Origin of the sequence: Microbacterium sp. LBN7 (assembly GCF_045690345.1) — a bacterium.
GTDB lineage: Bacteria > Actinomycetota > Actinomycetes > Actinomycetales > Microbacteriaceae > Microbacterium.
Genome location: NZ_CP147856.1, coordinates 3999736 through 4114425 on the forward strand (window position 1 = coordinate 3999736; position 114690 = coordinate 4114425).

Below are 114690 nucleotides of genomic sequence, written 5' to 3' on the forward strand. Positions count from 1 at the left end.
AAGGATACGGGCATGCCCGCACCGCACGTCGACCTCCGCGACCTCATGCAGATCACGGACGCCGGTGGGTACGCGCGCGGGCTCGCGTACTTCCGTGAAGGGAACGTGCTCGACCTCGTCTGGGACGAGGACCTGCAGGAGCTCGAAGGCCATGTGAAGGGCAGCCAGGGCGCGCAGTACCTGGTCGAGGTCGGCTTCGTGTCGTCGAACGGCAAGCGGCACGTCCGATCCACGCGGTGCTCGTGCCCCGTGCGTTCCGCCTGCAAGCACGTCGTCGCCGCCCTGCTCGCCTCGAACGTCCACGAGTACTCCCAGCAGAGCGGCGCGCGAGTCGTCGAACCTGCCGTGGCCGCTCCCGCCCCCGCGCCCCCTGCCGCGGCCTCCTGGCGTGCGCTGGTCGATCCCGCGGTCACGGCGCAGACCCATCCGCTGGCGCTCGGGGTGGAGCTGCGACACCGTGAGCCGCGCGGCGACAATCACTGGGCACCGCGTGCCGTGCGACCGGCGACGCCCAGAGACCTCGCCCGGTCGACCGGCGAGCTGCTCCTGGCGATCCGACCGCTGATGCGCAGCCAGCAGACCGGTGCCTGGATCCAGGGGCACGCCGGCTGGGACACGGTGCGACGGGACGCGGCGCAGTTCGGGCGGACCCAGACCCGCTGGTTCGGCGATCTGCTCAGCATCTCGCGCGACTCGCTGCTCTCCGGCAACGCCGGCGACTGGCTGGTCGTCGACCAGATCGAATCGGGACTCCTGTGGGGGCACCTGCGCGCGGGTGCGGCTCTCGGCATCCCGATGGTGACGAGTCAGAAGAACGCCACCGTGCGCCTCGCCGATGCGGCGGAGATCTCGGCGATGATCACCCGCGACGACGACGGCGCACTGACGGTTGCCGCGGATGCCATGATCGACGGCCAGCAGGTCTCCGCGTCCTCCGTGCATCCGATCGGCCGATCCGGGGTGTACTCGGCGGTCTTGATGGGCAGCCGGATGCAGATCACTCTCGCCGAGGTGCCGCTCAGCGACCAGGTGCGGGCTCTCCTCGAGGCGCCGCGGCCCATCGTGGTCCCGGCCGATGAGGAGGAGGCGTTCGTCACCGAGGCCTACCCGCTGCTCGCGCGGCGCACTGCCGTGCAGACGGTGGGCGACGTCGCACTGCCGGAGATCCCCGCGCCGGAGCCCGTGCTGAACGTCGCCTTCGAACGCGGGGATGTCGTCAGCTACTCGTTCGCCTGGTCGTACCGCGGATTCGGGACGGTGCCGTTCGCGGCCGGTCGGACCGCTGTCCGCGATCCGGAGGCCGAGGCGGCGCGGCGTGCCCAGCTCGAGACGGTCTGGCACGAGCACACGACGAACCGGTTCGCGCCCACGGGCTCGTTCCACGACATCGACGCTGCGGCTTTCGTCGCCCAGGTCGTGCCCGCGTTCGAGGCTGCCGGGGTCACGGTGGTCACGACCGGCACGCGCAAGGAGTACCGCGAGCTCACCGGCGTTCCCGAGGTGACGGTCTCGACGGTCGAGACGACGGATTCCGACTGGTTCGATCTGGGGATCATCGTGACGATCGACGGGCGGAGCATCCCGTTCGGGCCCCTGTTCACGGCGCTCAGCAGAGGGAAGAAGAAGCTGCTGCTCTCCGCCGGCGGCTACTTCACCCTCGATCATCCGGCGCTCGATCGTCTGCGCGAGCTCATCGAGGAGGCGGGCGAGCTCGACGAGTGGGAGACCGGTCCGCGGATCAGCCGCTACCAGACCGATCTCTGGGAGGAGTTCGAGGATCTCGCCGACGAGGCGCAGCCGGCGGTGAGCTGGCGCTCGACCGCCGAGGGCCTCCGCCAGGCGACCGGCGTGCCCGCGACGCCCGTGCCGCCGTCGCTCCGCGCCGAGCTCCGTCCGTACCAGAAGTCAGGATTCGACTGGCTGGCCTTCCTCTGGGCGCATCGGCTGGGCGGGATCCTGGCCGATGACATGGGGCTCGGCAAGACCCTGCAGCTGCTCACCTTCGTGCAGCACACGCGCGACCGGGGCGAGCGGCGGCCGTTCCTCGTGCTGGCTCCGACCTCGGTGCTCAGCACCTGGAAGACCGAGGCGGCCCGCTTCACGCCCGAGCTGCGGGTGGCGCTCGTCGACACGACGAGCGGAACGCGTCGCGGTTCGCTGACGGATGCCGCCGCCGGGGTGGACGTCGTCGTGAGCTCCTACACGGTGGCGCGACTCGACGAGAAGGAGTTCGCCGGCGTCGAGTGGGCGGGGCTCATCCTCGACGAGGCCCAGTTCGTGAAGAATCCGAAGACGAAGCTGCATCGGGCGATCTCGACGTTCCGCGCGGACGTGACGTACGCGGTCACGGGCACTCCGATGGAGAACAGCCTCTCCGACCTGTGGTCGCTGCTGAAGCTCTCCGCTCCCGGTCTGTTCCCGTCGGCGCGCCGGTTCCGCGATCGGTACATCCAGCCGATCGAGAAGGGCAAGGTCCCGGAGAACGAGGAGGGCGGCGAGTACCGCCGTCGTCGCCTCGAGCAGCTGCGCCGCCGCATCCGTCCGCTCATGCTCCGCCGCACGAAGGAGATCGTCGCAGCCGACCTGCCGCCCAAGCAGGAGCAGGTGCTCGAGGTGGAGCTGAGCCCCGCCCACCGCGCCCTCTACGACGTGGTGCTGCAGCGCGAGCGCCAGAAGGTGCTCGGGCTGCTCGACGATCTGGATCGCAACCGCTTCATCGTGTTCCGCTCCCTGACCCTGCTGCGGATGCTGAGCCTCGCCCCGGGACTGGTCGACGAGAACGACGCCGACATCGGCTCGAGCAAGCTCGACACCCTGCTCGAGAGAGTCGTGGAGCTGCAGGCCGAAGGCCACAGGGCGCTCGTTTTCAGCCAGTTCACCTCGTTCCTCGACCTCGCTGCCGCCCGCCTCGACGCCGCGGGCATCCCCTACGCCCATCTCGACGGGTCGACCCGCCGCCGGCAGGACGTCGTGGACGGGTTCCGGTCGGGGGAGCAGGTCGTGTTCCTCATCAGCCTGAAGGCCGGCGGATTCGGACTCACCCTGACCGAGGCCGATTACGTGTTCCTGCTCGATCCCTGGTGGAACCCGGCCGCCGAGGCGCAGGCGATCGACCGCACGCATCGCATCGGCCAGACCAGTCAGGTCTTCGTGTACCGCATGATCTCGGCCGGGACGATCGAGGAGAAGGTGCGCGAGCTGCAGCAGCGCAAGGCCCGCCTCTTCACGGCAGTGATGGACGACCAGGAGCTGTTCGCCCAGTCCCTCACAGCCGACGACATCCGCGGCCTCTTCGACGACTAGCGCGTCGCCCCGACCACCGTCGGGTCGAGTATTCACGGCTGGTCTCCGCGGGCGCCCAGGAGGCCGTCGGTAGACTCTTACGGTTCACTTTCGAGAGGAATGCAATGCGGATCACGGGACTCGGCCACGCCGGGATGTTCATCGAGACGGTCGGCGGGAACATCATCTGCGACCCCGTCCTCGGACCCTCGTTCTATGGATCCTGGTTCCCGTTCCCGGACAATCGCGGCCTCGACTGGGAGCGCTTCGGCCGTGAGGCCGACTTCCTCTACATCTCGCACCGCCATCGCGACCACTTCGACCCGAAGCTGCTCGAGCGGTACATCCGCAAGGACATCGAGGTGCTGCTGCCGGAGTATCCGATCGACGATCTCGAGCAGGACATCCGCGCGCTCGGGTACACGAACATCACGTACGCGCCGGCGGGGGAGATCATCCGGCGCGGCGAGCTGAAGATCATGATCACGCCGCTGCGCGCCCCGAGCGACGGCCCGATCGGCGACTCCTCGCTGAGCGTGGACGACGGCACCGCATCCGTTCTGAACCAGAACGACTCGCACCCCCTCGACCTCGAGAAGCTGCTGGGCTTCGGCAAGCCGGATGCCTACTTCACGCAGGTCTCGGGCGCGATCTGGTGGCCCATGGTCTACGACCTGCCGCTCGACGCCAAGCAGAACTTCGCGAAGCTCAAGCGCGACGCGCAGAACAAGCGGGCGATGTACTACATCGAGAAGGTCGACGCGACGCACGTCTTCCCGATGGCCGGCCCGCCCATGTTCCTGCGGGACGACCTGTTCGACTTCAACGGCGTCGGCAGGAACGGCGAGTCGATCTTCACCGACCAGAAGCAGTTCCTCGCGCACATGAAGGAACTCGCTCCGCAGTACGACGGGCACCTGTTCGTCCCGGGGACGGTCGTGACCGTCGAGGGTGCGTCGGTGAGCACCGAGCAGTCCCTCTACACCGAGGCGGAGATCGCCCACATCTTCGATGAGAAGTGGGACTACCTCGAATCGCAGCGGGCGAGTCGGCAGCAGGAGATCCGCGACGAGGAGGCCTCGCGCGCCGAGATCATCCCGCCGGCGGAGATGCTCGAGACCCTCAAGGCGTGGTGGGAGCCGCTGCTGAAGAAGTCGCGCACCATCCGGCTCGGCGTCGGAGGATGCGTGAGGTTCAAGATCGGCGAGCTCGACATGGTGGTCGACTTCCCGCGGGCGAAGGTCCGTGAATACGCGGGGGAGGAATGCATCTACTGGTACACGATCCCCGCCGATCTCGTCTCGACCAACATCCGCGACCGCGAGATCGACTGGTCGAACTCGATCTTCCTCTCGATGCAGTTCCAGGTGGGTCGCAGCGGCAAGTTCAACGAGTTCCTGACGACGTTCCTCAAGTGCCTGTCGGTCGACCGCATCGAGTACGTCGAGAACTGGTACCAGGAGCAGACCGATCAGACCGAGGATGCCGAGGTCGGGGACTGGCTCGTGCAGCGTCGCTGCCCGCACCTGCGCGCCGACCTCACGAAGACGGGGAAGGTCGACGAGGACGGCGTCCTCACCTGCAGCATGCACGACTGGAAGTGGGACCTGAAGACCGGTCGGTGCCTGACCACGAGCGGCCACCCGATCCGCTCGTCGAGAATCGTAGAGACGGGCGTTCCGGGGGAGGCGCTGCCTCAGGCGAGTTGACCTGTACCACCACCCGTACTGGTGGGTCACTGCGGCCACTGTCTGCGAACGCGGTGTCGAGGTCGTCGGAGCCTGAGCCGCTCCGATAGACTGAAGCCACAAGCAACCTTTAACACCGTCCTGTGAGGCGGAGAAGGGAGCGGCTGATGAGCGCACGCACCGTGCTGCACGAAGCCGACGTATCGCGGGCTCTGACCCGTATCGCGCACGAGATCCTCGAGTCGAATCGAGGGGCTGAGAACCTCGTCCTGCTGGGCATTCCGACCCGCGGCGTCACTCTCGCCCACCGCCTGTCGCGCCTGATCGGCGAGATCGCGCAGACCCCGGTCGCCGTCGGCGCGCTGGACGTCACGCTGTTCCGCGACGACCTGGCCAAGCACCCGACGCGGTCCCCGCACCCGACCGAGATCCCGGACGGCGGGATCGACGGGAAGACGGTCGTGCTGGTCGACGACGTGCTCTTCTCCGGTCGCAGCATCCGCGCGGCGCTCGACGCGATCCAGTCGATCGGACGACCGGCCGTCGTGCGGCTCGCGATCCTCGTCGACCGCGGTCATCGCGAGCTCCCGATCCGGCCCGACTTCATCGGCAAGAACATCCCCTCCGCCCGCTCCGAGCGGGTCAACGTGCGCCTCACCGAGAACGACGGGGCCGAGGAGGTGACGATCGGCGAATGAGACACCTCCTCGACACCCGCACGCTCGACCGGGCGACAGCCCTCCGCATCCTCGACATCGCCGAGGACATGTCCGACACCCAGTCCCGCGAGGTGAAGAAGCTCCCGACGCTCCGCGGCAAGACGGTCGTGAACCTCTTCTTCGAGGACTCGACCCGCACCCGCATCTCCTTCGAGGCCGCCGCCAAGCGCCTCTCCGCGGACGTGATCAACTTCGCGGCCAAGGGCTCGAGCGTCTCGAAGGGCGAGAGTCTGAAGGACACGGCGCAGACCCTGGAGGCCATCGGCGCGGATGCCGTCGTCGTGCGTCATCCCGGATCCGGCGCCCCGCAGACGCTCGCGACCAGCGGATGGATCTCGGCCGGTGTGGTGAACGCCGGCGACGGCACGCACGAGCACCCGACGCAGGCGCTGCTCGACGCCTTCACGATCCGCAAGCGCCGCTTCGGCGCCGACAGCCGCGGGCGCGATCTCGCCGGACTCCGGATCGTCATCGTGGGCGACGTGCTGCATTCGCGGGTCGCACGCTCGAACGTCTGGCTCCTCACGACCCTCGGCGCATCCGTGACTCTCGTCGCTCCGCCGACGCTCGTGCCGCAGAACGTGTCGCTCTGGCCGGTCCGGGTCGTCTTCGACCTCGACGAGGCACTGGCGGAGGAGCCGGACGCCGTGATGATGCTGCGGATCCAGCTCGAGCGGATGAACGCGGCGTATTTCCCGACTGAGCGGGAGTATTCGCGCCGCTGGGGGCTCGACGCACGGCGTGTGGCCGGGCTCCCGGACGGTAGCATTGTCATGCACCCCGGACCCATGAACCGTGGACTGGAGATCTCCTCCGAAGCAGCCGATTCCGACCGCTCGACGGTGCTGGAGCAGGTCACCAACGGAGTGTCCGTCCGCATGGCGGTGCTGTACCTGCTGCTGGCAGGAGAACGAGACGACGAACGAGGGGGAGACCTGTGAGCGAGACCCTCGTCATCACCGGTGCACAGCTGCTCGGTGCGGAGAGCGCCGACATCATCGTCGAGGGCGGTGTCATCACCGAGATCGGCAGCGGCCTGAGCCGCGCAGGTGCACGCGTCATCGACGCCGACGGACTCGTCGCACTGCCGGGCCTCGTCGACCTGCACACGCATCTGCGCGAGCCCGGCTACGAGGCATCCGAGACGATCCTCACCGGCACGAGGGCGGCGGCGGCCGGTGGTTTCACGGCCGTCTTCGCCATGCCGAACACGTCGCCGGTCGCCGACACGGCGGGTGTGGTCGAACAGGAGCTCGCGCTCGGCGAGGCCGCCGGATACGCCACGGTGCAGCCCATCGGCGCCGTCACGGTCGGCCAGAAGGGCGAGCGTCTCGCCGAGCTGGGGGCCATGGCCACCTCCCGGGCGCAGGTGCGCGTCTTCAGCGACGACGGCTTCTGCGTGTTCGACCCGCTGATCATGCGCCGGGCCCTCGAGTACGTGAAGTCCTTCGACGGCGTGATCGCGCAGCACGCGCAGGACCCGCGGCTCACCGAGGGCGCGCAGATGAACGAGGGGACCGTCTCGGCGGAGCTGGGTCTCGCCGGATGGCCCGCGGTCGCGGAGGAGTCGATCATCGCCCGCGACGTGCTCCTCGCCGAGCACGTCGGTTCGCGGCTGCACGTGTGCCACCTCTCGACGGCCGGTTCGGTCGACATCATCCGCTGGGCCAAGAAGCGCGGCATCGCGGTCACCGCCGAGGTGACACCGCACCACCTGCTGCTGACCGACGAGCTCGTGCGCGGCTACGACGCGCGCTACAAGGTCAACCCGCCGCTGCGGCGGGAGGAGGACGTGCTGGCCGTGCGTGAAGGACTCGCGGACGGCACGATCGACATCGTCGCGACGGATCACGCCCCGCACCCCAGCGAGCACAAGGCCTGCGAGTGGCAGGCGGCCGCGAACGGCATGGTCGGCCTCGAGAGCGCGCTGCGCGTCGTGCACCAGTCGATGGTGCAGACCGGGCTCATCGGCTGGGGCGACGTGGCCAGGGTCATGAGCGCGGCTCCCGCGCGCATCGGACGGCTTGCCGGACACGGAACGCCCCTCGAGGTCGGGGCTGCCGCGCAGATCACCCTCTACGACGCCTCGGTCGCCGGTGTCTTCACGGAAGCCGACCTCCACGGGCGCAGCGTGAACTCGCCGTACCTCGGTCGCGCGCTCCCCGGACGGGTCGAGTTCACCGTCCATGGCGGCACGCTCACGGTCGACGGCGGCGCGGTCGTCGAGGAGCTGAACGCGTGACGCGCGAACTCGCCATCGCGATCATGATCGCCGTGGCCGTGCTCATCCTGCTCGCGATGCTGTTCGCGTGGCGACGACGACTGCGCCGGGACTCCGGTCTCACCGCACCGCTCGGAGTCCCGAAGCACGCGGAGGTCGCCCGCCGCGACGAGGTGCTGTACGTCTCGACGACGCGACACGACCAGCCGCTGGAGCGGCTGGCGGTCTCGCCGCTGATCTACCGCGCCCGCGGTGAGCTCGCGGTCACGGATCGGGGTGTCGCGCTCTGCCTCGACGGCGCGCCGACGGTGTTCCTCGCCTCGTCCCGCCTCGTGCACGTCGACAGGGCCACCGTCACGATCGATCGCGTCGTCGAGCCGGGCGGGCTCATCCGCATCGCCTGGAACGTCGACGACGACACGGTCGTCGACTCCTACCTGCGCCTCGCCACCGGCGACCCGAAGAACCTCATCTCTGAACTGCAGCGGCTCGTTCCCGCTGCCCCCGACACAGGAGCCACACGATGACCTCCCTGCCCGAAACCGCCGTCCTCGTCCTGGAAGACGGCACCCGCCACACCGGTCGTGCGTACGGCGCGCGCGGTCGCACCCTCGGCGAAGTGGTGTTCGCGACCGGCATGTCCGGCTACCAGGAGACGATCACCGACCCGTCGTACGCCGGTCAGATCGTCCTGCAGACCGCACCCCACATCGGCAACACCGGCATGAACGACGAGGACGCCGAGTCCCGCCGTATCTGGGTCGCCGGCTACATCGTCCGCGACCCCTCTCGCGTCGTCTCGAACTGGCGCGCGAACGCATCCCTCGACGAGGTGCTGCTGAACGACGGCATCGTCGGCATCAGCGGGATCGACACGCGCGCGATCACTCGTCACATCCGCTCGGCCGGATCGATGCGCGGCGGGGTCTTCTCCGGCGCGGATGCCGCTCTCGACGCGGAGGAGCAGCTGCGCATCGTCCGCGAGGCACCCGAGATGGCAGGGCGGAACCTGTCCGCCGAGGTGTCGGTGGACGTCGCGACCGTGACGACCGCGATGGGACAGCGGGTCGGCAACCTCGCGGTCCTCGACCTCGGGGTGAAGCAGGCCACGATCGACAACCTGGCCGCCCGCGGCTTCGAGGTGCACGTTCTCCCGCAGAACGTGACGATCGACGAGATCCGCTCGATCGACCCGGTCGCCGTCTTCTACTCGAACGGCCCCGGCGATCCTGCCGCATCCGGCGATCACGTCGAGCTGCTGCGCGCGGTCCTCGACGACGGCCTCCCGTTCTTCGGGATCTGCTTCGGCAACCAGCTGCTCGGCCGTGCTCTCGGGCTCGGCACCTACAAGCTGCCGTTCGGTCACCGCGGCATCAACCAGCCGGTCCTCGACAAGACCACGGGCCGCGTCGAGATCACGGCGCACAACCACGGCTTCGCGGTGGACGCCCCGCTGGAGGGGACGTTCGACAGTCCGAACGGCTACGGCAAGGTCGAGGTCAGCCATGTCGGACTGAACGACAACGTGGTCGAGGGCCTCCGGGCGCTCGACATCCCCGCCTTCTCGGTGCAGTACCACCCCGAGGCCGCCGCGGGCCCTCACGACGCCAACTACCTCTTCGACCGGTTCCGCGACCTGGTCATCGCGACTCAGAAGGACAGCAAGTAATGCCCAAGCGCGACGACATCAACTCCGTCCTCGTCATCGGATCCGGTCCGATCGTCATCGGTCAGGCCTGTGAGTTCGACTACTCCGGCACCCAGGCGTGCCGCGTGCTGCGCGAGGAGGGCGTCCGGGTCATCCTGGTCAACTCCAACCCGGCCACGATCATGACCGACCCCGACTTCGCGGACGCGACGTACATCGAGCCGATCACCTGGCAGGTCATCGAGACGATCATCGCGAAGGAGCGTCCCGACGCGATCCTCCCGACCCTCGGCGGGCAGACGGCGCTCAACGCCGCGATCGAGCTGCACAACCACGGCATCCTCGAGAAGTACGACGTCGAGCTCATCGGCGCGAGCTTCGAGGCGATCAACAAGGGCGAGGATCGTCAGATCTTCAAGCAGCTGGTCCTGGATGCCGGCGCCGACGTCGCCGACTCCCGCATCGCCCACACGATGGACGAGGTGCTCGCGGCGGCCGATGAGCTGGGCTACCCGCTCGTCGTGCGCCCGAGCTTCACGATGGGCGGCCTGGGGTCCGGATTCGCGTACGACGAGAGCGACCTCCGCCGCATCGCAGGCGCGGGGCTGCGCGACTCGCCGACCACCGAGGTCCTCCTGGAGGAGTCGATCCTCGGTTGGAAGGAGTACGAGCTCGAGCTCATGCGCGACACCGCCGACAACACGGTCGTCGTCTGCTCCATCGAGAACGTCGACCCGGTCGGCGTCCACACGGGAGACTCGATCACGGTCGCACCGGCTCTGACGCTCACCGACCGCGAGTACCAGAAGCTGCGCGACATCGGCATCGACATCATCCGCGCGGTGGGCGTCGACACCGGCGGCTGCAACATCCAGTTCGCCGTCAACCCCGAGAACGGGCGCATCATCGTCATCGAGATGAACCCGCGCGTCTCCCGGTCGAGCGCCCTCGCCTCCAAGGCGACCGGCTTCCCGATCGCGAAGCTCGCAGCTAAGCTCGCGCTCGGCTATCGCCTCAACGAGATCCCGAACGACATCACGGGAGTCACCCCGGCGAGCTTCGAGCCCACGCTCGACTACGTCGTGGTGAAGGTGCCGCGATTCGCGTTCGAGAAGTTCCCGGCCGCTGACGCGACGCTGACGACGACCATGAAGTCGGTCGGCGAGGCGATGGCGATCGGTCGCAACTACGCGACCGCGCTGCAGAAGGCGCTCCGTTCACTCGAGAAGCGCGGTTCGAGCTTCCACTGGGGCACGGAGGAGCGCTCGCTCGAAGAGCTCCTGGAGATCTCGAAGATCCCGACGGACGGCCGCATCGTCACGCTGCAGCAGGCGCTCCGCAAGGGCGCGACCGTGGAGCAGGCATTCGACGCCACGGCGATCGACCCCTGGTTCCTCGACCAGATCGTGCTGATCAACGAGGTCGCCGAGATCGTGCGCACGGCGCCCGAGCTGGATGCCGCGACACTCCGCTACGCGAAGGAGCACGGCTTCTCCGACGCGCAGCTCGCCGAGCTCCGTGGCACGACGGAGCCCGAGGTCCGCGGCGTCCGTCACGGTCTCGGCATCCGCCCGGTCTACAAGACCGTGGACACGTGCGCGGGGGAGTTCCCGGCTCTGACGCCGTACCACTACTCCAGCTACGACTTCGAGACCGAGGTCGCCCCCTCCGAGCGCACCAAGGTCGTCATCATCGGCTCGGGCCCGAACCGCATCGGGCAGGGCGTCGAGTTCGACTACTCCTGCGTGCACGCCTCGTTCGCGCTGTCGGACGCCGGGTTCGAGACCGTCATGGTCAACTGCAACCCGGAGACGGTCTCGACGGACTACGACACGTCCGACCGCCTGTACTTCGAGCCGCTGACGCTCGAGGACGTGCTCGAGGTCCTCGACGCGGAAGCCGCGAGCGGCACGATCCTCGGCGTGGTCTGCCAGCTCGGCGGACAGACCCCCCTGGGACTCGCCAAGGGGATCGAGGCGGCCGGCTACACCGTTCTCGGCACCAGCCCCGCCGCCATCGATCTCGCCGAGGAGCGCGAGCTGTTCTCGCGCCTGCTCGACGAGGCGGGGCTCGTCGCCCCGCGCAACGGCACCGCGATCGACGTCGAGGGTGCCGTGCGCATCGCCGAGGAGATCGGCTACCCCGTGCTCGTGCGCCCGAGCTTCGTCCTCGGCGGCCGCGGCATGGAGATCGTCTACGACACGGCATCGCTGCGCGACTACTTCGTGCGCACCGCCGGCGAGGTCGTCATCGAGGAGGGCAAGCCCCTGCTCGTCGACCGCTTCCTGGACGATGCGATCGAGCTCGACGTCGACGCGCTGTACGACGGCACCGACCTCTACATCGGCGGCGTCATGGAGCACCTCGAGGAAGCCGGCATCCATTCCGGCGACTCCAGCTGCACGCTCCCTCCGGTCTCGCTCGGACGCACCGATGTCGACCGTGTGCGCGAGGCGACCCTCGCCATCGCCGAAGGCGTGGGCGTGCGCGGCCTGCTGAACGTGCAGTTCGCGATCAGCGCCGGCGTGCTCTACGTGATCGAGGCGAACCCCCGCGCCAGCCGCACGGTGCCCTTCGTGTCCAAGGCGCTCGGCATCCCGATGGCGAAGGCCGCGAGCCGCGTCATGACCGGCTCCACGATCGCGGAGCTGCGTGCCGAGGGCATGCTGCCGCAGCAGGACGGCTCCCGCGTCCCGCTCGGCGCCCCGGTCGCGGTCAAGGAGGCCGTGCTGCCGTTCAAGCGCTTCCGCACGGCGGACGGCAAGACGGTCGACTCCGTGCTCGGCCCGGAGATGCGCTCCACGGGTGAGGTCATGGGCATCGACCGCGACTTCCCGACGGCCTTCGCGAAGAGCCAGGCGGCGGCCTACGGCGGCATGCCCACCTCGGGCACCGTGTTCATCTCGGTCGCCGACTCCGACAAGCGCGCGGTGATCCTGCCGGCGCACCGCCTGCAGCAGCTCGGCTTCACGATCGTGGCGACCGAGGGCACCGCCGAGATCCTCTCGCGCAACGGCATCGCGGTGACCGTGGTGGAGAAGTACAGCGAGACCCAGGAGTCCGGCGCGAAGAACATCGTCGACCTGATCAACGAGGGTGCGATCGACATCGTCGTGAACACGCCCTCCGGTGGTGCGGCCCGTGCCGACGGCTACGAGATCCGTGCGGCGGCGGTCGCTGCCGACAAGGCGCTGTTCACCACGATGGCGGTGCTCGGCGCCGCCGTCAGCGGTATGGATGCCGCGCACGAGGGCTTCCAGGTGAAGAGTCTGCAGGAGTACGCGATCGATCGGGCGGCAGCGCTGTGAGTCAGAGCTTCGGTGAGAGGGTCCGCGGGGCGCTGGACGCCCGCGGTCCCCTCTGCGTCGGCATCGACCCGCACGCCGAGCTGCTCGCCGCGTGGGGCCTCGGTGATGACGCCGCCGGGGTGCGCGAGTTCGGGCTGCGCACCGTCGATGCCGCCGCGGGGCGCGTCGGGGTCGTCAAGCCGCAGGTCTCGTTCTTCGAGCGCTTCGGGTCGCAGGGCATCGCGGCGCTGGAAGACGTGCTCGCAGCGGCCCGCGCCGCCGGGCTGCTCGTCATCGCCGACGCGAAGCGCGGCGACATCGGTTCGACCATGGACGACTACGCCCGTGCCTGGCTGACGCCCGGCGCGCCTCTGGAAGCGGATGCCCTCACGGTGAACCCGTTCCTCGGCGTCGGAGCGCTCGACGGCACGTTCGCCCTCGCGGCGAAGCACGAGAAGGGCGTGTTCGTGCTCGCGGCGACCAGCAACCCCGAGGCCGCGGGCGTGCAGCGTGCGATCGGGGCCACCGGCCTGACGGTGTCGGCGGAGATCGTCGGCGAGGTATCGGCGCGCAACGCGGGCCTGGTCGAGCCCGGGGCGTGGGGGAGCTTCGGCTTCGTCATCGGCGCGACGGTCGACTGGGATCAGGCAGGCATCACGCCGTTCGGCCCGATCGCCCCCATCCTGGCGCCCGGTTTCGGCACCCAGGGGGCGACGCCCGCCGACCTCCGCGCACGCTTCGGCACGATGGCGGATGCCGTGATCGCCAGCGAGAGCCGCAGCATCCTCTCCGCCGGTCCTGAGGGTCTCGCCGCGGCGATCTCCCATCGCGTCGCCGAGTATCGGGAGGCCGTCGGTGTCTGAACCGCTTCGGACCGTTCCCGAGGTCGACCGCGCGGCGGCCGCACGCCGGGCCGTCGAGCGCCGACGCGCCAGGGCGTCGCTGAAGCGCGATCTCACGATGCGCGTCGTGGCACCGCAGACGGTGCTGCATCGCGCCACCGCGGATGCGGACTCGGTCGAGGGGTCCATGCGGATCACCGACTTCCTGCTCGCTCTCCCCGCCATCGGCGCCGGGAAGCGCGATCGCGTGCTGGAGGAGCTGCACATCTCCCCGGTCAAGCGTCTCGGCGGGCTCGGCGCCCGTCAGCGCGTCGTGCTGGAGACCTGGCTCGATTCCCGCTTCCCGGTGCTCGAGCCGCGCGGCGCACGCAGCCGTCTGCTCGTGCTGGCCGGTCCCACGGCGGTCGGCAAGGGCACCGTCGCGGCCCACATCCGTGAGCACAATCCCGAGATCCACCTCTCGGTGTCGGCGACGACCCGGCCTCCGCGGCCGGGTGAGATCGACGGCGTGCACTACTTCTTCGTCGATGACGCCGAGTTCGACCGCCTGATTGCCGACGACGAGCTCCTCGAGTACGCGGTGGTGCACAACCGCTCCCGTTACGGCACGCCGAGGGCGCCGATCGACGCGGCGCTGGCCGAAGGCAGGACCGTTCTGCTGGAGATCGACCTGCAGGGTGCCCGGCAGGTGCGACGCGCCGAGCCGGCCGCCACGCTCATCTTCCTGCTCCCGCCGAGCTGGGACGAACTGGTGCACCGCCTGGTCGGGCGGGGCACCGAGGAGGCGGAGGAACGCGCCAGGCGACTGCGCACCGCCAAGGTCGAACTGGCCGCCCAGAACGAGTTCGATCACCTCATCGTGAACGAGGACGTCGCCGCCGCCGCCCGTGAGGTCGTAGAATTGTCCTCAGGCTCTGCGCGCTGAGTCACCTTCGCGCGCCTTTGCACCGTCTTCGCGACGAACCCGTCGCCTGATCTGGAGGTCCCACCATGGCCGGACACCACACCAAGGGCATCATCGATCCCCCCATCGACAACCTTCTCGACCGCGTCGACTCCAAGTACGAGCTCGTGATCTACGCCGCCAAGCGCGCGCGTCAGATCAACGACTACTACTCCGACCTGCACGAGGGCAACCTCTTCGACAACGTCGGCCCGCTGGTCGACTCCTCGGTCGAGGACAAGCCGCTCACCATCGCGCTGCACGAGATCAACGAGGACAAGCTCCGCCTGCGTCACGCAGAGTGATATTCGAGACCGCGGCGCCGCACTGTCGGTGCCGCGGTCCAGAATGGGGGCAACACCCCTCCCACCGTCCGTCCCCGTTCTGGAGCACCGATGAGCGCGCTGCGTCTGTTCACGTCCGAGTCCGTCACCGAAGGGCACCCGGACAAGATCTGCGACCAGATCTCCGACAGCATCCTCGACGGGCTCATCGCGAAGGACCCCGGTTCCCGGGTCGCGGTGGAGACGCTCGTCACGACAGGCCTCGTGCACGTCGCCGGTGAGATCCGCACCGAGGCGTACGTCGACATCCCGACGATCGTGCGACAGGTCGTCAACGGCATCGGCTACACGTCGAGCGAGACCGGCTTCGACGGCGACTCCTGCGGTGTCAGCATCTCGGTCGGCGAGCAGTCCACCGACATCGCGCACGGCGTCGACAACGCGCAGGAGCACCGCGACGGCTCGTCGGTCGATCCGCTCGACGCGCTCGGCGCCGGCGACCAGGGCATCATGTTCGGCTTCGCCACCAACGAGACGCCGCAGCTCATGCCGATGGCCGCGTGGACGGCGCACCGCATCGCCGAGCGCCTGACCGAGGTGCGTCGCAGCGGTCTGCTGCCGTTCCTCCGTCCCGACGGCAAGACGCAGGTCACGCTGGGCTACGACGGCTTCACGCCGAAGACCGTCGACGCGGTCGTGCTCTCCACGCAGCACCACCCCGACATCTCCCAGGACGAGCTGAAGGCGCAGGTGCGCGAGCACGTCATCGATCCGATCCTCGCGACCACGGGCCTCGACCTGAGCGACGTCACGCACTACATCAACCCTGCCGGTCCGTTCGTCACGGGTGGTCCCAAGGGCGACGCCGGTCTCACCGGACGCAAGATCATCATCGACACCTATGGCGGAGCTGCCCGTCACGGCGGCGGCGCGTTCAGCGGTAAGGATCCGTCCAAGGTCGACCGCTCCGGGGCCTACGCCACCCGCTGGGTCGCGAAGAACGCGGTCGCGGCCGGTCTCGCCGACCGCCTCGAGGTGCAGGTCGCGTACGCGATCGGCGTCGCGCGTCCGGTCGGTCTCTACGTCGAGACCTTCGGCACCGGCAAGGTGACCGACGAGGCGATCATCCGGGCGATCGAGCAGGTCTTCGACCTCCGCCCGCAGGCCATCATCGAGCAGCTCGATCTGCTCCGTCCCATCTACGCGCAGACCGCCGCCTACGGCCACTTCGGCCGCGAGCTTCCCGACTTCACGTGGGAGCGCACCGACCGCGTCGAAGAGCTGCGCCGCGCCGCCGGTCTCTGATGGGGCCTCGGTCCTCATGACGTCCGAGAGCCGGCGCATCGCGCGCGTGCTCCTCGACTCACCGCTGCCGCAGCTCGACCGTCTGTTCGACTACTCCCTCCCCGCCGAGTTCGGCGAGGTCCGGCTCGGGGTGCGCGTGCGCGTTCCGCTGCGCACGGCCGGCCGTGTGATCGACGGCTACATCGTCGACATCGACAGGGAGGACGATGCCGACAGGCCCCTCTCCGAGGTCGACAGCGTCGTCTCCGAGGTCGCCGTGCTGCCCGAGCGCCTGCACCGACTCGCCCGACGCGTCGCCGACCGCGCGGCAGGTTCCGCCTCCGATGTGCTGCGACTCGTGATCCCGAAGCGGCAGGTGCGGGTCGAGAAGGCCTGGACCGCGGACAGCCCGGTGCCGGTGCTCGATGCGTCCGCCGTCGAACGGAGTCAGGAGATCCTCGACGTCTACGACGGACTCGTCGCCGTGCTCGACGGAGGAGGACGCGCCGCCGTCGAGGCCGTCCCGCAGCTGCGTGACGGGGGAGAGGCCTGGTCCCAGCTCCTCGCGGCCTCCGCGACACGGATGCTGGCCGCCGGCCGCTCGTCGATCCTCATCGTGCCCGACCACCGCGACCTCGATCGGCTGCTCACAGCCCTCGAGGCGCTCGTCCCCGGCGACGCGGTCGTGCGCTACGACTCCCGCCAGACGAACCCCGATCGGTACCGCGGCTTCCTCCGCACCCTCGAGGAGTCGCCCTGCATCGTCGTCGGGAACCGCTCCGCGGTCTATGCCCCGGTCGAGGCGGGTCTCGTCGCCGTCTGGGACGACGGAGACCCGTTGCTGGGCGAGCAGCTCGCACCGTACGTGAACGCGCGGGACGCGGCACTGCTCCGTCAGGAGCTCGAGCAGTCGGCGCTGCTCTTCGCGGGGCACACCCGCACGACCGACGTCGAGCGCCTCGTCGCGCGCGGCTGGCTGCAGGACGTGCGCGCGTCCCGCCGTGTGCTGCCGAAGGTCGTGCTCAGCACCCCGCAGGAGATGGAGCAGCCCGCCGCGCAGCGGATGCCGTCCTCGGCGTTCCTCGCCGCGCGCACCGCCGCGGCGGAGGGGCCCGTCCTGGTGCAGGTGTCCCGTCCCGGCTTCTCGCCCTCGCTGGTCTGCGCGGAGTGCCGCGCACCTGCCCGCTGCCCGCACTGCGGCGGCCCTCTCGGCGCACGCCACCGCGGCGCTGTCCCCGTGTGCGGCTGGTGCGGCCGCAGCGCCCGCGCCTGGGTCTGCCCCGCCTGCTCGTCGACGAAGCTCCGACTCGCATCCTCCGGGAGCGAGCGCACCGCCGACGAGCTCGGGCGCGCGTTCCCCGGCATCCGTGTGATCGTCGCCGACAGCGCGCACCCCGTCGAACGCGTCGACGCCAAGCCCGCGCTCGTCGTGGCGACACGCGGCGCCGAGCCGCTGGCGGCCGGCGGGTACCGTGCCGTCGTCCTCCTGGACGGACCGCGGATGCTCCAGGCACCGGATCTGCGTATCGGGGAGGCGTGCCTGCGCTGGTGGTCGAACGCGGCGGCCCTCGCCGCTCCAGGAGCCCCGATCCATCTCGTCGGCGTCAGCGGTGCGGTCGGCATGGCCCTCGCGACCTGGAACCAGGCCGGCTACGCGCGATCCGAGCTCGAGAGCCGTGCGCCACTGCACATGCCCCCGACGGCGCGGGTGGCGCTGGTCGAGGGATCCGCCGCGGCCGTCTCCCGCGCGCTGGTCGCGCTGGGCGAGCTCGCCCTTCCCGCCGACGCCGTCCTCGGGCCCGTCCCGATCGACTCCGATGACGTCCCGCCGCGCGTGCGCGCGCTCGTCCGGTTCGGCTACGGCGCAGGCAGCCGTGTCGCCACCGTCCTGCGAGCGGCCGTCGTCGCCGAGGCCGTCGCCGGTCGTCGAGGCCGCGCGCGCAACGCGAAGAACACGCTCTCGGTCCGTCTCGATATCCTCGATCCAGAGCTCTGACCCATCCGGAGAACCTTCATGCGCCTCGTCTTCGCCGGCACACCCGCTGCCGCCGTGCCCACACTGCGACGTCTCTCGACGCTGCACGACATCGTCGCGGTCGTCACCCGACCCGACGCGCCCCTCGGCCGCAAGCGCGTGCTCACGCCCTCTCCGGTCGCTCAGGCGGCGGAAGAGCTCGGTCTTCCCGTGATCCGGGCGGCACGCCTCGACGACGACGCGACGGCGCGCATCACGGCGCTGCGGCCCGAGCTCGGGGTGATCGTCGCCTACGGCGGCCTGGTGCGCGAGCCGCTGCTCTCGGCTCCGGATGCCGGGTGGATCAACCTGCACTTCTCCCTGCTGCCCGCCTGGCGAGGAGCCGCGCCGGTGCAGCGTGCGCTGATCGCCGGTGACCGCGAGCTCGGAGCGAGCGTGTTCCAGCTCGTCCCGGAGCTCGATGCGGGCGACGTGTTCGCCATGCGCACGATCGTGGTCGCGCCGACCGCGACCGCCGAGCAGGCACTCGAGACCCTGGCCCGCGACGGTGCGGAGCTGACCGCGGAGGTGGTCGACGCGATCGCGAACGGGACCGCCCGCGCCGAGCCGCAGCAGGGGACGCCGACGCTCGCCCCGAAGCTGACCCTCGTCGACGGCCTGCTCGACTGGTCCGAGCCTGCCGACGCGGTGTTCGCCCGGTTCCGCGGCGTGACTCCGGAACCCGGAGCGCACACCACCGTCGAGGGGCAGCGGCTCAAGATCCTCGAGGCGGCCCCGGCGGATGCTGCCGAGCCGGTGGAGCCCGGTCGCATCGTCGGCACGAAGTCGGCCCTGCTGATCGGCACGGCATCCGCTCCTCTCGCCGTCACGCGTGTGCAGCCGGCGGGCAAGGGCGCGATGAACGCCGTCGACTGGTGGCGCGGGCAGCGCGCCACGGAAGGGCTGCGTGCCGGATCATGAGCCCGTCTGAGCAGGGGAGAGCACCGCGACGGACCTCCGGTCGCCAGGGTGCCGCGCGTCCCACGAACACAGGGGACCGCTCGGGACGCCGGGGACCGACGCGCACCGTGCAGCCGGCGCGACGCGTCGCCTACGATGTGCTGCGCGCGGTGTCCGACTCCGACGCGTACGCCAATCTGCTGTTGCCCGCGGCCATCGCCGAGGCCGGGCTCAACCCGCAGGACGCCGCCCTCGCCACCGAGCTCACCTACGGCACGCTGCGACGCCGCGGGCTCTACGACGCGATCATCGCGTCCGCCGCCGACCGCGCCGTCGACGGCATCGACCACGCGGTCCTCGATGCGCTGCGTCTCGCCGTGCACCAGCTGCTGGCGACTCGTGTGGCCTCGCATGCGGCCGTCAACGAGTCCGTGAACCTCGTCGCGACGGCAGCGGGACGCGGTGCGGGGAGCTTCACGAACGCCGTGCTGCGGAGGATCGCGCGCGACACCCCCGAGCACTGGCACGAGCGGATCGAGGAGGATGCGCGCTCCGACGACGAGCGACTCGCGCTGCGGTCGGCGCATCCGGTCTGGATCATCCGAGCGTTGCGACGCGCTCTCGCGGCCGAGGGACGCGTGGACGAGCTCGAGGCGCTGCTCGAGGCCGACAACGTCTCACCCGAGGTGACGCTGGTGGCGCTGCCGGGGCTGGCCGAACCCGTCGACCCCCGTCGGCCCTATGCCGTGACGGCCTTCGCGTCACCCGGCGGCGATCCGCGACGCTCCGTCGAGGCATCGGGAGGCACCGTCCGCGTGCAGGACGAGGGCTCCCAGCTCGTCGCCCTCGCTCTGGCGGATGCCGCGCCGATCCGGGCAGGGGAGCGGTGGCTCGACCTGTGCGCGGGGCCCGGAGGCAAGACCGCCCTCCTTGCGGCCATCGCCCGCGAGCATGGCGCGACCCTCGAGGCGAACGAGGTCGTGCCGACGCGCGCCCGTCTGGTGCGCAACGCGCTCCGAGCCGTTCCGGGCGAGGTCGTCGTGCACGAACAGGACGGTCGTGAACTGGCCGCGGCGCGGGCGGGAGAGTTCGACCGGATCCTCGTCGACGCCCCCTGCACCGGCCTCGGCGCGCTGCGCCGCCGTCCGGAGGCGCGGTGGCGCAAGTCTCCGGCCGACGTCGCGGAGCTCGTGCCGCTGCAGGTCGACCTCCTGACGGCGGCACTGGAGGCTCTCGCGCCGGGCGGCATCGTGGCCTACGTCACATGCTCGCCGCATCTGGCCGAGACCGTCGGCGTCGTGCAGGAGGTGCTGCGCGACCGTGCCGACATCACCGAGCTCGACGCGAGGTCCGTGATCGCCGACCTCGCCCGGTCGCCGATCGACCTCGCCGATGACGGCCGCGCGGATTCCGGCAGCGCCCAGCTCTGGCCGCATCGTCATGGCACCGACGCCATGTTCCTCGCGCTGCTCCAGCGCACGGACGCCCCGAACACCGCAGCGAAGGAAGACTAGGACCGTGGAACTCCCCAGCGCACCCCGCATCAACCCCAGCATCCTGGCCGCCGACTTCGTGAACATGCAGGCCGATCTCGCCAAGATCGCGACCGCTGACTTCGCCCACGTCGACGTGATGGACAACCACTTCGTCCCGAACCTCACGTTCGGACCGCAGATGGTGGAGCGCATCCAGGCGACCAGTCCCATCCCGCTCGACGTGCATCTCATGATCACCGATCCGGACCGCTGGGCTCCGGGCTATGCGGAGCTGGGGGCGGCCAGCGTGACGTTCCATCTGGAGGCGGCGGCGGATCCGATCGCCCTCGCCCGTCGGCTGCGCGACATCGGCGCTCGCGCCGGCATCGCGATCAAGCCCGACACACCCGCGGAACCGCTGTACTCGGTGCTCGAGGAGTTCGACCAGATCCTCGTCATGACCGTGGAGCCGGGCTTCGGCGGTCAGGGTTTCATGCCCGAGACCATGCCCAAGCTGCGCGCTCTCGCCGACGAGGCGCAGCGCCGCGGATCGCAGGTGTGGCTGCAGGTCGACGGCGGGATCTCCGACAGCACGATCGAGATCGCCGCTGCCGCGGGCGCGAACACGTTCGTCGCGGGCTCGGCGGTCTTCGGCGCCGACGATATCGAGGCCGCCGTCACTCGGCTCAGGGACCGCGCGCGAGCCGGTAGCCTGGAGGGGTGAAGACTTTCGACGAGCTGTTCGCCGAGCTCAGCGTCAAGGCCGAGACCCGCCCAGAGGGATCCGGCACCGTCGCCGAGCTGGATGCCGGCGTGCACACGATCGGCAAGAAGATCGTCGAAGAGGCCGCCGAGGTGTGGATGGCATCGGAGTACGAATCCGACGAGGCCGCCGCCGAGGAGATCTCCCAGCTGCTGTACCACCTGCAGGTCATGATGATCGCGAAGGGTCTCAGCCTGCAGGACGTCTACCGACATCTGTGATGCGCTCCGTTCCTCTCCTCTCGAACTGAAGGCCATCCATGCTGCGCATCGCTGTTCCGAACAAGGGCTCGCTCTCCGAGACCGCCGCCGACATGCTCGCGGAGGCCGGCTATGCCGGCCGACGCGACCCGAAGACCCTGCACGTCATCGACGCCGAGAACGACGTCGAGTTCTTCTTCCTCCGCCCGAAGGACATCGCCACCTACGTCGGCTCGGGCGCCATCGACGTGGGCATCACCGGCCGGGATCTCCTGCTGGATGCCCGGATGCCGGGCGCACGGGAGATCGAGGCCCTCGGTTTCGCCGGCTCGACGTTCCGCTTCGCCGCGCCCTCGGGCCGCTACAGCGACGTCTCGGAGCTCGACGGCCTGCGCATCGCGACCTCGTACCCGGGCCTCGTCGACGCCTTCCTCGATGAGCGGGGCATCGCGGTCGACCTGGTCCCGCTCGACGGTGCCGTGGAGTCCGCCGTGCGCCTCGGCGTCGCGGACGCCGTCGCCGATGTCGTCGAGACCGGCACGACGCTCCGTCAGGCGGGGCTCGACGTGTTCGGTCCGGTGATCCTCGAGTCCGAGGCCGTCCTCATCGCCGGTCCGGTCGACGCCGACGGCTCCGAGACGCTGCTCCGCCGACTGCGGGGCGTCATGGTCGCCCGTCGTTTCGTCATGATCGACTACGACCTCCCCGTCGCCCTGCTCGACGACGCGGTCAAGATCGCCGGCGGTGTCGAGTCCCCGACCGTCTCGCCGCTGCGCGACCCCGAGTGGGTGGCCGTGCGGGTCATGGTCGCGCGTTCGCGCGTCAACCACGTGATGGACGAGCTGTACGCGCTCGGCGCGCGCGCCATCCTCGTCACCGCCATCCACAACGCGAGGCTCTGATGACTCTCGCCAGCCGCGTCATCCCGTGTCTGGACGTCGCCGACGGCCGCGTCGTCAAGGGCGTCAACTTCGAGAACCTCCGCGACATGGGCGACCCGGTCGAGCTCGCCCGGCACTACGCCGCGCAGGGTGCGGACGAGATCACCTTCCTCGACGTCACCGCCACGGTCGACGCCCGCGCGACGACCTACGACGTGGTGCAGCGCACGGCCGAGCAGGTCTTCGTCCCTCTCACCGTCGGCGGGGGAGTGCGCAGCGTCGACGATGTGGCGCGACTGCTCTCGGTCGGCGCCGACAAGGTCGGAGTGAACTCGGCCGCCATCGCGCGTGCTGAGCTCATCGGCGAGATCGCCGACCGCTTCGGCGCCCAGGTGCTCGTCCTCTCGCTCGACGTGAAGCGCGCCGACACGACGCCCTCGGGCTTCGTGGTGACCACGCACGGAGGGCGGACGCAGACGACGCTCGACGCGCTCGCCTGGGCTCGCGAGGCCACCGAGCGCGGCGCCGGCGAGCTCCTCGTCAACTCGATCGACGCCGACGGCACCAAGGACGGCTTCGACCTCGAGCTCGTGCGTCTCATGCGCGAGGTCGCCGACGTCCCGGTGATCGCGTCCGGCGGGGCAGGCAAGGCCGCGGACTTCGCGCCCGCCATCAAGGCCGGAGCGGATGCGGTGCTCGCCGCGAGCGTGTTCCACACCGGCGCGCTGACCGTCGGCGACGTCAAGGACGCGCTGCGCGCGGAAGGGGTGCTGGTCCGATGACATCGGTCGAGGAGCGCATCGCGCAGGTCGTCTTCAACGCCGACGGCCTGGCACCGGTGATCGTGCAGCAGTGGGACACCCACGAGGTGCTGATGCTCGCCTGGGTCGACGCGGAGGCGCTGCGTCGCACCCTCACATCGGGACGTGCGACGTACTGGTCGCGCTCCCGGCAGGAGTACTGGCGCAAGGGCGACACCTCCGGCAACATCCAGGTCGTGCGGGAGGCCCGCCTCGACTGCGACGGCGACGCGATCCTGCTCGAGGTCGCGCAGACCGGGCCTGCCTGCCACACCGGCACCCGCACGTGCTTCGACACCACCGACCTCGAGGCGACCGTCGGAGCGGGAGAGTCGTGACCTTCGCCCAGCGCGGTCGTTCGATCTCCGTCTCCGGCTTCCTCCTCTCCGGCGCGATCGGCATCATCTCGTCCACGCAGACGTGGCTGACGGTCGAACGAGCGGATGCCGGGGAGGCGATCCTCGTGCCCGGTGCGTCGGCCCTCGTCCTGCTCGCTCCGCTGAGCCTGGCCGTCCTCGCCCTCGGCGCCGCACTCTCGATCGCTGCCCGCGTGCTGCGCGTCGTCTTCGCGGTGCTCGGCGGAGCGGCATCCGTCTTCCTCATCTGGTCGACGCTGCAGCTGCTCGCCGCGCCGCTCGACGCGGTGGGCCCCGCCGTGACCGACGCCACGGGGCTGGCCGGCGGGGGCGCCCTGGGCGATGTCGTGGAGGCGGTCGCGCCGACGGCGTGGCCGATCATCGCTCTGGTCGGCTGGGTCATCCTGCTCGCAGCATCCGTCGTCGTCCTCGTGACGTGGCGGGGCTGGAAGGCCGGTGGCCGCCGCTACCGCACGGATGCCGCCGACGCGGCTCCGCACGACGGTCCCGTCGACGCGGTCGATTCCTGGGACGAGCTGTCCCGCGGAACCGACCCGACGCGGTGACCCCGATAGACTGAACCCGCCCCGCACGTCGTCCCCCGGAGGAGAACATGACCAACCCGATCGCCGACCCCGGCCACGGACACTCGCCTGCGGCCTGGACCGCTGTCGTGATCATGCTCGTCGGCTTCACCGCCGGCACCGTCGCGTTCTGCTTCGAGCAGCCGGCCCTCGTCTGGATCTCCGCGGCCCTCATCCCGATCGGTGCGATCGTGGGCTGGGCGCTGGCCAAGGCCGGTTACGGCGTGAAGGGCCCCAAGTACTCGCCGAAGGCGCACTAGTGGTCCTCGCCGACCTGACGGCCGGCGCTGTCGCAGACGCCGAGCGTCGCGCGCTCTCGCGCCCCCTCGACGTCGTCGAGCGGGAGGCGCTCTCGCGTCCCGCGGCGAAGGACGCCCTGTCGTTCCTCGCTCCCGCCGAGCAGGTGAAGATCATCGCCGAGGTCAAGCGGGCCAGCCCCTCGCGCGGCGCCCTCGCCGACATCCCGGACCCCGCCCTTCAGGCATCGCTCTACGAGACCGGGGGAGCCTCCGCGATCAGCGTGCTCACCGAGGAGCGGCGGTTCGGCGGCAGCCTCGCCGATCTCGAGGCCGTCACCGCCCGTGTGTCCCTGCCGGTGCTGCGCAAGGACTTCATCGCGAATCGCTATCAGGTGCTCGAGGCCAGAGCGGCCGGAGCCGATCTCGTCCTGCTGATCGTCGCCGGGCTCGAACCCGCCGTGCTGCAGGATCTCTTCGGCTTCATCACCGAGCTCGGCATGACGCCGCTCGTCGAGACGCACTCCGCCGACGAGCTCGAGGCGGCGATCGATCTCGGCGCACCGCTCATCGGCGTGAACGCGCGCGACCTGAAGACCCTCGAGCTCGACCGTGATCTGTTCGGCCGTCTGGTCGACCGGATCCCGGACACCGCGGTCAAGATCGCCGAATCCGCCGTCCTGACACCTGCCGACGTGGTGCACTACCGCTCCGCCGGCGCGGATGTCGTCCTGATCGGCGAGGCGCTCGTCACGGGCGACCCCGTCGCCACCCTCAAGAGCTTCCTGGAGGCGAAGTGAGCCTGCGCGATCAGCACGGACCGTACTTCGGCGAGTTCGGCGGGCGCTACATGCCCGAGTCGCTCATCGCGGCGATCGACGAGCTCACCGTGGCCTACGAGGCGGCGGTGGCCGATCCCGAGTTCCGTGCCGAGCTCGCCCAGCTCCTGAGCTCGTACGCCGGACGCCCCTCGGCCATCACCGAGGTGCCGCGGTTCGCCGCGCACGCCGGCGGTTCACGGGTCTTCCTGAAGCGCGAGGACCTCAACCACACGGGGTCCCACAAGATCAACAACGTGCTCGGTCAGGCCCTGCTCACCAAGCGCCTCGGCAAGACCCGCGTGATCGCCGAGACCGGCGCGGGTCAGCACGGCGTCGCCACGGCCACCGCTGCCGCGCTGTTCGGCCTGGAGTGCACGATCTACATGGGTGAGGTCGACACCGAGCGTCAGGCGCTCAACGTCGCCCGCATGCGTCTGCTCGGCGCCGAGGTCGTCGCTGTGACCTCGGGTTCGCGCACGCTCAAGGACGCGATCAACGACGCGTACCGCGACTGGGTGGCATCCGTCGAGACGACGAACTACATCTTCGGCACCGCGGCGGGCCCCCACCCGTTCCCGGCGATGGTGCGCGATTTCCAGAAGATCATCGGCGAAGAGGCCAGGGCGCAGCTCCTCGACGAGGTCGGCCGCCTTCCCGATGCCGTCTTCGCGTGCGTCGGCGGCGGGTCGAACGCGATCGGCATGTTCGATGCCTTCCTCGACGACGAGAGCGTGAAGCTCTACGGCGTCGAAGCGGCCGGCGACGGCGTCGACACCGACCGGCACGCCGCCTCGATCGAACGCGGACGCCCCGGCGTGCTCCACGGAGCGCGGACCTACGTGCTGCAGAACGGCGACGGTCAGACGATCGAGTCGCACTCGATCTCCGCAGGACTCGACTATCCCGGCGTCGGCCCCGAGCACTCCTGGCTGGCCGACATCGGCCGCGCGGAGTACATCCCGGCCACCGATGACGAGGCGATGCAGGCGCTGCGTCTGCTGAGCCGCACCGAGGGCATCATCCCCGCGATCGAGTCGGCGCACGCCCTCGCCGGCGCACTGCGCGTCGGACGAGATCTCGGTCCGGATGCGATCATCGCCATCTGCCTCTCCGGGCGCGGCGACAAGGACATGGACACGGCCGCGCGCTACTTCGAGCTGTACGACGAGGAAGCCCTCGCGCACGACGTCGAGGACGAGAGCGTCGCCGACAAGGCCGCGTCGAAGGGGGAGCCGGAACTGTGAGCCGTGTGGAACAGGCCATCGCCGCCGCTCAGGCCGAAGGGCGCAGCGCCTTCGTCGGCTACCTGCCCGTCGGCTTCCCCGACCTCGAGACCAGCATCCAGGCCGCCATCGCGCTCGCGGAGAACGGCGTCGACATCATCGAGCTCGGCCCGCCCTACAGCGACCCGGTGATGGACGGCGCGATCATCCAGGAGGCGACGACCCAGGCGCTGGCCGCCGGGTTCACGACCGCCGACCTGTTCACCGCGGTGCGCGCCATCACAGCCGTGACCGATGCTCCCGTGCTCGTCATGACCTACTGGAATCCGGTCATGCAGTACGGCGTCGACCGCTACGCGGACGACCTGCTCGCCGCAGGCGGCGCCGGTCTGATCACACCCGACATCACGCCCGACGTCGCAGGGGAGTGGATCGCCGCGAGCGAGCGCACCGGACTCGACCGCGTCTTCCTCGCCGCGCCGACGTCGACGGATGAGCGCCTGGACCTCGTGGTGAAGTCGTCGACCGGCTTCGTCTACACGGTCTCGACCATGGGCATCACCGGAGAGCGCACCGAGCTCGACCGTGCGGCCCGCACCCTGGTCGCCCGCCTCCGCGAGCACGGAGCAACCCGTGCCTGCGTGGGCATCGGCATCTCCACCGCCGAGCAGATCGCGGGCGTCTCGGAGTACGCCGACGGCGCGATCGTCGGCACCGCGCTCGTCCGCGCGCTGCGCGACGGCGGCATCCCGGCTCTCGCCGAGGTCACCCGAAACCTGGCATCCGGCACGTCGTCGGCACGCCCCGATCACGAGAACTAGAATCGCACTCATGTCCCTCGCGCTCCACAGCACCTTCAACGGCGTGCTCGCCAGCATCCCGAGCCCTCCTGTGTCGTACTTCGACCTGGGGCCGATCCGGATCCACTTCTACGCGCTGTGCATCATCGCCGGCATCATCGCCGCCGCGCTGATCACGAACCACCGCCTGACCAAGCGCGGGGCGGAGCCGTGGGTCGTGATCGACATCTCGATCCTGGCCGTCCCGATCGCGATCATCGGCGCGCGCATCTTCCACGTGCTCACGCACCCGAACTTCTACTTCGGCGAGGGGAAGAACACCTGGAACCCGTTCGAGCCGGGTTCCGTCTGGGCGATCTGGGAGGGCGGCATCGCCATCTTCGGAGCGCTCATCGGCGGCGCGATCGGCGCCTACCTCGGATGCCGGTGGACCGGCATCCGCTTCTGGACCTTCGCCGACGCCCTCGCACCCGGTCTCCTGCTCGCGCAGGCCATGGGACGCTTCGGCAACTGGTTCAACCACGAGCTCTTCGGTCTCCCGACCGATCTGCCGTGGGGACTCGAGATCGAGTCGACGAACTCCGCCTTCCCTCCCGGCCTTCCCGAGGGCACGCTGTTCCACCCCACGTTCCTGTACGAGGTGCTGTGGAACGGTCTGGGTGTGCTCGTGCTGCTATGGCTCGGCCGCAAGCTCTTCTTCCAGTGGGGTCGCCTGTTCGCGATCTACCTCATCTGGTACAGCGCGGGACGCGTCGTCTGGGAGTCGATCCGCATCGACCCGAGCGAGATCATCCTGGGCCTGCGCAGCAACGTCTGGGCCGCGATCATCGGCATCGTCGTCGGTCTCGCGATCCTCATCGTGCAGACGCGCCGTCACCCGGGTCTCGAGCCGTCGCCCTACCAGCCGGGCCGCGGACGGAGTGACGAAGGCGCTGATGTAGAATCGCAGGACAATCCCTCTGACTTCGTGGATCTGAGCGAGCCTCCGGCCGAAGAAGTCACCGCAGGAGCCAGCGCCACAAGCGTCGCTCCCACGGACGCGGACGGCTCTCGATAGCCTCCAGAAGTTCCGTGAGGAACCCCACGCATCCACCCGGCCAATGACGTCCCCGGGTCACCTGAAGATCTGAGGACGGTACCGCATGGCATCGAGCGACCTCCGCGCACCCGTCGGGCAGCAGTTCCCGGCCAAGCAGGGCATGTACAACCCGGCGTTCGAGAAGGACGCCTGCGGCCTCGCCATGGTGGCGACGCTGCGAGGCACGGCAGGCCACGACATCATCGCGCTCGCGCTGCAGGCGCTGCGGAACCTGGAGCACCGCGGTGCGATCGGTTCTGACGCCGGCACGGGCGACGGAGCGGGCATCCTCACGCAGATGCCCGACGAGTTCCTCCGCGCGGTGGCGGGCTTCGAGCTGCCGCCGGTGGGGGAGTACGCCGCGGGGCTCGCGTTCCTGCCGCGCGATTCGAGCGAACGTCGCCAGCAGAAGGCGGGCATCGAGAAGATCGCCCGCGCCGAAGGGCTGCGCGTGCTCGGCTGGCGCGAGGTGCCGACCGCCAACGACAACCTCGGCAAGCTCGCCGATGAGGCCCGTCCGGCTTTCGAGCAGCTGTTCGTCAGCGCCGGCGGAGCCACCCATGCGCAGGCCCCGCTCACGGGGATCGCGCTCGACCGTGTCGCCTACCGTCTGCGCAAGCGCGCCGGTCACGAGCTCGGCGCCTACTTCGTCTCGCTCTCGAGCCGCACGCTCGGCTACAAGGGCATGGTCACGACCCTGCAGCTCGAGCCGTTCTACCCCGACCTCCAGGACGAGCGCTTCGCCTCGGAGCTCGCCGTCGTGCACTCGCGGTACTCGACGAACACCTTCCCGTCCTGGCCTCTCGCGCAGCCGCTGCGGATGCTCGCCCACAACGGCGAGATCAACACGGTCGGCGGAAACCGCAACTGGATGCGCGCGCGTCAGTCGCAGCTCGAGTCCGAGCTGCTCGGAGACGTCGCGCCGCTGCTGCCGATCTGCACGGATGGCGCCAGCGACTCGGCCTCCTTCGACGAGGTGCTCGAGCTCCTGACGCTCACCGGGCGCAGCCTGCCGCACGCCATCATGATGATGGTCCCCGAGGCCTACGAGAAGCAGGCCGACATCACGCCGGAGCTCCGCTCCTTCTACGAGTACCACTCGAACCAGATGGAGCCGTGGGACGGACCCGCCGCCCTCATCTTCACCGACGGCACCCTCGTCGGCGCCACGCTCGACCGCAACGGCCTGCGTCCTGGTCGCTGGACGGAGACGACCGACGGACTCGTCGTGATCGGCTCGGAGACCGGTGTGCTGACGTTCGAGCCGGAGCGCATCAAGCGCCGCGGCCGTCTGCAGCCGGGGAAGATGTTCCTCGTCGACACGGCGCAGCGGCGCATCGTCGAGGACCAGGAGATCAAGCGCGAGCTCTCCACGATGCACCCGTGGCAGGACTGGCTGGATGCGGGTGCCGTGCGCCTCGCCGATCTCCCGGAGCGCGAGCACATCGTGCACCCGCCGGCCTCGATCACCCGCCGTCAGCGCACGTTCGGATACACCGAGGAGGAGGTGCGCATCCTCCTGACCCCGATGGGGCAGACCGGTGTCGAGCCCCTCGGCGCGATGGGATCGGACACACCGATCGCGGTGCTCAGCAAGCGTCCGCGCCTGCTGTTCGACTACTTCACGCAGCAGTTCGCGCAGGTGACCAACCCGCCGCTGGACTCGATCCGCGAAGAGGTCGTCACGAGCCTCAAGCTCGGTCTCGGCCCGGAGAGCAACCTGCTCTCGTGGGGTCCTGAGCACACCCGCACGGTGTCGCTCGACTTCCCCGTGATCGACAACGACGAGCTCGCGAAGATCCGCCACATCGACAAGGCCCTTCCGGACCGGTCGAGCGTGACGGTCCGCGGCCTGTACCACTTCGACTCGGGCCCCGACTCGCTCGCCGACCGCCTCACCGAGATGTGCGCGGAGGTGGACGAGGCGATCGAGAACGGCGCCGAGTTCATCATCCTGTCGGACCGCGACTCGAACAAGGATCTGACGCCGATCCCGTCGCTGCTCATGGTCTCGGCGATCCACCACCACCTGATCCGCCGTGAGAACCGCATGAAGGTCGGTCTCATCGTCGAAGCGGGTGACGTGCGCGAGGTGCACCACGTCGCGACCCTCATCGGCTACGGCGCCTCGGCGATCAACCCGTACCTGGCGATGGAGACGGTCGAGCACCTGGTGCGCACCGGCTACATCACCGGCATCACACCCGAGAAGGCCGTCAAGAACCTGATCTACGCGCTCGGCAAGGGCGTGCTGAAGATCATGTCGAAGATGGGCATCTCCACGGTGTCGTCCTACGCCGGCGCGCAGGTCTTCGAAGCCGTGGGCCTCAGCCAGGAGTTCATCGACGCCTACTTCACCCGCACCGAGTCCAAGCTCGGCGGGATCGGCATCGAGGAGATCTTCGCCGAGAACCAGGCGCGTCACGACTACGCCTACCCGGAGGACGCCGCGGCGCGCGCGCACGAGCGTCTGTGGACCGGCGGCGAGTACCAGTGGCGTCGCGACGGCTCTCCGCACCTCTTCAACCCGGAGACGGTCTTCAAGCTGCAGCACTCCACGCGCACGCGTCGCTACGACATCTTCCGCGAGTACACGAAGCTCGTCGACGACCAGGCGGCGGAGCTCAAGACGCTGCGCGGACTCTTCAGCCTGCGCACCGGCACCCGCAAGCCCGTTCCGCTGGACGAGGTCGAGCCGGTGTCCGCGATCGTCAAGCGGTTCTCGACGGGCGCGATGAGCTACGGCTCGATCTCGCGCGAGGCGCACGAGACCCTCGCGATCGCCATGAACCGGATCGGCGGCAAGTCGAACACCGGTGAGGGCGGCGAAGACCCCGACCGGCTGGTCGACCCTGAGCGTCGCAGCGCGATCAAGCAGGTCGCCTCCGGCCGCTTCGGCGTCACGAGCCTCTACCTGACCGAGTCGGATGACATCCAGATCAAGCTCGCCCAGGGCGCCAAGCCCGGCGAGGGCGGGCAGCTGCCGCCGACCAAGGTGTACCCGTGGGTGGCGCGCACGCGTCACGCGACGGCCGGCGTGGGACTCATCTCGCCTCCTCCGCACCACGACATCTACTCGATCGAGGACCTCAAGCAGCTCATCTTCGACCTGAAGAGGGCGAACCCCGAGGCGCGCATCCACACCAAGCTCGTGAGCCAGTCGGGTATCGGCGCCGTCAGCGCCGGTGTGGCGAAGGCGCTCAGCGACGTCATCCTCGTCTCCGGACACGACGGCGGCACCGGCGCGAGCCCGCTGAACTCCCTCAAGCACGCGGGCACGCCGTGGGAGCTCGGTCTGGCCGAGACCCAGCAGACGCTCATGCTCAACGGCATGCGCGACCGCGTGGTCGTGCAGGTCGACGGTCAGCTCAAGACGGGCCGCGACGTGATCATCGGCGCCCTGCTCGGTGCGGAGGAGTTCGGCTTCGCGACGGCTCCGCTCGTGGTGAGCGGCTGCATCATGATGCGCGTCTGCCACCTCGACACGTGCCCGGTCGGCGTCGCCACGCAGAACCCGGCGCTGCGCGAGCGCTTCACCGGCAAGCCGGAGTTCGTCGTCAACTTCATGGAGTTCATCGCCGAAGAGGTGCGCGAGCTGCTGTCCGAGCTCGGCTACCGCTCGATCGATGAGATCGTCGGCCGTGCCGACCTCATCGAGATGAACGCGGCCGTGGACCACTGGAAGGCCGAGGGCCTGGACCTCAGCCCGGTGCTGGACGGTCCCGTCTTCCCGGCCGGCGAGCCGCGTCGCAGCGGCCGTGCGCAGGATCACGAGCTCGAGAAGCACTTCGACGTGCAGCTGATCGACATCGCGAAGGGCGCGCTCCTCAACGGCGAGCCCGTCGTGGTCGAGCTTCCGATCGCGAACACCGAGCGGGCCGTCGGCACGATGCTCGGCCATCAGGTCACGTCGCGGCATGGCGCCGCGGGGCTCCCGAAGGAGACGATCGACGTCACCCTGCACGGAACGGCGGGGCAGTCGCTCGGCGCGTTCCTCCCGCCGGGAATCGTCCTGCGTCTGGAGGGCGACGCCAACGACTACGTGGGCAAGGGCCTCTCCGGCGGCGACATCACCATCCGTCCGCCGCGCGGCTCGTCGATCGCACCGCACGAGAACGTGATCGCCGGCAACGTCATCGGCTACGGTGCGACCTCCGGCACGATGTTCATCTCGGGCGTCGTGGGGGAGCGGTTCCTCGTCCGCAACTCGGGCGCCACCGCGGTCGTCGAGGGCGTGGGAGACCACGCGCTCGAGTACATGACCGGTGGGCTCGCCGTGATCCTCGGCTCGACCGGTCGCAACTTCGGCGCCGGCATGTCCGGCGGCATCGCCTACGTGCACGCGCTCGACACGGGCAAGGTGAACGCGCAGTCCCTCGGCAGCGGAGAGCTCCTCCTCGAGCAGCTGGACCGTGCCGATCTCGAGGTGCTGCGGAGCCTCCTCACGGCGCACGTCGAGCGCACCGCGTCACCGCGGGCATCCGCTCTCCTCGAGCGTTTCGACGAGACGGCGTCCGAGTTCGTCAAGGTGCTTCCCCGTGACTTCGCCGCCGTGCGGAGCATGCGCGAGGAAGCATTGGCCGAGGGGATCGACCCCGACGGCGACATCGTGTGGAACCGCATCCTGGAGGTGACCGGTGGCTGATCCCAAAGGCTTCATGAAGGTGACCGAGCGGGAACTCCCCGCACGACGTCCGGTGCCCGTGCGCATCATGGACTGGAAAGAGGTCTACGAGCGCGGCGACAAGGCGGTGCTGCAGCGCCAGGCCGGCCGCTGCATGGACTGCGGCGTGCCGTTCTGCCATTCCGGATGCCCGCTCGGCAACCTCATTCCCGAGTGGAACGACCTGACCTGGCGCGGCGAGGGCCGCGCGGCCATCGAGCGCCTGCACGCCACCAACAACTTCCCGGAGTTCACCGGGCGGCTGTGCCCTGCGCCGTGCGAGAGCTCGTGCGTGCTCGGCATCAACCAGCCGGCGGTGACGATCAAGCAGATCGAGGTCTCGATCATCGATGAGGCCTTCGCGAAGGGCTGGGTCGAGCCCGAGCCGCCCGAGCGCCTCACCGGCAAGACCGTCGCCGTCGTCGGATCCGGCCCCGCCGGCCTCGCGGCCGCGCAGCAGCTCACGCGCGCCGGTCACACGGTCGCGGTGTTCGAGCGCGACGATCGCATCGGCGGACTGCTCCGCTACGGCATCCCCGACTTCAAGATGGAGAAGGGACAGCTGGAGACGCGTCTTCGCCAGATGCAGGAGGAGGGCACCCGCTTCCGGGCGGGCGTCGAGATCGGCAAGGACATCTCCTGGGCCGACCTGCGCGCGCGCTACGACGCGGTCGTCATCGCCACCGGCGCGACGGTTCCGCGCGACCTTCCGATCCCCGGACGCGACCTCGACGGCGTGCACTTCGCCATGGAGTACCTGGTCGAGTCGAACCACGCGGTCGCCGGTGACAAGGTCACCAACCAGATCACCGCCGAGGGCAAGCACGTCATCGTTATCGGCGGCGGCGACACCGGCGCGGACTGCATCGGCACCGCGCACCGTCAGGGCGCACTCAGCGTCACCAACCTCGCCATCGGCAAGCAGCCCGGCACGGAGCGTCCCGACCACCAGCCGTGGCCGATGATGCCGACCGTGTTCGAGGTCGCTTCTGCCCACGAGGAGGGCGGCGAGCGGATGTTCCTCGCCTCCACGGTCGAGTTCCTCTCGAACGAGGTGGGCGAGGTGCGTGCACTCCGGGTCGCCGAGACCGAGTACATCGACGGACGCCGCGTGCCGAAGAGCGGCACCGAGCGCGAGATCCCCGCTGACCTCGTGCTGATCGCCATGGGCTTCACCGGCCCGGAGCAGGACGGCTACACCGAGGAGACCCTCCCGCAGGTGACCGACCGCGGTGCGTTCCGCCGCGACTCCAGCTACGAGTCGACCGTGTCCGGCGTGTTCGTCGCCGGTGACGCCGGCCGCGGACAGTCGCTCATCGTCTGGGCGATCGCCGAAGGCCGGGCCGCTGCCGCGAACGTCGACCGGTTCCTCATGGGCAGCACCGTGCTGCCCGAGCCGGTGCGTCCGCAAGATGTCGCGATCGGCCTTCAGCCCGCGTAGGCTGAGCGGCGGCACCTCGCCTGATTCACCTTCCCCCACTTCTATCCCTGGAGAATTCTGTTGAGACGCGCGAAAATCGTCGCCACCCTGGGCCCCGCCACCTCCACCTATGAGACGGTGCGCGCACTGATCGATGCGGGGGTGGATGTCGCACGCCTGAACCTCAGCCACGGCGACTACTCCGTGCACGAGAACAACTACGCCAACGTGCGCCGTGCCGCGGACGACGCCGGCCGCGCCGTCGCGATCCTCGTGGACCTCCAGGGCCCGAAGATCCGTCTCGGCAAGTTCGAGAACGGGCCCTACGAGCTCGCGGTCGGTGACATCTTCAAGATCACCACCGAGGACATCATCGGCAACAAGGACATCTGCGGGACGACCTTCAAGGGTCTGCCGCAGGACGTCAAGCCGGGTGACTTCCTCCTCATCGACGACGGCAAGGTCCGCGTCGAGGTCGTCGAGACCGACGGCGTCGTCGTCACCACGAAGGTGATCGTCGCCGGTGCCGTCTCGAACAACAAGGGCATCAACCTGCCCGGTGTCGCCGTCAACGTCCCCGCGCTGAGCGAGAAGGACGAGGACGACCTGCGCTGGGGTCTGCGCATCGGCGCCGACCTGATCGCGCTGTCGTTCGTGCGCAACGCCTCGGACGTGACCCGTGTGCACGAGATCATGGCAGAGGAGGGCGTCAAGGTCCCCGTCATCGCCAAGGTCGAGAAGCCGCAGGCGGTCGACGCCCTCGAGGAGATCGTCGACGCGTTCGACGCGATCATGGTCGCCCGTGGCGACCTCGGTGTCGAGCTGCCGCTCGAGGCCGTGCCGATCGTGCAGAAGCGCGCCGTCGAGCTCGCCCGCCGCATGGCGAAGCCGGTCATCGTCGCGACGCAGATGCTCGAATCCATGATCAACAGCCCGGTCCCGACGCGCGCCGAGACGTCCGACGTCGCGAACGCCGTCCTCGACGGCGCCGACGCGGTCATGCTCTCCGGAGAGACGAGCGTGGGCGACTACCCGGTCGTTGTCGTCGAGACGATGGCCCGCATCATCGAGTCCACCGAGGAGCACGGCCTGGAGCGCATCGCGCCGCTCACCACCAAGCCGCGCACCCAGGGTGGCGCGATCACCCTCGCCGCCCTCGAGGTCGCCGAGTTCGTCGACGCGAAGTTCCTCTGCGTCTTCACGCAGTCGGGCGACTCCGCTCGTCGCCTGTCGCGTCTGCGCTCGCGCATCCCGATGCTGGCCTTCACGCCGGAGCCCGACATCCGCCGCCGCATGGCGCTCACGTGGGGCATCCGCTCGACCCTCGTCGACATGGTGCAGCACACTGACCTCATGTATCTGCAGGTCGACGACTATCTGCTGAAGAACGGTCTGGCCGAGGAAGGGGACAAGGTCGTCGTGATCTCCGGTTCCCCTCCCGGAATCGTGGGCTCGACGAACGACATCCGCGTCCACAAGGTCGGGGACGCCGTCGGCGGTGCTGCTCCGATCTACAAGGAAGCAACCGTCTGATCCGTTGGTGCGCAGCAGAGGGGCGGGACTTCGGTCTCGCCCCTCTGTCGTCCGTCTCGGTGTATGTTCCCCCTATGGACAACGACCGGGCGATGCTCGTCCACTCCGAGGCGGAGGCTGCAGCATCCATCCGCTGAAGGCCGCCGGCTGGTGGCTTGCCGACTACGCCTACGCCGGGTACTGGCAGCTCAGGGCGACGTTCTCCCGATCAGACGCGACGTCATACGCGTCGGGCGACGCGGCACCCATCGTGGTGCTCCCCGGCGTGTACGAGACCTGGCGATTCCTGCAGCCGCTGATCACGGAGCTGCATGCCCGAGGGCATCCCGTCCATGTCGTCGACGCCCTGCAGCGGAATCAGCGCCCTGTGGCTGAGATGGCGGAGAGCGTGACCGCGTTCCTCGAGGAACGGGATCTGCATGACGTCATCCTCGTCGCGCACAGCAAGGGCGGTCTGGCCGGCAAGCTCGCCATGACCGGACGCGCGGCAGGACGGGTGCGCTCGATGCTCGCGGTGGCGACGCCCTTCGGCGGCTCACGCTACGCCCGGATGTTCCCCGTGCGCACGCTGCGTGCGTTCGCTCCGGAGGACCCGTCGATCGTCGGTCTCGCCCGGCAGCTCAGCGTCAACTCCCGGATCGTCTCGATCTACGCCGACTTCGATCCGCACATCCCTGAGGGGAGCGAGCTGGCGGGAGCGAAGAACGTCCGGCTCGACACCGGAGGGCACTTCCGCATCCTCGCCCATCCGCGCGTCCTCGCCGAGCTGGCGGTGCTGGCCGAGTAGACCTCGCCCCGAACGTCGAACATCTCGCGCTCGCCTCCACGAGGCTTCGGGCTGCTGTCAGGGGGCATAGGTCATCACGTCCCCGACGAGAGGCGCCTCGGAGGTGCGGTCGCCCGAGACGGCGGTATCGCGGTCGTAGGGCGTGCCGGCGAAGCCCGCTTCGAGCGCCTCAGCGCTCGGGACGACTCCGTCGAGGGTGAACGAGTCGATCAGGAACGGCACGCCGTTCGAGGCGAGCGGGCTCGGCGAATCCATGATGTGGAAGTGCAGGTGTGGGGCGTCGGAGTTGCCCGAGTTTCCGAGCAGCGCGATCGGCTCGCCCTTCTTCAGCTGCTGACCCACCTCGACGTGCGCTGGGTTGCCGGGCTGCAGGTGCGCATAGAAGGCGAACCGGCCGTCGCCGATGTCCTGCACGATGTAGTTGCCGCCGTATTCGTCGAGGGTGAGGCCGGTCGGGTTCGCGCCCGGTGTCTGCTCCGGTCGGTCGGTGGTCATCGCGACCACCGGCCCGTCGGCGACTGCGATGACGTCGTTGCCGAAGGACGGGTAGTTCTGGGCCACGGTCTTGTCTCCGGTGAACAGCCGGTCATCGTCGGTCAGCTGCACGTAATCGATCGCCCAGCGTTCCGGGACCTTGAAGCCGGCGTTGATGGGGCTGACCGCTCCGCGGTGCGGTGTGAGGGTGCAGCATCCGTTGCCGTTCAGCCAGCCCGCGCCCTGCAGCGGTGGACCGATGGTGACGGGAGTCGAAGCGCTCACTGTGACGGCGGGAACGTGTTCGACGATGACGGAGTCGTGGATGGGTGGGTTGGCTTCCGGCATCCGCACCGTCACGGTGTGCTCGATCGAGGTCGGCACCTCGGCGGCAGAGTCGACGATCGCGTCCATCCAGATCATGGCACTTCCGCCGCCCGGGAGGGTACCGCCCGCGTCGCCCGTGCCGACACCGCGGTAGACGGCGGTCAACTCCTCGCCGGTGAGCGACTGCAGTGTGCCTCCGTCGGCGCGGGATTCGACGGACTCGATCGTTGCCGGCGACGCCGAGGCGTTGACGAGCAGGAGCTCATAGGCCAGATGCATGCGACCGTCGGTGGCGGGAGCCGCGATCGGCGGATTCGTGACGGTCACGACCACCGGGGAGTAGGCATCCTGAGCGGCATCGTACTGGGCGGGTGAGGACTCGACCGGCGTCATGGCGGGAGAGTCGGACGCGCCCGACGGGCCCGTGCATCCGCTCAGGAACAGCACGGAGATGGAGGACATCGCAACAGCGGAGAACAACGCCGAGCGTGGTCTGGGACGGGGCATACATCTCATTGTGCCCAAGGCAGGCTGCTCGCGGTGCTCGATCGAGGAGATGTCAGCCGCAGTTCCCCGAGGGTGTGCGCCCGTCGCCCAGAGTGGGGAGCCAGAGCAACAGATCCGGGAGCGCGGCGTAGGCGGCCAGTCCGTGATCGATGTCGGGGTAGGTGTGGAACGTGAGATCCGCCTGCTGGGAGCAGAGCAGCTTCACATAGGCCTCGGTCGCACTCGGGCGCACCAGCTGGTCGGCCTCGCCCTGTCCGACGAAGACGGGTACGGTCACGGGCTGCCCGCCCGCGCTGTTCTCCTCCAGCAGGGTCTTCCACGGCTCGGTGGTGGCCGGGTCGCTGGTCACATAGCCGCCGACGAGCGGATCGGCGATCGCATGGAGCTCCTTCGTCTGCGTGAGGAGGCAGAGCTCGGCCATCTCGGGGGTGGCCTTCGCCCCGGCGGGAGTGAGTATCGCGGTGATCTCGTCCGCCGTGTACCGGTCGGCGTATGCGACCGTGTAGGCGGGGATGGCGAGCGACGCGATGGTCACTCCGGAGAGATCGATGATGTCATCGGTCATCAGCGCGTTCAGATTCGCCGCCGGCGCAGCCACCGCGACACCCTGCAGCTTCAGCTCCGGGGCGTACGACGATGCCCGCTCCGCCGCGAAGAGCACGGCCTGCCCTCCCTGCGAATGCCCCCAAAGGACGACGCGGTCGCCGATGTCCGCGCCGTCGATCGTGCGCGCCGCGCGCACGATGTCCAGCACGCTGTTCGACTCCGGTACGCCGAGGAGGTAGGAGGATTGCCCTTCGACGCCGAGGCCCGGGTAGTCGGTCGCGGCGATCGCGTATCCCTCGGCCAGCAGTTCGTGAAGACCCTCGATGTACTGGAAGGGATCGAGACCGAGCGATGGTGCGCACTGCGCGGCGGCACCCGTGGTCGGATGGGCCCAGGAGACCACCGTGCGTCCGTTCTCCGGCGCAGGTCCCTCCGGGACGATCACGACGCCGGAGACCGGGATGTCATCGCCGGCGAGGTCTCGCGAGTGGTAGATCACCCGCCACGCCGTTGTTCCCGCCGGTGCGCTCGCGATCGGTTCGATGCGGATGATCTCGCCGGGGTCGCCGGTCGGGGCGGGGGAGGGGAGCGTGTAGAACGCCGGATCGGTCTTGAGGTCGGCCTGCCCTTCGATGTACCGGCGGGCGAACTCCGCTGCGGCGAGCCCGAGCACGACGACGAGGACGGCCCCGATGATGAGAAGGATCCGTCGCCGCCTCGGTCGATGTGCGTGCGCCGCAGGCGCGCCACTGTCCATAGGGACTGTATAGCGCACAGAGGGTGCCGGCGGTGGGACTCGAACCCACACGCCCTCTCGGACAAAGCATTTTGAGTGCTCCGCGTCTGCCATTCCGCCACGCCGGCTCGTGTGTCGCGCCTTCGACTTTAGCGCAGGAGATCTCGTCGCAGCGTCGGGCCACAGCCGGTAGCCGGGGCCTCTCCACTAGGATGGATCTGTGACCGAGCAAGAACAGGCTGTAGAGCCCACGGCATCCGCACCCCGACGCGTCGTCGTCGCCGAAGACGAATCGCTGATCCGTCTCGACATTGTCGAGATCCTCCGCGACAACGGCTTCGATGTCGTCGGCGAGGCCGGCGACGGTGAGACCGCTGTCGCTCTCGCGACCGAGCTGCGCCCCGATCTCGTCATCATGGACGTCAAGATGCCTCAGCTCGACGGCATCAGCGCGGCCGAGAAGCTGCACAAGGGGAACATCGCCCCGGTCGTGCTCCTCACGGCGTTCAGCCAGAAGGAGCTCGTCGAGCGCGCGAGCGAGGCCGGCGCTCTGGCTTACGTCGTCAAGCCGTTCACCCCGAACGACCTGCTCCCGGCGATCGAGATCGCGTTGGCCCGCCACGAGCAGATCATCACGCTCGAGGCCGAGGTCGCCGACATGGTCGAGCGCTTCGAGACCCGCAAGCTCGTCGACCGGGCCAAGGGCCTGCTCAACGAGAAGATGGGGCTGAGCGAGCCCGAGGCGTTCCGCTGGATCCAGAAGGCGTCGATGGACCGCCGTCTGACGATGCAGGACGTCGCGAAGGCGATCATCGAGCAGCTCGCGCCGAAGAAGTGAGCCCGGAGGGCTCGGAGTGAGCCTGCCGAAATCCGCTGTTCGGCTCGACGCCGAGCACATCCTGCGCCCGATCCGGATCGGTGACGGTGCCGCTCTCGCGCGCGCCTACGTCGCGAACCGCCACCATCTCGCGCCCTGGGAGCCCACCCGTGCAGAGTCCTTCTTCACGCAGGAGTTCCAGGAGCGGCACGCACAGGAGTGCGAGACGGATGCCACCTCGGGACGCAGCATCCGATTCGTCATCGAATCCGACGACGGCGAGATCCGCGGGCGGATGAACCTCAACAACATCGTGCGGGGTGCGTTCTGGAGCGCCGACCTCGGCTACTGGATCGACGTCTCGCGTCTGCGCCGTGGTCTCGCGTCCCGCGCCGTCGAGCGTGTGGCCGCTCACGCCAGGGAGGAACTGCGGCTCCATCGCCTGCAGGCGGCGACGCTGCTGCACAACATCGGTTCGCAGCGCGTGCTCGCCGAGAGCGGGTTCGAGCGCATCGGTCTGGCGCCGAAGTATCTGCGCATCGCGGGTGAGTGGCAGGACCACCTGCTCTTCCAGCTGCTGCTGGAGGAGCCGCTCAGTCCGCGGCGGGAACGGCCTTGATCATGTTGGTGATCCTGATCGTCGAGCAGCGCCGGCCCTGATCGTCGGTCACGACGATCTCGTGGACCGTGATGCTGCGGCCGAGGTGCACCGGGGTGCAGACGCCGGTGACGACACCGGAGGTCGCCGAACGCGTGTGCGTGGCATTGATGTCGACGCCGACGGCGAGGCGTCCGGGGCCGGCGTGCAGATTCGCCGCCATCGACCCGAGCGACTCGCCGAGCACGACGTACGCGCCGCCGTGCATGAGACCGACGGGCTGCGTGTTGCCTTCGACGGGCATCGTGGCGACGCACCGCTCGAGGCTGAACTCGAGGAACTCCATGCCCATCTTCTGGGCGAGCGCCCCCATCCCTCGAGCTGTCGCCCAGTCGAGTCCCTCGCTCGTCGCGACGTCGCTCATGAATCCTCCTCAGCGGGTGTCTGCCGTCCTCGTTAGGCTGACAGGGTGACGGACTCCGCAAAGCCTACCCTCATGGTCATCGACGGCCATTCGCTCGCCTATCGTGCCTTCTTCGCCCTTCCGGTCGAGAACTTCACGACCAAGGACAATCAGCACACGAACGCCATCTACGGCTTCCTGTCGATGCTGGTGAACCTCATCAAGGCCGAGCAGCCGACCCATCTGGCGATCGCCTTCGACACCTCCCGGCACTCGTTCCGCACCGACGAGTACCCCGAGTACAAGGCGACGAGGTCCGAGACGCCTCAGGAGTTCCGCGGCCAGATCCCTCTCCTCCAGGACTGCCTCGCGGCCATGTCGATCCCCGTTCTCACGAAAGAGGGGATCGAGGCCGACGACATCCTCGCGACCCTCTCGACACAGGGCGCGGAGCAGGGCTACGACGTGCTCGTCGTCTCGGGCGATCGCGACAGCATCCAGCTGGTGAACGACGAGGTGACCCTGCTGTACCCATCGGTGCAGGGTGTGTCGCAGCTGAAGCGCTACGACCCCACCACGGTGCAGGAGCGCTACGGCGTGCCGCCCGAGCAGTATCCCGACATCGCGGCCCTGGTCGGCGAGACCAGCGACAACCTTCCCGGAGTCCCGAAGGTGGGGGAGAAGACCGCGGTGAAGTGGCTCACCCAGTTCGGCACGCTCGACGAGCTGCTCGATCGCGCCGATGAGATCAAGGGTGTGGTCGGCGGCAACCTGCGCGACCACATCGACGACGTGCGGCGCAACCGCAAGCTGAACCGTCTGCTCCGTGACGTCGAGCTTCCTGTCGCTCCCGACGACCTCGCGGTGACGCCGATCGATGCGCAGGCCGTTCGCGACATCTTCGCGCGGCTCGAGTTCCGTACGCTGCTTCCGCGTGTCTTCGACGCTGTCGGCGCCGGTGAGGTCGCCGACGATCCCGCCTCCGCGGTCGTCCTGCCCGTACCGGCCGAGGTCGCGCCTGCTGACCTCGCGACGTGGGCCGCGGCACAGGACGGCGACGTCGCGCTCCGCATCACGACGCAGGGCGGCAAGCCCGTCCGCATCGGCGCGGCGACGACGACCGAGCTGCGGGAGTCCGACTGGACGGATGCCGCGGCAGACGCGCTCCGCAGCTGGATCGAGTCGTCGAGCCCGAAGGTGCTGCACGACGCGAAGCCCCAGGTCAAGGCGCTGTTGCGCCAGGGCATCCGCCTCGCCGGTCTCGCCTACGACACGAGTCTTGCGGGCTGGCTGCTGCGCCCGAGCTTCCCCGACAAGACGCTCGCCGACCTGGTAGAGCGCTACCTCGGCGAGAAGCTTCCCGAGGCAGACCCCTCTCAGCTCGTCCCCGAGACCGAGGGCGCCACGCCGTCCCAGGAGGCCTGGTTCGCGCTTCGGGTCGCCGACGCGCTGCGGGACGACATCCCCGAGTCGGTCACCAAGGTGCTCGTCGAGATCGAGCTCCCGACCCTGATGACGCTCGCCGACATGGAGGTCGCCGGTGTCGCGGTCTCGCACGAGGTGCTGTCGACCTTCTCGGGCGAGCTCGCCACCCGCGCCGAGGGGATCGCCCAGGAGGCCTTCTCGAGCATCGGCCGAGAGTTCAATCTCGGTTCGCCCAAGCAGCTGCAGGAGGTCCTGTTCGAAGATCTCCAGCTCCCGAAGACCCGCAAGACCAAGTCCGGGTACTCGACGGATGCTGCAGCGCTGGCCGACCTGCAGGAGACCCACCCGCACCCGTTCCTCAGCCTGCTCCTGCAGCACCGCGAGGCGACGAAGCTGCGTCAGATCATCGAGTCGCTCGACACGGCGATCGGCGACGACCACCGCGTCCACACCACGTACGTGCAGACCGGCAGTCAGACGGGACGGCTCTCCAGCACCGACCCCAACCTGCAGAACATCCCGGTGCGCACGGAGGAGTCGCGTCGCATCCGCAGCGCGTTCCAGGTCGGCGAGGGCTATGAGGCTCTGCTGACGGCGGACTACTCCCAGATCGAGATGCGCATCATGGCGCACCTCTCCGGCGACGAGGGGCTCATCGAGGCCTTCAACAGCGGCGAGGACCTGCACCGGTTCGTCGGCGCCCGGGTGTTCGGAGTCGACCCGAGCGAGGTGACCTCCGCGATGCGGACCAAGGTGAAGGCCATGTCGTACGGCCTCGTCTACGGGCTGTCCGCCTTCGGTCTCTCCAAGCAGCTGCGCATCGAGCAGTCCGAGGCGAAGCAGCTGATGGTGGAGTACTTCGCCCGTTTCGGCGCTGTCCGCGACTATCTCCGCGCCTCTGTGATGAAGGCGAAGGAGGTCGGCTACACCGAGACGATCTTCGGGCGTCGACGTCCGTTCCCCGACCTCGCGAGCCCGAACCGCGTGCTGCGGGAGAACGCCGAGCGTGCGGCTCTCAACGCCCCGATCCAGGGCAGTGCCGCCGACATCATGAAGATCGCGCTCCTGCACATCCATGACGATCTGCGCTCCGATCAGCTCTCCTCGCGTGCGCTGCTGCAGATCCATGACGAACTCGTGGTCGAGGTCGCGCCGGGCGAGTGGGACGCCGTCGAGCGGATCGTGCGGGCGCGCATGGGCGATGCCGCCGACCTGAGGGTGCCGCTCGACGTGCAGGTCGGTCGCGGCGCGGACTGGAACGAGGCCGCGCACTGAGGTCGGTGCGACGACAGAACCGATATATCGAGAGGATGCGGGGGATTAGGCTGAAGGGATGACTTCAGCTCCCCGCACTCCGTCTGCCATCGACCAGGTCGCTGACGAGTGGGTCGACACGATCGCTGTCCTCGCACCGACTCTCGGTACCTACATCGGCCGTGACGAGGTGAACGACCGCTTCGGCGATCTGAGTCCCGCGGGTCATGAGGAGATCGCCGCGGCGACCCGTTCGACGCTCGACAAGCTGTCTGCGCTCGAGCCAGGCGACGCGATCGACGAGGTCACCAAGACCGATCTGAGTGCCGAGCTCCGTCTCGACCTCGAGCTGCACGAGGCGAAGTGGCACCTGCGCGACCTCAACGTGATCGCCTCGGCGGCGCAGGACGTGCGATCGGCGTTCGATCTGATGCCGACGGCCACTGCCGACGACTGGGGCGTGATCGCCACACGTCTGGCGGCTGTGCCCGGTGCACTGCGCGGCTACACCGAGACGCTGCGCCAGGGCATCGCCGAGGGAGTCACCCCGGCGCGTCGTCAGGTCGTCGAGGTCGCGACGCAGATCGATCGCTACACCGCGGATGACGGCTTCTTCGCAGCGTTCGTCGCTGACGCCGGCCCCGACGAGGGCCAGCTTCCCGCATCTCTCGCCCGCACGCTCGCCGACAACTCCGCGGCCGCGCGTGTCGCGTACCACGAGCTGCGTCGCTTCCTCGCCGAAGAGCTCGCGCCCGCTGCCGGCGACGTCGACGCGGTCGGCCGCGAGCTCTACGCGCTGAACTCGCGCCGCTTCCTCGGCGCGACGATCGACCTGGACGAGACCTACGAGTGGGGACGCGAGGAGCTCGCCCGCATGGTCGCCGAGCAGACCGCGATCGCGAACGAGATCCTGCCCGGCGCCTCGGTCGAAGAGGCCGTCGCCCACCTGGAGGCCGACCCTGCCCGCAAGCTCGTGGGCACCGACGCGCTCCAGAAGTGGATGCAGGAGACGAGCGACCGCGCTGTCGCTGAACTCGGCGCCTCCCACTTCGACATCCCCGAAGCGATCCGCACGCTCGAGTGCATGATCGCGCCCACACAGGAGGGCGGGATCTATTACACCGGACCGACGGATGACTTCTCGCGTCCGGGACGCATGTGGTGGTCGGTCCCCGAGGGTGTCACCGAGTTCGACACGTGGCGCGAGCTGACCACGGTCTTCCACGAGGGCGTTCCCGGACACCACCTGCAGATCGCTCAGGCGGTGTACAACCGCGCCGAGCTGAACACCTGGCGGCGCCTCCTCGCCGGCACCTCCGGTCATGCCGAGGGTTGGGCGCTGTACGCCGAGCGCCTGATGGAGCAGCTCGGTTACCTGGACGACCCCGCCGACCGACTGGGCATGCTCGACGGCCAGCGCATGCGCGCCGCTCGCGTCGTGCTCGACATCGGCGTGCACCTGGGCAAGCCCCGCCTCGACGGAACGGGCACCTGGGACGCCGCCTACGCTCTCGAGTTCCTGCGGAGCAACGTCAACATGTCCGACCAGTTCGTGCAGTTCGAGGTGAACCGCTACCTCGGCTGGCCGGGGCAGGCGCCGTCGTACAAGGTCGGTCAGCGCATCTGGGAACAGGTTCGCGACGCCGTGCGCGAAGCCGAAGGAGAGTCCTTCTCGTTCAAGGAGTTCCACAAGCGGGCGCTCGACATGGGCGGCGTCGGCCTCGACACGCTCCGGAGTTCACTCCTCCCGCGGTGACGGGAATGGTCCGGCACCGGGAGGTGTTCATTCATCTGAATGGAAAGGGATGACATGAGCATCGAATTCGGACTGGACACCTTCGGCGACATCACGAGGGACTCCGACGGAGAACTCCTCACCGGCGCACAGACGATCCGCAACGTCGTCGCGCAGGCGGAGATGGCCGATCGGGTCGGGGTCGACTTCTTCGGCGTGGGGGAGCATCACCGCTCCGAGTTCGCGATCTCCGCCCCGGAGATGGTGCTGGCAGCGATCGCCGCGCGCACCGAGCGCATCCGCCTGGGCACGGCTGTCACAGTGCTGTCATCCGATGACCCCGTGCGCGTGTTCGAGCGGTTCTCGACGCTGGACGCACTGTCGCACGGCCGCGCCGAGGTCGTGCTCGGCCGCGGCTCCTTCATCGAGTCGTTCCCGCTCTTCGGCTACGACCTCCGCGACTACGAGGCGCTCTTCGAGCAGAAGCTCGAGCTGTTCACGGAGCTCCTCAAGGAGGAGCCCGTCACCTGGTCGGGAACCATGCGCGCCTCGCTCGAGAACGCGAACGTCTTCCCCAAGACCGAGAACGGGCTCCGCACGTGGGTCGGGGTGGGCGGCAGCCCCGAGTCCGTGGTCCGCGTCGCCCGCCACGGGCTCGGACTGATGCTCGCGATCATCGGCGGTCCGGCGGTGCGCTTCAAGCCCTTCGTCGAGCTGTACCACCGCTCGGTCGCCTCGTTCGGGACGACATCGCACCCGGTGGCCGTGCACTCTCCGGGGCACATCGCTGAGACGGATGACGAAGCGTGGGACGCCGCATACTCCGGCTTCGAGGCGATGAACAACACCATCGGACGCGAGCGCGGCTGGCCGGCGTACAGCCGTGCGCGATTCCAGAACGACGTCGGCCCCGAAGGGGCCATCTACGCGGGCTCGCCCGAACGCGTGGCGGCCAAGATCGCCGACACCATCACGACTCTCGGGCTCGGCCGCTTCGATCTCAAGTATGCGACAGGCACTCTGTCCCATGAGTCCATGATGCGGAGCATCGAGCTCTACGGCACCGAGGTCATTCCGCGGGTGCGCAAGATCCTGTCCGAACGGGACTGACTCGTCATCGTGGGGCGGCGCGGCCGCGCGCCGTCCTACGATGAGGTCATGGCCAACACCGCCCTGCCGAGCCGTGCCTCGCTCGCCGAGCGCCTCGACGATCTGCCGTTCACGAGACGCCATCTCCGCGTCCTGAGCGGTTCGGGCGTCGGGTGGGCGCTCGACGCGATGGATGTCGGTCTCATCTCCTTCATCCTCGCGGCGCTCACGCAGCAATGGGGCTTGACGAAGACGGACGCCGGTTGGATCGCGTCCATCGGGTTCCTCGGCATGGCGGTCGGGGCGACGCTCGGAGGTCTCCTCGCCGATCGTCTCGGCCGCCGTCAGGTCTTCGCGCTCACTCTCCTCGTGTACGGCATCGCCACCGGAGCCAGCGCGCTCGTCGGCGGGATCGCCGCGCTGCTGGTGCTGCGGTTCTTCGTCGGGCTCGGACTCGGCGCCGAGCTGCCGGTCGCCTCGACCTACGTGAGCGAGTTCGCACCAGCGCGCATCCGCGGCAGGCTCATCGTCATCCTCGAGGCGTTCTGGGCCGTGGGCTGGACCGTGTCCGCGCTCATCGGGTACTTCGTGATCCCGGCATCCGACGCGGGATGGCGCTGGGCGTTCGCGTTGGGGGCCATCCCGGCCGTCTACGCCCTGATCATCCGCTGGGGACTGCCGGAGTCTCCGCGTTGGCTCGCCTCCCGCGGACGCATCGCCGAAGCGGATCGGATCGTCTCGACCTTCGAGGCGGACGCCGGTCTCGTCGCGGCGCCCGCGATCCGCAAGGAGCCCGCGTCCCGTGCGATCGCGATCACGACCAGGGCGCGTCTCACGACCCTGTGGAACCGCGAGTTCCGCGTCCGCACGCTCTGTCTCTGGTTGGTCTGGCTGTGCGTGAACTTCGCGTACTACGGCGCATTCATCTGGATCCCGAGCATCCTCCTCGATGCCGGATTCGACCTGGTCAGGTCCTTCGGCTTCACGCTGATCATCACTCTGGCACAGCTCCCCGGGTACGCCGTCGCGGCGTGGCTCATCGAGGTCTGGGGCAGGCGCGCCACCCTTTCGGTCTTCCTCGTCGGGTCCGCCGTCTCCGCCGTGTTCTTCGGCACGGCCACGACGGAGTTCGCGATCATCGCCTCGGGGATGGCCCTGTCATTCTTCAATCTCGGGGCGTGGGGCGCGCTGTATGCCGTGACCCCGGAGACATACCCGACGTCACTCCGAGGGACCGGTGCCGGCTGGGCGGCCGGCGTCGGGCGCATCGCCTCGATCGTCGCGCCGCTGTCCGTGCCCGTGCTGCTCGTGGCGGGCGGCACGCCGCTGCTGTTCGTCGTCTTCGGCGCCTGCTTCTTGGTCGCGGCCGGGGCCGCCTGGGGCCTTGCGGATCGCGGAGGCATCGCACTCGACGACCGCTGACGTGCGCCTCTCCCGCCGCGGGCGGGAATAGGCTTGTGCGGTGGCAGATGTGCGATTCGTGGCGATCGGCGACTCCTTCACAGAAGGCGTCGGCGACGTCCTTCCCGACGGCCGAGAACGCGGATGGGCCGACCTGGCCGCTCAGGGATGGGCGGACGCGGCAGGTCATCCGATCCACTACGCCAACCTCGCGATCCGCGGCAAGCTCGCCTGGCCGATCGTGGAGCAGCAGCTGGAGCCGGCACTCGCGCTGCGTCCGACCCACCTCTCGTTCAACGGGGGAGGGAACGACATGCTGCGGCCGCGGACCGATGTCGAGCACATCGCCGATGCCTTCAGTCGCGTGCTCCGTCGCTGTGACGAGGAGGATGTGACCATGATCCTGCTCTCCGGCGCGAACCCGAGCGGCCAGCTTCCCATGGGATCGCTCGTGCAGCGCCGCGGCGATCTCCTGTCCGAGGCGGTGCTCCGCCGGATCGAGGACAGGCCCGATGTGATCCGGGCTCTCAACTGGCCGGACAGGGAGCTCGCCGACCCCGCGTACTGGTCAGAGGATCGACTGCACATGAACGCCGCGGGACACCATCGCGTCGCCGCACGAGTGATCCATGCGCTCGGCTTCGAGCCGCCCGAGACGTGGTGGGCGCCGCGCGAAAGGGGAGGAGCGAGGCCGTCCGGACTCTCCTACTACCGCGAACACGTCGGCCCGTGGGTCCGCCGTCGCGTGACACGCACATCCTCCGGAGACGGCCGCGCGGCCAAATACCCCACGTGGGTCGAGCGGATCCCCACGTGAAGCGCCTGCGCGGTCGGCGGATGCCGCGCCGCGTCACGCAACTCCTCGTCGGCCTGTTCCTGTACGGCATCGGGATCTCCTTCCTCGTCCGAGGAATGATCGGAGCGGCGCCCTGGGACGTGCTGACGCAGGGCATCGCGCGCCACGTGCCGCTGAGCTTCGGCATCATCACGATCCTCGTCAGTGTCGTTGTGCTGCTGCTCTGGATCCCGATCCGGCAGAAGCCCGGAATCGGCACTCTGCTCAACGCCCTGCTTGTCGGGCCTGCCGCCGACATCGGCTTCCTCCTGATCCCCGAGACGGATGAGCTCTGGATCCGCGTCGCGTTCTTCGTCGTCGGACTGCTCGTCCTGTCGGGGGCGACCGGTCTCTACATCGGCGCCGCGTTCGGGCCGGGCCCGCGAGACGGGCTGATGACGGGGTTGCACCGGCGCACGGGCTGGCCCATCTGGGTCGTCCGCACCGGGCTGGAGGTGACCGTGGTCGCGGTCGGATGGGCCCTCGGCGGGAACGTGGGCATCGGCACCGTGGCGTTCGCTCTGCTCGTCGGACCGCTGTGCCAGTTCTTCCTGCGCCTGTTCGCGGTCGGGCTTCCCGAGGTCGCGGCGGCTGCGGACGCCGCGACGCCGACGGGCGAGATCCGGATCGCGAGCTGAGCGGAATGTCCGACTTCGAGATGACCACGCTTCCCGCGGGCTCTGTGATCCTCCATGACGCGAGACGGAAGGTGCAGCGCACGGTCGCGCTGGAGCCGTTCGCGATCGGCGTCTACCCCGTGACCGAGGAGCAGGTGGCGGACGTGCTCGGCATCGCGGTCCGGCATCCGTCGCGTCCGGCGGTGGACGTGAGCTGGCTGCGCGCCGTGCACTTCTGCAACGCCGCATCCGAGTGGGAGGGCTTCGACCCGGTCTATCTGTTCGATGGCGAGGACGTGAGCTGGGATGCCACGGCAGACGGCTATCGCCTGCCCACGGAAGCGGAGTGGGAGTTCGCCTGCCGCGCAGGATCGACCGGCCCGCACTACGCACCCCTCGCGGATGCCGCCTGGACGAGCGCCGACGGCGTCTCCTCGCCGCAGAACGTCGGCGGGAAGATCCCGAACCTCAACGGACTGTTCGACACGCTCGGCAACGTCTGGGAGTGGTGCTGGGACCTGCTGGATCCGGCGCGCTACGACGACTACCGGGTGTTCCGCGGTGGAGGGTTCGCGGATGACGCCTGGAGCGTGCGCGCATCGGTCCGTCGCGGTGGAGCTCCGAGAACGCAGCAGGACGACGTGGGTCTGCGCCTCGCGCGTGGCGCGTTCGACACGGTCGACGAAGCGCAGGGATGGTCCGCGAAGATCGACCGGGAGCGCGCGGTCGTCGACGGGCCTCTGCCGCCGGGGTGGACGCCGCTGCGGCGGTGAGCGGTCAGTCCACGGGGCGCGTCGACTCCGCTCAGGCCTGTTCCAGGTGCTTGACCATGTACCGATTCGGGTCCTCCGAGGGTGCGAAGCCGAACTGCGCGTAGAGTCCGTGCGCGTCGGCTGTGGCCAGGAGAATGCGCTTCACCGGCAGCGGCTGCAGATCGGCGATGACGCCCTCGACGAGCATCTTGCCGACGCCGCTGCCTCGAGCGCTCTCGTCGACGAAGACATCGCACAGCCAGGCGAAGGTCACGGCATCCGTCACGACGCGGGCGTAGGCGACCTGTTCGCCGTCCCCATTCCAGACGCCGTAGTTGCGGGAGGCGTCGATCGCGGCATCCTGGATCTCGCGCGGCCGCCCCGTCGCCCAGTAGGCCTGCTCGCTCAGCCAGGCGTGCACCTGGGCGCGGTCGATGCGGGTCGAGTCGGAGGAGAAGGTGAAGCCGGAGTCCATGCTTCATCCTATGAGCGCTCAGCGACGCGGATCGGGATCCAAGCCGATCCGGATGCGCGTGCGCTTGCGTTCGATCAGGATGAAGACGACGCCGAGGACCCAGAGGGGAATCGGCATCAGGAATGCGATCCGGAACGCGTCGAGCGAGTAGGTCGCCGGGGTTCCGGCTCCCTGCAGGTCGAGGGCGAGACCGATCAGGAAGATCGCGATGAGCGCGGCGATGAAGCCGCCGGCGTTGGTCACTCCCGTCGCCGTGCTCAGCCGGTGCGAGGGGTTGTGCGTCCGCGCGTGGTCGAACGCGATCATCGACGCGGGACCGCCGGTCGCCAGGGCAACCGCGAGGATGTACAGCAGCCACAGCGGGGCAGGCCCGGGGAGCGCGATGACGACGACCCAGGCCAGCATCTGCACGCCCACAGCGGGCAGCACGAGCGCCATCGACCGGTAGTTCGGGAGTCGCCGGGAGAGGTCGCCGATGACGGGGCCGAGCACCATGCCGGCGATGACGTAGACCGAGATGATCCCCGCGGCGTGGGCGGTGTCGAGGCCCTGAGCCGCCGTCAGGAACGGCATCCCCCAGAGCAGGATGAACGCGGTGCCGGCGAACGGCGACGTGAAGTGCGACCAGAACGCGAGCCGGGTGCCGGGGTGCGCCCAGGCGGCGCGGATGCCGACGCCGGTGTCGATCGCGGATGTGACGACCCGGATCACCCCGGTGTCGGTGTTCACGGTGACGTCGGCATTCCGCTCAGGCGGGTGGTTGCGGATGATCAGGGCGACGAGGATCGCGAAGAGGACGCCGAGGCCGGCGATGCTGCCGAAGGTGATCGTCCACGTCGTCGCATGCAGGAGAGCCGCGAGCGGGACGAGCGCGATCAGCTGGCCCGCCTGCCCGACGATGCCGGTGAACTGCACCATGATCGGACCCCGCTGCGCAGGGAACCAGGTTGCGACGAGACGGAGGACGGCGGGGAAGATCGCGGCGTCACCGGCGCCGAGGAGGATGCGGGCGAAGATCGCGATGCCGACGCTGGGGGAGAGGGCCATGGTCAGCTGCCCTGCGGCCATCAGGAGCATGCCGATCGTCATGATCGGGCGTGACCCGTATCGGTCGAGCAGGACGCCGATCGGGATCTGCATGCCGCCGTAGACGGCGAGCTGGACGACCGCGAAGAGCGCGAGCGTCGACGCGTCTGCCTGGAAGCGATCAGCGGCCTCGACGCCGACCGCGCCGAGCGAGGTGCGGTTCGTGATCGCGAGCACGTAGGCCGCGACACCCACGGACCAGACCAGCCATGCCCGCCACTCCGGCGTCGAGACGGGGGAGCGGGGGACCTGCGACACGCCTCAACGCTACTCCTGTGCAGCCGGGCAGGTTTCGCATCGTCACTCGTGCAAGCGGATGCCCATCACCTGCACTGCGCGAGATTCCGTGACGTGGACGGCAGGATCGATCACAGCCCAGCCGAGCCGGCTGTAGAGCTTCTGCGCCGACCGCGCCTCCTGGTAGCAGGAGAGAAGCGCGGTGCGGTGCGGAAGATCATCGAGGACCGCAGCCATCAATGCTGCCGCGACCCCACGGCGGCGGTGTGATCCGTCGACGGCGAGTTCCTCCACCGAGAAGCACTCCTGGTCGAGCCAGACCTCCTTCACGTCTGGCGGCAGCGCTGCTTCCAGGCGATCCCACCACCAGTCGCCACGGGAGACGCCGGTCCCGAGGACGAGGCCGACCACCCGGTCACCCTCCGTCGCGATGAACAGCCGGAACGACGGCTTCTCGGAGGCACGGCGTCGCACGCGGGAAGTGAAGCTCTCGATGCTCTGCGAGCGCTCCTCGCCGTACGGCGCTTCGGAGAAGACCTCAGCGTAGAGCTCCGCCGCCCGCGCCAGCTGATCGTGGCTGCCGTTCCAGACGGCTATGGTCGTCGAACTCATCCTCACAGCCTGCCAGAGGCGAGAGACGTCGACGGGTGCCCGCATGTCGGCAGCCACCGATACGGTGATCGCATGACGCCTCGACCCGCGCACCATTCCATCGACTACGTAGAGCTCGTCGTGACAGACCTCGCCGCCGCCACGACCTTCTACACCGAGGCTTTCGGCTGGTCCTTCGTCGACTACGGACCGGGCTATGCCGGAATCGCCTCGCCGAGCGGTGACGGGAGCGAGGTGGGAGGCCTGCTGCTCGCCGACGAGGCGCGCCCGGTCGGCGGACCGCTCGTGCTGCTGTATTCGACCGATCTCGAGACGACGATGGACGCCATCGTGGCAGCGGGAGGCGCGATCCTCCAGCTGCCCTACGAGTTCCCCGGTGGGCGGCGCCTGCACTTCGCCGATCCGAGCGGCAACGAGCTCGGAGTGTGGGCCTCGCAGTAGACGAGACCCACGACGTTCAGGTGAGCCGTCCGGTGAGGTGGACGGTCACGTCATCACCGTCGGTCTTCCCGATCCTCTTGCGGATCGCTGCGGTCACCGGCAGCTTGTGTGTGCCGTCGCCCAACGCCATGAAGGCGCCCCGGAACGGCTCTCCGTCCACTGTTCCGACGACCTTGACGAGCCCGCGCGTACCGAAGACGGATGCGGAGTCGGGGAGCTGGACGCAGGTCCACGTGTCTCCGTCGCGCACCTTGCCGAGCGTGGCGACGAACGTGATGTCGAGCGGTGCGAGTGTGGTCATGATGTCCTCCGGTTCTGCGATCAGACGAAGAGACCGACGATGACGCCGATCAGTGCGAGCTTGACGACCCAATCGACGAGGTGGATAGCGGCCGCCGAGACGGCCGTGTTCTCGTGTATGACGCCACCCATGAGCAGCGTGAGCGGCAGCACGGAGAGAGTGAGGCCCAGGAGCAGCCCCGGGACGGCTCCGTGCCACTCCGCGCACACCAGGATCCCGGCCATCAGGCACGCGGTGATGATGCTGCGCAGGACGACGGACGCCATCTGGGCGGCCATGGACAGCCCGGGCCGCGGCGTGCTCGTGCGGCTGATCGTGGCCGAGACGGCGGGGATCGCGTACAGCGCCGCACTGGCGATGAATGACGCGACGGTGGCGACGGCGATTCCGAGAATGAGCATTTCGACTCCTTTAGTACCGACTGGTACTCAGACTAGACTGGTCATTTAGAACCGTCAAGTACTAAAGTGGCAGCATGACGACAGAAGCTCGCGCACCGGGCCGACCCGCAGGCCTCACGGGGGAGGATCTCCTCGCGGTGGCGCGCGACGTGTTCTTGGAGCGCGGGTACGGGGGAGCCTCCATGGAGGAGGTCGCCAGACGAGCACGGATCTCGAAGGCGTCGCTCTATCGCGAGCACCCCTCGAAGTCGGCCCTCTACGAAGCAGTGGTCCGCCACTGGGCATCCGCCGGTCGCGACGCGATGCGCCCGGCTCTGGAGCGGCTGCAGGCGGCGGATGATCTTCGGCAGGGGCTCGCCGAACTGGCGGAGACGATGCGCCTCGGCATCCTGAGCGAACCGGTGCTCGCCATGCGCCGTCTCGTGACGGCGGAGGCCGTGACGCAACCCGAAGTGGCGAGAATGTACCTCGAGGAGAGTTGGAACACCAACATCCGGAACCTCGCCGAAACGTTGCGCACGGTAGCGGCAAGGCATGGGCTTCGGATCGACGATGTGGATGCTGCGGCCGCGGACCTCACGTGGCTCGTGATCGGAGCGCCGCTCAACGCCCGCCTGCTTGCCGGCGACATCGAGGCCCCGCCGGTGGATCGCGCTGTCGACCTTTTCCTTGCGGGCCACCGGCGGCCGTGAGCAGCGCGGAAGCGAGCGCCGGCCCCGATGACCGCGGAACGGGTGGGGCCCGTAGTCTTTGCGGATGCTGTTCTCTCTCACCGGTGCGAGTGGCGCAGGCAAGTCGACGGCGTTGGCGCATCTCGCGAAGGTGACCCGGTCGGAGCCGATCCGCTGCGTCGAGTTCGACTCCATCGGCGTCCCGGCCTTCGCGAGTGAGGTTCACCTGCGCTACCGAGTGCTCGCGTGAGCAGGTCCGTGGCGGGGAGATCAGTTGATGAGCTTCAGGAAATGACTGACCTGAGCCTCGGTCGTACCGGCCGGGTTGCGGAGGAAACCGCCGTTCCCGGGCAGGAGCATGGTCAGCCAGAACGCCGCCCAGAGAGGCCGGTACGCGAGCATCCGCTCCCGTTCATCCGCCGACAGCCCGACGGCAGTCGAGAGCGCGTCGGGATCGAACACATTACCCAGGCGCCCCGCGAGATGCTCGACATGATCGGCCAGATCATACGCCGGATCGGTGAGTCCGCCGTCTTCGAAGTCGACGAGGCGGCACGTGCGGCCGTCCCAGAGGATGTTCGCGGGATTGAGATCCGCGATTCCGAGCCCGACGAGTCGTGGGGTCGGGAGGACATCGGGCTGGCTCAGCCAGTCGTGCGCGGCCGCGATGCCGTCGGCGACCCGAACGGCATCCAGGCAAGGGGAGAGGTCGTACGTGTCGCTCAGCCACGCACCGAGCGCCTGCGGAAGTGTCGAAGGGCCGTAGCGGCGCTCCACGATCCCCGCGGCAGCGATGTCCTCGACGGGAATGTCGTAGAGTCGCCGCAGCGTCCGCCCGAGCGAAGACGTCTGCTCAGCAGTGAGCGGCTTGTCGCCGAGCGGCACGCCGGGTATCCGCTCCATGATCACCACGGGGTACTCGTCGTCAGTGGTCCGCCCCAAGGGCCGCGGGGTGATCCCCGGAACCTGTTTCCAGACGAGTTGCAGACAGCGCCACTCACGATCGGCTTCGCCGTCTGCCCAGCTCAGAAACCTCTTACGAACCACCGTGTCGGTGATCTGCAGATCGTGCGTGTGGGAAGGCATACCGCACAGCCTAGGAGAGGCCATCGCTGTGCTCCTCGCGCTCTGCACCGGCCGGCGCATGTTGATCGAGGAGAGGCGGAGGAGCTCGCACCATTCGCAATCTGACATAATGTGCATTATCGGCTTATGCTCGCGGAGGCACGATGAGGCCGATCGCTAGGCTTCATCGTGTGACTCCACGCAACGTCGAGATCGACTGGGAAGCCGCGCGACGCGCGAATCAGCAGAACTGGGATGATCGGGTTCCGCTGCACCAAGCGGCATACGGGCTCGAGGCCTATGACGACCCGACGTATCTCAGCGACGTCGTGCGACACGATCTTCCCGTCCTCGAGTCGTTCCTGTCATCTGGGAGCGTCTCCGGTCTGGATGTGTGCCACCTGCAGTCCCACATCGGGACAGACACGGTCTCACTGGCTCGCGCGGGCGCCACAGTCACCGGCGTGGACTTCTCACGGCCCGCCCTCCGTGCCGCTGCGGAACTCGCGAATCGGACGGGCACATCCGCCACCTGGGTGGAGACGGATGTGCTCGACGCCCGAAACGTCGTCGAAGGTCACTTCGACGTGGTCTACACGAGCATCGGGACGATCACATGGCTGGCGGATCTGGATCGGTGGGCCGCGCAGATCGCCGCTCTGCTTCGCCCGGGCGGCACCTTCTTCATCCGCGACGGGCACCCGTCGCTCTACGCCTTGGACGAGGAAGCCACGTCACTGACGATTCGCTACCCGTACTTCGGCGATGGCCGAGCTCAGCAATGGGATGACGCGTCCACCTACGCCGGAGACGGCACCGTGGCGCATCCGCGCACCTTCGAATGGCCGCATCCGCTGTCGGAGATCCTCGGCGCGCTGCTGCACGCCGGGCTCCGCCTGATCCATTTCGATGAAGGACGCACGTTGCCGTGGCAGTTCAGCCCTCGCATGGTCGAGGTCGACGGCGGCTGGGCGTGGCCCGATTCCGAACGCGACCTCGTGCCCTGCACATACACGATCGTCACGCGTCGGGACTGAGACCCGCTCTCGGCAGTCAGTCCTTCGCACCATAGAGGTGCTCGCGGAGGACACTCGCGGCTGCTCCCGCCGCGCTCTCCCCCGGCGCCGCATCGACTCCGGCGGTGAAGATGACATCTCCATGATCCGCGTACAGCGACCATTCGGCGGAGAAGACGTCGTTCCCACCGTCGTGCCAGTAGATGCGGCCGAGGTCCGGAACGTCCTGCACCACGAGTCCGTACCCGTAGAAGCTCGATCCGGCATCGTCCTCGGCGATGTGCGGCTGCTGAAGCCGGTCCAGGGACGCAGGCGAGAGCAGGCCGCCGCTCGTCAGCTCCTGGAGGAAGCGGACGAACGTGGGCGCCGTGGTGACCAGGCCGCCGTTGCCGACGAGGTTCCAGGAGACCTCATGCGCACCCCAACTCGCTTCGCGAACGCTCTCGCCGCTCGTGGAGCGCATCGACAGCTCATCGACGTACTCCGACAGGTACCCGATGCCACCGATCCCCGCGGGGGCCAGAACCTCATCCCGCAGGTACTCCTCGTAGGACTTGCCGCTGCGCACCTCGATGATGGCGGCGAGGATCGAGTAGCCGACGTTGGAGTAGGCATATCTCGTACCCGGAATCTCGATCGACGGCGATGCGAACGCGCGTCTCAGCAACTCGTCTCGATCGATCTGCTCGAAGTCGTCACCGACCGATTCGGGCAGGCCACTGCTGTGCGTCAGCAACTGCTCGACGGTGATGTCCGACTTGTCGTCGGGCACACCGGAGAAGATCTCCGCCAGCTTCTCGTCGAGACGGACGCCGGACTGATCGACGAGCTTCGAGATGGCCACGGCGGTGACCGTCTTCGTGATCGAGCCGATGTCGACCAACGTCTTCTCGGCCGGGATGCTGTCTTCCTGCAGTGCACCGAACTCTCGCACCGCAACCGGCGCCCCCTCCACCGACACGGCGGTGACCACCGAGGCGTCAGCGCGGTCCAGCGCACCGTAGGCCGCTTCGAGGTTGCTCAGCCTCGATGGTGAAGACGCCTCAGGCGCCGGCGCACTCGCGCACCCCGTGATGGCGAGCACGAGAACGGTGAGCGAGAGACCTCTGACGAGACGGGACACGTCCCGATGTTAGATCGGGACGACGCCCGGTGCGGAACTCATAGCAACATGAGAACGACCTCGGGGGCAGCCCATAGGTGCGGTCGCTGTCACGCCCCGACGTACTCTGCCAGGTGCTCCCCCGTCAACGTCGTCTTTTGGGATACCAAATCCGCGGGTATGCCCTCGAAGACCACTGTGCCTCCGTCGTGGCCCGCGCCCGGACCGATGTCGATGATCCAGTCGGCGTGCGCCATCACGGCCTGGTGGTGCTCGATCACGATCACGGTCTTCCCCGAGTCGACGAGCCGATCGAGAAGACCGAGGATCTTGTCGACATCGGCCAGATGAAGACCCGTGGTGGGCTCGTCGAGCACGTAGATGTCGCCCTTCTCCCCCATCTGGATGGCCAGCTTGATCCTCTGCCGCTCTCCCCCGGACAACGTCGACAACGGCTGACCGAGTGACAGGTATCCGAGTCCGACGTCGTCCAGACGGCCCAGGATCGCGGTCACCGCCGGGATCTTGGCCTCGCCCTCGGCGAAGAAGACCCTCGCCTCCGAAACCGGCAGGTCCAGCACCTCGGTGATGTCCTTGCCGGCCAGCTTGTATTCCAGGACGCTCGCCTGGAACCGCTTGCCGCCGCAGTCCTCGCAGGGCGTCTCGATGGTGTCCATGAAGCCGAGTTCGGTGATGATGACCCCGGCGCCCTTGCAGGTCGGACACGCTCCCTCGGAGTTCGCGCTGAACAGAGCCGGCTTGACGCCGTTCACCTTGGCGAAGGCCTTGCGAATCGGCTCGAGCATGCCGGTGTACGTCGCCGGATTGCTCCGGCGAGAGCCCTTGATCGCTCCCTGGTCGATCGCCACCACACCGTCGCGACGCGAGACCGAACCGTGGATGAGCGAGCTCTTCCCCGACCCTGCGACCCCGGTCACGACCGTCAGCACTCCGGTCGGGATGTCGACGTCGACGTTCCGGAGGTTGTTCTCGGTGGCTCCGCGCACTTCGATCGCGCCGTCGCTCGCGCGCACGGATCCCTTCAACTGCGCGCGGTCCTCCAGATGATCGCCGGTACGCGTGCCGCTGGTCTTGAGCCCCTCGACCGTCCCCTCGAAGCAGATCTGTCCCCCGGCGCCGCCGGCTCCCGGCCCCAGGTCGATCACGTGATCGCCGATGGCGATGGTCTCGGGCTTGTGCTCGACGACGAGGACCGTGTTCCCCTTGTCGCGCAGTTTCAGCAGCAGGCTGTTCATCCGCTGGATGTCGTGCGGGTGCAGTCCGATCGTCGGCTCGTCGAACACATAGGTGACGTCGGTCAGAGAGGATCCGAGGTGGCGGAGCATCTTGATCCGCTGCGCCTCTCCCCCGGAGAGCGAGCCGGAGGGCCGCTCCAGACTGAGGTAGCCCAGTCCGAGCGTGACGAACGCGTCGAGGTTCGCGCTGAGAGCCTCGAGCAGCGGACCCGCTCCGGGCAGATCGAGTCCCCGCACCCACGCGGCGAGGTCCGTCACCTGCATCCGACACGCATCCGCGATGCTGACGCCCTCGATCTTCGACGAGCGAGCGCCCTCGGTGAGTCGCGTCCCATCGCACTCCGGGCAGACCGCGAAGGTCGCGACCCGTTCGACGAAAGCACGGATGTGGGGCTGCAGCGCGTCGAGGTCCTTCGACAGCATCGACTTGGTGATCTTCGGGATCAGGCCCTCATAGGTCATGTTGATGCCGGAGATCTTCACCTTCGTCACCTCGCCGTAGAGAAGGAGGTGGCGCTGCTTCTCGGTGAACTCCGCGATCGGCTTGTCGGCGGGATAGAAGCCCGACGCCGAGAAGCCCTTCACCATCCATCCGTCGGCGGTGTACCCGGGGACCATGATCGCTCCCTCGTCGAGCGACTTCGACTCGTCGACGATCTGGGCGAGGTCGAGGTCGGACACCGCTCCCCTGCCCTCGCATCGCGGGCACATCCCGCCGAGGTAGATCGCGTCCTTCACGATCTTCTTCTCGCCTCCGGGCCCCGTCATCACGCCGCTCGCCCGCTGGGTCGGGATGTTGAAGGAGAACGCCGTCGGTCCTCCGATGTAGGGCGAGCCGAGCTTGCTGAAGAGGATCCGGAGCATCGCGTTCGCGTCGGTCACCGTGCCGACCGTCGAACGAGGGTTGGCGCCCAGGCGCTCCTGGTCGACGATGATGGCCGTGGTCAGCCCGTCGAGGACGTCGACGTCGGGTCGCGGCACCGACGGCATGAACCCCTGCACGAACGCGCTGTACGTCTCGTCGATCATGCGCCGGGACTCGGCGGCGATCGTGTCGAACACGAGCGAGCTCTTGCCGGACCCGGAGACGCCCGTGAACACCGTGAGGCGGCGCTTCGGGATGTCGACGCTCACGTCTTTCAGATTGTTCTCGCGCGCGCCCTGCACGCGGATCAGGTCGTGGGTGTCTGCGGGATGCTCGGCGGTCATCGGCGTCCTTCGTTGTCGTGGCTGATCGGTCAGCCGGCCTGATTGATACGGAGCAGATTTCCTGCCGGGTCGCGGAAGGCGCAGTCGCGCACCCCGTACGGCTGATCCATCGGCTCCTGGACGACGTCGGCGCCTCCTTCGACCAGGCGCTCGAACAGCCCGTCGAGATCGTCGCTCGCGAGTGTCAGCGCACCGTAGCTGCCCTTCGCGATGAGTTCCAGGATGGTCTGCCGCTCCGTGTCGGTGATGCCGGGGTCGGTGGCCGGCGGATGGAGGACGATCGAGGTCTCGGGCTGGCCGGCAGGACCGACGGTGAGCCAGCGGAGGCCGTCGTACCCGACGTCGTTGCGCACCTCGAAGCCGAGGGTGTCTCGGTAGAACCCGAGAGCCGCATCGGCGTCGGTGTGCGGGAGGAAGGCGTAGTGGATGCTGATGTTCATGGTGTTCACGGTGCTCACGCTAGATGCGCATCGGTGCGCGGTGCTTCTTGATTCCTGATCGGTCTGGTCACGTGCTTGGCCTGGAAGGACGGGATGCCGTCGACGTTGGCGGCGCGTTCACGGTACACCCGGGGTGAGACACCGACCAGCTCCGTGAACCTGGTGCTGAAGGTTCCGAGCGACGAGCATCCGACTTCGAAGCACACCTCGGTCACGGTCAGGTCGCCTCGTCGCAGCAGGGCCATCGCCCGCTCGATGCGCCGGGTCATGAGATACGAGTACGGCGACTCCCCGTACGCCTCACGGAACTGGCGGCTCAGATGCCCGGCGGACATGTGCACTCCCCTGGCGAGCGCCTCCACGTCCAGCGGCCGCGCGTACTCGCGGTCGATGCGATCTCTCACCTTCCGCATCACGGCGAGCTCGCGCAGGCGGGCGTCATCCATGGCAGTCACGAGACGATCCTGCCACGTCACCAGGCGTCACGGGGTGACGTTCTGCGACGCGCGGTCGGAGCATCTTCCACAGGCGATCCTGAGAGCGCTACCCTGAGGGGCATCCCCACAGGATTCTCTCAGAAAGGGTCCACACCATGTCCGAAACACTCCCCGAAGCGAAGTCCCTGTTCAAGTCGATCCGTGTCGCGCTGGCCGTGTCCGGCGTCGTCGCGCTCATCGCCGGACTCGTCCTCCTGATCTGGCCGGTGAAGTCCGCGGTCATCGTGACGGCGATCTTCGCCACCTATCTGATCATCGCCGGCCTGGTCTACATCGGCCTCGGCATCTTCTCGGGCGCGAAGGGCGGATGGTCGCGCGTCGGTCACATCGTGCTCGGTCTCGTCTACATCGTCGCCGGTGTGATCGCGTACGCCAACCTCGGCGCGGCAGCCGCGACTCTCGCATTCGTCGTCGTCATCTTCATCGGCATCAGCTGGATCGTGGACGGCGTGGTCTCCCTGTCGCTCCTCGGCCGCGACGGCTCCCGCGTGTGGACGCTGCTCTACGCGCTGCTGAGCATCATCGCCGGCATCATCGTGCTGTTCTCGCCGATCATCGCCGGCCTCGCGTTCTGGCTGCTGCTCGGCATCTCGCTCGTCGCGCTCGGCATCGTGCAGATCGTGCGCGCGATCACCCTCGGCAAGGACGAGAAGGCCTTCACCGCCGCGCAGGAAGGCGCTCCGGCCTGACCGACCAGAAGACACGGATCGGCCCCGCTCTGCGAGAAGCAGAACGGGGCCGATCGCCGTCCAGAGAGGTCCTACTCGGCGGCGAATGCGCTGACGTCGCCGACGAGCCTGGTGTTGTCGGCCGGCACAGGGTCGACCGCGGCCTTGGCCACCTCGGCCGCGAACTCCGAGACGTTGTAGAGCTTGCCTGCCGACTCGCGGCGCTCCGCGATCGCACCGGGGTTGGCGCGCTCGAGAAGCGTCGCCGTGATCGTTCCCTCGATCATGTCGCCGGACACGACGGTGAAGCCGATGCCCTTCTCGGCGAGGCCGGGGATGAGCTCACGGAGCGCGTCCTCCCCCGCACGCTTCGAGAGCGCGACGGGCTCGTACTCGGGCATCGTCGGCGTGGTGCGGATGAAGTGCGCCTGGTGGCTGGTGACGAACACCACGCGAGCGCCCTCGCCGAGCAGCGGCGTCGCCGCGTTCAGCACGTTGAGCTGCGCGTCGCGGTTCAGGGTGAGGGCGTAGTCCTCGGCCATCCCCGATTCCATGCCGCCGGAGGCGTTCAGCACCAGGACATCGAGCCGGCCGTATTCGGCGCGGATCGCGTCGAACATCTCGGCGACGGATGCCGGATCGGTGAGGTCGGCGCCGACTACGAGAGCGCGACGGCCGAGCTCGCGCAGCTGCGCGGCGAGCTTCTCGGCTCGGGGCGCCTTGTTGCGGAAGTTGATGACGACGTCGGCGCCGGCCTCGGCGAGGTAGCGCACCGTGTCGGCGCCGATCCCCCGCGATGAGCCGGTGACAAGGGCGACCTTGCCGTCGAGAGATCCTGCGGGAAGAACGTCGGTCACGATGACTCCTGGAGATGGGTGAGAAGCCGTGATCGCACGGCTCTCACACACTATCAATCCGGCTCGGCGACTCCCGAGAGCGTCGACGGCGCGTGATAGGTTGACCGCAAAGGAGGCCGCATGAACGACTTCTCCGTCTTCATCGAACTGATCGACAACTGGGCGTGGATCGGTTGGCTGGTCCTGATCGCACTCTTCCTCGTGATCGAGATGCTGACCCTCGACTTCACCTTCCTCATGCTCAGCTTCGGCAGCGCGATCGGCCTCGTCAGCGATCTCGTGGGGTTGCCCATCTGGGCACAGGTTCTCATCGCGGCCGCAGCCGCCGCCCTGTTCATCCTCTTCCTCCGGCCGCCACTGCTGAAGCGGCTGCGGCGCGGGGAAGATCCGACGAAGTCGAACGTCGACGCGCTGATCGACCTGCGCGGCATCGCTCTGCACGACATCACCCAGATCTCCGGCCAGGTCAAGCTCAGCAACGGCGACACCTGGACCGCCCGCACATCCACCTCAGTGCCGATCCCCCAGGGCTCACCGGTCGCGGTCACCGCGATCAACGGGGCGACCGCCACCGTCCGTCCCGTTAATGACTAGGAGAAACACATGAACGACTCCTCGTTCATCCCCGCCGCCATCGGCTGGATACTCGTCATCGCGGTGATCATCTTCGTGGTGGTCACCCTCGCGCGCTCGATCCGGATCATCCCGCAGGCGACAGCGGGCGTCGTGGAGCGGCTCGGCCGGTACCACAAGACCCTCATGCCGGGTCTGAACCTCCTGGTCCCCTTCATCGACCGACTCCGCCCCCTCATCGACATGCGCGAGCAGGTCGTCTCGTTCCCGCCGCAGCCGGTGATCACCGAGGACAACCTCGTCGTCTCCATCGACACCGTCGTCTACTTCCAGGTGACCGACGCCCGCGCCGCGACCTACGAGATCGCGAACTACCTCGGCGCCGTCGAGCAGCTCACCACCACGACACTGCGAAACGTCGTCGGTGGTCTGAACCTCGAAGAGGCTCTCACCAGCCGCGACAACATCAACGGCCAGCTGCGCGTCGTGCTCGACGAGGCGACCGGCAAGTGGGGCATCCGCGTCGGCCGCGTCGAGCTGAAGGCCATCGACCCGCCGATCTCCATCCAGGACTCGATGGAGAAGCAGATGCGCGCCGAGCGTGACCGCCGTGCCGCTATCCTCACGGCAGAGGGAACCAAGCAGTCCGCGATCCTCGAAGCAGAAGGTGCGCGTCAGGCCGAGATCCTCCGCGCCGAGGGCGACAAGCAGGCCGCGGTGCTCCGCGCGCAGGGTGAGGCCGAGGCGATCCAGAACGTCTTCACGGCGATCCACCAGGGCGCTCCGGACGACAAGCTCCTCGCGTACCAGTACCTGCAGATGCTGCCGAAGATCAGCGAAGGCCAGTCGAACAAGCTGTGGATCATCCCGAGCGAGCTCACCGAGGCGCTGAAGGGCATCGGCAGCGCATTCACGCCGAAGCCCGGCCAGGGCCCGACCAACACGCTCCCGGGCGCGTGACGCACCCGTACTTCTCGAAGGCACGGCATCCCCGAGTCCTCGCTCACCGCGGTCTGATCACCGCGGCGGGCGAGGATTCCGGCGTGTGGGAGAACACGGCGGCGTCCTTCGCCGCCGCGCACGCCGCCGGTGCCGACTACATCGAGACGGACTGCCAGGTGACGGCCGACGGCGATGTGGTGCTCTTCCACGATGCGACGATCGAACGCCTCCTCGGGGATCGCCGCGCGGTGCGGGAGGTGCGAACGAGAGAGCTCCGCAGCGTCTTCGCCGACCACGGCGGTCTGCTCACGGTCGCGGAGGCGCTCTCCTCGTTCCCGCAGATCCGGTTCAACATCGACGTGAAGACGGATGCCGCCACGGAGCTTCTGGGCCCGATCCTCGCGGACCACACGCACCGGGTGCTCGTCACGAGCTTCTCCGACGCTCACCGTCGCGCCACGATCGCCGCCGTCATGGGAGCGGGAGCCTCACTCCGGCCCGCCACGTCGGGTGGAAGCCGCACCATCGCCGCATTGCGTGCGCTGTCATCCCTGCGCCTCTCCCCCGCCCGGGTCCTCCGCGAGATCGATGCGCTGCAGATCCCGGAACGGCACGGCGCGCTCACGGTGCTCACCCCGCACCTCCTGCGTGCCGCGCACCGCTCCGGCGTCGAGGTGCACGTCTGGACGGTCAACGATCCGGCGGAGATGCAGCGCCTCGTGAGTCTCGGCGTCGACGGCGTCGTCTCCGATCGCGCCGACGTCGCCCTGGCCGCTCTCCACCCCGCCGAAGGCTCTCGACGCGCTCTATAACCTCCTCCGCTGGGATTACGCTGTGAATCCCGCCGGGAAACCGCCCGCGTGGAGCAGGCGCACAGGCTGGAGCGTTATACCTGACAGCGACGAGAGGACCACAAAATGGCAGATCGCAGCCTGCGCGGCATCCGACTCGGCGCCCAGAGCCTACAGAGCGAAGAGGGCGTCGTTTTCATGGAACGCCGCGAGACCCAATACTCCTGTGACACGTGCGGACACGTCACGAACCTGATGTTCGCGGCCGACGCCGAGCCGCCGCAGACCTGGGAATGCCGCTCCTGCGGAGCGGACGCCCGCCTGAACGTCGACGGCCAGGCCGTCACGCTCGAGGTCACCGACGAGAAGGCCGCTCGCACCCACTGGGACATGCTGATGGAGCGTCGCACCCGCGCCGAACTCGAGGAGCTCCTCGAGGAGCGTCTGGCCTTCATCCGCGCCCGCCGCGGTGCCGGCGAAGACCCGACCCGCGAGAAGATCGGGGCCTGACGGCCTGACTCACGAAGCAGCAGGGCTCGTTCGAGCCCTGCTGCTTCTGTGTGTGAGGCGCGTGCGGGTCACACCTGTTGGTCGCGCCTCCGCGCGCGCCACCACGCCACGAGGAGCGCGACCAGCCCGCCCCAGACCAGAAGCTGCTGCACCCAGGGGCCCAGGACGACACCGGCGGTCAGCCCGGTGCGCAACGAGACGTCCTCGAGCATCGCGCCCGCTTCTCCGGCATCCAGGCTCGTCACGGTCGATCCGTCGGGGCGGATGATCTGGCTCGTGCCGACCGTCGAGATGTTCACGACGCTGCGACCGGTCTCGATCGCACGCATCCGCGCGAAGGCCAGCTGCTGCAGATTCTCATCGGTGCCGCGGAAGTCGGCGTTGTTCGTCTGGAACACCAAGACCTGAGCTCCGGCGTTGACGCCCTCGGTGATCACGTCGTCGTAGATCACGTCGAAGCAGATCGCGAGCCCGACGGCGACCCCGTCGACGTCGATGACAGGCGGATTCTCGCCTGGTGTGTACTCCCGCTGGATGAGCCCGATCAGGTCGGGGGCCAGGGCGTTGAAGAAGGCTCGATCCGGCACGTACTCGCCGAAGGGCACCGGATGACGCTTGTCGTGGAGCTGCGTCGCTCCCCCGGCATCCGTCCACAGCATCGACGTGTTGAAGTAGCGCTCATTCCGCCCGGTCGCCGCGTTCGCGAGCAGCGGCGCATCGATCCGGGTCGTGATGAGCGTCATCCGTCGGGCCAGCGCCTCGTTCTGGAACGGATCGGTGTCGAGCGACCCCTCCGGCCAGACCAGCAGGTCGACGTCCTCGCCGTAGAGCGGTGTGGTGGCATCGGTCTGCGCGTCGATCACCGAGAAGGGCTCGCGCTGATCGAAGTAGCCCGTGGGCCCGTTCCCCTGCACGGCGGCGATGCGCATCGAGCCGGCATCCGTCGTCGGGAAGAGCGGAGTGAAGAAGAGGACGATCACGAGCGCGGCCGGCACGAGGAGTCGGAGCGGAGTCCGCCATGCCCGCAGCCGCACGATCTCGACCAGCATCGCCACCAGGAGCACCATGAGGAATCCGAGGCCGCTGACGCCGAGCCACGACGACAGCGGGGCCAGCGGGCTCTCCGCCTGGCTCATGCCGATGCGGGCCCACGGGAAGCCTCCGTAGGGGAAGGACCCGACGAAGACCTCGCGGCCGACCCAGAGGGCAGCGACCACCACCGGGACGCCCACCAGGCGTCCCGCGGTCCCTGGGAACGCCCGGGGCATCCAGCGGTACGCCAGCGCCGTCAGGATCAGGGCCACCGCCGTGAGCCCTCCCTCGACCACGCTCAGCGCCGCCCAGGGTATCGGACCCAGATAGCGCGAGGTGAAGGACACCAGGAGACCGAACAGCACGATCCCGTAGACGAGGCCGACCAGCAGGGCTCCTCCGGGACGCCGGCCGATGAGTGCGACGAGCAGAAGAGCAGTGGCAGGGAACGCGAGGATCCAGATCGCGGTCTCCGGGTAGGCCAGATTCATCAGGAACGCCGAGAGCGCCGCAGCGATCACAGCCACCCAGAGCGGCAGGAGAGGGCGCTGACGCGCAGGGGACTCAGACATCCCTCTCATTCTCACATCGACGAGTAGGCGACGATTCCGCGCCGGACGCCGTCGAGCGCCGTGCGGGCCGTCCGTGCGAGCGCGCCGTCCTCCGCGACGATCGACAGCTGGTCGAGAAGATCGATCGTCTGCTTCGCCCAGCGCACGAAGTCGCCGGCCGCCATGTCGGCATCGACGAGCACCCGATCGAGCATTCCGCCGCGGGCCCAGGAGTGCATCGCGCCGGCGAGGCCGGCGGCGAGAGGTTCGGAACCGGGCAGGTGATGATCCTTCTCGAGATCGTCGAGTTCAGCCCAGAGCGTCGTGGTCTTCTCATACGCCGTCCGGAACGCACCGCGAGGCAGTCCCCGCTCCCCCGAGTTCGCCTCGTCGCGTCGGGGCTCGTACACCAGGCAGCAGGCCATAGCGGCGAGCGATGGGGCGTCGAGTCCGTTCCACAGCCCCTGGCGCAGCGACTCGGCGACGAGCAGATCGCGCTCCCCGTAGATGCGCCGCATCGTGCGCCCGGCCTCGGTCAACGCGGTCTCCCCGGATTCCTCGGAGAGGTAGTCCAGCGTCTCGAGAACCTCCACCACGCGGTCGAACACGCGCGCGACGGTCCCGGTGCGCGTCTCGATCTGGCGCCGGGTGCGGTCGGTCTGGCGCTTGAGCTTCCAATAGCGCTCGGCCCAGCGGGCGTGCGCCTCCCGATCGGGGCAGCGGTGGCAGGGATGCCGCTGCATGGCGGTGCGCAGCGACTGGATGCGCTTCATCCGCTTGTCGCGGGAGGCGCGCGGTGCGCCGGAGTCCTGACGGTTCTTCTTCTCGAGGTCGCTGAGCTCGCGCCGGATCGCCGCATACTCGGGGAAATCTCCGTGCTCGCACGCCATCGACTTCTGATACCCGGCGAGGGACTCCTCGGCTTCCCGGACCTGACGTGCCAACCCGACGACGGCCCTGTCCGCTTGGAACTGCGCGAAGGACGACTCGAGGATCTGCCGAGCGCGCGCTTTGCCGAACAGGTCGATCAGGTTGACCGCCATGTTGTACGTCGGGCGGAAGCTGGAGTTCAGCGGGTACGTGCGCCGCGATGCCAGAGCCGCGACGGCCTGGGGATCCATGCCCTCGGTCCACTGGACGACCGCGTGGCCCTCGACGTCGATCCCGCGACGGCCGGCGCGTCCGGTGAGCTGCGTGTACTCGCCCGAGGTGATCGCGACACGGGCCTCGCCGTTGAACTTCTCCATCTTCTCGAGCACCACGGTGCGCGCGGGCATGTTGATGCCCAGCGCCAGCGTCTCCGTGGCGAAGACGACCTTGACGAGCTTGAGACGGTAGAGCTCCTCGACGACCTCCTTGAAGGCGGGCAGGAGTCCGGCGTGGTGGGCGGCGACGCCCCGCTCCAGGTTCTCCAGCCAGTCCCAGTAGCCGAGGACGCCGAGATCCTCTTCCTGCAGCGACCTGGTGCGCTCCTCGACGATGGCGCGGATCTCCGCCTTCTCCTCCGGCGAGGTCAGCCGGATGCCCGATCGGCGCACCTGCTGCACCGCGGCGTCGCAGCCCACGCGGCTGAAGATGAAGAAGATCGCGGGCAGCAGGTTCGCCCGCTCGAGGAGCTTGATGACATCGGGGCGATCCATCCGCTCGATGCGGCGGACGTTCGAGGGACGCACCGGGCGCTGGCCGCCACGCGGCGGTCGCTTCGCCTGTCGGCCGGCGTGCCTGTTGCTGATGTAGGACTGCGTCCGGCGATTGTTCTCGTAGTTCGAACCCGTGAAGGAGCGGATCCGCATCAGCTCCTGATTCACCTGCGCGGTCGCGATACCCGCGCGATCGTCGAAGAGCGGCAGCAGATCGTCCCGGACGAGCACGTGCTGTTCGAGCGGGACGGGCCGGATCTCCGAGACGATCACCTCGGTGTCGCCGCGCACGGTGTCGAGCCAGTCGCCGAACTCCTCGGCGTTCGACACCGTGGCGCTCAGCGAGACGAGCCGCACATGCTGCGGCAGGTGGATGATGACCTCTTCCCACACCGCGCCGCGGAACCGGTCGGCGAGGTAGTGGACTTCGTCCATCACGACGTAACGCAGATCGCGGAGCGCCGCCGAGTCGGCGTAGATCATGTTGCGGAGCACTTCGGTTGTCATCACCACGATGCGAGCGTTGCCGTTGATGTTCGTGTCACCGGTGAGCAGGCCGACCTCGTCGGGGCCGTACACCTCGACGAGCTCTCGGAACTTCTGGTTCGACAGCGCCTTCATCGGCGTCGTGTAGAACGCCTTGTCGCTCGGCGTCTGCATCGCGAGGTGGATCGCGAACTCGCCGACGATGGTCTTCCCCGCGCCGGTCGGCGCCGCGACGAGCACGCTGCGGCCGGCCTCCAGAGCATGACAGCCGGCGACCTGGAACGGGTCGAGCTCGAACCTCTGACGCGCGGCGAACGCGTTCGTCGCCGGGTGCTCAGCGGCCTCTCGTGCGGCCGCGTAACGCTCGGACGGCGAACTCATACCGGGTCCGGCAGAAGCCCCGCTGCGGCGTCGCGCTTGCGCTTTCGGCGATCGAAGAGCAGGGAGAGCCCCGCGGCCGCGAAGAACAGGACGATGAGGATGCCGGCCAGCATCAGCATGCTGATCACGTCGGCTGCCGGAGTCGCCAGCGCCGCGAAGACCGTCGCGATGATGATCGCGATGCGCCATCCCTTGAGGATCGCTCGCCCGGACATCACACCGGCGAAGTTCAGCGCGACCAGGAAGACCGGGAGCACGAACGAGACGCCGATCACGATCATCAGCTTGAAGATGAAGTCGTAGTACTCCTGCGCCTGGTAGAAGTTCGTGCCGCCCTCGGGCGTGAATCCCCACATCAGCTCGATCACGTGCGGCATGATCACGATGCCGAGGTAGCACCCGGCGAAGAAGAGCGGTACGGCGGCGGCGATGAAGCCGATCGTGTACTTGATCTCCTTGCGGGTGAGCCCGGGCATGATGAACGCCCAGATCTGCCACAGCCACACGGGCGCGGAGATGAACAGGCCGATCGAGAAGGCGATCCGCATGCGCATGTCGAAAGCGGCGGTCACGGTGCCGAAGTTCAGTGCGCTGAAGTTGTCACCGCGCTTGTCCATGATGACGCGGATGGGTTCCGTGATCAGATGGATGACCGGATCGGCGATGATGAACGCGACCACCATGCCGACGACGAGCGCGAGCGCCGCGTACATCAGGCGCTTGCGCAGTTCGACGAGATGTGCGCCCAGCGACATCCGCCGATCCCGATCCGCCTTCTGCTTCACGGTCGGTTCGATGGTTGCCACGGTCGGTCAGGCGCGAGGCGGAGTCTCAGGGTCGACGCCGGAGTCCTTCACCGTGGTGGGCTCGGCGACGACGGCGTCGGTGCGCGTCGCGTCCTCGTCCTTCATGGCCTTCATCTCGCCCTTGAAGACGCGGGCCGACTGGCCCATGCTCTTCGCGAGCGCCGGCAGCTTCGCAGCACCGAACAGAAGGAGGATCACGGCGAGCACGATGAGCAGGTGCCAGCCTTGCATTCCAGCGAACATGTCAGGATTCCCGTCTTCGGTAAGCTTTCGCCCCAGTCTACAGATCAATCCTCGTGATCGGGGCGGTGATAGAGCGCGAGTCCGGATGCCGCCCATTCGCGGGTCGACGACCGTGCCACTCCGGGTTCCAGAACCTCCATGGCGCCGCCGAACCGTGCGGCGAGGCGCTTGATGCCACGCGGATCGGCCAGATGCACGTGCGCGGTGACCGAGCCGTCGACGGCTTCGAGCGTCGTGGCAGGCAGGAATCCGCTGAGCAGCGGGGCGAACCTCTCGGAGACGCGCACCGTCACCTCGCGCTCGTCGTCGAGACCGGCGAAGGGCTCGGGAACCTGATCCCCGCCGTGGGTGATCGGGATATCCGTGAGCTGGGGCTCGCTCACGCGATCCAGGTGGAACGTGCGCATCGCCTGGCGCAGATGGCACCAGCCCTGCAGGTACCACTGCGCGTTGGTGATCAGGATCTGCACCGGATCGACCGTGCGCGTCGTCGGCGCCGCATCCGGCGCCTGGTACGTGAACGAGATGGCGACGCCGTCCTGCAGCCCGCGTGCCACGACCTCACGCACCTCGTCGACCGCGCTCGGGGCCACCACGACATCGGCGGGCGCGTCGGCTGCGCCGCGCGACAGCTTGGAGATCAGCCCTGCGACGAGCCCGGAGTCGGAGACCGCGGGAACGGCCGCGACCATCTGCAGCCCGGCGAGCAGCGCCGCGGCCTCGCGCGCCGTGAATCGGGGCACCCGGCGGAGCGCGACATCGTTCGTGATCTCGATGACGTCCTCGAGATCGAGGAGGTCCCAGTTGATGTCGAACATCTCCTGCGGCTGCTGCCAGTATCCGGATTCGCCGGGCAGTCCGATGACCGTGAGCTTCTCGACCATGCCGCGCATCTCCTGCGGCGTGACGCCGAACTCCTCCGATGCCTCGGCGAGCGACACCTGGCCGTGCTCGAGCAGGTAGGGCACGAGGGTCAGGTAGAGCCGCACGCGATCAGCGGCGAGCAGGGGCTTGGGCTGGGCGCTCATCGTGCCTCCTCGCGATCGGCGTGGGCGTCGACGACGGCCTGAAGACGCGCGATGACGGCATCCCGCAGCGTCGCCGGCTCGACCACGCGCACCTCGGGCCCGTACGAGGCGAGCTCGTCGGCGAGGATGTGCAGGTCGACGAACGGCACCGTGATGCCCTGCGCAGCCGGCGTCGCACGCCGACCGAGCCGCAGGGCGGCCTCGGTGCCCGGCGTGACCTCCAGCAGCGCGGCGTTCTCCGCCGCGACACGGTCGAGTCCCGCGAGCGCACGCTCCCCCGCACCGTCGCGCAGCGACGGGTCGAAGGTGGTCGTCGTCACCTTCACATCGCCGACGATGCGGCTGAGCAGGAACATCCGGTCCTCGTCGATGTCGACATCCACGCCGAAGACGTGCCAGCGCGCTTCGTAGTCGACGAGCGCCAGCGGACGGATGCTGCGCCGACGCGGCACCGCCTCACCGGGCTTGAGGTAGTCGAAGACGACGACCCTGCTCTTCTCGATGGCGTCCTGCAGCGGCGCGAAGGCCGCATCGCGGGCGGTGATCCGAGGTGCGAACCCGATGATCGGCTCATCACCGTCGATGCCCAGTGCCCGGATCTTGCGCACGCCGGACTGCGCGTCGCCGGACGCGGACTCAGCGCTCCAGACGCTGCCCGCGAGACGGAGGACGGCCAGTTCGGCCGGGGTGAACTCGATGTCGGCGGGCAGATCGTATTCCGCCTGCGGAATGCGATAGCGCGCCTCGCGGAGGTCGTTCGGGTCGGCGGCGTCGCCGATCGTCTCGATCGGCACCCCGAGTGAACGCAGCTCCTCCTTGTCGCGCTCGAACATCTTCTCGAGGGCGTCCGACCGCGTGCCGGCATCGGCGCGCTGACGGTATCCCGAGACGTTGTCGAGGATCTGCTGCTTCGTGAGCCCGATCTCCGTGGCCATCAGCGCCACGACGAGATTCGTCAGGCGCTCCTCCGCGGGGATCCGGGCGGCCATCACTGCGTGGGCGCCGTCACTGCGCCCAGGATGTCGATGACGTAGACGATGGCCGCTGCACCCTCGGCGCCCGGGGTCACCACGAGGAGCTGGGAGCCGACGGTCTTGCCGACGAGCTCCTCGGCGACGGTCGGCACCGTCGATGCGAGGTCGCCGCTCGGGCCCTGTCCCCATGTGCTGTTGACGACGCTCTTGTCGTCCCAGTTGACCGCGGTCACGTTGACGAGCGGGATCTGATCGGCACCGACCTTCTCGCCGTCGCCCTTGATGAGGGTCTGCACGACCTGCTCCTTCGGCGCGGCGCTGTCGGGGACGATGATCCCCGGAGTGCCGTCTGCGGCGCGGACCACGGTCGGCATGCCCTGGGCGTCGTTGAACTGGAGCGAACCCTCGGCCTTGGACAGGAACACGTCGAGCACGTCGATGACGAACACCATGTTGTCGTCGTCGGAGAGGCCGAGGCCGGACAGCGCCTCCTTGCCGAAGTCCTCCGGCGTGAGACCGGCGACGATGCGCGAACCCTCGGTCGCGCACTCGAATGCCTTGGCGAGCCCGGGCGACTGCGATGCCCAGTAGTCGGCGTTGGAGACCTGGCCCTTGTCCTCGTCATAGGCGGTCGCGTAGACCTTCTCGCCGGTCTCCCCGCTGAAGATCGAGAGCTCGACGGTGAGGGCCTGCTGGCCGTTGACGATCGTGCGGCCGTCTCCGACGGTGATGTCGGCGTAGGACGACTTCTTCAGGTGCAGCGGCGAGAAGACAGAGACGTCGGGGGCTGCGCCGAAGTCGCCTTCGACGGTGACCGCGTCCTGGATGTCGTTCGCGTCGGCGCTGCGATCGCACGCAGCGCCGTCGTAGGAGGCCGACGCGGTGCAGCCTGTCAGGGCGAGGACGGCGAGGCTGAGGGAGGCCAGAACGGCGGACGTTTTACGCACGCGCTCCAGTCTATTCCGTCGCGTGCTCCGATTCGCGCGCAGCAGCAGCAAGGCGCGCCCCCTCGGCCGCCTTGCCCGCCTCTCTGGCGCGCTTGCGCAGATTCTTGTCGTTGATCTCGCGGTCGCCGACGGCACCAGGGGTCCAGGCCTCCACGTCGTGGTCGCCGTAGCTGCTCTTCGACGCGCGGCGCTTGACCGACGGGGCCACCGCGCCGGGAGCGAGACGGCGGGCGGTCAGCAGGAAGCCGGTGTGCGCGACCATCCGGTGGTCCGGGCGCACCGCGAGCCCTTCCACGTGCCAGCCGCGCACCATGGTCTCGGACGCATCGGGGTCGGTGAAGAGCCCGGTTCCCCGGATGTACTCGGCGACGCGCGAGAGCTGGGTGGCCGTCGCGATGTAGCAGAGCACGACGCCACCGGGCGTCAGCGCCTCCGCCACGGCGTCGATGCACTCCCAGGGGGCGAGCATGTCGAGCACGACGCGGTCGACGGTTCCCGCCGGGGCCTCGGCGGGCAGTGATTCGACGAGGTCGCCGACGACGACGCGCCAGGTGTCGGGGTGCTCGCCGAAGAACGTCTCGACATTGCCGCGGGCGACGTCGGCGAAGTCGTCGCGTCGCTCGAACGAGATCAGCTGCCCGACCGGCCCGATCGCGCGGAGGAGCGACAGCGACAGCGCCCCGGAGCCGACCCCGGCCTCGACGACTGTGGCGCCGGGGAAGATGTCCGCCTGCATGACGATCTGCGCGGCATCCTTCGGATACACGATCGCGGCGCCGCGCGGCATCGACATCGCGAAGTCCCGCAGCAGCGGACGCAGGGCGAGATAATCGTGCCCCGAGCTGTTCGCCACCACCGAGCCGTCCGGAAGACCGATGAGATCACGGTGACGGAGCACACCCTGGTGCGTGTGCAACTCGCCGTCCTCGCGGAGGGTCACGGTGTGGAGACGGCCCTTCGGACCCGTCAGCTGGACGCGATCACCCACGCGGAAGGGCCCACTCGGTCGCTGGGCAGCGGAATCCGTCATCGGGTGACCTCCGTCATCGCGCTCTTGGCGTCGAACAGGTCGCCGAGGTCCGACACGCCTCGCCCGGCGAGCGTCGGCCAGAGCTCGTGGGCTCCGAGATCGTCCAGCGGGACGATGTGCGGCACGCCGAGCGTCACGGCGCCGGAGGCGAGGCCCGCGCGCACTCCCGTCGGCGAATCCTCGATCACGACGACCTCGGTGATGTCGACGTCGAGAAGGGCGGCGGCCTGCAGGTACGGCTCGGGGTGCGGCTTGGGATTGTCGACGTCGTCTCCGGCGACGACGATGTCGAACGCCTCGAAGTCGATGAGGTCGACGACGTTCAGCGCCATCCTGCGGAGGGACATCGTGACCAGCCCGGTGGGGATGCCGGCGTCCCTGAGCTCGGCGAGAAGCTCGCGCGCGCCCGGTCGGAACGGGACGCCCTGGGTGCGCAGCGACTCCTGCACCACATCGGTCAGATGAGCGACGATCGCCTCCGGCTCCATCGCGACGCCCGCGTTCTGCAGGATGATCGCGCTGTCGATGAGGCCGCTCCCCACCAGTTGCAGAGCATCTTCATGGGTCCACGACCCGCCGAAGGACTCCACCAGCGACGTCTCCGCCGCCATCCAGTACGGCTCGGTGTCGACCAGTGTTCCATCCATGTCCCAGAGGACTGCGCGGGGCTTTCTGCTCACTGAACCCATGCTAGCCCGGTGCCGCCCACATCCCGCCGCCGCGGACTAGCCTGGAGGGATACGTCCTCGATCTCGAAGGGAGCCCATGATGGATGTTCTCGGTTCACGCATCGTCATCGCCGCCTTCGACGGCTGGAACGACGCGGGCGAAGCAGCCAGTGGCGCCGTCGAGGCGCTGCGTTCGTCGTCGGAGTACGAGCTCGTGCATTCCGTCGACCCCGAGCTGTATTTCGACTACCAGTACACGCGACCGTCGACGCAGATGGATGCGGAGGGGCGCCGACAGCTCAAGTGGCCGGAGGCCGGCCTCTGGCGGCCGCGCGACCCCGGCCCCGGTCCCGAGTTCTGGCTGCTCACCGGCGTGGAGCCGGCGCGCACATGGCAGGCGTTCGCCTCGGAGTTCATCGACATCGCCCTGCGCGACGACATCACCGGACTCGTGACAATGGGCGCCATGCTGGCGGATGTCCCGCACACCCGCCCGATCTCAATCTTCGCCTCGAGCCAGAACGAGCAGGTGCGGGAGGCTCATGGCCTCGAGCGCTCGCTCTACGAGGGGCCGGTCGGCATCCTCAGCGTCTTCGAGCACTTCGCCGAGAGCGCGGGAATCCCGACCGCTGGTCTGTGGGCGAGCGTGCCCCACTACGTCGCCTCGGCCACGCCCTCCCCCAAGGTCACCCTCGCGCTCCTCGATCGCCTCGAGGAGCTCACCGGCGTCGACGTCGACCGACAGCACCTGCGCACGGAGGCAGCCACGTGGGAGGCGTCGATCGATGCCGCCGCATCCGAAGACGAGGACATGGCCGAGTACATCCGCCAGCTCGAGCGCACCCGCGACACCTGGGACTCCCCCGAGGCATCCGGCGACGCGATCGCGCAGGCGTTCGAACGCTACCTGCGCCGCCGGGGCGACGCCCCCGGCGATCACAAGCGCTGACGCGGCTCAGGCCGCGATCACTCCGGTGCCGAGCAGGATCAGCAGCACCGTGCCGAGCAGGATCCGGTAGATCACGAACGGCAGGAAGCTGCGCTTCGAGATGAAGTTCATGAAGAACGCGATGACGCCGAGCGCGACGACGAACGCGATGCCGGTCGCGGCCAGCGTGTCGCCGAACGAGAAGAACGAGGGCTCTCCCCAGCTCTTGAACACCTGATAGAAGCCGCTGCCGAAGACCGCCGGGATCGCGAGCAGGAAGGCGTATCGAGCCGCTGCGGCGCGCTCGTATCCGAGGAAGAGTCCCATCGTGATCGTGCCACCGGAGCGGGAGACGCCGGGGATCAGAGCGAGAGCCTGCGCGAATCCGAACGCGATGCCGTGCGGGTAGGTCAGGTCGCCGAGCTTGCGACGCTTCGCCCCGACGTGGTCGGCGACGCCGAGCAGGATGCCGAACACGATCAGCATGATCGCCACGATCCAGAGCGAGCGGAACACGGTCTCGATCTGATCCTGGAAGAACAGGCCGAGCACGACGATCGGGATGCTGCCGATGATGATCATCCAGCCCATCCGCGCGTCCGGGTCGCTGCGCGGAACGCGTCCCGCGAGCGAGCGGAACCACTGCGAGATGATGCGCACGATGTCACGCCAGAAGAAGACCACGACGGCTGCCTCGGTGCCGATCTGGGTGATCGCGGTGAACGCCGCCCCCGGGTCCTCCCCCGACGGCAGGAACGTGCCGAGGATGCGCAGGTGGGCGCTGGAGGAGATGGGCAGGAACTCTGTGAGTCCCTGGACGATGCCGAGGATGAGGGCTTCGAGCAGGTGCATGGAGGGCCTTCTGGTGAGGGGAGGGCGCGGAAGCGGGCGGGCTGCGGTCAGTACGTGCGCAGCAGATCGGCCAGCACACGCTGGCCGAAGACAAGCGATTCTACGGGCACACGCTCGTCGACGCCGTGGAACATGCCCGTGAAGTCGAGGTCGGCCGGCAGCTTCAGCGGAGCGAACCCGTATCCCGTGATGCCGAGGTAGGCCAGCGCCTTGTTGTCGGTTCCGGCCCCCAGCAGATACGGGATCACGGGGACGCCGGGGTCGTGGCGGCCGATGCTCGCGACCATGGCCTCGACGAGCTCGCCCTCGAAGGGCGTCTCCATGCCGATGTCGCGCACGACCGTCTCGATGACGATCTCGTCGCCGACGATCTGCTGCAGCTCGGCCAGGACGTCGTCCTCGGTGCCGGGGATCACGCGCACGTCGATCAGCGCCTCGGCGCGCTCGGGGATCACGTTGTGCTTGTACCCCGCCGTCAGGGCCGTGGGGTTGGACGTGGTCCGGAAGGACGAGCGCAGGAAGGCCTCGGCGGGCCCGGCGGCGGCCGCGAGGGCATCCGGGTCCTCGGCGCTGCGGCCCGTCAGGGCGCTGAGACCCGCGAGGAGAGCCTCGGTCGTCGGTGTGAGGCGGAGAGGCCACCGTGTGCGTCCGATGGCGGCGACCGCCTCGGCGAGCTTCGTGACCGCGTTGTCGTCGTGCAGACGGCTGCCGTGCCCCGCACGCCCCTTGGCCACAAGGCGAATCCAGATGAGGGCCTTCTCCCCCACCTGCAGCAGATAGGCGCGGCGGTCGTCGACCGTGATCGAGTAGCCACCGACCTCGCTGATGGCCGTGGTGGCGCCTTCGAACCACTCCGGACGGTTCTGCACGACCAGGGCCGACCCCTCGACGCCGCCGTTCTCCTCGTCGGCGAAGAACGCCAGCACGAGATCGCGCTCCGGCCGCTCCCCCGCTCGCAGGATGTCGGCGACGGCCGTGAGGATCATCGCGTTCATGTTCTTCATGTCGACGGCACCTCGGCCCCACAGCATCCCGTCCTGCACGAGGCCGGCGAACGGATCGACGCTCCAGTCCTCGGCCATCGCGGGAACGACGTCCAGGTGACCGTGCACGACCAGGGCGGGCTTGCTGCTGTCGCGGCCCGGCACCCGCGCCATGACGTTGGTGCGGCGCGGGATCGGCTCGTAGTACTCGACCTCCAGCCCCAGAGCCTGGAGGTACGCGCCGACGTACTCCGCCGCCTCCCGCTCCCCCTTGGCGTTGCCGCCGCCGAAGTTCGACGTGTCGAACCGGATCAGGTCGCTCGCGATGCGGACGACCTCGGGCAGAGAGGGATCGGTCATGACTCCCAGGCTACCGAAACGGCGAGCCACGCCCGGGCGTACGGCTCGGTTCGAAGCGCGCCGGATTACGTGCTAATCTCATTCTTCGGTCGGCAACGATCATCCAAAACCTGCGCGGGTGGCGGAATGGTAGACGCGCTACGTTGAGGTCGTAGTGCCCGTAAGGGCGTGGGGGTTCAAGTCCCCCTCCGCGCACAGGTAAGAAGAAGGCCCCTGATCCACGGATCAGGGGCCTTCTTCGCATCCCGGGGACGGGCAGGACGGCGTCACACCGCCCCGACGCCGAACACGAGCCCGAGGATGTACGTGACCGCTGCGGCGCCGAAGCCGATCGCCAGCTGACGCAGCGCGCGGCGCAGCGGAGGACCGCCGGAGAGGACGCCGACCATGGCGCCCGTGCTCAGCAGGGCGATGCCCACGAGCACCAGGGCGAGGATGACGGCTGCGGCACCCTGCAGCCCGAAGATCCACGGCAGCACCGGGATGATCGCGCCGGATGCGAAGAGCAGGAAGCTCGAGATCGCGGCCGTCCAGTCGCTGCCGACGATCTCGTGGTCGCTCCCCGGCACGCGCACGGGCCCTGTCGCCGCGCGACGAGCGCCGGCTTTCGCTGCCTCGACGATGCGATGCGCACGGACCAGTGCCTCCTCCTGCTCCATGCCGCGTGCTCGGTAGACGAGCGCCAGCTCGTTCTCGTCGATGTCGAGATCGCCTGCGGCATCCGCTGCGTCCTCGTTGGCCTCGGTCGCGGCCAGCAGCTCGCGCTGGGACCGCACCGACACGAACTCCCCCGCACCCATCGAGAGCGCGCCGGCGAGCAGACCTGCGATTCCGCTGAAGAGCACGAATCCGGAGCTCACCCCGGTCGCGCCGATGCCGAGCACGAGGGCGAGATTGCTGACCAGGCCGTCGTTGGCGCCGAAGACCGCGGCACGGAACGAGCCGGACAGACGTCGACGTCCTCGAGCGGCAAGCCCACGCACCACCTCGTAGTGGATCTTCTCGTCGGCGCGCATCGCGGGAGTCGCGTACTGCTCGGAGTCGTACGGCGACCGGGCTTCCGCGCTCTGCGCGAGGGCGAGCACGAAGATCGAGCCGAAGCGACCCGCCATCCAGCCCAGGAGGCGGGAGCGGATGCCGGCATGCGGCAGGCGCTTCGGCTCACCGCCGAGAAGGTCGAGCCAGTGCTGCTCATGGCGCCGCTCGGCATCCGCGAGCCGGAGCAGGATCTCCTGCTCCTCTCCCGTGCGACGGGCGGCGAGCTTCTGGTACACCGCCCCCTCGGCGCGCTCCTCGACGAGGTAGCGCGCCCATCGGCGGTGATCAGCGGGTGTCGGCTCTGCGGCGGCAGGCGCTGTCATGGATCCTCCAGGCGTCACGAAGCCCGAGTGCGCGGGCAACCGTTCCACGCTAGCCGCGCCGGTGCGCGCGAACCCTGCTGAGACGAGGATTGCCAGCATTTCGGGGATCCGAACCCTTCGACAGGCTCAGGGACCGCCCTTCGACAGGCTCAGGGACCGCCCTCGACAGGCTCAGGGACCGCGGGGCGATCAGGAGCGGACGCGCTTGCGCAGCACGTCGATGCGCGACTGCAGCTGGGTCACCGTGGCCTGCGCGACGGCGGGGCCACCGCAGATGCGGCGGAGCTCGGCATGCACGGCGCCGTGGGGCTCCCCCTTCTGCCGCGCGTACAGCCCGACGAGGCTGTTCAGAAGCTGGCGCTGCTCTTTGAGCGTGCGGTGGAGAGGGGCGGGGAGCGTCGTCGTCTCGGTGGGGCCCGCAGCGGCCTCACGAGCCTCGCGCAGGCGGGACTGGCGGCTCTGACGCTGCATGAGGAGCTCGTGCACGTGCTCGGGCTCGAGGAGACCGGGGAACCCGATGAACTCCTCCTCCTCCGGGGTACCGGGCTCGGCGAGCTGACCGAACTCCTGGCCCTCGAACACCACGCGGTCGAAGTGGGCGACCGAGGAGAGCGCCTGGTAGCTGAACTCCTGGGCCAGAGCATCGGAGGCCTCGTCCTCGCGATTGGCGCTCTCGAGCAGGGAGTCCTCGAGCCCGTCGTCATCCTTCGACTGGCGGTCGAGAGCGTGGTCCCGCTCCTTGTCCATCTCGCCGGCGAGCCCCATGAGCACAGGGACCTGCGGAAGGAAGACGCTCGCCGCCTCACCCCGACGACGCGCTCGCACGAAGCGTCCGATGGCCTGGGCGAAGAAGAGCGGGGTCGACGATGAGGTGGCGTACACGCCGACGGCGAGCCGCGGCACGTCGACGCCCTCGGACACCATGCGCACCGCGACCATCCAGCGCTGGTCGCCGGCGCTGAACTTCTCGATGCGCTCCGACGCGGTCGCGTCGTCGGAGAGGACGACGGTCGGCTGCTGCCCGGTGATGCTGTGGAGGATCTTCGCGTAGGCGCGCGCCACGGTCTGATCCGTCGCGAGCACGAGACCGCCGGCATCCGGCACGTGGTGTCGGATCTCCGTGAGGCGCCGGTCCGCCGCCGACAGCACCGCCGGCATCCACTCCCCTTCGGGATCGAGCGCCGTGCGCCACGCCTGCGAGGTGACGTCCTTCGTGTTGTCCTGGCCGAGGTGGGTCTCGAGCTCGTCGCCCGACGTCGTCCGCCAGCGCATCTTGCCGGCGTACATGTGGAACAGCACCGGACGCACGACGCCGTCGGCGAGGGCTCGTCCGTAGCCGTAGTTGTAGTCGGTGCGGGAGATGCGCGCTCCGGACTCGTCGGGGTGGTACTCGACGAACGGGATGGGCGCGGTGTCGCTGCGGAACGGCGTCCCCGACAGCAGCAGCCGTCGCTTCGCCGGCCCGTACGCGTCGCGGATCGCGTCTCCCCAGCTGAGCGCGTCGCCACCGTGATGCACCTCGTCGAGGATCACGAGCGTCTTCGCGTCTTCGGTCAGGTGTCGATGCACCGACGACTTCGCCGCGACCTGCGCATACGTCACCACCGCGCCGTGATAGTGCCGCGCCGGCGCCCAGTCGCTGTTGCGGAACCGGGGGTCGAGGCGGATGTGCACGCGCGCGGCCGCGTCGGCCCACTGCGTCTTGAGGTGCTCGGTGGGAGCGACCACGATGATGCGGTTGACCTCACCCATGCGCATCATCTCGACGGCGAGGGTCAGGGCGAATGTCGTCTTGCCGGCGCCGGGTGTCGCGGCGACGAGGAAGTCGCGCTGGTCGGCTTCGAAGTACTGCTCCAGGGCCTCCTGCTGCCACGCCCGCAGCTTGTTCGCCGTTCCCCACGGGGCGCGCTGAGGAAAGGACGGAGAGAGCATCGAGTCCACGATAATCGCTCCCGCCGACACTGCGGCGCACGGGGCGCGACGCTCCCGTCACCCCTGCCGCGACGCGCCGTCGCCGGGTAGGCTCGTTCACTGCGCTGCGGCCACCGCCCGGCGCACCCGTTCGCGAAGGAGAGCTGGATGACCGACCAGGATTCGACTCGGACCCCCTACGTCCCCAACGAGAGCGTGCACCCCTGGCGACGGTTCGTGGCCGTGGGCGACTCGTTCACCGAGGGCATCGGCGACCCCGACCCGAGCGCACCGGGCGGCCACCGCGGCTGGGCCGATCGCGTCGCCGAGGTGCTCGGCCAGCAGGTCGACGACTTCGCCTACGCGAACCTCGCGGTTCGGGGGAAGCTCATCGCGCAGATCGTCGCCGACCAGATCGAACCCGCCGTCGCCCTGCACCCCGATCTCGTCTCCATCTGCGCCGGCGGGAACGACGTCATCCGTCCGGGAACCGATCCTGACGCGATCGCCGCGCAGTTGGAGGATGCCGTCGCGAGGCTATCCTCCACGGGCGCCGCGGTGCTCCTGTTCACCGGCATCGACACCGGATTCACCCCCGTATTCCGCGCGTTCCGCGGCAAGGTCGCGATCTACAACGAGAACGTGCGGGCAATCGCCGAGCGGCACGACTGCATCGTCGCGGACCAGTGGGCGCTCAAGGTCGTCCAGGACATGCGTTTCTTCGACGACGATCGTCTGCACTACAACGCGCTCGGCCACCACGAGGTCGCGCGCATGGCCCTGCGCGCACTGAACGTGCCGAACGAGCTCGAGTCCATGCAGCCCGAGCCTCTGCCGGTGCGGACATGGCGGGAGGCCCGCTCCGAGGACTTCGGCTGGGCGCGCGAGCACTTCGTGCCCTGGGTCCTTCGACGGCTGCGTCACCAGTCCTCCGGCGATCACGTCGCGGCGAAGCGTCCCGAGGCGGCGCCGATGATCCGGCTCGATCAGGACTGATCCGCGGGCGGACTCAGCGTCGCAGGGCCCAGAGCGCGACCGCCGCGGCGGAGGCGACGTTGAGCGAGTCCACTCCCCCGCTCATCGGGATCGTCACGACGTGATCGGCGCTGGCGATCGCGGTGCGGGAGAGGCCGTCGCCCTCGGCCCCCATCACGACGGCGACGCGCTCCGGATGGATGTCGACGTACGCGTCCAGTGTGATGGCGTCGTCTTCGAGTGCCAGGGCGGCGATATCGAAGCCTTCTGAATGCAGGTCCGTCACGGACTGCGCCCAGTCCGTCATCCGGGTCCAGGGCACCTGGAAGACCGTCCCCATGCTCACCCGCACGCTGCGGCGATACAGCGGGTCGGCGCCGCCGGGCGACACCAGCACGGCGTCGGCGCCCAGGCCGGCCGCCGCACGGAACGCGGCGCCGACGTTCGTGTGGTCGCCGATGTTCTCGAGGATCAGCACGAGACCGGCGCCCTGGATGACCTCGCGGACGGTCGGAAGCTGCGGGCGGTGCATCGACGCGATCGTCCCGCGGTGCACGGCGAACCCGGTGACCGCTTCGGCCACCTCATCCGGCACGACGTAGACCGGCACATCGAGGGCGCCGACGATGCCTCGGATGTCGTCGATCCGGCGCTCCTGCACGAGAACGGAACGGGGGCGATGGCCGGCCGCGACCGCGCGGGCGATGACCTTCGTCGACTCGGCGATGTACAGCCCGTCCGGCGGTTCCCGCAGCGCGCGGAGAGCCGTGTCGGTGAGACCCCGGTAGTCGTCGAGTCGGGGGTCTGCGGCGTCGGCCACGGAGATGAGTTCCACGAGAGCCACTCTGCCACCCGACGGACGACTCGCGGCACGACCGACCCCTGCGACACGTCGTAGACTCGCTCGGGGAGGTCCTGTGAGCGCATCGAGCACTGCCGAGCTGTCGGCGACACTCGCCCAGGCGGCCGGGCTGCTCCGGGGCAGGCGGATCGCTCTCCTGACCGGTGCGGGTATCTCCACGGACTCCGGCATCCCCGCCTATCGCGGCGAAGGCGCCAGGACCCGCAGCGATCCGATGACCATCCAGACGTACCTCGGCGACGAGGCGGCCCGGCGACGCTACTGGGTCGGCGGCCACCTCGGATGGCGCGCATTCGCACGCGCGACACCCAACCCGGGGCACGTCGCCCTCGCCGAACTGGAGTCCGCGGGAATCGTGTCGGGCGTCATCACGCAGAACGTCGATGGACTGCACCTGCGCGCCGGCAGCTCGCACGTCATCGAGGTGCACGGCACCATGCGTCGCGTGCTCTGCCTGCACTGCGGCCAGGTCTTCGACCGCCGCGACGTGGCGGTGCAGATCGAGGAGCTGAATCCCTGGATCACGGTGCCCGAGAACGTCGCGCTCGCCCCCGATGGCGACGTGCTCCCGGAGAGCACGGAGGGCTTCGTCATCCCGACCTGCACCGTGTGCGATGGGATGCTGAAGCCCGATGTCGTCTTCTTCGGCGAGTACGTGCCGCAGGATCGCTTCCGCGCAGCGGAGTCCCTGCTGCGCTCCAGCTCGGCGCTCATCGTGGCGGGCTCCTCGCTCGTGGTGAACTCCGGCGTCCGCCTCATCGAACGCGCGCGCCGCCGCAGCATCCCTCTGATCATCGTCAATCGCGAGCCGACTCGCGCGGACGCCTGGGCCGATCTCACGATCGCCGCCGGCACCAGCGACGTGCTCCCCGCCCTTCAGGAACTTCTCTCGTGACCTTCATCACCCTCATCCGCCACGGCCAGACGGACTGGAATCTCGCCCGACGCATCCAGGGCTCGACCGACATCCCGCTGAACGAGAAGGGGCGCGCCGACGCGCACCGCGCGGCCGGTCATCTCGCCGCGACGCCGCACCACGCGATCTACTCGAGCCCGCTGCTCCGGGCGAAGGAGACGGCCGAGATCATCGCCGCAGAGCTCGGTCTGGAGTTCGCCGGGGTCGTCCCCGACGTGCGAGAGCGCGAGTTCGGCGAGGGCGAGGGGATGCTGGTCTCCGAGTACATCTCGACGTACGGCGACTGGCACGCCGAGGTTCCTGGCGCGGAGTCCCTGCACGAGGTCGGCGTGCGAGCCATCGCCGCCCTCCACGCGATCGCGCGCGAGTCGCGGCGCAGGTCTGCCCCACGGGCCGAATCCGTGCTGGTGGTGGCGCACGGCGGCGTCATCCGCTCGGTGATCGATCAGGTCTCCGGCGGCACGCTGCCGCGAGAGGGAGAGGTCATCGCGAACGGCTCGGCGCACCGCTTCGAGGCGTCTCCGGGTTCCCTCCGGCTCCTCGAGGAGTCGCTGGTCATCTGATCAGCGGACGCGGCCCACGACGGACCGCGCGTGCCGCAGCACGGGCTCGTCCACCATCCGGCCCTCGAAGCGGAAGACACCGCGTTCGCTCTCCGCGGCGAGCAGGACTGCGCTCGCCCACGCGACGGTCGCCTCATCCGGGAGGTACGCCGCGCGGATCACGGCGACCTGGCTCGGATGGATGCACGCCGTGGCACGGAACCCGGAGGCCGCGGCATCCGTCGCCTCCTCCTCGAGGCCCTGCACGTCGTCGATGTCGATGTACACCGCGTCGATCGCCGCCTTGCCGTGCGCGCCCGACTCGAGGAGCACGCGCGAGCGGGCGTAGCGGGCGATCTCGCGGTAGGCGCCGCCCGCCGTGCGAGAGGAAGTGCCGCCGAGCGAGGCCACGAGGTCCTCCGCCCCCCACATCATCGCCGAGACGAGCGGATGCGCGGCGATCTCGGCGGCCGCGTGGATGCCGAGAGCCGTCTCGCACAGCGCGACGAGCGAGAACCGGTCGTCGAACGCGGACAGACCGTCGGCGCCCTCGGTCTTCGCCACCATGACGGTGCGGAAGTCGGTCTGCTCGAGAGCCTCGAGGTCGGCGGCGAAGTGCTCGCTGTTCGGTGCATTCACCCGCACGATCACACGATCGGGATCGATCGCGGCGCTGATCAGGTTGGTGCGCGCCGCCGCCTTCGCGTCAGGGAGCACGGCATCCTCGAGGTCGAGGATCACCGCGTCCGCCCGTTCCAACGCCCTGCCGAAGCGCTCGGGGCGGTCGGCGGGGCAGAACAGCAGCGCCGGGCCCAGGTCGAACGTCGTCATGCGGACGCCTCCGGCCGGCAGTGCACGAGGGCGCTTCTCGTGGCCGTGGCGACCACGGTGCCGTCCTGATTGCGTCCGGTGTGCGCGATCTGCACGATGCCCTGCCCCGGTCGTGACGACGACAGCCGCTTGTCGACGATCACGCTCTCGGTGTAGAGCGTGTCGCCCGCGAACAGCGGATGAGGGAACGTGATGTCGCCGAAGCCGAGCTGAGCCACCAGCGTGCCCTGCGTCAGCTGAGCGACGGATGCGCCGACCATCGTCGACAGCGTCCACATGGAATTCATCAGCCGTGCGTGGAACGGAGCCTGGGCGTCGGCGAACGCCGCATCGAGGTGCAGCGCCTGCGTGTTCATGGTCAGCGTCGTGAAGAGCACGTTGTCGGCCTCGGTCGCCGTGCGTCCCGGTCGGTGCAGATACCGGGCGTCCGTCACGAACTCCTCGTAGTAGAGGCCGCGTTGGATGATGTCCTCTGGCATGTCGCCCACGCTACCCGGCGAGGCCGAGCCCGCGGGCGATGACGAGGAGCTGCACCTCGGTGGTGCCCTCGCCGATCTCGAGGATCTTCGAGTCGCGGTAGTGCCGTGCCACGGGGAACTCGTTCATGAATCCGTTCCCGCCGAAGATCTGGGTGGCGTCCCTGGCGTTGTCCATCGCGGCTTCGCCCGCGACGAGCTTGGCGATCGCGGCGGCCTCGGCGAACGGCTTGTCAGCGTCGCGCAGTCGCGCCGCATGATGCCAGGCGAGTCGTGCCGTGTGCACCCGCGCACGCATCCGTGCCAGCGTGAACTGCGCGTTCTGACGAGTGCTCAGCGCGCTGCCGAAGATCGTGCGGCTCTTCGCGTAGTCGATCGCGGCTTCCAGGCACCCTTCCGCGGCACCCGTGGACAGAGCGGCGATCGCGATGCGCCCCTCGTCGAGGATGCTGAGGAAGTTCTTGAATCCGCGTCCGCGCTCGCCCAGCAGGTTCGCCACCGGGACGCGGGCACCCTGGAAGCTCAGCGGGTGCGTGTCGGACGCGTTCCAGCCGACCTTGTCATAGGGCGGCTCGACGGTGAACCCTGGCGTGCCGTTGGGAACGATGATCGTCGAGACCTCCTTGCGGCCGTTCTCGACGCCGGTGACCGCGGTCACGGTCACGAACCGCGTGATCGGCGTGCCGGAGTTCGTGATGAACTGCTTGGAGCCCTCGATCACCCATTCGTCGCCCTCCAGCCGGGCCGTGGTGCGCGTCGCCCCCGCGTCGCTGCCGGCTTCCGGCTCGGTGAGACCGAAGCCCGCGAGAGCACGACCGGCGAGGAGGTCGGGAAGCAGCTCCTGGCGCTGCTCCTCGGTGCCGAAGCGGAAGATCGGCATGGCGCCGAGGCTGACCCCCGCCTCGAGCGTGATGGCGATGGACTGGTCGACCCGGCCGAGCGCTTCGATCGCGATGCCGAGTGCCATGTAGTCGCCGCCCTGGCCGCCGTACTCCTCGGGGAACGGCAGGCCGAACAAGCCGAGGTCGCCCATCTGCGCCACGACGTCCATCGACAGGGTGTGCGTGCGGTCCGCCTCGTACGACTGGGGCGCGACGACGGTCTCGGCGAACTCGCGCACCATGGCGGCGAGCTCGCGCTCCTCTTCGGACAGGTCTTCCATCTTCAGCTCTCTTCCGTCGTCACTCGCGCGACCGGCTGGTCGCGTCGAACCTGATCGCCCACGGCGACCAGCAGCTGCACCACGCCGTCGTGCGGCGCGAGCACGGGGTGCTCCATCTTCATCGCCTCGATGGCGATCAGCGGGGTGCCCGCGGAGACGGACGCGCCGTCCTCCACGTGCACGGCGACGACGCTCCCCGGCATCGGCGCGCGCGCCTCCGGCTCGGTCGCCGCAGCGCCACGATCGTGCGCGGCGTGCCGACGTCGCATCCGCTGACGTCGGTCGAGAGGACGCAGACGAGCGGTCCTGCCGTCTTCCGAGACCCAGACGGCTCCATCGGCATCGACAGCAGCACGTGCCGTCGTCCCGGGTGTCACGTCGTCGCCGACCGGCACCTCGATGAGCTCGTCGTCGTCGGTGAGCAGCGCGAAGGGCGCGTGCGCCGCAGGTCCCGCCCCCAGACGCCAGCCGGGGAGCTCGCGCCAGAGCGCGCTCGTCCTGACGGGCTCCGTCGCCGTCGGTGCCACGGCACGGGCGGCCGAGAGCATCGCCGCCGACGGCGCCTCCGCGCTCACCGGCAGCAGCGTGTCGATGAGCCCGGTGTCGAGATCGCCGGCGATGACGCGGGCGTCGTTGCAGAGCTGACGCAGGAACGCGATGTTCGTGTCGACGCCCAGCACTACCGTCTTCGCCAGCGCCTCGTCGAGGCGTCGCAGTGCCGTCGTGCGGTCCTCGGCGAACGCGATGATCTTCGCGATCATGGGGTCGTAGAACCCCGTCACCTCGCTGCCGGTCTCGATCGCCGCGTCCACGCGGACGCCCGTGGGCGGGTCGAAGAGCAGCACGGTCCCCGTCGAGGGAAGGAAGCCGCGTTCCGGAGATTCCGCGTACACGCGCGCTTCGACGGCGTGACCGCTGATCGTCGGCGTGACATCCAGCGGCAGACCGGCGGCGGCGCGCAGCTGCAGCGCGACCAGGTCGAGCCCGGTGACCTCCTCGGTGACCGGATGCTCCACCTGCAGCCGCGTGTTCATCTCGATGAAGAAGACGTCCTCCGGCGAATCCGCGTCGACGAGGAACTCGACGGTCCCGGCACCGACGTAGGACACGCTCTCGCCGGCGTGGACGGCGGCGGAGAGGAGTCGCTCCCTCGTCTCCGCCGGGATCCCGGCCGAGGGCGCCTCTTCGATCACCTTCTGGTGTCGGCGCTGCAGCGTGCACTCGCGCTCGCCGAGCGCGACCACGGTTCCGTGGGCATCTCCGAAGACCTGCACCTCGATGTGCCGAGGGCGCCGGATCAGTCGCTCGAGGATCAGGGAGTCGTCGCCGAACGCGGCTGCCGCGACGCGTCGAGCCGACGCCAGCGCGCCGCCGAGGCCGGCCGCATCCGCGACGACCTCCATGCCCTTCCCGCCCCCACCTGCGCTGGGCTTGACCAGCAGCGGGAAGCCGACGCGGTGCGCCTCCTCTGCGATCTCGCCGTCGGAGAGCCCTCTGGCGTCGAAGCCCGGCACGACCGGCACGCCGTAGCGCATGACGTGGTCGCGCGCCCGCGCCTTGTCTCCCATGATCTGCAGGGCCTCGACGGACGGTCCGATGAAGACGATCCCGCTCTCCGCACAGGCTTCCGCGAGGCCCACGCTCTCCGAGAGGAAGCCGTAGCCGGGATGGATGGCCTGGGCACCCGTGGCACGAGCCGCGGCGATGACGGCATCGATGTCGAGATAGGACTCCGCGGCCGGCGCCGGTCCGATGCGCACAGCGGCGTCCGCCTCGCGGACATGCGGCGCGTCGGCATCGGCGTCGCTGTAGACCGCGACGCTGCGGATGCCGAGATCACGCAGCGTGCGGATCACGCGGCGCGCGATCTCTCCACGGTTCGCGACGAGGACGGTGTCGTAGTACATGGCACTCACATCCGGAAGACGCCGAAGCGCGGTTCGGGCAGCGGACTGCGGGCGACGACGTCGAGGGCGAGGCCCAGGAGGTCACGGGTCTGTGCCGGGTCGACGATGCCGTCGTCCCAGATGCGGGCGGTCGCGTAGTACGGCTCGCCCTGTTGCTCGTACTGCTCGCGGATCGGCGCCTCGAACGACGCCCGGTCCTCGGGGGTCCATTCGTCGCCGCGCGCGGAGAGCTGATCCTCCTTGACGGTCGCGAGGACGGATGCCGCCTGTGCGCCGCCCATGACCGAGATGCGGCTGGCCGGCCACGTCCACAGGAAGCGCGGCGAGTAGGCGCGACCGCACATGGAGTAGTTGCCGGCACCGAAGGATCCGCCGATGATGACCGTGAGCTTGGGGACGCGGGTGCTGGCGACGGCGGTGACCATCTTGGCCCCGTCCTTCGCGATGCCGCCGGCCTCGGCATCCGATCCGACCATGAATCCGGTGATGTTCTGCAGGAAGATCAGCGGGATGCCGCGCTGGTCGCACAGTTCGATGAAGTGCGCGCCCTTGAGTGCGGACTCGCTGAACAGCACGCCGTTGTTGGCGACGATCCCGATCGGATGCCCGTGCAGCCGGGCGAAGCCGGTCACCAGGGTCGTGCCGTACTCGGCCTTGAACTCGCGGAAGCTGTCGCCGTCGACCAGCCGGGAGATGACCTCGCGGACGTCGTACGCCGCGTTCACGTCGACGGGGACGACGTCGTAGAGGGAGGACAGCTCGGACGGCGGCCGGCTGTCGTGCACCTCCCAGGCGGGTGCCTGCGACGGGGGCAGCGTGGCGACGATGTCACGAAGGATCTCGAGAGCGTGCTCGTCGTCCTCCGCGAGATGGTCGACGACGCCGCTGCGGCGGGCGTGCAGCTCCCCGCCGCCCAGCTCCTCCGCCGTCACGATCTCGCCGATCGCGGCCTTCACGAGGGGCGGACCGCCGAGGAAGATCGTGCCCTGACCGCGGACGATGACCGTCTCATCGCTCATCGCGGGGACGTAGGCGCCGCCTGCCGTGCAGGAGCCGAGGACGGCGGCGAGCTGCGGGATCCGCTCCGCGGACATCCGCGCCTGGTTGAAGAAGATCCGCCCGAAGTGCTCGCGGTCGGGGAACACCTCGTCCTGCTTCGGCAGGAATGCGCCGCCCGAATCGACGAGGTAGAGGCACGGCAGCCGGTTCTCGAGGGCGATCTCCTGGGCGCGGAGGTGCTTCTTCACCGTCAGGGGGAAGTACGTGCCGCCTTTGACCGTCGCGTCGTTGCAGACCACCATCACGTGACGGCCGTGGACGAGCCCGATCCCCGCGATGACGCCGGCGCCCGGCGCCTCTCCCCCGTACAGTCCGTCGGCCGCGAGCGGGGCGACCTCGAGGAACGGGCTGCCCTCGTCGAGGAGCCGCGCCACGCGGTCCCGCGGGAGCAGCTTCCCTCGCGCCAGATGACGTTCGCGCGAGGCCTCGGGGCCTCCGCGCGCCGCCGTCGCAAGGCGCTCCCGCAGCTCGTCGGCGAGCGACTCCTGGGTTGCCGGCATCGTGATGTCCTCCTCGACCCACGTCGCGCCCGTCGATGACCCTGGCGCGGTGCATGCATTCTCGGTTAGTGTTCACTAACCCGTTGATTCAGGTTAGCGAGGATTAACTGAGATGACAAGCCCGGTCACCGCCCGAGACCGCGCCAAGGCCGAGCGCTCCGACGCGATCCTTCACGCCGCCGCTCGGCTCTTCGCCGAGCGCGGCTACACCGGCGTGAGCCTCGAGGACATCGGTGCCGCGGTCGGCGTGTCAGGACCGGCGGTCTATCGCCATTTCGCCGGCAAGCAGGCGCTGCTCGGGGCGGTCCTGGTGAAGGTCAGCCAGTACCTGATCCACGGCGGCCAGCGGGTCGCGGACGGCGCGGAGACACCCGATGAGCGGATGCAGACGCTGATCCGCTTCCACGTGGACTTCGCGCTCGGGAACGCCGAGGTGATCCAGGTGCAGGATCGCGATGTCGCCCACCTCTCCGAGACGGATCGGGCCGAGGTCCGACGACTCCAGCGCGCCTACATCGAACTCTGGATGGACGTGCTGGAGCCGCTCCATCCCACCCGCGACGACTCCCCCGCTCACCGGGATGAGCTCCGGCTCCGCGTGCAGGCCTGCTTCGGCCTGATCAACTCGACGCCGCACAGCACTCGTGCCGCCGCGCGGCGGCATGCCGCCACCGCGAGCGTTCTCGTCGCGATGGCGGATGCCGCTCTGCGAGCCGCTATCTGAAGAGCATCGCGCGGCCGGGCTCCTGAAGGACGTCGGCGACGTCCTTCAGGAATCGCGCACCCTCCGCCCCGTCGACCAGCCGGTGGTCGAACGAAAGGCTGAGCGTCATCACCTGACGCAGCGCGATCTCACCGCGGTACTCCCACGGCTGCCGGCGCACCGCACCGACGGCGAGGATGCCGGACTGACCCGGCGGGAGGATGGGCGTACCCGCGTCCACGCCGAACACGCCGATGTTGGAGATCGAGAACGTGCCGCCGGCGAGCTCCGCGGGTGACGTCTTGCCCGCGCGTGCCGTCTCGGCGAGAGCCTTCAGCGCCCCCGCCAGTCCCGTGAGGCTCAGCTGATCCGCGTCACGGATGTTCGGGACGATGAGGCCGCGATCCGTCGCTGCCGCGATGCCGAGGTCGACGAAGTTGTACTGGACGATCTCGCCCGCCGGCTCGTCCCAGCGCGAGTTGAGGCCCGGTGCACGGCCGAGCGCGAGGCAGACCGCCTTCGCGATGACCGCGAGCGGGCCGATGCGATGCTCGGCGAGAGACCGGTCTTCGCGGAGACTCGACAGGAGGTCCATGGTCGCCGTCACGTCGACCGTGTGGAAGACGGTGACGTGCGGCGCGGTGAAGGCGCTCTGCACCATGGCGGCCGCGGTGTGCTTGCGGACGCCGCGGATGGGGATGCGGGTCTCGCGCTCCTCGTGCTGCGCCGTCGCGAACAGCGCGGCGGGCGTGACAGGCGCGGCATCGACGGGCGACGCTGTCGCGGTGGTCGGGGCGGGGACTGCTCCGACACGCTCGGCGTAGGCGTCGACATCGTTGCGGGTGATCAGCCGATCCCCCACCTCTGCCGCGACCAGGACCAGATCGATGCCGAGACGCTTGGCGTGCGCACGGACAGGCGGCGTGGACCGAGGGCGCTCGATCACCGCGCGGGGGCTCGCCGTGGGTGTGGCGTCATGTGGCGCCGCCTCGAGGACGGCGGTGTCCGAGACCGCCGCGGCTGCGCTCGCGCGACGCGCGCGACGAGCAGGACGACCCGCCGTCGTCGGCGCCGCGCCGTAGCCGACGAGGTTCGGCTGCGCCTTCTCCCCCGGGTCGTCCGTCGGGATCGGGTCTTCCTCACCCTCCACGTCGAAGTCGATCAGCGGGGCGCCGACGGCGACCGTCTCGCCGGCTCCCGCGTGCAGGGTCGCGACCGTGCCCTCGTAGGGCGACGGCAGCTCGACGATGGCCTTGGCCGTCTCGACCTCTGCGAGAGTCTGATTCAGAGCGACCACGTCTCCCGGCGCGACGAGCCACTGCACGACCTCTGCCTCGGTGAGACCTTCACCGAGGTCCGGCAGGCGGAACTCCGCATTCATGCGTCTGCTCCCGTCAGGCTGTTGGGTCGGTCCAGCACGCGATCCACCGCGTCGAGGAGCCGATCGAGATCCGGCAGGTGGTACTTCTCGAGCTTCGCGGGCGGATAGGGGATGTCGTGCCCGGTGACGCGCAGAGGCGCGGACTCGAGGTATTCGAAGCAGCGCTCGGTGATGCTGGCGATCACCTCGGCGGCGACCCCCGCTTCGCGCGAGGCCTCGTGTGCGACCACGACCCGTCCGGTCTTGCGCACCGACGCGGCGACCGAGTCGTAGTCGATCGGAGACAGCGAGCGCAGGTCGATGACCTCGAGCGAGATCCCCTCGTCCTCGGCGGCGTCGGCCGCCTGGAGGGCCGTGGACACCATGGCCCCGTATGTGATGAGCGTGGCATCGGTACCGGTCCGCATGACACGGGCGAGCCCCATCGGCGACGCATCGGCGAGAGGCGCCGCGAGGTCGACCTCGCCCTTGTGGTGGTACAGCCGCTTGGGTTCGAAGAAGATCACGGGGTCATCGCTGGCGATGGCCTGACGCAGGCTGCGGTAGGCGTCCTCCGGGTTGGAGACGGCGACGACGCGGAGCCCGGCGGTGTGCACGAAATACGCCTCCGGCGATTCCGAGTGGTGCTCGGCCGCGCCGATCCCGCCCGCCCACGGGATCCGGATCGTGATCGGCATCTTCGCACGGCCCTGCGTGCGGTAGTGGAGCTTCGCGACCTGCGCGACGATCTGGTCGAAAGCCGGGTACACGAAGCCGTCGAACTGGATCTCGACGACCGGACGGTAGCCGCGGAACGCGAGCCCGACGGCCATGCCGACGATGCCCGACTCCGCGAGCGGTGTGTCGATCACGCGGGAGGCGCCGAACTCGTCCAGCAGTCCGTCGGTGATGCGGAACACGCCGCCGAGCTTGCCGATGTCCTCGCCCAGGAGGACCACCTTCTCGTCGTCGCGCATGGCCTGGCGGAGTCCTGCTCCGAGGGCCTTGCCGAGGGTCATCTCCGTCATGGTCACGCCTCGACTTCGAACGACGCGAGGTACGCGGCGTACTCGTCGCGCTGGCGCTCGAGTCCGGTGTGGGGCTCGGCGTACACGCCGTCGAACACGGCGAGCGGCGGCCGGGTGACCATGCCGAGGCACGCGGCGCGCATGTCCTTGGCGACCGCGTCAGCGGCGGCCTGGGTCTCGGCGACGTGGGTGTCGGTGAGTTCGCCGGCGTTTCGCAGATGCTGCTCGAGGCGTGCGATGGGATCGCGGCGGCGCCAGGATTCCAGTTCCGCGTCGTCACGGTAGCGCGTGGGGTCGTCCGCGGTCGTGTGCGGGCCCATCCGATAGGTCACGGCCTCGATGTACGCAGGCCCCTTGCCGGAGCGCGCGTGGTCGAGCGCCCAGCGCATCGCGGCCATGCACGCGAGCACGTCGTTGCCGTCGACGCGCAGGCTCGGGATGCCGAAGCCCGGCGCACGTCCCGCGATCGGGAACTGGGACTGCACCGCCACCGGCTCGGAGATCGCCCAGTGGTTGTTCTGGCAGACGAAGACGACGGGCGCCTGGTACGAGGAGGCGAAGATCATCGCCTCATTGACGTCTCCCTGGCTCGTCGCGCCGTCGCCGAAGTACGTCACAGCGACTTCGTCTGCACCCTCGTGACGGATGCCCAGGGCGTAGCCCACGGCGTGCAGCGTCTGCGCACCGATGATGATCTGCAACGGAGCGACGCGAAGAGTCTCCGGATCGTGTCCCGCGCCCTCCTCGCCGCGCCACATGCGGACGTAGTCGCCGGGCTGCGCCCCGCGGGCGTAGATGACGCCGGTCTCGCGGTAGCTGGGGAAGACGTAGTCCTGCGGGGCCAGGGCCCGCGCTGTGCCGATCTGCGTCGCCTCCTGCCCCTGGCACGGGGCCCAGAGACCGAGCTGCCCCTGGCGCTGGAGGGCGACGCCCTCCGCGTCGATGCGCCGGAGGATCACCATGTCACGATGCAGGGCGCGCAGCTGCTCGGCATCCACGTCGGCCACGAAGGCGTCCAGTCGGGGGTTCGCGATGCGCGATCCGTCCGGAGCCAGGATGCGCTCGGAGAGCTCCAGATCCTGGGCGGTGTCAGCGATGGGCGTGATCTGCGGTGACATCATCGTCCTCCAAGTCCTCAGCGGCCCTCGTGGGGTGCTCGCGGCGGCACCGGCGACATCACCGGCCTGCTTTGAGGCTACGTCCGCTCAACACCTCGCTCAAGCAATTGCAATGCGCTTGAGCATGTTGCTCAATTTCGGCGATCCGCGTCCTGCTAAGGTTTGGCACTATGTCTGGACTGGACCGCATCGATCTCGAACTCCTCGCCGCTCTGGCGGCCGATCCGCGCATCACGGTCGTCGCGCTCGCAGAGAACCTCAAGCTCTCGCGCAACACGATCCAGGCCCGGATGGCACGCCTCGAGCAGACGGGGGTCTTCCTCTCGTACGAGCGATCCTTCTCCCCCGATGTGCTCGGCTTCCCGCTGCAGGCGTTCGTCAACATCGGCGTCCGGCAGCCCGAGCTGCCTCGGATCATCAACGAGCTCGCGCGCATCCCCGAGATCGTCCAGGCTCACGGGCTGAGCGGTTCGATCGATCTTCTCGCTCGCGTCGCCTGCCGTGACGCCAGGCACCTGTTCGACACCGACGCCCGGATCCTGTCGATCGAAGGCGTCGAGAGGACCGAGACCTCGCTCGCGATGGGCGAGGTGATCCCGTTCCGGGTCGCCGGACTCATCGGCCTCGCGAGACGGGAATCCTGAGGAACCGACGAACCGCCCCGGCGGCCTCCGCCGGCGTCTCGTAGTGGATGAGATGCCCGACGTGGGCGATCTCGACCAGAGTGGCGTCGTCGAAGAGCGCGGCGAGCGTCCGCTCGGCCTCGATAGGGGTGATGTCGTCGCGCTCGGCGGCGACCAGGAGCGTCGGGACGTCGATGTCCGAGGCGAACTCCCGGACGTCGTGCGACACGCTCGCGACGAACGCGTCGCGCAGCACGTCCCGATCGGAGAACCGTGAGAAGTACGTGTCGTGCTGGTCGTGGATGAAGCGTCGGAGCGATGCGTCCTTCGTCTTCGCCATCGTGATGCTCATCACCCGCACGATGACCCGGTTCCGCAGCAGCGCCGTCCCGAGCCGCTCCGGTAGACGCGCCCCGAGTGCGTAGTACAGCACAGCCAGCCGCGTCATGAGCCCCTTGGGCCCCTCCAGCGCGGGGGCGCCGATCGGGTTGAGCAGGATCATCCGCGGCGTCGCGAGGCCGCCGGCGACCGCGGCGGCCGTGACGATCGACCCGAAGGAGTGGCCGAGGATGACGGCTCCCGGCGCGACGGCCGCGGTGAAGTCGGTGAGCCAGGCCGCGTACTCGTCGAGGTCGTGCGTGCGTCCGGGAAGGGGCGCGGACTCGCCGAACCCCGGGAGATCCGGCGCGATCACCCTGACCTCGGGGAGGTAGGCGAGCACGGGCTCGAGGCCGTGATGCTCACCGCGGAAGCCGTGCACCGCCACGACCGTGGTCTCGGCATCCGTCGGACCGTACTCCCAGTACGCGGTGACGCCGCCGCGAACGGGGACCTCGTGTCGCTGCACCGGCAGTCGGCGGAGTCGGTCGGCGTAGGGAGAAGGCACCGTCATGCTCCGAGTCTACGAGCCGCAGTGCGCCTTCTCCTGAATGTCCGACGGCGGCTCTACGGTGAGGGCATGTCACCCGGTCCTGCGCTTCCCGCCTGGCTCACCCGCGTCGCGGTGTTCGACCTCGAGACGACCGGCATCGACGTCGCTTCCGACCGTGTGGTCAGCGCGCACGTGGGGGTCCTCGACGCCGAGGGCCGTCAGATCGCGGCGCGCACCTGGCTCGCCGATCCCGGCATCGCGATCCCGGACGGCGCGACGGCGGTGCACGGCATCACGACCGGATACGCGCGCGAGCACGGTCGGCCGGCGCCCGAGGTGATCGCCGAGGTCACGGCCGCCCTGCGTTCCCTCCTCGGGCAGGGGGTTCCTGTCGTCGCCTACAACGCCGCCTACGACTTCTCCCTGCTCGCCCACGAAGCCACCAGGCACGGGATCGAGCCGCTCGTCGACCCCGCCCCCGTCATCGATCCGTTCGTCATCGACAAGGCCTACGACCGGTACCGCCGCGGCAAGCGAACCCTCGAGGTCGTCGCCGAGCACTACGCGGTCCCTCTCGACGATGCACATGAGGCGTCGGCCGACGCGATCGCCGCCGGCCGCGTGGCTCAGGCGCTGGCACGCCAGTTCTCCCTCCCTCCGACGCTCACCGAGCTCCACACCCGTCAGATCGGCTGGGCTCGATCGCAGGCTGCAAGCCTCACGGAGTACTTCATCAGCGTCGGGCGTCTCGAGCCGGAACAGCGCCTCAACGGCGCCTGGCCCGTGCGCACGTCGCCGCCCACGACAGACTGACCGCCAGCCGCGACTTCTCCCGACGCCGTCGATTCGACTACTCTCCACAATGGCGCCCATGTCGTGCAGTGCGAGGAGGAAGCAGGCGATGCGGTTCACGTCCAGGAACGTCGATGACGTGGAGTCCACATGGCAGCAGTTCGTGCCGTCCGCGGCGCTGCAGAAGGTGGACCCTGAGCGGTTCCGTTTCGACTGGCGATCCGCCGATCTCGGGAGCGCGACGCTCGTTCGATACGACCTCGCGGCTCAGGTCCGCTCCGCCGCCGAACCGCACGACCAGCTCCTGGTGTGTCGCGTCGACTCCCCCGACGTCCACGTCTGGTCGGAAGGCCGGACACTCGACGCCCGCCTGCCCTGGTTGACCGACGGCGCTCAGGTTCACGCGCAGTGGAGCCGTTCGGCGCGCGTCAGGGCGCTCGTGTTCGACCGCGAGGCGGCGCAGGAACGCGCCAGGCAGTTGACAGGCGACGACGGCATCGAGTTGCGCGCCCTCGGCCTCGCCCCCCGCTCGGCAGCCGCGGCAGCGCAGTGGGAGCGGATGTTCCATTACCTCGACTCCTCCCTGGGAGACGAGCCCGGCGACGACCGCATCCTCCTGTCCGAGTTCGAGCGGCACGCGCTCATGATGACGCTGTCCACGTTCCCCACGACACTGGCGGAGTCGATGCGTCGGCCCCCGCAGCGCTCCGGTGCGCCGGTGACGGTGCGGCGCGCGCTCTCCTACATCGAGGAGAACGCGCATCTGCCGATCACCGTCGATGACGTCGCGAACGCGTCCTTCATCTCGACGAGAGGCCTCCAGTACGCGTTCCGTCGCGCCCTGGACATCACTCCGACCGACGCCCTGCGACGCGCGCGTCTCGACGGTGCTCGCCGGGATCTCGAACGGGGCGAGGGCGTGTCCGTCCGGGCGATCGCTCGACGCTGGGGCTTCAGCCATCCGTCTCGTTTCACGGCGGCGTACCGTGAGGCCTACGGCGAGACCCCTGCCGTGATCGCCGATTCCGCCCGCCGCGTGACACCAGGCGAAGATTCTGTTCGTCCGTGACGGCGGGTTCCGGACTGCGGCGAATCGGGGCTCATCCGTTCGATTAGAGTTCAACCATCCCCGGACCGCCGTTCGGTCGGAAACGCCGTCCCCCGAGGAGTTCCATGACCCACGCGCCCGTCGTCTCCCGAGACGCCTGCTGACCATGGGAAGCCTGTACTACGGCGACGCCCAGGACCCGATCCAGATCGAGGACCGCGCGCTCGCCCACCTGAAGGTCGTCATCGCGACGAAGCTGCGGCGCAATGAGAGCTTCACGCTGTCGTGGCGGCACCCCGAGGGCGACGCGCCGGGTCGATCGACGCTCTGGCTGCACCCCTCCATCCCGCTGCGCTTCGTCTTCCAGGAGCCGGAGACGCCGGAGCTCAGCCGCAGCTGGATCGAGGATCTCGCGCACTCCGCGAACTCCAGCGGGGGCATGATGCTCGTCGACGAGCATCTCGAGAGCGCCGCGTCCGACTGACGACATCACGAACGGTAGGGCGGGCGGGACTTGAACCCGCGATCGTTGGGTTATGAGCCCACTGCCTTAACCAGCTTGGCCACCGCCCCGTACGCGCTCCAGCCTAGCGGCCGGTCCGGGTCACACCGGAGACGCGGCGGCGTGCGTCTGCAGGTGGCCCAGGTAGATCTCGGCGTTCGCGACCAACCCGGCACGCTCCTCCTCGCTGAGCGACCGGCGCACCTTCGCGGGGACGCCGGCGACGAGGGACCCCGCCGGGATCTCCGTGCCGCCGAGCACGACGGCGCCCCCCGCGATCAGGCATCCCTCGCCGATCACAGCACCGCTGAGGATCACCGACCCCATTCCGATGAGCGAGCCGTCGCCGATGGTGCAGCCGTGCACGACCGCGTTGTGTCCGATCGACACCTTCGATCCCACGACCACGGGGTGGCCGGCATCCACGTGCACCGACACGTTGTCCTGCACATTGCTGCCCGGCCCGATGACGATCCCGGCGGAGTCACCGCGGAGCACCGCGTTGTACCAGACGCTGGCGCCGGCCGCGAGGGCGACGTCGCCGACGACGCGCGCGCCGGCCGCGACGAACGCGGAGGCGTCGATCGACGGCGTGCTGTTCGGCAGAGCGAGAACGGAGGCGTCTGAGGCGATGGTCATGAGGTGAGACTACCCTCACTTCCGCGGAATCACGCGGAAGTGAGCCGAGCCTCAGCTTGCTTGCGGAATGTCTGAGCGTGAGTAGCGTTGTCTTCAACAGATACGAGATTTCCCTCTTGAGGAGCAGAAGATGAGCAAGGCACAGACCGTTTCCACCACCGCTGTCGACCCGACCGTCGCCGCCGGCGCCGCGCAGTTCCTCTCCCCCGTCGTGCTCGGCCTCCAGGCGCTGACCGTCAACGGCAAGCAGGCCCACTGGCACGTCCGTGGCGCGAACTTCGTCGGCGTCCACGAGCTGCTCGACACGATCGTCGCCCACGCGGGTGACTTCGCCGACACCGCCGCGGAGCGCATCGTCGCCCTCGGGCTCCCGATCGACGCCCGCGTGAGCGCTGTGGCGGCGAAGGCCGGAGCGACGGGTGTCCCCGCCGGCTTCACCCAGTCGGACGAGCTCATCCGTGCCGTCATCGCCGATATCGATGCCATCCTCGTCGATGTCCGCGCCGCCGTCGACGGCCTCGACGAGGTCGACCTGACGAGCCAGGACGTCGCGATCGAGATCCAGCGCGGCCTCGACAAGGACCGCTGGTTCCTCGTCTCGCACATCGCGGCCTGACGCAGCAGCACTCGGAAGGGCGGTCCTCGGTATCACCGGGGCCCGCCCTTTCGCGTGTGCGGAGTCCGCTACTGCGCGTAGGTGACGCGTCCGCCGAGAATCGTCGCGACGACCGGCATCTCACGCAGACCCGGCGCTGTCGCCGTGCGCGGGTCCTCACCGCAGAGCACGATGTCGGCGACCTCGCCCGGTCGGAGTGCGGAACGCACGCTCGCCTCGATCGCCTGATCGACCGTCAGCGTCTCCTCGGGATGCCAGGGCGCGCGGTCGTCGTCGGTCCGGGATACGGCGGCGGATATCGCCTGCCACGGGTCGAGGTCCGCGACGGGCGCATCGGAGCCGAACCGCAGCTCCGCTCCGGCATTGCGCAACGACGCGAGCGGGTAGCTGATCGCCGTCTGCTCCGCCCAGTGCCGCGCCACGAGGTCGCGGTCGTCGAGCGCGTGCTGCGGCTGCACGCTCGCGGCGACGCCGAGCCGCGCGAACCGGGCGAGATCGGCGTGGCGCACGAGTTGCGCGTGCTCGATGGTGCCGACAGCCCCGGCGACCGTGAAGGCGTCGAGCGCCGAGGTCGTCGCGCGGTCGCCGATCGCGTGCACCGCGGCGGCCAGACCGGCGCCGGTGGCGCGGGTCAGCAGCTCCACCAGTGCGTCCGGCGAGACCGTCAGCATCCCGAAGTCGTGCGGGTCGCCGGGATAGGCGTGCGAACACGCGGCCGTCCTGGTGCCGAGCGAGCCGTCGGTGATCACCTTGAGGGAGCCCACGCGGATGAGTCCGCGTCCCGCTTCCGGGCCGTCAGGGTCCTCGTGGACCTCGCCTGTCCGCAGACCGGACGCGATCGCTCGATCGAGGTCGAACGGGTATACCGCGAACTCGACGCGATGCGCGGCGAACCCGGCGGCGACCCGTCGTGGCCAGGCGTCGGCGTTCCAGGCCATGTCGAAGTCGACGAGGCCGGTGATGCCTCGCGCTGCGGCGCGTTCACCCGCGCTCCGCACCGCCCGGTCGCCGTGCACGGGATCGGCGGCGTTGAGACGCCGGGAGATCTCGAACGCGTCCTCTTCGCGCAGCATCCCGTCCGGGCTCCGGAATCCCTCGCGGGCGAGCGCGGCGGAGTTCAGCCACACGCTGTGCACGTCGGCGTTGATGAGATAGGCGGGTACGGCTCCTGTCGCAGCATCCAGGAGCTCGAGGGACGGTGCATCCGTCCAGAGCGCATCCCGGAAACCGCTGCCCACACGTCGTCCGTCCGGGAGCAGCCGCGCTTCGCTCATGAGCCGCGCTGCCGCCGCGGCCGAGTCAGCCTCTCCGAGCGGTGCGCGCTCCTCGGCCAGCGCCCACTGCACGGTGTGCACGTGATTGTCCCAGAGCCCCGGGATCGCCCAGGCGCCGCCCGCATCCACGACCTCGCCTCTGGCCGACAGCGCCCCGGTCGGCGCGATGTCGGCGATCCGACCGTCCTCGAGGAAGATGTCGACCGGTTCGTCATCGATCAGGAACTCGCGGCCGGGCCCCGCGATCCGTGCGGCTCGGACGGTACCGACGACCGTCTCCCGCGCGGTCAACGCTGTGCTCCCGTGCGCGCGTCCTGCGCGCGGCGCATCTCCGCGGCGAGTTCGCGGTTCGCGTACGGACCGTCTTCCGACAGCGCGGAGATCACCGCCTCGATCGTCTCCGCCGGCTTGTTCTGGCTGAGCTTCCGCTTCGCGACCACCCGCGTCGGCGTCAGGCGGAAGCCCACCGTGCCCGCGGCCAGACGCTGCACGAAAGCGGGGTCGTTCGGTCGCTCCCACATCAGCCGGGGATCCGGCATCCGCTCCTCGAAGCGCTGGACCAGACGATCGAGCACCTCGAGGTTCTCCTCGTCGCTCAGGATCTCCGGCACGCCGGAGAGGTGCACGGCGGTGTAGTTCCAGGTCGGAACCGCCTGCACATCGCCGTACCAGCCGGGCGACACGTAGCCGTGCGGCCCCTGGAAGATCACCAGAAGCTCGCGGTCCCCCATGCCGTGGATCAGGTCGTCGGGGCGACCGACGTGACCCACGACCGTGAGGTCGTCCCGCGAATCGTCCAGCAGCACCACGTAGTGCGAGGCGACGAGTCCATCTTCACCTGCGCTGACGATGTTCGCCCACGGATTGGCGTCGACCACGCGACGGATCTCGGTGACGTCGGCCAGCGTGAAGCTCGGATTCTGTCGCATGAATCCAGCCTAGAGCGGGTCTGTCACGCCTGGCAGCGAGGACACCAGTACAGCTTGCGGGCGCCGATCTCCTCGAGAGCGATCTCGGTGCCGCACACGCGGCACGGCAGACCTGCACGGTGATAGACCCAGTGACGATCGTCTCGGCTCGCCATGGCGGCCCGGTACTCGTCCGGCGACAGATCATCCATCGTCATCATCTGGCCGGTCTCGACGCCGATCGCGAGCAGCCGCACCCAGTCGTGCCACAGCGCGCGGACGATCTCCTCCGGCACATCGCGGCCGGGAGTGTGCGGGTTGAGGCGCTGCCGGTAGAGCATCTCCGCACGGTAGACGTTGCCGATGCCGCTCACGACCGACTGGTCCATCAGCAGCAGCGCGATGACGGTCTGCGTCTTGCCGACGGCGCGGACGAACCGCTCCTCGTTCTCGACCGGATCTCCGACGAGCGGATCGGGGCCGAGCTTCGCGACGGTCGCCAGCATCTCGTCAGGGGTCTGGAGGACGCAGGCGGTCGGCCCGCGCAGGTCGGCCGCCGTGATGTCGGTCATCAGCCGCAGGCGCACCTGACCGACGATCGGAGGCGGCCACTGCATGCCGTCGTCGGCCAGACCCTTGGTCTGCTCCGACATCCGCACATGCACGCGCGTGCGCCGCGGGGCGCCGATCGAGGACAGGGAGTTCTCTCCGGCACCGTCGAGGATCGGTTCGTCCAGGACCGTGCCGCGCTGATTGGTCTGCCCCATCCGGCCGTTGGCAGAGGCGATCGTGGGGTCGAGGAGGATCTCCCCCGCGAAGTCCCACGCGCCGTAGAGGCCCAGGTGCACGCGCAGCCAGAGGTCGCCTTCCGCCTCGAGGAACATCTGCTTGCCCACGGCCTTGACGCTCACCGCGGCCCGACCGTCGAGAACGGCCGCGCCCTCGGCGAACCGTCCCTGCGGACTCGATGCCCGCAGGGTCTTGCCCACGAAGTTCCGGTCGAACTGTCGGGCGATGCGGTGGACGGAATGCCCCTCAGGCATGTCAGCCCCTCGGGTCCGGGAGGAGCGAGCCGTCGCGCTCGAAGTCCGCGATCTGTCCGATCCGACGCACATGGCGCTCCTCACCGGAGAACGGCGTCGCGATGAACCGGTCGATCAGCGCGGTCACCTCCTCGTAGGTGTGCTGCCGTGCGCCGATGGAGATCACGTTGGCGTCGTTGTGCTCGCGCGCCAGCTCCGCCGTCGAGAGGTTCCACACGAGAGCCGCCCGGATGCCGTGCACCTTGTTCGCGGCGATCTGCTCGCCGTTGCCGGAGCCGCCGAACACGATCCCGAGCGCCTCCACCCCCGCCGCCTGGTCGGCGACGACCGCCTGCGCCGCTCGGATGCAGAACGCGGGGTAGTCATCGACGGCGTCGTAGACGATCGGACCGTGATCGATGACGTCATGTCCGCCGCTGCGCAGGTGGTCCTGCAGCTGCGTGGAGAAGTCGAGACCTGCGTGGTCGGTGGCGATGTGGATGCGCATGGCTCCCATCCTAGAAGCGGCGGACGCCGGACGGGATGTCAGGGTGAGACGCCCGCGGCGGCCGGCTTGAATCCCGCGCGGATGTTCTCGCAGCATCCGGGACGGCAGACGTCGAAGCCGCCCGGGAGCGCGGTGACGTGCGCGCGCTCCTCGTTGGGCCGGCCCTGGAGCCGCTCCTCGATCAGATCGACGATCCCGGCCACGAACGACGGGGAGACACCCGGAGTGGGAGTGCGCGTGAACGCGAGCCCCGCCTCTTCCGCGGCCTCGGCCGCCTCCGTGTCGAGGTCCCACAGGACCTCCATGTGATCGCTCATGAACCCGACGGGGACGACGGCCACGGCCTTGCGCCCGCGGGCGGGCAGCTCGCCGATCACGTCGCAGACGTCGGGGTCGAGCCAGGGCTGGGATGCGGGCCCGGAACGCGACTGGTACACGAGCTCCCAGGAGACGTCCGCCGCAGCAGGCACGCTCGCGCGGACGCGATCCATGACCCACGCGGCCACCGCCAGGTGCTGCGCCGCATAGGCTCCGCCCTCACCCCAGTCGATGTCACGCGCGCCCGACCGCTCCGCGTCGGCCGTGGGGATGCTGTGCGTCGAGAAGAGGATCTGGATGTCGGAGGCGGCGATGCCCGCGGCGAGGAAGCCCTCGACGGCCTCGCGCACCCCGGTCTCGAAGGCCTCGACGAAGCCCGGGTGGTCGTAGAAGGGGCGGATCTTGTCGATCGTGACGGTCTCGCCCAGGCCGGTGTCCTCCAGGACCCGTGCGAAGTCCTCGCGGTACTGACGGCAGCTGGAGAACGAGCTGTAGGCGCTCGTCGCGAAGGCGAGGAGCGTGTTGTGCCCCTGGGCCGAGGCCTCCGTGACGACCTCGTCGAGATACGGGGCCCAGTTCCGATTGCCCCAGTAGACGGGGAGGTCGATCCCGCGAGCAGCCAGCTCCGCCTCCAGCGCCTCCTTGAGCACACGGTTCTGGCCGTTGATCGGGCTCACACCGCCGAAGTGGCGATAGTGGTGTGCGACCTCCTCCAGGCGCTCGTCCGGGATGCCACGCCCTCTCGTGACGTTGCGGAGGAACGGGATCACGTCGTCCTGCCCCTCCGGTCCCCCGAAGCCCGCCAGCAGGATGCCGTCGTAAGCGACCGGGGTCGTCACGAAGGGGGCACCGCCGGCAGCGGCAGGCGAGGCAAAGAGGACGGTGTTCGGCTCGATCGCAGTCACTCTCCCATCCTTTCACCTCTCCGGCGTGAGGGCGTCCGCTGCTCTGGCGTAGGCTGTCAGGGTTGCCGTCGGCGCCAACTGCGCCCGACTCCGGTGACATCCCCTCACCCCTGGGAGTACATCTGTGCCTGGAGAGAACCTCACCCGCATCGAAGCGCAGGAGCGCCGCGACGTCGTCGACACCCAGTCGTACGAGGTGGCCCTCGATCTGACCAAGGGTGCCGAGGTCTTCGGCTCCCGCAGCGTCGTGCGCTTCAGCGCGACCCCTGAGAGCTTCACCTTCATCGATCTGATCGCGCGCGAGGTCCGCGAGATCTCCCTCAACGGCGAGCAGCTCGATCCCGACGAGGTCTTCGCCGATTCGCGCATCGCCCTCACGGGGCTCCAGGCGGAGAACGTGCTGGTCGTCGACGCGGACTGCCTGTACACGAACACCGGAGAGGGACTGCACCGCTTCGTCGATCCGGTCGACGACGAGGTCTACCTCTACTCCCAGTTCGAGGTCCCGGACTCCCGTCGAGTGTTCGCGGTCTTCGAGCAGCCCGATCTGAAGGCCACGTTCCAGTTCACGATCACGGCGCCTTCGGCGTGGAAGGTCGTGTCCAACTCGCCGACGCCCGAGCCGATCGTCCACGACGACGACTCGATCGCGACCTGGGGCTTCGAGCCCACTCCCCGCATCTCCTCGTACATCACGGCGCTCGTCGCAGGGCCTTACGAGTCGACATTCTCGGAGCTGACGAGCGCGTCCGGCCGGGTCATCCCCCTCGGCGTCTACGGCCGCAAGAGCCTGTGGCAGCACCTCGACGCGGACTACATCTTCGACAAGACCCGCGAGGGCTTCGCCTACTACGAGTCGAAGTTCGGCGTGCCCTATCCGTTCGCGAAGTACGACCAGCTCTTCGTGCCCGAGTTCAACGCCGGCGCGATGGAGAACGCGGGCGCCGTCACGTTCACCGAGACCTATGTGTTCCGCAGCAAGGTGACCGACGCCGTCAAGGAGCGCCGTGTCGTCACGATCCTGCATGAGCTGGCGCACATGTGGTTCGGCGACCTGGTCACCATGAAGTGGTGGAACGACCTCTGGCTCAACGAGTCGTTCGCCGAGTGGGCGTCGACCATCGCCACCGCCGAGGCCACCGAGTGGACCGAGGCATGGACCACGTTCAACGCTATGGAGAAGACCTGGGCGTACCGCCAGGACCAGCTTCCCTCCACGCATCCGATCGTCGCCGAGATCAACGACCTCGAGGACGTGCAGGTCAACTTCGACGGGATCACCTACGCCAAGGGCGGCTCCGTCCTCAAGCAGCTCGCCGCCTGGGTCGGGATCGAGGCGTTCTTCGGCGGCGTCTCGCAGTACTTCCAGAAGCACTCCTGGGGCAACACCGAGCTGAGCGACCTGCTCTCCGAGCTCGAGGCCACGAGCGGTCGCGACCTCAGCACCTGGTCGAAGAAGTGGCTCGAGACCGCGGGCGTCAACACCCTGGAGCCGGTCATCGCCGAAGGCGGCGACGGCACCATCTCGCGGTTCGCCGTCACCCAGACGGCACCGGCGGACTACCCGACGATCCGTCCGCACCGCCTCGGCATCGGCTTCTACACGCTGGCCGACGGATCGCTCACGCGCACGCACTACGTCGAGGTCGACGTCGACGGAGACCGCACGGAGGTGCCGGAGCTGCAGGGCATCAAGCGCCCCGATCTGGTGCTTCTCAACGACAACGATCTCGCCTACGCCAAGATCCGTCTCGACGAGAAGTCGCTGGCCACCGCGATCGCCCACCTCGCCGACATCCATGACCCGCTGGCCCGCTCGCTGGTATGGGGCGCGGCCTGGGATCAGACGCGCGACGCCGAGACCCCGGCATCCGACTACATCGACCTCGTGCTGGGCAACATCGGCCGCGAGACGGAGTCCACGACCGTCCGCACCACGCTCGGGCAGCTGCGGACCGCGGCGACGCTCTACGTGGCACCCGCCGACCGCGAGGCCGCTCGCCTGAAGGTCGCCGACGGCATCTGGGCCCTCGCCGAGGCCGCCCAGCCCGGCAGCGACAGCCAGCTGCAGTTCGTCACCGCCTTCGCGAACGCCCTCGTCACGCCCGAGCACGCCGGGATCGTCGGGCGCCTGCGCTCCGGCGAGGAGACCCTCCCCGGGCTCGAGATCGACGCCGACCTGAACTGGCAGCTGCTCGTCGGCCTCGCCACCATCGGCGCGACGGATGCCGGGTCCATCGATGCCGCCCTTGCCGCGGACAACACCGCCAAGGGCGGCGAGTTCGCGGCCCAGGCCCGTGCCGCCCTCCCCGACGCGGCGTCCAAGAAGGCCGCGTGGGCCTCGCTCGTCGAACGCGACGATGCTCCCAACACGATCGTCCGATCGGCAGCGCTCGGCTTCGTCCACCCCGCCGGAGCCGCGGCCCTGCGCGAGTTCGTGCCGGCGTACTTCGACATGCTGCTCCCCGTCTGGGAGTCGCGCTCGTACCAGATCGCGCAGTACCTCGTCGTCGGGCTGTTCCCGACGGCACTCGCGGACATCGCACTGCGTGACGCCACGCGCGCCTGGCTCGCCGGGAACCAGGATGCCGCGCCGGCGCTGCGTCGGCTCGTCCTGGAGAACCTGGCCGACGTCGAGCGCGCGCTGGCCGCGCAGTCGCGCGACGCGGACGACTGATCACCGTGCAGCCTCAGCGTCCGGCAGCGGGCGCTGAGGCTGTACGGCATCCAGCCCGCGCAGAGGCCCGATCGCTAGGATCGGAGTGATGATGATCCCCTTCGAGAACGCACCCCCGACGACGCCGGAAGAGCTCCCGGAGTGGTGGAAGCAGACGCTCCTCGTGCTCGGCGACGTCGGCATGAAGGCGCTCGCCGTCGCGCTCATCCTCGTCAGCTGCATCGTGATCGGGCTCATCCTGCGCGTCGTCATCCGTCGCGTGGTGCATCGCATCGTCGACACCGCCAAGAACAAGGCGGCCGTCGACGACACGCAGGCGCTCGAGCGCTCGCCGCTGTCGGACATGCGACTCGTGCAGCGCACGCGCACGCTCGGGACGATCCTGCAGAACATCGTGAACGTGATGCTCGTCGTGATCGCGCTCGTCCTCGTCGTCAGCGCCCTCTCCCCCGGCCTCCTCGGTTCTCTGACGCTGCTCACGGCCGCTGTCGGCGCGGGTCTCGGCTTCGGCGCGCAGAACATCGTCAAGGACGTGCTCAACGGCATCTTCATCGTCGCAGAGGACCAGATCGGCATCGGGGATGTCGTCGACCTCGGCCTCGCGAGCGGCGTGGTCGAGTACGTCAGCGTGCGCATCACCCAGGTCCGCGACGTGAACGGGACCCTCTGGTACGTGCGCAACGGCGAAGTGACCCGCATCGGCAACATGTCGCAGGGCTGGGCGCGGGCGATCATCGATCTCGGCGTACCGGCGGATTCCGACCTGGAACAGGTCGAGCACACGATGCTGGAGACCGCGCAGGGGCTCGCCAAGGATCCCAAGTGGCGCACCCGCATCATCGAGAAGCCCGAGCTCTGGGGCCTCGAGTCGATCGGCGGTGACGCGCTCGTCGTGCGCATCGTGATCAAGGCGCGGGCCAACGCGAAGGACGACGTCGCGCAGGAGCTCCGCCGTCGCCTTCGCGCTGCGCTGGCCGAGAAGGAGATCGCGGTGCCGAGCATGGTCGAGGTCGCCCCGACGGGACTCGACGGAGCGCGTCGCGTCCGCGGAGCGAATCCGCCCCGGACCCGCCCCAACGCCGTGACCGGAGTCCCGGTCATCCCGGATCGCGGGATCTGGCGGCGGAAGAAGCCGACCGACGACGGGAGCCCCCAGAAGTGACGTTCTACGACGAGGTCGGCGGACACGAGACGTTCGCGAAGATCGTCTCGGTGTTCTACCGCGAGGTGGCACTCGATCCCGTGCTCAAGCCGATGTACCCCGAGGAGGATCTCGGGCCCGCCGAGCAGCGGCTGCTGATGTTCCTCGAGCAGTACTGGGGCGGCCCGACGACCTATGGCGAGACGCGAGGGCACCCACGCCTGCGCATGCGGCACATGCCGTTCCACGTCGATCCCGACGCGCGGGATCGTTGGCTCCGTCACATGCGGACCGCCGTGGACGAGGCGCAGTTGTCGCCCCTGCACGAATCCACGCTCTGGGACTACCTGGAGCGGGCCGCCTATGCCATGGTGAACACACTCGAGCCGTCGGGGATCGGCACCGCCACGGGCGGGCGTCCCACGCTCGAGACCCGATCACGTCAGGAATCAACGGAGAACTCATGACGAAGACGCCCCTGTCCGCTGATGTCCTGGTGATCGGATGGGGGCTGTCCGGGCTGGTCGCCGCCGCCGAGGCCCTCGCGGCCGGGCGCCGCGTGATCCTGATCGACCAGGAGCCGCGGACGAATCTCGGCGGACAGGCGTGGTGGTCCTTCGGCGGGCTCTTCTTCATCGACTCGCCGGAGCAGCGGCGGCTCGGCATCAAGGACTCGCTCGAGCTCGCGACGCAGGACTGGTTCGGCAACGCGGGCTTCGATCGCCCGGAGGACGAATGGCCGAGGCGTTGGGCGGAGGCCTATCTGCAGTTCGCGGCCGGCGAGAAGCGCGCCTGGCTGCGCGAGCGCGGGGTCGGGTTCTTCCCCGTCGTCGGCTGGGCGGAACGAGGAGGCTACGGGGCCCTCGGGCCGGGCAACTCGGTTCCGCGCTTCCACATCACATGGGGAACCGGGCCGGGGGTCGTCGCGCCGTTCGCCGCCGCGATCGAACAGGGAGAGCGCGAGGGGCATCTCACGGTGCTCCCGCGCCATCGCGTGGCCGAGCTGATCGTCACCGACGGGGTCGTCACAGGTGCACGGGGTGAGGTGCTGGCGACGAGCGGCGCGCGTCGCGGCGCCGAGTCCTCGCGCGAGGTCATCGGCGCTTTCGAGATCTCTGCCGGCGCCACGATCGTCTCGTCCGGCGGCATCGGAGGGAACCACGACCTCGTGCGGGCCGCCTGGCCCTCGCGCCTGGGCACGCCGCCCGAGCACATGCTCACCGGGGTTCCCGCGTACGTCGACGGCTCGATGCAGGCCGTCAGCGAGGCCGCCGGCGCCCGCCTGATCAACGGCGACCGGATGTGGCACTACGTCGAGGGCATCACGAACTGGGATCCGGTCTGGCCGTCGCACGGCATCCGGATCCTCCCCGGCCCGTCCTCCCTCTGGCTCGATGCGACCGGCAAGCGGCTTCCGGTGCCGCTGTTCCCCGGGTTCGACACGCTCGGCACCCTCGCGCATCTGCGCACGACCGGTCACGACCACTCCTGGTTCGTGACCTCGCGGAGCATCGTCGAGAAGGAGTTCGCGCTCTCGGGCAGCGAGCAGAATCCGGATCTCACCGGCAAGGACGTCGGTCTGCTGCTCAAGTCCCGTCTCGCGAAGGGTCCGACCGGTCCCGTCCAGGCGTTCCTCGACGAAGGCGAGGACTTCATCGTCGAGGGCGATCTCGAATCCCTGCTCGAGCAGATGCAGCGGCATCCGGGCGGCGAGGCTCTCGACATCGACGCGGTCCGCCGCGAGGTCGTCGCCCGCGACCTCGAGATGGACAACGACTTCACCAAGGACGCGCAGATCGGCATGCTGCGATCGATGCGCAGCTACCGCGGCGACAAGCTGATCCGCACCGCGGCGCCGCATCGCCTGCAGGATCCGGCGGCCGGTCCCCTCATCGCGGTCAAACTGCATGTGCTCACGCGGAAGTCGCTGGGTGGCATCAACACCGATCTCGACGGGCGGGCGCTGGATGCCTCAGGAGTCCCCATCCCCGGACTGTACGCGGCCGGAGAGGCCAGCGGCTTCGGGGGCGGCGGGGTCCACGGGTACCGCGCGCTGGAGGGAACCTTCCTCGGCGGATGCCTGTTCTCCGGTCGCCAGGCGGGACGCGCCGCCTCTCGCTGAAGTACTTCCGGCCCGTGAACAGTCGGGAAGAACGTCGGAGGGCGGCTCTAGCCGGCGCTGCCCGTATCGCGGACGGCGGTCAGACCGGATGCGACCGGTCCGCGAGCGAGCACGTGCCCGCGCCGGAACGCCAGGCGGGTCCACCGTCCCGACTGCATCACGGGCACGTCCTCCTCGCCCGAGATGAAGCCCAGGGCGTCTGCGGCGAAGGCGATCCCGCGGGGCAGGCCGCCGAGATCCTCGTCGGGTTCGCCCCAGATCGCGGCCCGCAGCGCACGGACGGCCTCCTCGCCCGAGCCCGGTGTCGCGCCACGCGCGACGGCGGAGATGCCCCACTGCGCGCGTTGAGCGATCATCGACGCCGGCAGCGTCGCCGCCGGCGTCCAGTCCCCGCGCGGCGGTGCCACCCCGGCCCACGCGGGCGAAAGCCCGGTCTCCGGGAGCGTCAGCTGCAGGGGATCGTCGGTCGCGGCGAGCTGATCGACCACGATGTCGCATTCGAGCTCGGGGTCGGCGTGCACGATGCGCATCGCGAGGACGGTCGGCGTGCTGTCGAAGAGCCCGTGCGGAGCCAGAGCCGCCGTGGTCAGCGCGAGGACTCCCCTCGACGCCTGCAGCCGCACACCGTCGTCGGTGATCCTCGTCGCCCGCCCCACGAACGTGAGGACGTCCTTCGCAGTGTCGGGGTCGGCGAGGAGAAGCTGATGCGGCACGAGCTCTAAACTACCAACGGACCGGTGCCCGCGGTCGCGGAGAGGAAAGAATGAGCCCCGAAGACCACGCCGCCCAGACGGTCGAGCGACTGCTCGATGTCCTCGATCTCGAGGTGACTCAGGCGCGAACCACCGAGGACATCTTCACCGGAGCATCTCATCCGATGCCGACCGGCCGGATCTACGGCGGGCAGGTGCTGGCACAGAGCCTCATCGCCGCCGAGCGCACCCTCCCCGAGGACCGTGCCGTCCACTCGATGCACGGCTACTTCCTTCGGCCGGGGGACGCGAGCCAGGGCATCACGATCGCGGTCGACCGCATCCACGACGGCAGGTCGTTCTCGACGCGGCGCTCCCAGGCCTACCAGAACGGCGTGCCGATCTTCTCGATGATCGCGTCCTTCCAAGATGCCGATCCGGGTGTCGAGCATGCGGAGCCGATGCCGGAGGATGTGCCGGCGCCCGAGGATCTCTCGCCGGACGAGGACCGCGTGGCGGGGCTCCCCGGCGGGACAGCACGGATGCTGAGCGAACGAGCCGCAGATATCCGCCATGTCGACTCGCCCCTCTATCTGCCGAGCGACGATCCGCATGTGGCCAGGCAGGCGGTGTGGATGCGCATGCGCGCACCGCTCCCCGACGATCAGCGGCTGCACCGCGCCGCGCTCGCCTACCTGAGCGACATGACGATCCAGGAGTCGATCCTGCGGGCGCACGGTGTGTACTGGGCGATGCCGGGACTCAAGGTCGCGAGCCTCGACCACGCGATGTGGTGGCACCGCCCGGCACGGGTGGACGAGTGGCTCCTGTACGTGCAGGAGTCGCCGAACGCACGGGGCGGTCGAGGACTCGCCACCGGACGGATCTACTCCCGCGAGGGCGGTCTCGTCGCCAGCGTCGCGCAGGAGATCATGATCCGCGTCCCCGCCGACTAGTCCGCGGTGAGCGTGGGCAGGATCTCGGCGTAGCGGACGAGGAAGGCGCGCTCGTCGAGCCTCTTGCGGCGCAGCCACCCGGTGACCTCGCTGTTGCTCTTGCTCGCGTTGCAGGACGCGCAGGCGGGGACGACGTTCTCGAGCGTGTAGCGTCCGCCCCGCGAGATCGGCATGATGCAGTCGCGCTGGAGCCCGTCACCCTGGGCTCCGCAGTACGCGCACCCGCCCCAGGCCGCAACGAGATCGGCCCACTGCGACGCGGTGAGGTCGTTGGTCACCTTGTCGAGCCGGCGCTGTCGTCGCTTCGCGTAGCGGGCACGCGCGGCCGCTGACGTGGTGGCGGGGAATCGTCGGCGTGAGGGCACACGACGACGGTACCGCGCCGGCGGGCGGAATCCGGTCAGCGGTGCGCGTACTCGATCGACGATCCCACGTAGGGCTCCCAGGCGTCGCGCATCTCCTGCGTCAGGCGAGTCGGACGACCGCTCGCGGCGTCCACCAGGACGATCACGGCCGTCGAGCGGGCATAGATCATCCGCGGCTGAGCCTCAGGGTCGTTGTGCACCTCGTAGCAGACCTCGATGCTCGAGCCGCCGAGCTTTCCGAACCACATCTGCACCTCGAGCGGGCGACGCTGATACGGCACCGGAGCGAGGTACTCGATCTCCTGCCGGGCGATGAGGGTGAGGATCCCCTCCTCGATGCCGGAGTCGAGGACAGCCGTCGGCGGCGCCTCCTCCCCCGGTCCCGCACGCCAGAAGGCCCGGACCCGCGCCTCCTCGAGCAGCTTGAGCATCGAGGTGTTGTTGACGTGGTTGAAGGCATCCAGATCACCCCAGCGCAGGTGGATCGGGATGTGCAGACGAGGCGATGACATCAGTCGCGCGTGAGCTTGCGGTGCGTGGAGCGGTGCGGCTTCGCGGCATCCGGTCCGAGACGCTCGATCTTGTTCTCCTCGTAGGACTCGAAGTTGCCCTCGAACCAGTACCACTGGTCAGGCTTCTCGTCGGTGCCCTCGTACGCCAGGATGTGCGTCGCGATGCGGTCGAGGAACCACCGGTCGTGAGTGATGACCACGGCGCAGCCGGGGAACTCGAGAAGCGCGTTCTCGAGCGAGCTCAGCGTCTCGACGTCGAGGTCGTTGGTGGGCTCGTCGAGGAGCAGGAGGTTGCCGCCCTCCTTGAGCGTGAGCGCGAGGTTGAGGCGGTTGCGCTCTCCACCCGAGAGCACGCCGGCCTTCTTCTGCTGGTCCGGCCCCTTGAAACCGAACTTCGACACGTAGGCGCGCGACGGGATCTCGGTCTTGCCCACCGTGATGTAGTCGAGGCCGTCGGAGACGACCTCCCACAGGGTCTTGTTCGGGTCGATGTTCGACCGCGACTGATCGACGTAGCTGATCTTGACGGTCTCGCCGATCTTGAGGTCGCCGCCGTCGAGAGGCTCGAGACCCACGATCGTCTTGAACAGGGTCGTCTTTCCGACGCCGTTGGGGCCGATGACGCCGACGATGCCGTTCGGCGGCAGGCTGAAGCTGAGGCCGTCGATGAGCGAGCGCTCGTCGAAGCCCTTCTTGAGCTTCTTGGCCTCGATCACGACGCTTCCGAGACGCGGACCCGCGGGGATCTGGATCTCCTCGAAGTCGAGCTTCCTCGTCCGCTCCGCCTCCGACGCCATCTCCTCGTACCGGGCGAGACGGGCCTTCGACTTCGTCTGCCGCCCCTTGGCGCTGGAGCGCACCCACTCCAGCTCCTCCTTGAGGCGCTTGGCGAGCTTCGCATCCTTCTTGCCCTGGATCTCGAGCCGCTCGCCCTTCTTCTCGAGGTAGGTCGAGTAATTGCCCTCGTAGCCGATGAGGCGGCCGCGGTCGACCTCGGCGATCCACTCGGCGACATGGTCGAGGAAGTACCGGTCGTGGGTGATGGCGATCACGGCACCCTTGTACGCCTGAAGGTGCTGCTCGAGCCACAGGACGCTCTCGGCGTCGAGGTGGTTGGTGGGCTCGTCGAGGAGCAGCAGGTCGGGCTTCTGGAGCAGGAGCTTGGCCAGCGCCACACGGCG

The 114690-nt window shown here is 69.0% G+C and carries 110 protein-coding genes and 3 tRNA genes (1 of these 113 only partly in view); 64 read left to right on the forward strand and 49 right to left on the reverse strand.

Annotation, left to right across the window (positions count from 1 at the left end; translation table 11 throughout):
• The first annotated feature begins 12 nt into the window (after positions 1-12).
• The 30 genes from LBN7_RS19445 (at position 13) to LBN7_RS19590 (ending at position 36732) form a co-directional block, all read left to right on the forward strand.
• On the forward strand, positions 13-3303 hold the full coding sequence (locus LBN7_RS19445) for an SNF2-related protein (RefSeq protein WP_407360548.1): 3291 nt from the start codon (positions 13-15) through the stop codon (positions 3301-3303).
• A 104-nt stretch (positions 3304-3407) separates the two neighbouring features.
• Complete coding sequence (locus tag LBN7_RS19450) at positions 3408-4991, forward strand: Rieske 2Fe-2S domain-containing protein (RefSeq protein WP_407360549.1); 1584 nt, start codon at positions 3408-3410, stop codon at positions 4989-4991.
• Between the two features lie 146 nt (positions 4992-5137).
• Positions 5138-5668, forward strand: a complete 531-nt coding sequence (gene pyrR / locus LBN7_RS19455) for a bifunctional pyr operon transcriptional regulator/uracil phosphoribosyltransferase PyrR (RefSeq protein ID WP_116634933.1) — start codon at positions 5138-5140, stop codon at positions 5666-5668.
• Positions 5665-6630 carry an aspartate carbamoyltransferase catalytic subunit gene (locus tag LBN7_RS19460; RefSeq protein ID WP_341945393.1) on the forward strand — a complete coding sequence of 322 codons (966 nt, stop codon included), beginning with the start codon at positions 5665-5667 and terminating at the stop codon, positions 6628-6630. The genes pyrR and LBN7_RS19460 overlap by 4 nt, the downstream gene beginning before the upstream one ends.
• Positions 6627-7931 (forward strand): dihydroorotase, encoded by a 1305-nt coding sequence (locus LBN7_RS19465; RefSeq protein ID WP_407360550.1) that lies wholly within the window; start codon positions 6627-6629, stop codon positions 7929-7931. The genes LBN7_RS19460 and LBN7_RS19465 overlap by 4 nt, the downstream gene beginning before the upstream one ends.
• The gene (locus LBN7_RS19470) at positions 7928-8437 is read left to right on the forward strand and encodes a hypothetical protein (protein WP_407360551.1); all 510 of its coding nucleotides are present in this window, start codon (positions 7928-7930) and stop codon (positions 8435-8437) included. Before LBN7_RS19465 ends, LBN7_RS19470 begins: the two co-directional genes overlap by 4 nt.
• Positions 8434-9579, forward strand: a complete 1146-nt coding sequence (gene carA / locus LBN7_RS19475; protein WP_116634936.1) for a glutamine-hydrolyzing carbamoyl-phosphate synthase small subunit — start codon at positions 8434-8436, stop codon at positions 9577-9579. Before LBN7_RS19470 ends, carA begins: the two co-directional genes overlap by 4 nt.
• Entirely contained in the window at positions 9579-12866 is a 3288-nt protein-coding gene (gene carB, locus LBN7_RS19480) for a carbamoyl-phosphate synthase large subunit (RefSeq protein ID WP_407360552.1), read from the forward strand. The genes carA and carB overlap by 1 nt, the downstream gene beginning before the upstream one ends.
• Positions 12863-13708, forward strand: coding sequence for an orotidine-5'-phosphate decarboxylase (gene pyrF, locus LBN7_RS19485; protein ID WP_407360553.1), 846 nt, complete (start codon positions 12863-12865; stop codon positions 13706-13708). The genes carB and pyrF overlap by 4 nt, the downstream gene beginning before the upstream one ends.
• The gene (gmk, locus tag LBN7_RS19490) at positions 13701-14612 is read left to right on the forward strand and encodes a guanylate kinase (RefSeq protein ID WP_116634939.1); all 912 of its coding nucleotides are present in this window, start codon (positions 13701-13703) and stop codon (positions 14610-14612) included. The genes pyrF and gmk overlap by 8 nt, the downstream gene beginning before the upstream one ends.
• Before the next feature lie 65 nt (positions 14613-14677).
• Positions 14678-14935, forward strand: a complete 258-nt coding sequence (gene rpoZ / locus LBN7_RS19495; RefSeq protein WP_116634940.1) for a DNA-directed RNA polymerase subunit omega — start codon at positions 14678-14680, stop codon at positions 14933-14935.
• A gap of 90 nt (positions 14936-15025) precedes the next feature.
• Positions 15026-16219 (forward strand): methionine adenosyltransferase, encoded by a 1194-nt coding sequence (metK, locus tag LBN7_RS19500; protein WP_116634941.1) that lies wholly within the window; start codon positions 15026-15028, stop codon positions 16217-16219.
• Between the two features lie 16 nt (positions 16220-16235).
• Positions 16236-18194 (forward strand): primosomal protein N', encoded by a 1959-nt coding sequence (locus LBN7_RS19505; protein ID WP_407360554.1) that lies wholly within the window; start codon positions 16236-16238, stop codon positions 18192-18194.
• An 18-nt stretch (positions 18195-18212) separates the two neighbouring features.
• Positions 18213-19133 (forward strand): methionyl-tRNA formyltransferase, encoded by a 921-nt coding sequence (gene fmt, locus LBN7_RS19510; protein ID WP_407360555.1) that lies wholly within the window; start codon positions 18213-18215, stop codon positions 19131-19133.
• Complete coding sequence (locus LBN7_RS19515; protein WP_407360556.1) at positions 19130-20626, forward strand: RsmB/NOP family class I SAM-dependent RNA methyltransferase; 1497 nt, start codon at positions 19130-19132, stop codon at positions 20624-20626. Before fmt ends, LBN7_RS19515 begins: the two co-directional genes overlap by 4 nt.
• 4 nt (positions 20627-20630) lie before the next feature.
• Positions 20631-21311, forward strand: a complete 681-nt coding sequence (gene rpe, locus LBN7_RS19520) for a ribulose-phosphate 3-epimerase (RefSeq protein WP_279303205.1) — start codon at positions 20631-20633, stop codon at positions 21309-21311.
• Entirely contained in the window at positions 21308-21571 is a 264-nt protein-coding gene (locus LBN7_RS19525) for a phosphoribosyl-ATP diphosphatase (RefSeq protein ID WP_116634946.1), read from the forward strand. Before rpe ends, LBN7_RS19525 begins: the two co-directional genes overlap by 4 nt.
• Before the next feature lie 38 nt (positions 21572-21609).
• Positions 21610-22452, forward strand: coding sequence for an ATP phosphoribosyltransferase (gene hisG, locus LBN7_RS19530; protein ID WP_116634947.1), 843 nt, complete (start codon positions 21610-21612; stop codon positions 22450-22452).
• Positions 22452-23213 (forward strand): imidazole glycerol phosphate synthase subunit HisF, encoded by a 762-nt coding sequence (gene hisF / locus LBN7_RS19535; protein WP_407360557.1) that lies wholly within the window; start codon positions 22452-22454, stop codon positions 23211-23213. Before hisG ends, hisF begins: the two co-directional genes overlap by 1 nt.
• Entirely contained in the window at positions 23210-23569 is a 360-nt protein-coding gene (hisI, locus tag LBN7_RS19540) for a phosphoribosyl-AMP cyclohydrolase (RefSeq protein WP_116634949.1), read from the forward strand. The genes hisF and hisI overlap by 4 nt, the downstream gene beginning before the upstream one ends.
• Positions 23566-24153, forward strand: a complete 588-nt coding sequence (locus LBN7_RS19545) for a Trp biosynthesis-associated membrane protein (protein ID WP_407360558.1) — start codon at positions 23566-23568, stop codon at positions 24151-24153. The genes hisI and LBN7_RS19545 overlap by 4 nt, the downstream gene beginning before the upstream one ends.
• Positions 24154-24200: 47 nt before the next feature.
• Positions 24201-24431, forward strand: coding sequence for an HGxxPAAW family protein (locus LBN7_RS19550; protein ID WP_116634951.1), 231 nt, complete (start codon positions 24201-24203; stop codon positions 24429-24431).
• Positions 24431-25207, forward strand: coding sequence for an indole-3-glycerol phosphate synthase TrpC (gene trpC, locus LBN7_RS19555; RefSeq protein ID WP_341945400.1), 777 nt, complete (start codon positions 24431-24433; stop codon positions 25205-25207). The genes LBN7_RS19550 and trpC overlap by 1 nt, the downstream gene beginning before the upstream one ends.
• On the forward strand, positions 25204-26472 hold the full coding sequence (gene trpB, locus LBN7_RS19560; protein WP_407360559.1) for a tryptophan synthase subunit beta: 1269 nt from the start codon (positions 25204-25206) through the stop codon (positions 26470-26472). Before trpC ends, trpB begins: the two co-directional genes overlap by 4 nt.
• On the forward strand, positions 26469-27272 hold the full coding sequence (gene trpA / locus LBN7_RS19565) for a tryptophan synthase subunit alpha (protein ID WP_407360560.1): 804 nt from the start codon (positions 26469-26471) through the stop codon (positions 27270-27272). Before trpB ends, trpA begins: the two co-directional genes overlap by 4 nt.
• A gap of 10 nt (positions 27273-27282) precedes the next feature.
• Complete coding sequence (lgt, locus tag LBN7_RS19570) at positions 27283-28308, forward strand: prolipoprotein diacylglyceryl transferase (RefSeq protein WP_407360561.1); 1026 nt, start codon at positions 27283-27285, stop codon at positions 28306-28308.
• Positions 28309-28393: 85 nt separating this feature from the next.
• The gene (gene gltB / locus LBN7_RS19575; protein ID WP_407360562.1) at positions 28394-32974 is read left to right on the forward strand and encodes a glutamate synthase large subunit; all 4581 of its coding nucleotides are present in this window, start codon (positions 28394-28396) and stop codon (positions 32972-32974) included.
• Entirely contained in the window at positions 32967-34433 is a 1467-nt protein-coding gene (locus LBN7_RS19580) for a glutamate synthase subunit beta (RefSeq protein ID WP_407360563.1), read from the forward strand. The genes gltB and LBN7_RS19580 overlap by 8 nt, the downstream gene beginning before the upstream one ends.
• 60 nt (positions 34434-34493) lie before the next feature.
• Positions 34494-35945 (forward strand): pyruvate kinase, encoded by a 1452-nt coding sequence (gene pyk / locus LBN7_RS19585; RefSeq protein WP_116634958.1) that lies wholly within the window; start codon positions 34494-34496, stop codon positions 35943-35945.
• Positions 35946-36195: 250 nt separating this feature from the next.
• Entirely contained in the window at positions 36196-36732 is a 537-nt protein-coding gene (locus LBN7_RS19590) for an esterase/lipase family protein (RefSeq protein ID WP_407360564.1), read from the forward strand.
• A 57-nt stretch (positions 36733-36789) separates the two neighbouring features.
• On the opposite strand, the gene LBN7_RS19595 is transcribed toward LBN7_RS19590, so the two are convergent.
• The 3 genes from LBN7_RS19595 to LBN7_RS19605 form a co-directional block, all read right to left on the reverse strand.
• Positions 36790-37995, reverse strand: a complete 1206-nt coding sequence (locus LBN7_RS19595) for a M23 family metallopeptidase (RefSeq protein WP_407360565.1) — start codon at positions 37993-37995, stop codon at positions 36790-36792.
• A 97-nt stretch (positions 37996-38092) separates the two neighbouring features.
• Positions 38093-39343, reverse strand: a complete 1251-nt coding sequence (locus LBN7_RS19600; protein ID WP_407360566.1) for an alpha/beta fold hydrolase — start codon at positions 39341-39343, stop codon at positions 38093-38095.
• Positions 39344-39367: 24 nt separating this feature from the next.
• Positions 39368-39450: transfer RNA gene (locus LBN7_RS19605), tRNA-Leu, on the reverse strand.
• 92 nt (positions 39451-39542) lie between these two features.
• Between LBN7_RS19605 and LBN7_RS19610 the strand changes: the two genes are divergently transcribed.
• Both LBN7_RS19610 and LBN7_RS19615 read left to right on the forward strand, forming a co-directional pair.
• Positions 39543-40160, forward strand: coding sequence for an ANTAR domain-containing response regulator (locus tag LBN7_RS19610; protein ID WP_116634961.1), 618 nt, complete (start codon positions 39543-39545; stop codon positions 40158-40160).
• A 16-nt stretch (positions 40161-40176) separates the two neighbouring features.
• Complete coding sequence (locus tag LBN7_RS19615; RefSeq protein WP_407360567.1) at positions 40177-40758, forward strand: GNAT family N-acetyltransferase; 582 nt, start codon at positions 40177-40179, stop codon at positions 40756-40758.
• Here LBN7_RS19615 and LBN7_RS19620 read toward each other — a convergent pair.
• On the reverse strand, positions 40733-41161 hold the full coding sequence (locus LBN7_RS19620) for a hotdog fold thioesterase (protein ID WP_116634962.1): 429 nt from the start codon (positions 41159-41161) through the stop codon (positions 40733-40735). The two genes, LBN7_RS19615 and LBN7_RS19620, sit on opposite strands and share 26 nt — an antisense overlap.
• Positions 41162-41206: 45 nt before the next feature.
• Between LBN7_RS19620 and polA the strand changes: the two genes are divergently transcribed.
• From polA to LBN7_RS19655, 7 genes are read left to right on the forward strand one after another with little or no spacing between them, the layout of a single operon-like run.
• Entirely contained in the window at positions 41207-43840 is a 2634-nt protein-coding gene (gene polA / locus LBN7_RS19625; RefSeq protein ID WP_407360568.1) for a DNA polymerase I, read from the forward strand.
• A 58-nt stretch (positions 43841-43898) separates the two neighbouring features.
• The gene (locus LBN7_RS19630) at positions 43899-45575 is read left to right on the forward strand and encodes a DUF885 domain-containing protein (RefSeq protein WP_341945410.1); all 1677 of its coding nucleotides are present in this window, start codon (positions 43899-43901) and stop codon (positions 45573-45575) included.
• A 54-nt stretch (positions 45576-45629) separates the two neighbouring features.
• Complete coding sequence (locus LBN7_RS19635) at positions 45630-46664, forward strand: LLM class flavin-dependent oxidoreductase (protein WP_407360569.1); 1035 nt, start codon at positions 45630-45632, stop codon at positions 46662-46664.
• A gap of 48 nt (positions 46665-46712) precedes the next feature.
• Entirely contained in the window at positions 46713-48065 is a 1353-nt protein-coding gene (locus tag LBN7_RS19640; protein ID WP_341945412.1) for an MFS transporter, read from the forward strand.
• Positions 48066-48114: 49 nt separating this feature from the next.
• The gene (locus LBN7_RS19645) at positions 48115-48861 is read left to right on the forward strand and encodes an SGNH/GDSL hydrolase family protein (protein ID WP_407361736.1); all 747 of its coding nucleotides are present in this window, start codon (positions 48115-48117) and stop codon (positions 48859-48861) included.
• Positions 48858-49517, forward strand: a complete 660-nt coding sequence (locus LBN7_RS19650) for a YczE/YyaS/YitT family protein (RefSeq protein WP_407360570.1) — start codon at positions 48858-48860, stop codon at positions 49515-49517. Before LBN7_RS19645 ends, LBN7_RS19650 begins: the two co-directional genes overlap by 4 nt.
• Positions 49518-49522: 5 nt before the next feature.
• Positions 49523-50269, forward strand: a complete 747-nt coding sequence (locus LBN7_RS19655) for a formylglycine-generating enzyme family protein (RefSeq protein WP_407360571.1) — start codon at positions 49523-49525, stop codon at positions 50267-50269.
• Between the two features lie 31 nt (positions 50270-50300).
• Here the strand turns inward: LBN7_RS19655 and LBN7_RS19660 are convergent, their stop codons facing one another.
• The 3 genes from LBN7_RS19660 to LBN7_RS19670 are packed head-to-tail and all read right to left on the reverse strand — an operon-like array spanning position 50301 to position 52658.
• A complete protein-coding gene (locus LBN7_RS19660) occupies positions 50301-50723 on the reverse strand; it encodes a GNAT family N-acetyltransferase (protein WP_116634968.1) in 423 nt (140 codons plus the stop codon).
• 18 nt (positions 50724-50741) lie between these two features.
• On the reverse strand, positions 50742-52067 hold the full coding sequence (locus LBN7_RS19665; protein WP_407360572.1) for a nitrate/nitrite transporter: 1326 nt from the start codon (positions 52065-52067) through the stop codon (positions 50742-50744).
• A gap of 42 nt (positions 52068-52109) precedes the next feature.
• Complete coding sequence (locus LBN7_RS19670) at positions 52110-52658, reverse strand: GNAT family N-acetyltransferase (protein ID WP_341945416.1); 549 nt, start codon at positions 52656-52658, stop codon at positions 52110-52112.
• 72 nt (positions 52659-52730) lie between these two features.
• Between LBN7_RS19670 and LBN7_RS19675 the strand changes: the two genes are divergently transcribed.
• Positions 52731-53099: a VOC family protein gene (locus LBN7_RS19675; protein WP_341945417.1), complete on the forward strand. Its 369-nt coding sequence runs from the start codon at positions 52731-52733 to the stop codon at positions 53097-53099.
• A gap of 16 nt (positions 53100-53115) precedes the next feature.
• Here LBN7_RS19675 and LBN7_RS19680 read toward each other — a convergent pair whose 3' ends face one another.
• Positions 53116-53400 carry a DUF1905 domain-containing protein gene (locus LBN7_RS19680; protein WP_116634972.1) on the reverse strand — a complete coding sequence of 95 codons (285 nt, stop codon included), beginning with the start codon at positions 53398-53400 and terminating at the stop codon, positions 53116-53118.
• 20 nt (positions 53401-53420) lie between these two features.
• Complete coding sequence (locus LBN7_RS19685) at positions 53421-53801, reverse strand: DUF1761 family protein (RefSeq protein ID WP_407360573.1); 381 nt, start codon at positions 53799-53801, stop codon at positions 53421-53423.
• Positions 53802-53875: 74 nt separating this feature from the next.
• Between LBN7_RS19685 and LBN7_RS19690 the strand changes: the two genes are divergently transcribed.
• Both LBN7_RS19690 and LBN7_RS19695 read left to right on the forward strand, forming a co-directional pair.
• Entirely contained in the window at positions 53876-54493 is a 618-nt protein-coding gene (locus LBN7_RS19690) for a TetR/AcrR family transcriptional regulator (protein WP_407360574.1), read from the forward strand.
• A 64-nt stretch (positions 54494-54557) separates the two neighbouring features.
• Positions 54558-54722, forward strand: coding sequence for a hypothetical protein (locus tag LBN7_RS19695; protein WP_407360575.1), 165 nt, complete (start codon positions 54558-54560; stop codon positions 54720-54722).
• A 20-nt stretch (positions 54723-54742) separates the two neighbouring features.
• Here LBN7_RS19695 and LBN7_RS19700 read toward each other — a convergent pair whose 3' ends face one another.
• Positions 54743-55558: an aminoglycoside phosphotransferase family protein gene (locus LBN7_RS19700; protein WP_407360576.1), complete on the reverse strand. Its 816-nt coding sequence runs from the start codon at positions 55556-55558 to the stop codon at positions 54743-54745.
• Positions 55559-55728: 170 nt separating this feature from the next.
• Between LBN7_RS19700 and LBN7_RS19705 the strand changes: the two genes are divergently transcribed.
• A complete protein-coding gene (locus tag LBN7_RS19705) occupies positions 55729-56574 on the forward strand; it encodes a class I SAM-dependent methyltransferase (protein WP_407360577.1) in 846 nt (281 codons plus the stop codon).
• A 16-nt stretch (positions 56575-56590) separates the two neighbouring features.
• Here LBN7_RS19705 and LBN7_RS19710 read toward each other — a convergent pair whose 3' ends face one another.
• From LBN7_RS19710 to LBN7_RS19725, 4 genes are all read right to left on the reverse strand, one after another.
• The gene (locus tag LBN7_RS19710) at positions 56591-57676 is read right to left on the reverse strand and encodes a serine hydrolase domain-containing protein (protein WP_407360578.1); all 1086 of its coding nucleotides are present in this window, start codon (positions 57674-57676) and stop codon (positions 56591-56593) included.
• Between the two features lie 89 nt (positions 57677-57765).
• Positions 57766-60120 carry an ATP-binding cassette domain-containing protein gene (locus tag LBN7_RS19715; protein WP_407360579.1) on the reverse strand — a complete coding sequence of 785 codons (2355 nt, stop codon included), beginning with the start codon at positions 60118-60120 and terminating at the stop codon, positions 57766-57768.
• Positions 60121-60149: 29 nt separating this feature from the next.
• Positions 60150-60560 (reverse strand): VOC family protein, encoded by a 411-nt coding sequence (locus LBN7_RS19720; protein WP_116635400.1) that lies wholly within the window; start codon positions 60558-60560, stop codon positions 60150-60152.
• Between the two features lie 14 nt (positions 60561-60574).
• The gene (locus tag LBN7_RS19725; protein WP_207769954.1) at positions 60575-61006 is read right to left on the reverse strand and encodes a helix-turn-helix transcriptional regulator; all 432 of its coding nucleotides are present in this window, start codon (positions 61004-61006) and stop codon (positions 60575-60577) included.
• 146 nt (positions 61007-61152) lie between these two features.
• Between LBN7_RS19725 and LBN7_RS19730 the strand changes: the two genes are divergently transcribed.
• Positions 61153-61746, forward strand: a complete 594-nt coding sequence (locus LBN7_RS19730) for a DUF308 domain-containing protein (protein WP_341945424.1) — start codon at positions 61153-61155, stop codon at positions 61744-61746.
• Between the two features lie 71 nt (positions 61747-61817).
• Here LBN7_RS19730 and LBN7_RS19735 read toward each other — a convergent pair whose 3' ends face one another.
• Positions 61818-62582: an SDR family oxidoreductase gene (locus LBN7_RS19735; protein WP_116634979.1), complete on the reverse strand. Its 765-nt coding sequence runs from the start codon at positions 62580-62582 to the stop codon at positions 61818-61820.
• 120 nt (positions 62583-62702) lie between these two features.
• Here LBN7_RS19735 and LBN7_RS19740 point away from each other — a divergent pair, with 120 nt between their 5' ends.
• The 4 genes from LBN7_RS19740 (at position 62703) to LBN7_RS19755 (ending at position 65398) form a co-directional block, all read left to right on the forward strand.
• The gene (locus LBN7_RS19740) at positions 62703-63176 is read left to right on the forward strand and encodes an NfeD family protein (protein WP_407360580.1); all 474 of its coding nucleotides are present in this window, start codon (positions 62703-62705) and stop codon (positions 63174-63176) included.
• A 9-nt stretch (positions 63177-63185) separates the two neighbouring features.
• A complete protein-coding gene (locus LBN7_RS19745; RefSeq protein ID WP_341945425.1) occupies positions 63186-64115 on the forward strand; it encodes an SPFH domain-containing protein in 930 nt (309 codons plus the stop codon).
• Positions 64112-64909: a glycerophosphodiester phosphodiesterase family protein gene (locus tag LBN7_RS19750; RefSeq protein WP_407360581.1), complete on the forward strand. Its 798-nt coding sequence runs from the start codon at positions 64112-64114 to the stop codon at positions 64907-64909. Before LBN7_RS19745 ends, LBN7_RS19750 begins: the two co-directional genes overlap by 4 nt.
• A 105-nt stretch (positions 64910-65014) precedes the next feature.
• Complete coding sequence (locus tag LBN7_RS19755; protein WP_116634983.1) at positions 65015-65398, forward strand: RNA polymerase-binding protein RbpA; 384 nt, start codon at positions 65015-65017, stop codon at positions 65396-65398.
• Between the two features lie 68 nt (positions 65399-65466).
• Here LBN7_RS19755 and lnt read toward each other — a convergent pair whose 3' ends face one another.
• From lnt to LBN7_RS19800, 9 genes are read right to left on the reverse strand one after another with little or no spacing between them, the layout of a single operon-like run.
• Positions 65467-67002 carry an apolipoprotein N-acyltransferase gene (lnt, locus tag LBN7_RS19760; RefSeq protein ID WP_407360582.1) on the reverse strand — a complete coding sequence of 512 codons (1536 nt, stop codon included), beginning with the start codon at positions 67000-67002 and terminating at the stop codon, positions 65467-65469.
• Between the two features lie 11 nt (positions 67003-67013).
• On the reverse strand, positions 67014-69488 hold the full coding sequence (locus tag LBN7_RS19765) for a DEAD/DEAH box helicase (RefSeq protein ID WP_407360583.1): 2475 nt from the start codon (positions 69486-69488) through the stop codon (positions 67014-67016).
• Positions 69485-70243 (reverse strand): twin-arginine translocase subunit TatC, encoded by a 759-nt coding sequence (gene tatC, locus LBN7_RS19770; RefSeq protein WP_116635401.1) that lies wholly within the window; start codon positions 70241-70243, stop codon positions 69485-69487. The genes LBN7_RS19765 and tatC overlap by 4 nt, the downstream gene beginning before the upstream one ends.
• Positions 70244-70300: 57 nt before the next feature.
• Positions 70301-70537, reverse strand: coding sequence for a twin-arginine translocase TatA/TatE family subunit (tatA, locus tag LBN7_RS19775; protein ID WP_116634986.1), 237 nt, complete (start codon positions 70535-70537; stop codon positions 70301-70303).
• A gap of 44 nt (positions 70538-70581) precedes the next feature.
• On the reverse strand, positions 70582-71565 hold the full coding sequence (locus LBN7_RS19780) for a helix-turn-helix transcriptional regulator (protein ID WP_407360584.1): 984 nt from the start codon (positions 71563-71565) through the stop codon (positions 70582-70584).
• Positions 71562-72554, reverse strand: a complete 993-nt coding sequence (locus LBN7_RS19785) for a YafY family protein (protein ID WP_116634988.1) — start codon at positions 72552-72554, stop codon at positions 71562-71564. Before LBN7_RS19785 ends, LBN7_RS19780 begins: the two co-directional genes overlap by 4 nt.
• A complete protein-coding gene (locus tag LBN7_RS19790; RefSeq protein WP_116634989.1) occupies positions 72554-73486 on the reverse strand; it encodes a hypothetical protein in 933 nt (310 codons plus the stop codon). The genes LBN7_RS19785 and LBN7_RS19790 overlap by 1 nt, the downstream gene beginning before the upstream one ends.
• Before the next feature lie 10 nt (positions 73487-73496).
• A complete protein-coding gene (locus tag LBN7_RS19795; protein WP_116634990.1) occupies positions 73497-74516 on the reverse strand; it encodes a tRNA (adenine-N1)-methyltransferase in 1020 nt (339 codons plus the stop codon).
• Positions 74513-75205 carry an HAD family phosphatase gene (locus LBN7_RS19800; RefSeq protein ID WP_116634991.1) on the reverse strand — a complete coding sequence of 231 codons (693 nt, stop codon included), beginning with the start codon at positions 75203-75205 and terminating at the stop codon, positions 74513-74515. The genes LBN7_RS19795 and LBN7_RS19800 overlap by 4 nt, the downstream gene beginning before the upstream one ends.
• A 79-nt stretch (positions 75206-75284) precedes the next feature.
• Between LBN7_RS19800 and LBN7_RS19805 the strand changes: the two genes are divergently transcribed.
• Complete coding sequence (locus LBN7_RS19805) at positions 75285-76133, forward strand: PAC2 family protein (RefSeq protein WP_116635402.1); 849 nt, start codon at positions 75285-75287, stop codon at positions 76131-76133.
• A 6-nt stretch (positions 76134-76139) separates the two neighbouring features.
• On the opposite strand, the gene LBN7_RS19810 is transcribed toward LBN7_RS19805, so the two are convergent.
• Together LBN7_RS19810 and LBN7_RS19815 are read right to left on the reverse strand one after the other, a co-directional pair.
• The gene (locus LBN7_RS19810) at positions 76140-76964 is read right to left on the reverse strand and encodes an undecaprenyl-diphosphate phosphatase (RefSeq protein WP_116634992.1); all 825 of its coding nucleotides are present in this window, start codon (positions 76962-76964) and stop codon (positions 76140-76142) included.
• Between the two features lie 47 nt (positions 76965-77011).
• On the reverse strand, positions 77012-78307 hold the full coding sequence (locus tag LBN7_RS19815) for a M20/M25/M40 family metallo-hydrolase (RefSeq protein WP_116634993.1): 1296 nt from the start codon (positions 78305-78307) through the stop codon (positions 77012-77014).
• Positions 78308-78419: 112 nt separating this feature from the next.
• Between LBN7_RS19815 and LBN7_RS19820 the strand changes: the two genes are divergently transcribed.
• A tRNA-Leu gene (locus LBN7_RS19820) sits at positions 78420-78502 on the forward strand.
• A 71-nt stretch (positions 78503-78573) separates the two neighbouring features.
• On the opposite strand, the gene LBN7_RS19825 is transcribed toward LBN7_RS19820, so the two are convergent.
• Together LBN7_RS19825 and LBN7_RS19830 are read right to left on the reverse strand one after the other, a co-directional pair.
• Positions 78574-79668 carry a VIT1/CCC1 family protein gene (locus LBN7_RS19825; protein WP_116634994.1) on the reverse strand — a complete coding sequence of 365 codons (1095 nt, stop codon included), beginning with the start codon at positions 79666-79668 and terminating at the stop codon, positions 78574-78576.
• A gap of 189 nt (positions 79669-79857) precedes the next feature.
• Complete coding sequence (locus LBN7_RS19830) at positions 79858-81600, reverse strand: DEAD/DEAH box helicase (protein WP_341945431.1); 1743 nt, start codon at positions 81598-81600, stop codon at positions 79858-79860.
• A 147-nt stretch (positions 81601-81747) separates the two neighbouring features.
• On the opposite strand from LBN7_RS19830, the gene LBN7_RS19835 reads away from it, so the two are divergent.
• The gene (locus LBN7_RS19835; protein WP_407360585.1) at positions 81748-82575 is read left to right on the forward strand and encodes an SGNH/GDSL hydrolase family protein; all 828 of its coding nucleotides are present in this window, start codon (positions 81748-81750) and stop codon (positions 82573-82575) included.
• A gap of 13 nt (positions 82576-82588) precedes the next feature.
• On the opposite strand, the gene LBN7_RS19840 is transcribed toward LBN7_RS19835, so the two are convergent.
• A complete protein-coding gene (locus LBN7_RS19840) occupies positions 82589-83389 on the reverse strand; it encodes a TrmH family RNA methyltransferase (RefSeq protein ID WP_407360586.1) in 801 nt (266 codons plus the stop codon).
• Between the two features lie 82 nt (positions 83390-83471).
• Here LBN7_RS19840 and LBN7_RS19845 point away from each other — a divergent pair, with 82 nt between their 5' ends.
• Positions 83472-84311 carry a Sir2 family NAD-dependent protein deacetylase gene (locus LBN7_RS19845; protein WP_341945436.1) on the forward strand — a complete coding sequence of 280 codons (840 nt, stop codon included), beginning with the start codon at positions 83472-83474 and terminating at the stop codon, positions 84309-84311.
• Positions 84308-84895 carry a histidine phosphatase family protein gene (locus LBN7_RS19850; RefSeq protein ID WP_407360587.1) on the forward strand — a complete coding sequence of 196 codons (588 nt, stop codon included), beginning with the start codon at positions 84308-84310 and terminating at the stop codon, positions 84893-84895. Before LBN7_RS19845 ends, LBN7_RS19850 begins: the two co-directional genes overlap by 4 nt.
• Here the strand turns inward: LBN7_RS19850 and LBN7_RS19855 are convergent, their stop codons facing one another.
• The 5 genes from LBN7_RS19855 to LBN7_RS19875 are packed head-to-tail and all read right to left on the reverse strand — an operon-like array spanning position 84896 to position 90809.
• Positions 84896-85705 (reverse strand): HpcH/HpaI aldolase/citrate lyase family protein, encoded by an 810-nt coding sequence (locus LBN7_RS19855; RefSeq protein WP_407360588.1) that lies wholly within the window; start codon positions 85703-85705, stop codon positions 84896-84898.
• Positions 85702-86184 (reverse strand): MaoC family dehydratase, encoded by a 483-nt coding sequence (locus LBN7_RS19860; protein WP_116634999.1) that lies wholly within the window; start codon positions 86182-86184, stop codon positions 85702-85704. Before LBN7_RS19860 ends, LBN7_RS19855 begins: the two co-directional genes overlap by 4 nt.
• 10 nt (positions 86185-86194) lie before the next feature.
• Positions 86195-87343 carry an acyl-CoA dehydrogenase family protein gene (locus LBN7_RS19865; RefSeq protein WP_407360589.1) on the reverse strand — a complete coding sequence of 383 codons (1149 nt, stop codon included), beginning with the start codon at positions 87341-87343 and terminating at the stop codon, positions 86195-86197.
• A gap of 2 nt (positions 87344-87345) precedes the next feature.
• Positions 87346-89250, reverse strand: a complete 1905-nt coding sequence (locus tag LBN7_RS19870) for a biotin carboxylase N-terminal domain-containing protein (protein ID WP_407360590.1) — start codon at positions 89248-89250, stop codon at positions 87346-87348.
• Between the two features lie 5 nt (positions 89251-89255).
• Positions 89256-90809 carry a carboxyl transferase domain-containing protein gene (locus LBN7_RS19875; protein WP_407360591.1) on the reverse strand — a complete coding sequence of 518 codons (1554 nt, stop codon included), beginning with the start codon at positions 90807-90809 and terminating at the stop codon, positions 89256-89258.
• A gap of 112 nt (positions 90810-90921) precedes the next feature.
• Between LBN7_RS19875 and LBN7_RS19880 the strand changes: the two genes are divergently transcribed.
• Positions 90922-91533 (forward strand): TetR/AcrR family transcriptional regulator, encoded by a 612-nt coding sequence (locus LBN7_RS19880; RefSeq protein ID WP_116635003.1) that lies wholly within the window; start codon positions 90922-90924, stop codon positions 91531-91533.
• Here the strand turns inward: LBN7_RS19880 and LBN7_RS19885 are convergent.
• Genes LBN7_RS19885 through pdhA form a run of 3 tightly spaced genes read right to left on the reverse strand, consistent with a single transcriptional unit; the run spans position 91526 to position 95018 of the window.
• A complete protein-coding gene (locus tag LBN7_RS19885; protein WP_407360592.1) occupies positions 91526-92893 on the reverse strand; it encodes a dihydrolipoamide acetyltransferase family protein in 1368 nt (455 codons plus the stop codon). The genes LBN7_RS19880 and LBN7_RS19885 overlap by 8 nt on opposite strands.
• Positions 92890-93900 (reverse strand): alpha-ketoacid dehydrogenase subunit beta, encoded by a 1011-nt coding sequence (locus tag LBN7_RS19890; protein ID WP_116635005.1) that lies wholly within the window; start codon positions 93898-93900, stop codon positions 92890-92892. The genes LBN7_RS19885 and LBN7_RS19890 overlap by 4 nt, the downstream gene beginning before the upstream one ends.
• Before the next feature lie 2 nt (positions 93901-93902).
• Positions 93903-95018, reverse strand: coding sequence for a pyruvate dehydrogenase (acetyl-transferring) E1 component subunit alpha (gene pdhA, locus LBN7_RS19895; RefSeq protein ID WP_407361737.1), 1116 nt, complete (start codon positions 95016-95018; stop codon positions 93903-93905).
• 170 nt (positions 95019-95188) lie between these two features.
• Between pdhA and LBN7_RS19900 the strand changes: the two genes are divergently transcribed.
• Positions 95189-95662: an Lrp/AsnC family transcriptional regulator gene (locus LBN7_RS19900; protein ID WP_116635006.1), complete on the forward strand. Its 474-nt coding sequence runs from the start codon at positions 95189-95191 to the stop codon at positions 95660-95662.
• On the opposite strand, the gene LBN7_RS19905 is transcribed toward LBN7_RS19900, so the two are convergent.
• Entirely contained in the window at positions 95634-96533 is a 900-nt protein-coding gene (locus LBN7_RS19905) for an alpha/beta fold hydrolase (RefSeq protein ID WP_116635007.1), read from the reverse strand. The genes LBN7_RS19900 and LBN7_RS19905 overlap by 29 nt on opposite strands.
• A gap of 66 nt (positions 96534-96599) precedes the next feature.
• Between LBN7_RS19905 and LBN7_RS19910 the strand changes: the two genes are divergently transcribed.
• The 3 genes from LBN7_RS19910 to LBN7_RS19920 all read left to right on the forward strand — a co-directional run bounded on the left by LBN7_RS19910 (position 96600) and on the right by LBN7_RS19920 (position 98836).
• The gene (locus tag LBN7_RS19910; protein ID WP_407360593.1) at positions 96600-97325 is read left to right on the forward strand and encodes a 3'-5' exonuclease; all 726 of its coding nucleotides are present in this window, start codon (positions 96600-96602) and stop codon (positions 97323-97325) included.
• A gap of 88 nt (positions 97326-97413) precedes the next feature.
• Complete coding sequence (locus LBN7_RS19915; protein ID WP_407360594.1) at positions 97414-98373, forward strand: helix-turn-helix transcriptional regulator; 960 nt, start codon at positions 97414-97416, stop codon at positions 98371-98373.
• 145 nt (positions 98374-98518) lie between these two features.
• Positions 98519-98836 (forward strand): hypothetical protein, encoded by a 318-nt coding sequence (locus LBN7_RS19920; protein ID WP_116635009.1) that lies wholly within the window; start codon positions 98519-98521, stop codon positions 98834-98836.
• 15 nt (positions 98837-98851) lie between these two features.
• On the opposite strand, the gene LBN7_RS19925 is transcribed toward LBN7_RS19920, so the two are convergent.
• Both LBN7_RS19925 and LBN7_RS19930 read right to left on the reverse strand, forming a co-directional pair.
• Positions 98852-98925: transfer RNA gene (locus tag LBN7_RS19925), tRNA-Ile, on the reverse strand.
• A gap of 31 nt (positions 98926-98956) precedes the next feature.
• Positions 98957-99493: a gamma carbonic anhydrase family protein gene (locus tag LBN7_RS19930; protein ID WP_341945448.1), complete on the reverse strand. Its 537-nt coding sequence runs from the start codon at positions 99491-99493 to the stop codon at positions 98957-98959.
• Positions 99494-99623: 130 nt separating this feature from the next.
• Between LBN7_RS19930 and LBN7_RS19935 the strand changes: the two genes are divergently transcribed.
• Positions 99624-100109, forward strand: a complete 486-nt coding sequence (locus tag LBN7_RS19935) for a Dps family protein (RefSeq protein ID WP_116635011.1) — start codon at positions 99624-99626, stop codon at positions 100107-100109.
• A 68-nt stretch (positions 100110-100177) separates the two neighbouring features.
• Here the strand turns inward: LBN7_RS19935 and LBN7_RS19940 are convergent, their stop codons facing one another.
• The 5 genes from LBN7_RS19940 to LBN7_RS19960 are packed head-to-tail and all read right to left on the reverse strand — an operon-like array spanning position 100178 to position 105044.
• Positions 100178-101674 carry an amidohydrolase gene (locus LBN7_RS19940; protein ID WP_407360595.1) on the reverse strand — a complete coding sequence of 499 codons (1497 nt, stop codon included), beginning with the start codon at positions 101672-101674 and terminating at the stop codon, positions 100178-100180.
• On the reverse strand, positions 101671-102312 hold the full coding sequence (locus tag LBN7_RS19945) for an FMN-binding negative transcriptional regulator (RefSeq protein ID WP_407360596.1): 642 nt from the start codon (positions 102310-102312) through the stop codon (positions 101671-101673). Before LBN7_RS19945 ends, LBN7_RS19940 begins: the two co-directional genes overlap by 4 nt.
• Before the next feature lie 23 nt (positions 102313-102335).
• Positions 102336-103334 (reverse strand): Fpg/Nei family DNA glycosylase, encoded by a 999-nt coding sequence (locus tag LBN7_RS19950; protein ID WP_407360597.1) that lies wholly within the window; start codon positions 103332-103334, stop codon positions 102336-102338.
• 1 nt (position 103335) lies between these two features.
• Complete coding sequence (locus LBN7_RS19955) at positions 103336-103821, reverse strand: ribose-5-phosphate isomerase (RefSeq protein ID WP_407360598.1); 486 nt, start codon at positions 103819-103821, stop codon at positions 103336-103338.
• 38 nt (positions 103822-103859) lie between these two features.
• Positions 103860-105044, reverse strand: coding sequence for a ferrochelatase (locus LBN7_RS19960; RefSeq protein WP_407360599.1), 1185 nt, complete (start codon positions 105042-105044; stop codon positions 103860-103862).
• 124 nt (positions 105045-105168) lie between these two features.
• Between LBN7_RS19960 and pepN the strand changes: the two genes are divergently transcribed.
• The 4 genes from pepN to LBN7_RS19980 all read left to right on the forward strand — a co-directional run bounded on the left by pepN (position 105169) and on the right by LBN7_RS19980 (position 110984).
• Complete coding sequence (gene pepN, locus LBN7_RS19965; RefSeq protein WP_116635017.1) at positions 105169-107721, forward strand: aminopeptidase N; 2553 nt, start codon at positions 105169-105171, stop codon at positions 107719-107721.
• Between the two features lie 88 nt (positions 107722-107809).
• Positions 107810-108883 carry a mechanosensitive ion channel family protein gene (locus LBN7_RS19970; protein WP_407360600.1) on the forward strand — a complete coding sequence of 358 codons (1074 nt, stop codon included), beginning with the start codon at positions 107810-107812 and terminating at the stop codon, positions 108881-108883.
• Positions 108880-109329 carry a globin gene (locus LBN7_RS19975; RefSeq protein WP_116635019.1) on the forward strand — a complete coding sequence of 150 codons (450 nt, stop codon included), beginning with the start codon at positions 108880-108882 and terminating at the stop codon, positions 109327-109329. The genes LBN7_RS19970 and LBN7_RS19975 overlap by 4 nt, the downstream gene beginning before the upstream one ends.
• Entirely contained in the window at positions 109326-110984 is a 1659-nt protein-coding gene (locus LBN7_RS19980) for an FAD-binding dehydrogenase (protein ID WP_407360601.1), read from the forward strand. Before LBN7_RS19975 ends, LBN7_RS19980 begins: the two co-directional genes overlap by 4 nt.
• Before the next feature lie 47 nt (positions 110985-111031).
• Here LBN7_RS19980 and LBN7_RS19985 read toward each other — a convergent pair whose 3' ends face one another.
• Complete coding sequence (locus LBN7_RS19985; RefSeq protein ID WP_116635021.1) at positions 111032-111697, reverse strand: hypothetical protein; 666 nt, start codon at positions 111695-111697, stop codon at positions 111032-111034.
• 50 nt (positions 111698-111747) lie between these two features.
• Between LBN7_RS19985 and LBN7_RS19990 the strand changes: the two genes are divergently transcribed.
• On the forward strand, positions 111748-112632 hold the full coding sequence (locus LBN7_RS19990; protein WP_116635022.1) for an acyl-CoA thioesterase II: 885 nt from the start codon (positions 111748-111750) through the stop codon (positions 112630-112632).
• Here the strand turns inward: LBN7_RS19990 and LBN7_RS19995 are convergent.
• The 3 genes in view from LBN7_RS19995 to ettA are tightly spaced (at most 35 nt apart) and all read right to left on the reverse strand, a layout consistent with a single transcriptional unit that may run on beyond the window.
• Positions 112629-112997 (reverse strand): HNH endonuclease, encoded by a 369-nt coding sequence (locus LBN7_RS19995; RefSeq protein ID WP_116635023.1) that lies wholly within the window; start codon positions 112995-112997, stop codon positions 112629-112631. The genes LBN7_RS19990 and LBN7_RS19995 overlap by 4 nt on opposite strands.
• A gap of 35 nt (positions 112998-113032) precedes the next feature.
• Entirely contained in the window at positions 113033-113509 is a 477-nt protein-coding gene (locus LBN7_RS20000) for a thioesterase family protein (protein ID WP_116635024.1), read from the reverse strand.
• Positions 113509-114690, reverse strand: partial view of an energy-dependent translational throttle protein EttA gene (gene ettA / locus LBN7_RS20005; protein ID WP_116635025.1) — the 3' portion only. 498 nt of this gene lie beyond the right edge of the window; only the last 1182 of its 1680 coding nucleotides appear in the window; its start codon lies beyond the right edge, outside the window; its stop codon occupies positions 113509-113511. The genes LBN7_RS20000 and ettA overlap by 1 nt, the downstream gene beginning before the upstream one ends.

Bases quoted from the DNA above. Each gene is read 5' to 3' on its own strand.
- LBN7_RS19445 (WP_407360548.1), top strand. From the start codon at position 13: ATGCCCGCACCGCACGTCGACCTCCGCGACCTCATGCAGATCACGGAC.
- LBN7_RS19450 (WP_407360549.1), top strand. From the start codon at position 3,408: ATGCGGATCACGGGACTCGGCCACGCCGGGATGTTCATCGAGACGGTC.
- pyrR (WP_116634933.1), top strand. From the start codon at position 5,138: ATGAGCGCACGCACCGTGCTGCACGAAGCCGACGTATCGCGGGCTCTG.
- LBN7_RS19460 (WP_341945393.1), top strand. From the start codon at position 5,665: ATGAGACACCTCCTCGACACCCGCACGCTCGACCGGGCGACAGCCCTC.
- carA (WP_116634936.1), top strand. From the start codon at position 8,434: ATGACCTCCCTGCCCGAAACCGCCGTCCTCGTCCTGGAAGACGGCACC.
- carB (WP_407360552.1), top strand. From the start codon at position 9,579: ATGCCCAAGCGCGACGACATCAACTCCGTCCTCGTCATCGGATCCGGT.
- rpoZ (WP_116634940.1), top strand. From the start codon at position 14,678: ATGGCCGGACACCACACCAAGGGCATCATCGATCCCCCCATCGACAAC.
- metK (WP_116634941.1), top strand. From the start codon at position 15,026: ATGAGCGCGCTGCGTCTGTTCACGTCCGAGTCCGTCACCGAAGGGCAC.
- LBN7_RS19505 (WP_407360554.1), top strand. From the start codon at position 16,236: ATGACGTCCGAGAGCCGGCGCATCGCGCGCGTGCTCCTCGACTCACCG.
- fmt (WP_407360555.1), top strand. From the start codon at position 18,213: ATGCGCCTCGTCTTCGCCGGCACACCCGCTGCCGCCGTGCCCACACTG.
- LBN7_RS19515 (WP_407360556.1), top strand. From the start codon at position 19,130: ATGAGCCCGTCTGAGCAGGGGAGAGCACCGCGACGGACCTCCGGTCGC.
- hisG (WP_116634947.1), top strand. From the start codon at position 21,610: ATGCTGCGCATCGCTGTTCCGAACAAGGGCTCGCTCTCCGAGACCGCC.
- hisF (WP_407360557.1), top strand. From the start codon at position 22,452: ATGACTCTCGCCAGCCGCGTCATCCCGTGTCTGGACGTCGCCGACGGC.
- hisI (WP_116634949.1), top strand. From the start codon at position 23,210: ATGACATCGGTCGAGGAGCGCATCGCGCAGGTCGTCTTCAACGCCGAC.
- LBN7_RS19550 (WP_116634951.1), top strand. From the start codon at position 24,201: ATGACCAACCCGATCGCCGACCCCGGCCACGGACACTCGCCTGCGGCC.
- lgt (WP_407360561.1), top strand. From the start codon at position 27,283: ATGTCCCTCGCGCTCCACAGCACCTTCAACGGCGTGCTCGCCAGCATC.
- gltB (WP_407360562.1), top strand. From the start codon at position 28,394: ATGGCATCGAGCGACCTCCGCGCACCCGTCGGGCAGCAGTTCCCGGCC.
- LBN7_RS19595 (WP_407360565.1), bottom strand. From the start codon at position 37,995: ATGTCCTCCATCTCCGTGCTGTTCCTGAGCGGATGCACGGGCCCGTCG.
- LBN7_RS19600 (WP_407360566.1), bottom strand. From the start codon at position 39,343: ATGGACAGTGGCGCGCCTGCGGCGCACGCACATCGACCGAGGCGGCGA.
- LBN7_RS19620 (WP_116634962.1), bottom strand. From the start codon at position 41,161: ATGAGCGACGTCGCGACGAGCGAGGGACTCGACTGGGCGACAGCTCGA.
- LBN7_RS19630 (WP_341945410.1), top strand. From the start codon at position 43,899: ATGACTTCAGCTCCCCGCACTCCGTCTGCCATCGACCAGGTCGCTGAC.
- LBN7_RS19635 (WP_407360569.1), top strand. From the start codon at position 45,630: ATGAGCATCGAATTCGGACTGGACACCTTCGGCGACATCACGAGGGAC.
- LBN7_RS19640 (WP_341945412.1), top strand. From the start codon at position 46,713: ATGGCCAACACCGCCCTGCCGAGCCGTGCCTCGCTCGCCGAGCGCCTC.
- LBN7_RS19655 (WP_407360571.1), top strand. From the start codon at position 49,523: ATGTCCGACTTCGAGATGACCACGCTTCCCGCGGGCTCTGTGATCCTC.
- LBN7_RS19660 (WP_116634968.1), bottom strand. From the start codon at position 50,723: ATGGACTCCGGCTTCACCTTCTCCTCCGACTCGACCCGCATCGACCGC.
- LBN7_RS19670 (WP_341945416.1), bottom strand. From the start codon at position 52,658: ATGAGTTCGACGACCATAGCCGTCTGGAACGGCAGCCACGATCAGCTG.
- LBN7_RS19675 (WP_341945417.1), top strand. From the start codon at position 52,731: ATGACGCCTCGACCCGCGCACCATTCCATCGACTACGTAGAGCTCGTC.
- LBN7_RS19680 (WP_116634972.1), bottom strand. From the start codon at position 53,400: ATGACCACACTCGCACCGCTCGACATCACGTTCGTCGCCACGCTCGGC.
- LBN7_RS19685 (WP_407360573.1), bottom strand. From the start codon at position 53,801: ATGCTCATTCTCGGAATCGCCGTCGCCACCGTCGCGTCATTCATCGCC.
- LBN7_RS19690 (WP_407360574.1), top strand. From the start codon at position 53,876: ATGACGACAGAAGCTCGCGCACCGGGCCGACCCGCAGGCCTCACGGGG.
- LBN7_RS19695 (WP_407360575.1), top strand. From the start codon at position 54,558: ATGCTGTTCTCTCTCACCGGTGCGAGTGGCGCAGGCAAGTCGACGGCG.
- LBN7_RS19700 (WP_407360576.1), bottom strand. From the start codon at position 55,558: ATGCCTTCCCACACGCACGATCTGCAGATCACCGACACGGTGGTTCGT.
- LBN7_RS19715 (WP_407360579.1), bottom strand. From the start codon at position 60,120: ATGACCGCCGAGCATCCCGCAGACACCCACGACCTGATCCGCGTGCAG.
- LBN7_RS19720 (WP_116635400.1), bottom strand. From the start codon at position 60,560: ATGAACATCAGCATCCACTACGCCTTCCTCCCGCACACCGACGCCGAT.
- LBN7_RS19725 (WP_207769954.1), bottom strand. From the start codon at position 61,006: ATGGATGACGCCCGCCTGCGCGAGCTCGCCGTGATGCGGAAGGTGAGA.
- LBN7_RS19730 (WP_341945424.1), top strand. From the start codon at position 61,153: ATGTCCGAAACACTCCCCGAAGCGAAGTCCCTGTTCAAGTCGATCCGT.
- LBN7_RS19740 (WP_407360580.1), top strand. From the start codon at position 62,703: ATGAACGACTTCTCCGTCTTCATCGAACTGATCGACAACTGGGCGTGG.
- LBN7_RS19745 (WP_341945425.1), top strand. From the start codon at position 63,186: ATGAACGACTCCTCGTTCATCCCCGCCGCCATCGGCTGGATACTCGTC.
- LBN7_RS19755 (WP_116634983.1), top strand. From the start codon at position 65,015: ATGGCAGATCGCAGCCTGCGCGGCATCCGACTCGGCGCCCAGAGCCTA.
- lnt (WP_407360582.1), bottom strand. From the start codon at position 67,002: ATGTCTGAGTCCCCTGCGCGTCAGCGCCCTCTCCTGCCGCTCTGGGTG.
- LBN7_RS19765 (WP_407360583.1), bottom strand. From the start codon at position 69,488: ATGAGTTCGCCGTCCGAGCGTTACGCGGCCGCACGAGAGGCCGCTGAG.
- tatC (WP_116635401.1), bottom strand. From the start codon at position 70,243: ATGTCGCTGGGCGCACATCTCGTCGAACTGCGCAAGCGCCTGATGTAC.
- tatA (WP_116634986.1), bottom strand. From the start codon at position 70,537: ATGTTCGCTGGAATGCAAGGCTGGCACCTGCTCATCGTGCTCGCCGTG.
- LBN7_RS19780 (WP_407360584.1), bottom strand. From the start codon at position 71,565: ATGAGCGCCCAGCCCAAGCCCCTGCTCGCCGCTGATCGCGTGCGGCTC.
- LBN7_RS19785 (WP_116634988.1), bottom strand. From the start codon at position 72,554: ATGGCCGCCCGGATCCCCGCGGAGGAGCGCCTGACGAATCTCGTCGTG.
- LBN7_RS19795 (WP_116634990.1), bottom strand. From the start codon at position 74,516: ATGACGGATTCCGCTGCCCAGCGACCGAGTGGGCCCTTCCGCGTGGGT.
- LBN7_RS19800 (WP_116634991.1), bottom strand. From the start codon at position 75,205: ATGGGTTCAGTGAGCAGAAAGCCCCGCGCAGTCCTCTGGGACATGGAT.
- LBN7_RS19805 (WP_116635402.1), top strand. From the start codon at position 75,285: ATGGATGTTCTCGGTTCACGCATCGTCATCGCCGCCTTCGACGGCTGG.
- LBN7_RS19810 (WP_116634992.1), bottom strand. From the start codon at position 76,964: ATGCACCTGCTCGAAGCCCTCATCCTCGGCATCGTCCAGGGACTCACA.
- LBN7_RS19815 (WP_116634993.1), bottom strand. From the start codon at position 78,307: ATGACCGATCCCTCTCTGCCCGAGGTCGTCCGCATCGCGAGCGACCTG.
- LBN7_RS19825 (WP_116634994.1), bottom strand. From the start codon at position 79,668: ATGACAGCGCCTGCCGCCGCAGAGCCGACACCCGCTGATCACCGCCGA.
- LBN7_RS19830 (WP_341945431.1), bottom strand. From the start codon at position 81,600: ATGCTCTCTCCGTCCTTTCCTCAGCGCGCCCCGTGGGGAACGGCGAAC.
- LBN7_RS19835 (WP_407360585.1), top strand. From the start codon at position 81,748: ATGACCGACCAGGATTCGACTCGGACCCCCTACGTCCCCAACGAGAGC.
- LBN7_RS19855 (WP_407360588.1), bottom strand. From the start codon at position 85,705: ATGACGACGTTCGACCTGGGCCCGGCGCTGCTGTTCTGCCCCGCCGAC.
- LBN7_RS19860 (WP_116634999.1), bottom strand. From the start codon at position 86,184: ATGCCAGAGGACATCATCCAACGCGGCCTCTACTACGAGGAGTTCGTG.
- LBN7_RS19865 (WP_407360589.1), bottom strand. From the start codon at position 87,343: ATGGAAGACCTGTCCGAAGAGGAGCGCGAGCTCGCCGCCATGGTGCGC.
- LBN7_RS19870 (WP_407360590.1), bottom strand. From the start codon at position 89,250: ATGTACTACGACACCGTCCTCGTCGCGAACCGTGGAGAGATCGCGCGC.
- LBN7_RS19875 (WP_407360591.1), bottom strand. From the start codon at position 90,809: ATGCCGGCAACCCAGGAGTCGCTCGCCGACGAGCTGCGGGAGCGCCTT.
- LBN7_RS19880 (WP_116635003.1), top strand. From the start codon at position 90,922: ATGACAAGCCCGGTCACCGCCCGAGACCGCGCCAAGGCCGAGCGCTCC.
- LBN7_RS19885 (WP_407360592.1), bottom strand. From the start codon at position 92,893: ATGAATGCGGAGTTCCGCCTGCCGGACCTCGGTGAAGGTCTCACCGAG.
- LBN7_RS19890 (WP_116635005.1), bottom strand. From the start codon at position 93,900: ATGACGGAGATGACCCTCGGCAAGGCCCTCGGAGCAGGACTCCGCCAG.
- pdhA (WP_407361737.1), bottom strand. From the start codon at position 95,018: ATGTCACCGCAGATCACGCCCATCGCTGACACCGCCCAGGATCTGGAG.
- LBN7_RS19900 (WP_116635006.1), top strand. From the start codon at position 95,189: ATGTCTGGACTGGACCGCATCGATCTCGAACTCCTCGCCGCTCTGGCG.
- LBN7_RS19905 (WP_116635007.1), bottom strand. From the start codon at position 96,533: ATGACGGTGCCTTCTCCCTACGCCGACCGACTCCGCCGACTGCCGGTG.
- LBN7_RS19910 (WP_407360593.1), top strand. From the start codon at position 96,600: ATGTCACCCGGTCCTGCGCTTCCCGCCTGGCTCACCCGCGTCGCGGTG.
- LBN7_RS19915 (WP_407360594.1), top strand. From the start codon at position 97,414: ATGCGGTTCACGTCCAGGAACGTCGATGACGTGGAGTCCACATGGCAG.
- LBN7_RS19920 (WP_116635009.1), top strand. From the start codon at position 98,519: ATGGGAAGCCTGTACTACGGCGACGCCCAGGACCCGATCCAGATCGAG.
- LBN7_RS19930 (WP_341945448.1), bottom strand. From the start codon at position 99,493: ATGACCATCGCCTCAGACGCCTCCGTTCTCGCTCTGCCGAACAGCACG.
- LBN7_RS19935 (WP_116635011.1), top strand. From the start codon at position 99,624: ATGAGCAAGGCACAGACCGTTTCCACCACCGCTGTCGACCCGACCGTC.
- LBN7_RS19945 (WP_407360596.1), bottom strand. From the start codon at position 102,312: ATGCGACAGAATCCGAGCTTCACGCTGGCCGACGTCACCGAGATCCGT.
- LBN7_RS19950 (WP_407360597.1), bottom strand. From the start codon at position 103,334: ATGCCTGAGGGGCATTCCGTCCACCGCATCGCCCGACAGTTCGACCGG.
- LBN7_RS19955 (WP_407360598.1), bottom strand. From the start codon at position 103,821: ATGCGCATCCACATCGCCACCGACCACGCAGGTCTCGACTTCTCCACG.
- LBN7_RS19970 (WP_407360600.1), top strand. From the start codon at position 107,810: ATGATGATCCCCTTCGAGAACGCACCCCCGACGACGCCGGAAGAGCTC.
- LBN7_RS19980 (WP_407360601.1), top strand. From the start codon at position 109,326: ATGACGAAGACGCCCCTGTCCGCTGATGTCCTGGTGATCGGATGGGGG.
- LBN7_RS19990 (WP_116635022.1), top strand. From the start codon at position 111,748: ATGAGCCCCGAAGACCACGCCGCCCAGACGGTCGAGCGACTGCTCGAT.
- LBN7_RS20000 (WP_116635024.1), bottom strand. From the start codon at position 113,509: ATGTCATCGCCTCGTCTGCACATCCCGATCCACCTGCGCTGGGGTGAT.